The following is a 110887-nucleotide window of genomic DNA, read 5'->3' as shown; positions in this document are numbered from 1 at the left end:
CCGTACCACTGACGGGTCGTGGTCGCTGGACTGGTCCGCGAACTCGGCGTTGATGTGCACGATGTCGTACTCCGGCCGGCCCGCGCCCGGGCTGGTCAGGAGGTGGTCCAGCGACTGCGAGTTGCCGTTGAAGACGTACCCGTAGCGCTCGTTCTCCGGCAGCCGGTTCATCGGGCTGGTCAGCGCGCCGCCCGCGCGGAGCGCGTCGAGGGACGGCGAGAACGAGAAGTCGTTGAAGTCGCCGCCCGCGACGATCACCGCGTCCTTGTCGATCGCGCGGATGTCCTTGGCGAAGGCGTTGAGGATCTTCGCCTGCTCGACGCGCTGCGGTTCCGAGTGGCGGGTCGGCGGCTGGAAGCGGCCCTCCATGGGCTCGTCGCCCTCCAGGTCGCCGCCGCCCTTGGAGCTGAAGTGGTTGGCGACCACGAAGACCGGGGCCTCGGGGCGGCCCTTGAAGCGGAACTCGCCCGCCAACGGCTTGCGGCTCGCCTTCCACGCCGGGTCCTGGGGCGCGATCCGGCCCGGTGAGGCGGACAGGGCCGGGGCACCGTCCTTCTCCTCGACCTTCACGGGCGTGGTGGCGTCGCCGCCCGCGCGGTCGGTGAAGGTGACCCGCTCGGGGTTGTAGAGGAACGCGACCCGGATGTTGCCGCCCGGCTGACCGCCGTCGGCGCCGTCCTCGGGGCTGATCTGCCGCCACTCGTACGCGGGCCCGCCCGCCTTCTTCACGGCGTCGGTGAGCTGCTCGAGCGTCTTGTCCGCGTCGACCGTGCCGTCGTCGTCCGGCCCGGTGTCGTCCTGGACCTCCTCGACGGTGACGATGTCCGGCGCCGCCAGATTGCGCACCAGCCCCTCCGCGAGCCGCTCGAACTTCGCGGGCTCGGTCTTGGGGGAGAGGTTCTCGACGTTGTACGTGGCGACCGACAGCTCGTCCTCGCGCTGCGGGCGCGTCTTCTCGCGCTCCAGCTTCCGGTCCTGGTGGGTGCCCATCTCGGTGGCGCGCAGGGTGTAGCCGCCGAACTGCTCGTAGTCCAGCGGGCCTTCGGTGGTGCCGCGCAGCCGGTCGCCGACATCGGCCACGGGGAACGGGTGTGCGTCGAGGTCGAGCAGCGAGGAGATCTTCAGCCGGGCGCCGTTCTGATCCTCGTACGAGCGGTAGAAGGTGCCGCCGCGCGGGGTGCGGTTCTGGCCGGGGTCGGTGGTCACCCACAGGTCGTGGTACTTCGAGGTGGGGCCGGTCACGCGGACGTCGCGGGCGGAGACGCGCATGCCCTCCAGCGACTCGTACCGGTCCAGCGCGTAGCGTCCGGGGCGCAGTTCGCGGTCCTCGATGCTCTTGCCGCCCGCGTCGGGCGCGTACGCCTCGGGCACGCTGTGCGGGGTGAGCCGGAAGGCGGCGGGGAGCTTCGCGCCGCGCTTCCCGTCCTTCTCCTTCGTCCACTCGGCCTTGGAGAGCTGGGTGACGGACTGGCTGCCCGCCTCCTTGCCGCCCGGGTAGAACTCGGAGACCTCGCCGGAGACGCGCAGCGCGTCCCCGACGGCGACCTTCGGCGTCTCCTTGCCGGTGTAGACGAAGATCCCCTCGCTGGTGGCCGGGTCGCGGTCCGGGCGCGGGTCCTGGAGCCAGAAGCCCCGCGCCGAGCCGAAGCCGCGCACGCCGGTCACGACGCCGGGCACCTCGGTCACGCGCTTGCCCGCGAAGGGGGATATCCGGGTCTTCCCCTGGATGTCGTGGATACGGACGGAGCCGGAACGGGCCGCGGCGTCGTCCTCGGTCCCGGCGTTCGCCGCGGAGGGCAGGACGAGCACGGTCGTGCACAGCGCCGTCGAGCACAGCGCGGCGACGGTGAGCGCGGATCTGCGGGCCAGGCGGGATGACACGGAAACCTCCGGAGGCGTGGGGGACAAGGGGAGGAGCAGTCTCTACGCGCGTAAAGTCTGGCGGGGGAACAGAAGTTGTCAAGGACGTGACGAACACGGGCTCCAGGGCTTGGCGATCCTGTTACGTGGCGGGTGCACGATTCGGGCAGCCGGGGACAGATCCCGTCTACCCTGGGGGCCGTGCTCCGGCCCGTACGGCAGGCGCCGGGGGCCGCCCGGAGACTTCCCGCAACCCGTCAGCACCCCGTAGGAGATGAACGCGCAGATGACCGGTGACGACCGTCCCACCATGCCGCCCGTACGGCTGCCCTCCGACGCCGAGCTGGCGCGGGACGCACTCGCCGCGCCGCTCTTCTCGCGCGCCGTGGAGCTCACCCGCTGGGTCCGCGAGGCGGGCGAGCCCGGGATCCCGGTCGGCGCGGGCGGCGAGCTGCTCGCCGAGCAGCTCAAGGCGGCGGCCGAGCACCTCGGGCTGGCGGGCGAGGAGGATGCGCCCGCGCTCGCGGCGGACGCCTGGAACTTCGCGGTGGACACGGGCCTGTTGGAGGTCGAGGAGGACGACGCGGACGAGGCGGGGGAGGAGGCCGGGGGCGGCGACGACGCGGGGCCCGCCAGCGACGAGCCCGTCGGCGTCGCCCGCCCCGACGAGGAGTTCACCGCGCTCACCGGCGGATCCGGCCCCGCCCCCGCCCCCGACGAGGTGCTGGACCTGTGGCAGAACGGGCTGGAGACGGTCCTGGCCGACGCCGCCACGCCCAGCTTCGAGGACCTGGTCGGTGGCCTGGAGAACGCGATCGGCGAGGACGGCGAGATCGACCCCGACGCCATCGACCTCGACGCCATGGACTGGAACCCGGAGGAGGAGGCCGACTTCCTCGACAGCGCGCTCGGCAATCTGTACCTGCTCACGGTCAGCGACCCCGCCGTCGCCGCCGGGACGCTCGTCCCGCTGCCGGTGCTCGCCGCCTCGATGATCGTCCCGGAGGGGATGGACGAGCCGACCGACGAGGTCCTCGAAGAGGTGTCCACGGCGATGATGCGCCTGGACGACCAGTTCCGGATGCTGGAGCCCACCGGGCTCGTCGAGTACCAGCCCGTGGACGAGGCGCTGACGCGCGAAGCCGCCGAGGGCGAGGCCGACTTCGACGCCGAGATGGACGACGAGGACGTCTCGCGGTACGGGATGGTGCGGCTGACCCCGCTCGGGCTGTACGGCACGCGCGTACGGATGCGCGAGGCCGGGGTCGAGGTCCCGGCCGTCGGCGATCTCGCGGACGCGGAGGCGAGCGCCCTCCTCGCGGCCCTCCCCGCCTACACGGAGGACAACGCGCAGACGGAGATCGAGTCCTGGTTCGCCACCCGGCACGCGGACTCCGGCGCCGTGGAGGCCGCACGGGAGCTGCTCGCCGCGGCCCGCGGCGGCGACGAGGACGGGCCGGTGCGCCGCCTCGCCTGCCAGCAGGCGCTGGCGCTGGTGGGCCCCGAGGCCGAGCCGGCGCTGCGCGAGGTGCTGGACGACCGGCAGTTGGGCGGCCTGGCGCGGGTCTGGCTCGCGGAGCGCGGCGCGGCGGACGTGCCGCAGCCGGACGAGCAGATGGTGTTCTGGCTGACCGTCGACACGATCGCCGCGCAGCTCGCGACCGTCGGCGAGCCGGAGGAGCTGCACGAGCTGGTCAGCGGCCTGGTCGAGCAGCACTCGGGCTTCTTCGACAAGGCCTGGCAGGTCGACCACCCGGCGACGGGGGAGGTCCTGGAGGCCATGGGCCGGGTCCTGCCGGACCGGGCGGCGGCGAAGGCCGCGAGGAAGGCCGCCTTCAAGGCGCGCTCGCGGGTGAGCTGAGGGATACAACTGAGGGATAGAGCTGAGGGATTTCGGCGCGGGGCCCCGGGTGGTGCGCCCGGGGCCCCTGTGGCGCCTGCTCGCGGAGCCGTTCAGCACGCGAACTTCGTCGTGTGCCTGAACGACGAGGCCGCTCCGTCGAAGCCGTATGTGCCCCGGTACGCGGGCGGGTTCTGGTACTCGCCCACGATCGTGAGCGTGTTCGCGCACGAGCCCTGCCCCGTGCGCTTGGCGTCCAGCCGGATCTGCTGCCCGATGAGGCCGCCCGTGATGTCCCAGGGCGCGCCGCAGATGCCGGAGGTGATCTGGCCGCCGGTCACGACGTGCGGGTAGGTGTTGGGGTTGTATTTCACCTCGATGGCGAAGGTGACGGTCCCGTTGTGGAGTTCGAGCTTGCTGGACGTCTCCAGCGCCTCGGGCGTGGCCTCCATTGCGCTCGCGAACGCCTCGTCGCGCGTCTTGACCTCGGCGCCCTGCGGGTTGATGTAGCGGTGCTCGCTGCCCTGGCCCTTCTTCTTCGCGGCCGTTGCCATGGCACGTTCCCCTTCCGGATCAGGCCAGTTGCTCGGCGATCTCGACGCGCAGCAGCGCGCGGACGTTCTCGATGTGGTTGACGACCGTCACCAGCGTGGAGCCCGCGAAGAGCAGGCCGAGCGCGACCGTGTCGAGCGAGGTGACGAGGGAGCCGGAGTCGCCGCCGGCCGAGATGTTCGTGGTGAGGATCTGGTCGCGGAAGCGGGCCGTGCCCGCCGTGCCGTAGTTGACGTCGATGACGGCGTCGGTGGCGATGATCCGGCCGAAACTGATGTCCGTGGTGCGGCCCGTCTTCTTGACCAGGTCGCCGACGGCCACGTTCGCCTTGCGGCGCCAGCGGTCCGGCGTACCGCTGAAGTACTGCTCGCGGGTGGCGTCCTGGAACTCGACCTTGCCGAGCGCCGCGTCCACGATGTTGTTCTGCCGCTCCAGCGGGATCTGGGGCGCGAACTGGATGGTGATGAAGCGGTCGAGCGTGGCGATCCTGTCCGCCGGGTCCTGGCCGCCGTCGAAGGCGCCCGGCTGGACGATGGCGCTGCCGCTCGGCGCGCGGTTGGAGTCGGCCAGCACGTGGTTGTTGGACAGGATGTAGAACTGCCACGGAATCCCGATGCCCGGCGCGGGCGGGTCGAGGGTGGCGCCCGGGAGCAGGTCGTGGACGACGCTGCCGAGGGTCCCGGCGGTGACGCGGACGTTCCCGACCGAGAAGCCCGAGGGGCAGGGGCGCAGCCTGCGCGTCAGCATCTGCGGGGACACGGTGGCCATGGAGAGCCCGCGGCCGAGCTGGCCCAGCTCGTCGAGCAGGGGCTGCGAGAGGCCGCCGAGCTGCTCGGTGAGCGTGCCGTCGGGGCGGGTGGTGGCGGGCTGGTCGTCGGCGCGGCGCCCGCCGGAGCGCGACTGGGTCTGGCGCTGGGCGGTGACATGGCCGACGGCCACGACGTCGGTGGGCGTGCCGTCGTCCATCCGGGCGGGGACGACGTCGCGTTCGGAGAGCATCGACTCCGGCACCTTCTGGGTGACGAAGACGAGCACGGCCTCCTCGCCCGTGGGCTGCCCCTCCCGCCACTTCACGCCGTGGCCGAAGCCGATGACGTTGGCGAGCGGGGCCTGCGGGCGGAGGAAGTCGTTCAGTGCCTGCTGGCGGGAGGTGTCGGTGACCTGGCCGCCGAGGGGTCCTCGCATCATCTCGGGCTGGCTCACGCCAACCACCTCTTCTCTTCCCCGGGACGAGTGGGTGCGGAGCGGGGCCGACGGGCCGGGGTCGGCACTCCGGCCGGAGTCGGCGCTGGATGCACGTGGAGAACGCCTGTCTGTCTATTGCGGGGAGGAGACGCGGTCAAGGCGGTACGCGATGATTCTTGGCATTGATGGTCGGGTGCGGCTGTTGACCTTCTTTGCCATGGTTCACTCCGAAGGGAGGGGAGGGCTCCGGTATGTACCTTCCTCGCGTGCGCAGCAGGCGGCGTACGCGCAGTCCGCGCCGTACGTGTTTCGTCTCATGGCTGGTCTCGGTCTCTGAGACGAGACCGTGCGATTCCGGAAGTTCCCTTACCGTGGCACGCATGTTCGGACCCGCGCGCCTGCTGGCACTCGCGCTCTTCGCGGCCACGGCGTGGAGCGTCGACGACGGCCTCTGTCGTCACTGACCGCTCCAGCCGCACCTCGCCGCTCCAGCGGTCGTGCCCGCATTCTGGGCCGACGCCGTCCGTATCCCGAACCTCTTCTCTCCCGGAGAGCCCCGTGACCACCGCTCCACCCGCGGAGGCGCCCTCGCGCGCCCCGCTGCTGTCCTCGTCGCCCACCAGCGCCCCCGCCCCCGAGGCCGCCCCGCTGCCGCGCGTACGGACCGTCCCGCTCGTCGTCGCCGGGCTGATCGGCGCCGCGCTGACCGCGTACGTCTGGTCGGCGCACGGTGCCAAGCCCGCCGTCCTGCTGCTGCTCGGCATCGGCCTGGGCGTCGCGCTCTTCCACTCGCGCTTCGGGTTCACCTTCGCCTGGCGCCAGTTGGTGGCCGTCGGCAACGGCACCGGGCTGCGCGCCCACGCCCTGCTGCTCGGTACGACCGCGACCCTCTTCGCGCTGGTCATCGGCACCGGCACGGGGCTGTTCGGCTCGGTCCCCGCGCCCAGCGCCGGGCCGCTGGGCGTCGGCCTGCTGGCCGGCGCGTTCCTCTTCGCCGTCGGCATGCAGCTCGGCGGCGCCTGCGCCTCCGGCACGCTCTTCGCGGTCGGCTCGGGGCAGAGCGCGATCGTCCTCACGCTGGGCGGATTCATCGCCGGATCGACGCTCGCCGCCTGGCAGTACGGCCTCTGGCGCGACCTGCCCGCCCTCGACCCGGTGCTCTTCTCCGACGGGCTCGGCTGGTTCGGCTCCTGGGCGGTGACGCTCGTCCTGCTCGCGCTGGTCTTCCTCGTCTCCCGGCTGGTGCAGGCCCGGCGCAACCCGCCGCCCGTCGGCGCGCCGCCCTCGGCGCGCGGCGCGCTCCGCCGCGCGGTCCGCGGCTCCTGGCCGCTGGCGGCGGGCGCGCTCGTCCTCGCGGTGCTGGGCGGCGCCGTCCTGCTCGTCTCGGGCGGTGCGTGGGGCATCACGAGCGCCTTCTCGCTGTGGGGCTCCAAGCTCGTCGGGGCGCTGGGCGGTTCGCCGGAGACCTGGGCGTTCTGGCAGGACCCGAAGAACGCCCCGGTGTACTCCGGGCCCGTCCTCGCCGACAAGAACAGCCTCACCGACATCGGCATCATGGTCGGCGCGGCCGTCGCCTCGGCGGCGGGCGGCGTCTGGACGCTGCACCGCGGCATCCCCTGGCGTACGGCCGTCGCCGCCGTGCTCGGCGGCGTGCTGATGGGGATCGGCGCCCGCCTCGCCGGGGGCTGCAACATCGGCGCGTACCTCGCCGGGATCGCCTCCGGCAGCCTGCACGGCTGGATCTGGGGCGCCGTGGCGCTCGTCGGCACCTGGGCGGGGCTGCGGCTGCGCCCCCTCTTCCGGCTGGGCAACCCGAAGCCGGGGGACGGGGTTTGCTGATCGTCTGACGGGCACCCGCCCCTTCTGCCCCACGGGCTCCGCCGACGCGCCGTTCCACCGGGTGCGCCGGTTCGCCCCTTCCGACCGGGAAAATCGGGCGATCCGGGTATTTCGGTCGCGTGGGGCGAGGGGTGTGGTGCCAGTGAGGACAACAGGAACGCCGGGACGACCGCCCCGGCAGGCCGTCGCGGAGCTGCCCCGGCAGGTCCGCGACGACCTGCTGAGGCGGCTGAAACGCCGGGGACGCCCGTTCACCGCCGACGACGTGAAGGTCGTCCAGCCGCCCATGCTGAAACGTGCCGTCTCCGCCTCGGCGCTCGGCAACTGCATGGAGTGGTTCGACTTCGGCGTCTACAGCTACCTCGCCGCCACCCTCGGCAAGGTTTTCTACCCGGACGCCTCCTCCGCCGCCCAGCTCCTGGCGTCCTTCGCGACGTTCGCCGCCGCCTTCGTCGTACGTCCGCTCGGCGGGCTCTTCTTCGGCCCGCTCGGCGACCGGATCGGGCGCCAGAAGGTGCTGGCCACGACCATGATCATGATGGCCTGCGGCACCTTCATGATCGGGTTCATCCCGAGCTACGCGACGATCGGCGTCGCCGCTCCCGCGCTGCTGCTCTTCGCCCGTATGCTCCAGGGCTTCTCGACGGGCGGCGAGTACGGCGGGGCGACCACGTTCATCGCCGAGTACTCCCCCGACCGGCACCGCGGCTTCCTCGGGAGCTGGCTCGACTTCGGCACCTTCGTCGGCTACGCACTGGGCTCGGCGCTCGTCACCGTGCTGGGCATGCTGCTGACCGACGCCGAGATGCAGTCGTGGGGCTGGCGCGTGCCGTTCCTGCTCGCCGGGCCGCTGGGCCTCATCGGCCTCTACATGCGGCTCAAGCTGGAGGAGTCGCCCGCCTTCCAGCAGCAGTTGGACGAGCACGACAAGGAGGTGGCCCAGCGCGAGACCAGTCGCCACGAGTTCCGGACCATCTTCCGCGTCCACTGGCGCGCCCTGCTCGTCTGCGTGGGCCTCGTGCTGCTCTACAACGTCACGAACTACATGGTCACCGGCTACCTCCCCTCGTACCAGACCGAGGTCCTGGGCCGCTCCTCGACCTCGTCCGACCTCCTGGTGCTCAGCGGCATGGTCTGGATCGTGCTGCTGATCACCTTCCTCGGACGGCTCAGCGACCGCATCGGGCGCAAACCCCTCTACCGGTGGGCCGCCGTGGGGCAGATCGTCCTCGCCGTCCCCGCGTTCCTGCTGCTGCGCCAGGACGGCTGGACGCTGCCGCTGTGCGGCGTACTGATCCTCGCCACCCTGCTCGCCGGGTTCGCGGCGCCCTCGGCCGCCACGCTGCCCGCCCTCTTCCCGACCAGCGTCCGCTACGCCGCGATGGGCATCGGCTTCAACTTCTCCGTCGCGGCCTTCGGCGGCACGACTCCACTGGTGACAGAGGGACTTGTCGACCTGACGGGCAGCAGCCTGGTGCCGGGCTGCTATCTGATCCTCAGCGGCCTCATCGGCCTGGTCGCGGTGCACTTCATGCACGAGAGCGCCCAGGTCCCGCTGCGGGGCTCGCAGCCGATGGTCGGCTCGGAGGAGGAGGCCCGCGAACTGATCACGACCACGCGCGAATTGGAGACCCAGCGGCGCACGGTCAGCTCCGGCCCCGCCCCCGAGACGACGTGACGGAGGCCCGCCCTTTACTCTGAGCGGGCCAAACGCCCGTACGATCAGCAGAGGATGGCCCGTGGCCGACAGGGAAGCAGCACGCAAGACTTTCGACATGTTCGACCGGAACGGCGACGGGTTCGTCACCGCCACCGAGTTCCAGCAGGCCATGGTCGAGCTGGGCGACCGCCACTACACGGTCGGCCTGGCCGAGGCCATCCTCAAGACCCGTGACGGCAACGGGGACGGGGTGCTCTCGTTCGAGGAGTTCTACCAGCGCGCGCAGGACGTCTGAGCCGCGCGCGAGGGCGTCTCGGCCGGGCGGCGGAGGCCGCCTCTCGGCCGGGCGGCGGACGCTCCTCGGCCGGGCCGCGGACGTCCCTCGGCCGGGCGGCGGACGCTCTTCGGCGGGGCGGCATATGAACCGCTTTCGGTGTGGCCCGACATGGCCGGAAACCGCGTATGCCGGGCTGGAACGGGATTCCTAGACTGACGGGGAAGGTTCGCCCCGGTCCCCGGCGGGCCGCGTCGTCCCGGAGTTCACCGAGGGGCAGACGCACCCGGGCCAGACCGGTATGTGCCGGACCTCTCGCCCAAACCCCTGGAACCGCTTACTCCACCGCAGCGGACAAGCGGCTCCAGCGCCTCCCCTCCACGCTTTTCGAGCGGAGGCGTGGAGGAGGGAGAAGGGGACGGTCTGGGGCGGTGATGGGGGGCTTGTCGCGCCCCGGACCACATGTCGGCCGTCGTCGAGCCATCCGGCGACGGCCGACGGCGAATCTTTACGCGTCCCCGCGTCCCCGCGTCCCTCGTTCGGGTGCTCCGCGTGCTGTCTGTGGCCGCGCGGGGCGGCCACAGACAGATCCCCCGTGCCGGCACCACGAGACTCCCGCCCCATCCGCCTCCCGGTCGAGCTGATTCGGCTGGGCCCGAAGAAGGGCGAACCGGGGCAGGCCGGGGCGGCGCGGGAACCGGCCTGGAATGTCAGTGGCGGCTGCGAGACTTCACGTATCCGTATCCATTGCTGGCTGCTGTGGACGGAAGGCCCCGTCGCCCGCCCGGGCGGCGGGGCCGCGCTCGTGCCGGCCCCTGCGGGTGCCTCAGGGCTCAGGGGCTCAGGCGCTCAGGGGCTCAGCGTTTTGCGTTTCAGGAGGAGGGTCGGTCCCGCTCCGAGGGCCAGATCGCGAGGGCGACGAGCACGGCGGCCCAGATCGCGAGGGGCATCCACGGCCAGTAGTAGGCCAGTTCGCCGTCGGACAGGCTCTTCACGCCCCAGATGGTGGTCATCAGGAACGCGCCGCCCAGCCAGTACCGCCACTCGGCCAGCCACGCGGTGAGGTCCTCGCGGTCCCGAGCGGCGCGGCGTGCCGCCTCGGCCCGTTCCCGGGAGGCGGGGAGATCGGCGGTGAGCGGGGCCAGTTCGCCGAGGGTCGCGGCGCGGAGGGCCGCTGCGCTGCGGCCGTCGTGCTCGCCCTGGTCGAGGCGTCCCTCGGCGAGCGCCGCGCCGAGAGTGGTGAGCACGGCATCGCGGTCGGCGTCGGACGCACGCGTGGTGGGTGCCTCGGGCATGGTGGACATGATGGATTCCCCCTTCGGTCCTGCTCTATAGAATACGACCGTATCCTTACGAGGGAAAGCGCGGAACGATGCCGAGAACCGTGGACAAGGAAGCGCAGCGCAGGATCGTCGGCGACGCCCTGCTGGGACTCGTCTCCGAGCACGGGCTCGACGGCGTCAGCGTGCGTACGGTCGCCGCGGCCGCGGGCAAGTCGGCCGGCGCGGTGCAGAAGTACTTCAGCGGCAAGGACGACATGCTCCGGTTCGCCGCGGAGCTGGTGGGGGAGCGGGTCGAACACCGCATGGACGCCGTGGACCCCGAGGGCGGTACGGGCGCGGTGCTGCGGGAACTGGTTCTGGCCACCCTCCCCGTCGACCCGCCCCGGCGCGCGGAGGCCGCGGTGCGCCAGGCGTTCGCCACGCGTGCCGTGCACCACGAGGAGCTTGCGGCCATCCAGCGCGAGACGGACCGGGCGGTGCGGGCCGCGCTCACCGAGTGGTTCGAAGAGCTGTGGGAGCACGGCCGGTTGGAGCCCGGCGCCGACTGCGGGCACCTCGCCGACGCGGTGATCGCCCTCGCCGACGGCTTCACGATGCGCATGCTCTACGCCCCGGACGAGTGCGACTCCCTGGTCGCCGCGCTCGACACGGCGCTGGCGCGATTGGTGCCGGTGGGGTGAACGCCGGGGCCGGGGCCGGGGCCGGGGGCGCGCATGGGTCCGTCGTGTGCGGGGGGCCGGGGTGCGCCGGGGCCAGGGTGCGCGTGGGCCCCTTCCCGGCGGGGCCGTCAGGTGTGCTCGGAGACGAACACTGCCTGCGTGCCGGGCTCCAGGGCCTGGAAGACGTGGGGGACGTCGGCGGGATAGGTGACGTAGTCGCCGGGATGCAGCTCCACTGTCGCCTCCGTCGTGCCGACGAGGGCGCGGCCCGTACTGAGGATGACGTGCTCCACGACGCCCGGCATGTGCGGGTCCGAGTCTCGCTGGTGGCCCGGCTCGGCCGTGATCCGGAAGACGTCGCGCCGGGCGCCGGGCGGGCAGGCGGTCAGCAACGTCGCCTGGTAGTCGGCCTGGGACGAGGCGATGGCGGCGCCCTCCCCGGCGCGGACGACGTGGACGCTGGGGCGGGCCGGGGCGAGCAGCCGTCCGATGGGGATGTCGAGCGCGACGCAGAGGGCCCAGAGGGTCTCCAGGCTCGGATTGCCGGTGCCTGCCTCCAGTTGGGAGAGCGTGGACTTGGCGATGCCGGCCCGGCGGGCCACCTCGGTCAGGGACAGCTCGGCCCGGGTGCGCTCCCTGCGCAGCGCGGCCGCGATCTCCGCGAGCGGAGCCTCTCCCGAGGCGCCCTGCCCGGTGCCCTGCCCGGCACCCTTCTCCGTGCCCCGCCCGGTGTCCCGGCCTGAGTGCTGTCCCGCGCCCGTGCTGTCGCCTCGCGTCATGTGTTCGCTCCACAAGTCCACTGTTCGCCTTGACGAACGCCGTCGGTTGCGTTCATTCTATCGGTTATGCGTTCGTTCTGGAGAACCCTCGGTTGCGGGCCCCTGCGCGACATCGGTCTCGTGTGCCTGGCCGTCGGGCTCACGAGCGTGTCGTACGGGGCGATCGCCGTGGCCTCGGGCTTCCCCGTCTGGTTCCCGGCCCTGCTCGGGCTGCTGGTGCTCGCGGGCTCGGCGGAGTTCATGTTCACCGGCATCCTCGCCGCGGGCGGCGGTGTGCTCGCCGCCCTGCTGGCCAGCCTGCTCGTCAATGCCCGGCACTTGCCCTACGGCCTGGCGATACCCGAGGTCACCCGCGACGGCCTGAGCGGCTGGAGGCGCCTGGTGGCCACCCATGTGATGAATGACGAGAGTGTGCTCTTCGCCCTCGCGCAGCACGACCTCGCCCGCAAACGGGCGGCCTATTGGGCGTGCGGGCTCGGCGTCCTCGTCGTCTGGCCTCTCGGCGCGTTCTGCGGCTCGCTGCTCGGCGCGGTCATACCCGACCCGGACGCGCTGGGGCTCGATGCGATGTTCCCGGCCGCGCTCCTCGCGCTCGTCCTTCCCGCGCTGCGCGTGCGCGGCCCGAGGCGGGCGGCCCTGGCCGGGACGGCTCTGGCACTGTGCCTCACGCCGTTCCTCCCCGTCGGCCTGCCCGTACTGCTGGCCCTGGCCGGTCTGGTCCTCCTGCGCGGCACGCCGGGCCCCGAGCCACGGGAGGCCTCATGAACAACCCGGCCCTGCTCATGGGCGCCGCCCTCCTGCTGGCGGTGGGCACCTTCGCCTTCCGCTTCGCCGGGGCCGCGCTCCGCGCCCGCGTCACCTTCTCGCCGCGCGCCGAGAAGGTCCTGGAGGTCGCCGCGCTGGTCCTGCTCACCGCCCTCGTCGCCACGACCGCCCTCTACGAGGGAGCCGACGCGGCAGGCATAGCCCGCCCCGCCGGCGTCCTCACCGGTGCCGTCCTCGCCTGGCGCCGCGCCCCCTTCGCCGCGGTGGTCCTCACGGCGGCAGCGGTCACGGCGGCCCTGCGCCTGGCGGGCGTTCCCTGAGCCCGCGAGCCATGGGTCTCCGGGTCTCCGGGTCTCCGGGCCCCGGGCCTCCGGACCTCCGGGCCCCGAGGCTCTCTCGGGCCTCAGGGCCAACACCCCCACGCCACCGTGCCGCCGCGCCACCGTGCCGCCGCGCCACCGTGCCGCCGCGCCACCGTGCCGCCGCGCCACCGTGCCGCCGCGCCACCGCGCCGTCCGGTCAGAGCGCCGCGCCGCCCGGCTTCACCATGCCGCGGACCGTGCGGGAGTCGACGTACTCACCGAGGGCCGTCATCTCCCACTCGCCCGAGAACTGACGAATGAGCTTGCACATCAGCACACCCGTGCGGGCCTCGGACTGGGTGAGGTCGAAGCGGACCAGCTCCTGGCCGGAGCCGCCGTCGAGGAGGCGGCAGTACGCCTTCGCGACGTCCGTGAACTTCTGGCCCGAGAACGAGTTGACCGTGAAGACCAGCCCCGTCACCTGCGGCGGAAGGTCGCCCAGGTGGACGGTGATGGTCTCGTCGTCCCCCGCGCCCTCGCCCGTGAGGTTGTCGCCGGAGTGCTGGATAACACCGTTGAGGATCACCAGCTTGCCGAAATAGCAGGCGTCGACCTTCTTGCGGTTGGCGTCATAGGCGATGACGGAGGCGTCGAGGTCGATGTCCTTGGCCCGCCTGCCCGCGCGGAACGCGGGCTCCCAGCCGAGGCCCATCCGGACCGACGTCAGCAGCGGCTTGCCGCCCTTGACGAGGGAGACCGTCTGGTTCTTCTGGAGATTGACCCGCCCCTTGTCGAGGTTGATCTTGCCGGTGGACGACGGCGCGTCCGCCGGCGACGGAGCGGCCTGGGCGGGGGGAGCGGTCGGGGCGACGGGGGGTGCCGTCGGCTGCGGAGGCTGCGGGGCCTGTGCCGCCGGGGCGGGCTGGGGCGGCTGCGGGGCCGACTGGGGTGCCGGGGCCGGTTCTTCGACGTTGACGCCGAAGTCCGTGGCGATACCACCCAGCCCGTTCGCATACCCCTGGCCGACCGCGCGGACCTTCCACGCGTCGCCCCTGCGGTAGATCTCGACGATGACCAGGGCGGTCTCGGCACCGAGCTGGGGAGGGGTGAAGGTCGCCAGCACCGCGTTCGAATTCGCGTCGCGCACTGTCGCGGTGGGCTCGGTGCCCGCGAAGGTCGATCCCGGGGTGTCCAGGCTCGCGGTGACGACGACCTTCGCGATCTCCGCGGGAACCGAGCCGGTTTCCACGGTGATCGTGTCGGCGGCACCGCTGCTGTGCGTCACGCCGGGCGCGCTCGGCTGGTTGTAGAACACGAAGTCTTCGTCCGAGCGGACCTTCCCCTCGGGGCCCAGGAGAAGGGCTGAGACATCGAGCTTGGTGGGAGCGGTGACTTCCACGGCCACGCGAGGAGCGGGCAGCGGAAGGTTGGAGCCGGGAGTCATTGCCGTCATGCCGGGGGTAACGACCGGCCCGCCTTTGCAGTTCCTTTGCCCTCGGAGCCCGCGCATCCGTCCTCCGGACCTCCCCCTCCCTACCCTCCCCCCCTCCCCTCGCCCTCCGGGGCACGCTTCGGCCGGGCCCCCTCACCTCTTCCGGGCCCGCCGTATCTCCCGGGTTCGGCGGGCGACCGCGTGCTCGTCGAGAAGCGACTGGAAACCGGCGGAGCGTATACGGCGCACCAGGTCCTCGTAGCTGGTGCCCAGCGCCTCGGCCGTGCGCTCCAGGTGCCCGTCGCAGTCGGCCAGCCGCCGCAGCAGATGACCGCGCCGGATCTGGTTCTCCGAGAGGCGGAAGGTCTTGAGATAGGCCGTGCGCCCCTTGTGGTCGGTGATCAGCTCGCCGATGTGCTGCTCGCGCTGCCCCCGGTGGAACGGCGGCAGGAACCGGTGCAGCGCGAACGCACCCATCCGGGAGACCCGTTCGAACACGTACGGCGTCTCCAGCAGGTCACGGGCCATCAGCGAGTCGTGCGCCTCCCGCCAGGAACGCTCCTGCTCCCGCGCCGCCGCCCGCAGGTCCGCCAGCGTCCGGACGCGTCCCGCGTCGGATATCCGCGCGGCGAACTCCGGCACCGGAGCCCCGAAGAGCGCGTACTGATGGACCAGCTCTCCGTACAGGTCCTGGAGCAGCGAGGGGTGCAGCGCCCGGTAGTCCTCGGGGTGGGGCACGACGAAGGCGGCGGCCAGCGCGTCCGACGCGTACACCATCACGCCGCACTGGCCCGGGTGGATCTCGAAGATCCGCAGCGCCTCGCCGAGGCCGCGCACCTCCCCGCCCGCGTACGCGTCCTCCGCCCGCGGCGACAGGCCCCGGCGCAGCGCCTCGCGCGACCACTCGTCCCACACCGTCGTCGGGCCGCCGAAGTGCAGCGCCAGATAGCCCTCCAGCGCGAGATGGAGCGGCAGGAAGCGCACCCGCTTCTCGGGGCGGCGGCGCTTGGCCATGCGGTGGTGCCGCAGCGGCAGCCGCCGCGCCGGTACGCCGCCGAGCTGGGTCCCGTACGCCGCGGACTCCCCGCCGGGCCCGGGGCCCGGGCCCGTCCCGGGGGCGGCGTCGTCGCCGGACCAGTCGGCGACGAAGCCGTGCGGGATGTACGAGGTGTACTGAACGCCGCCGCCCAGGTCCACGCTGTCGGGGGCGAGGCCCGGCGCACCGTACGCCTCGCGGTGCAGGCGCAGGCCCTCCAGCGGCTCGTCGCGCACCAGCGGCACCAGCCGGATGCCGCCCCACACCTGTGCGGCGCGCGGGGTCAGGCCCGCCAGATCGATCCGGGTCATCGCGCGGCCTCCTCGCGCTCCAGGAACAGCTCCACTCTCCGGTCCAGATAGGCGCGCAGCTCGGGCAGGCCCGTGCGCCCCTCCGCGAACTGGGCCAGCTCCACCAGCGCGGGCAGGTCCTCCGCGTCCCGTATCCCCGCGGTCGGCACGCTCGGGGCCAGGCGCCGCACATCGAAACCGTCGGCGTCGAAGACCGGGTTGAGGTGGACCACGCTCGTCAGGCGGTCCGGGTCCAGACGGGTGCGCCAGACGCGCAGGACCTCTCCCGCCAGGCCGGGCGGCGCGTTGTCCCAGCCGTCCGAGACGATCACCAGGCGCCGAGGGGAGCACTCCAGGGCGTCGAGGATCCGGGTGCCGAGCGGGGTCGGGCCCCAGGGCCGCAGCAGCAGGGGATCGGTGGAGCCCGAGGTCCAGAACGGGCGGTACGCGCCGGGCCCCTCGCCCGCCAGCGCCTCCAGCAGGAAATGGCAGGCGAGCGCCACGGCCAGGGGGCGACGGCGCTTGACGCCCGAGCCCGAGGACGAATAGCTGTCGTCGAGCACGGTCGAGACCCGGCCCCAGGTGCCCGCGTGCGGTCCCGCGGCGCGGCGCGCGGCGGTCCGCAGCGCCGCGGTCAGCTCCCCGCGCCGGGCACTCCGCTCGTCGAAGGGAAGGGACAGGACATAGAGCGCGAGCCGCGTCAGCGGCATCACCGTCAGGTCCGCGCCGGGGCCCGTCCGCTGGGTGCGCAGCCGCTCCAGGCGCGTCATCCGGGGCGCCATCCGCTCCAGGAACGCGTCCCGCGACATGCCGTGCCGGGCCGCGAACCCTTCGGCGACAGTGAACGGCAGCTCATAGACCGCGGACTGCTCGTGGTGCGCGCGGCGATGGGCGTCCAGATACGCGTGCGCGTACCGGGGGCGGCGGCTCGGGGCGAAGAGGAAGTCGCCCAACTCCGCCGAGGGCAGAGGCAGATGCGCGTGGCGCGCCGTCTCCTTGAGACCCGCGCGGTACTTCACCGCATCGTGCGCCGGGTCGGGCCGGGCCGCGAGCCAGTCGCGCATGAGGGCACGGGTCCGGCGATTGTTGACCCGGGCGGCGCGGAGCGCCCGGAACAGCCGGTACACCCGCTGGGGCGGCAGGGCGGAGAGCCGCGCGGCGATGAGGCGCCCCTCGGCGTGCTTCTCGCCGGGGCCCGCCTCGGCGGACGTCCGCAGCAGGTTCATGGCGATCCGGGACGCGTTGTGATCGTTGATGTCCAGGGCGAGAGCCGCCGCGTACACCGGGCGGTAGTTGACCAGGACGTACTCGTGCAGGAAGTCCAGGGAGAGGCGCTGCTCGGCGGCGCCCGAACGGAACTCGCGCTGTCCGGTGGCCGTCACCGCCGCGTTCACGAACAGGAGCACGTCCTCGGCCGCGATGAGGTCGGCGTGCGTCTCCGTCCGCGTCGCCTCGGCGGTCTCCGCCGCATACGTCTCCGCCATGGTCACTCCCACAGGCACAGGGAAGGGGGGACCGGCCGGGGAATGGAGGCGTGGGCAGCGAAAACATTGCTTTAGAGGCAGGTCCCGAAAGCCACACCGGAGTCCCGCGGCCGGCCAAAGAAACGTAGCACCGGGGCATTTCCCGCCCGGCATGGTTTTCCACAGCCAACGGGCGCCGGTATGACTAATGGCTCGGCGTGACCGGGCTCAGCGGCCGTCCGTCCCGTAGTCGTCGTAGAAGCCGCGCCCCGTCTTGACGCCCAGGTGTCCCGCGTCGACGTACGACCGCAGCAGCTCGCGCGGGCCCGTGGGCAGGTCCGGGCGCTCGGCGGCGTAGTGGTTCTCGATGTCCAGGACGACGTCCAGGCCGACCCGGTCCATCATCCGGAACGGGCCGCCGGGCGTGCCCATGTTGATCTCCCACATGCTGTCGACGTCCTGCGGGGTGGAGACGCCCTCCGCGACCACGGCGAGCGCCTCGCGTTTGATGGCGGCCCAGATGCGGTTGAAGATGAAGCCGGTCGACTCCTTGTGCGCCTCGAAGGGGTGCACGCCGAAGCGGGGCAGCTCGCGCAGCAGCAGGTCGATCACGGCGCGGTCCGTCTGCCCGTCGGACATGATGTCGATCGCGTTCTGCGTCGGCGGCATGTAGAAGTGCGTGTTCAGCACGCGCTCCGGGTGCCTGACCTGATCCACGAACTGGCTCGACGCGTACGACGACGAGTTGCTGGCCAGGATCGCGTCGGAGTCCGCGAGCCGGTCCAGGTCACCGAAGACCTGCTTCTTGAGGTCGAGCCGCTCCGGTACGGCCTCGACCACCAGCCAGGCCCCGGACACCGCCGCCGTGAGGTCGTCCACGTGCCGGGCGTGCCCAGGGGTGCCGCCGTCGATCCTGGACGCGACCTCGCCGACGTGTGCCGCGACGTAGTCGCACGCGTCCTTCCCGGCCCGGGCCGACATGTCGAAGACGCGGACCTCGCCGCCGCGGGTGGCGAACATCAGGGCGATGCGCCGTCCGAGGGTCCCGGCGCCCACGACGGTGACCGGGCGGTTCTCGATGCCGGTGGGGACGGTGAAGGCCATCGTCTCGTCCAATCCGTGGGGCCGAGGGGTTCAGCCGGCCAGGTAGTCGTGCACGGCCTCGCCCTGGCCGAGGGACAGGTCGGTGAGGATGTGGGAGGCGCTGACGACCTCGTGGACGGGCAGGTCGGCGAGGGGCGCCAGGGCGTGCGCGAAGAGCTGGAGCCGGGCCGGGCCGCGGAACGCGCTCTTGACCGTGATGTCCGTGATCCGGGTCCTGGCCAGCTCGCAGATGCGGGGCCGCGCGTCGTATCCGGGCACCAGCTTGACCATGTACGTCGGGAGCGTCAGCTCGGCGCGTGCCTCTTCGGCGGCCAGGGGAACGTGCTTGTAGCCCATGGTCGCCGTGGCCACCCGGACCGTCCCGTAGTCGAGCGTGCCGACCAGGGTGTCGCCGTCGACATGGAGGCGCGGCGAACCGCCCTTCTTGGGGTACGCGCTCAGCTCCCGGCCGCTGGAAATGGCCGGGACGCTGTCGACGTACATGGCGAGACTGAACTCTCCGCGCTCGCCCTCGTGTTCGACCTCGATGAGCTGGCCCGACTCGGAGTAGGAGCCGAGCCCCGAGACGTCCGGCATCCGCATCACCTCGAACCGGACCAGGGGCTCCTTGACCGTGAGCGGCTCGGGGACGAGACGGCGCAGCGCGTCGAGGTCGGTGCGGTAGGTGATGTTCAGGTACTCGCGGTCGGTGAAGCGGTATCCGGCCGGAGGATAGGCCGGGCGGTCCACCGGGGTCGCGAAGGCCCCGGGGATGTCGTGTTCGCGCACGGGGCCAGTCTTCGCGCGCGGCGACGGGCCCGCATCCGGTGCGGGGCCAGAGGGGTGCCCCGCCGGTGTCAGCGCCGTTCGCGCGAGTGGCCGAAGAAGATGCGGTACGCGATCAGCAGCACCAGGGAGCCCGCAACGGCCGCGACCCAGAGCGAGGGGTCGACGAAGTTGTTGTCGATGGGCTTGTCCAGGAACGTCGCGGACAGCCAGCCGCCGGTGAACGCGCCCGCGATGCCGATGAGCGCCGTCCCGACGATGCCGCCGGGGTCGCGCCCGGGGAGCAGCACCTTGGCGACGGTGCCCGCGATCAGCCCCAGGATCAGCCAGCTCACGATGCCGGAGTGCGCGAGGTCCGAGAGGGTCGTGTCGGCCCCGGAGCCGTCACCGGACCCCGATTCGGAGCCGTCACCGGAACCGGACCCGGCGAGCAGACGGAGCTGATGGACCTGGTGGGCGGCGTGCGCGACGAGCATGGAGAGGGGCCTCCCGTGGGTGATCGGTTGCGTCCCCATCATGCATGCCGCGTCGGCATGTCCTCCGGGCGCGTCAGTGCGGCCAGATGGGCGGGTCCGTGCAGAAGGCACCGCCGATGTGGGCCTGGTCCGGCCGTGCGGTGTCCAACTCGCCCTGCTCGGCGATGAGTTTCGCGGCGTACGGCTCCGAGTCGTCCCGGGGCTCGTAGCCGAGGGCGCGCGCCGACGAGAGGTCCCACCACAGGCGGGTGTTGTCCGAGGACCCGTAGACGACGGTGTGTCCCACGTCCTCCGCGGTGAGGGCCGCGTGGAAGAGGCGGGCCCCGTCGGCGGGGCTCATCCAGATGGACAGCATCCGTACGGTCGTGGGTTCGGGAAAGCACGACCCGATGCGGACGGACACGGATTCCACGCCGTGCAGGTCCCAGTAGAGCTGCGCGAGGTCCTCCCCGAACGATTTGGACAGCCCGTAGAAGGTGTCGGGGCGGTGCGGGGCCGACACCGGGATGAGCGGGTCACCGGCGCCCGGTACGGGCGTGAAGCCGACGGCGTGGTTCGAGGAGGCGAACACGACGCGGCGTACACCCTCCTCCCGTACGGCCTCGTACAGGTGGTGCGTCCCCTGGATGTTGGCCCGGAGGATCTTCTCGAAGGGGGCCTCCAGGGAGATCCCCGCGAGGTGGAGGACCGCGTCGACTCCGCGTACGGCCTCGCGCAGCGCGTCCCGCGAGGCGGGGTCACCGATGTCCAGGGTGACCGCATCGGGCTCTCCCTCGACGGGCTGGAGGTCGAGCAGGCGCAGCTCGTACCCGTACCGCGGCAGCAGCTCGCGCATCAGGGTGCCGACGCCGCCTGCGGCACCTGTGAGCAGGACGGTACGGGGTGCGGGCATCGGCGGAATCTCCATCCGTGGACGCGGTTCATATATGGGGAAACGCTAGGGAGCTGCCCCGATGGCGTCAAGGGTGGCGTCGCGTGCCGCGTTCACCTGCGAAATCATCGGCTTGATCGGCTCGTTGGGGCCTGGGTGCGCCCTTGACCGGCCCGGAACGGCTGCTCTAGCGTGGCGGCGTTCAGGAATGTAGACGCAGATCAGAAACGTGCACGGTCGAGCGGCCCTGGAACGCCGGTGCCGCCCCGACCCGTCCGCCAAGGAGCGCCGGATGCCCTCGAACTCGTCCCTGTCGCCCACGCCGTCGCTCTCCGAGCGGCTGAGCGGACTGCTCTTCTTCCCCGTCACCGCGTTCGCGCCGGACGGCTCCCTCGACCTCGCCACCTTCCGCACGCACGTGCGCCGCGGGGTGGAGGCCGGGGCGGGCGCGGTGTTCGCCTGCTGCGGGACGGGCGAGTTCCACGCCCTGGCCCCGGGTGAGTTCCGCGACTGCGTCGCCGCGGCCGTGGAGGAGGCGGACGGACGGGTGCCGGTGGTCGCGGGCGCCGGGTACGGAACGGCGCTCGCCGTCGAGTACGCGGCCCTCGCCGAAGAGGCGGGCGCCGACGGCCTGCTGGCCATGCCGCCCTATCTGGTCGTGCCGAGCCAGGAAGGGCTGCTGCGCCACTACACCGCGCTCGCGGACTCCACCTCCCTGGATGTCGTCGTCTACCAGCGCGACAACGCCGTCTTCACCCCGCGTACGGTCGTCGAACTCGCGCGGCACCCCCGCGTCATCGGCCTCAAGGACGGCTACGGGGACCTGGACCTGATGCAGCGCATCATCACGGCCGTACGGAGCGAGGGAGCGCCGGGGGACCTCCGGGACTTCCTCTACTTCAACGGGCTGCCCACCGCCGAACTGACGGGCCTCACCTACCGCGTCCTCGGCGTCTCCCTCTACTCCTCCGCCGTCTTCTGCTTCGCGCCCGAGATCGCCCTCGCCTTCCACCGGGCGTTCTCGACGGGCGACGACGAGACCGTACGGAAGCTCCTCGACGGCTTCTACGTCCCCCTGGTCGAACTGCGCAACCAGGGCCGCGGCTACGCCGTCTCGCTCGTGAAGGCAGGCGTACGGCTGCGCGGACTGGACGTGGGGGAGGTGCGCCCGCCCCTCGCGGAGCCCGCGCCCGAGCACGTCAAGGAGCTGGGCGACCTCCTGGAGCGCGGTCTCGCGCTGGTGGGGAGCGCGTGATGCGGGCGGCGGCCTTCCTCTACCCCTGGGACGTCATCGGCGACCCGGCGGCGCCGGAGCGCCTCGCCCGCCTCGGCGTCGCACGCGTCACCCTGGCCTCCGCCTACCACTCCACCCGGGCACTCACCCCGCGCCACCCCTCCCACCGGATCGTCACCGCGCGCCACGCCGCCGCCCTCTACCCGCCCGACCCCGCGCGCTGGGAGGACCACGCGCTGCGCCCGTACGAGCAGGACTGGGTGCGCACCAGTGACCCCGGCGGGCCCTACGCGGCGGCCGCGCGGGAGCTGGCCGGCGCGGGCATCGAGGTGCGCTCCTGGGTGGTGCTGGCGCACAACTCGCGCCTGGGAGAGGAGTTCCCGTACATCACCGTCCGCAACGCCTACGGCGACCGCTACCCCTGGGCGCCCTGCATCGCGCGCCGCGACGTGCGCGAGTACCTGGTGAGCCTCGCCGCGGAGGCCGCCGTGCGCCCCGGCACCGGTACGCGCGGCACGGAGCTGGAGTCGTGCGGCTGGTACGGGCTCGCGCATCTGCACGCCCACGACAAGATCGGCGGGGTGGCGCTGGGTGGCGCCGCGCAGTACCTGATGTCCCTCTGCTTCTGCGACACCTGCGAGGAGGGGTACGCCTCGCTCGGCGCCGACCCCGAGCACCTGCGCACGGCCGTGACCGGGGCGCTGGAACCGGTGTGGCGCGGCGAGGACACGACGGCGGGCGTATCGGGCGTGCGGGAGGCCGAGCGTGCCGCCGTCGACGCGCTCCTGGGGCCCGACCGCGCCGCGCTGTTCGCCACGTGGCGGGAGCGCGCGGCGCGCTGGCTCCAGCGCGAGGCCGTCGCCGCCGTGCGCGCCGAGGCGACCCACGCGCGGCACGACGCGGAGTTCGAGGTGCTGCTGCACGCCGATCCCGCGGCCCACCGCACCGGAGCCAACGCGGGCACCGACCCCGACGACGTCCTCGCGCACGCCGACGGTGTCGTCGTGCCCTGCGCCGCCGGGCCCGAGGGGGCGGCCGAACGCGCCGACGCGCTGGGCCCGTTCGCCACCCGACGCCACCCGACGGGCCGCACCGGCGCGACGCTCGCCGCCAACTTCTCCGTCGTCACCGGCATGGGCGGCTCCCCGCGCACCCTCGCCGAGGACGCCGCGCACGCGCGCGAGCTGGGCGCCACCGAACTCCGGCTCTACCACGCGGGCCTGGCCTCCGACCAGGACCTCGACACCGTGGCGAAGGCCCTCATGGCGGTCACGTCCTGACAGGCCCCGTGCCCCGCGGGGGAGCGGCTCAGTCCAGGGCCTTCTCCATCATCCGCTTGGCGATGGGCGCGGCCAGGCCGTTGCCGCTGACCTCGGCGCGTGCCGCGTCCGAGTCCTCGACCATCACGGCGACGGCCACCTGCTTGCCGGAGGAGTTCTCGCCGTAGGAAGTGAACCAGGCGTACGGCGTCCCGCTGTTGTCCACGCCGTGCTGGGCGGTGCCCGTCTTGCCGCCGACGTCGACGCCGGGGATCTTCGCGTTGGTGCCGGTGCCCTCGTCGACGACGGTCTTCATCGCCGACCTGAGCTGCCGCGCGGCGCCCTCGCTCATCACCCGTCGCGACGAGGGGTCCGAGAGGTCCTGAAGGGTGGAGCCGCCCGAGTCCTGCACCTGGGAGACCATGTGCGGGGCGACCAGCTCGCCGCCGTGCGCGATGGCCTGCGTGACCATCGCCATCTGGAGCGGCGTGGCCGTCACCTCGTACTGCCCGATGCCGGAGAGCCCGGTCTGGGCCTCGTCCATCTTCTTCGGGTACGAGCTTTCCGCCGCGCGTACGGGCACATCCTGCTTGCTGTCGTTGAAGCCGAACTTCTCGGCCTGGGCCCGCACCTTCTCCTTGCCCAGGTCGGTCGCCAGCTTGGCGAAGACGTTGTTGCACGAGTAACGCAGCGCGTCCCGCAGGGTGGCGTTCTCGCAGGGCGCCGACGGGTTCTCGTTCTTCATGACCGTCGAGGTGCCCTTGAGCGTGTACGGGTCGGGGCTGTCGGTCTTCTCGTCCACGGACGAGTACAGGCCGTCCTCCAGCGCCGCCGCGGCGACCACCAGCTTGAACGTCGAACCGGGCGGCACGGGCTGGCGCATCGCACGGTTGAGCGTGGGCTGGTCCTCGTCCTCGGACAGCTTCTTCCACACGTCCGCGTCGGACGAGCCGCTGCCGCTGATTTTGGACGGGTCGAAGGAGGGGGTGCTGACCATGCCGAGGATCTCGCCGTTCGAGGGGTCGATCGCGACGGCGGCGCCCTTCTTGTCGCCGAGCGCCTCGTACCCGGCCTTCTGGACGGCGGGGTCGATGGTCGTCAGCACGTTGCCGGGCTTGCCCTGGTGGCCGGTGAGCGCGTCGAGGGGGTCCTTGAGCCGGTCGTCCGTACCGGTCAGCACGTCCTGGTAGATGCCTTCGAGCTGCGTCCATCCGCGCACCTGCGAGGCGAAACCGGTCACCGGGGCGTAGACGGGCCCCTGGGTGTACGTGCGCTTGTACGCGAGGTCCCCCTCGTGTGCTCTGGTCGACCCGGTGACGGGCTTTCCGGCCACGACGATGTTGCCGAACGGCTGGCCGTACTCCTCGATGGCGTTCCGCCGGTTGTCGCTGTCGTCCGCGAGCGCCTCGCCGTGCACGGTCTGCACCCAGGTGACCCGCGCCAGCAGGGCGAGCACCAGGAGCAGCGTGACGGCACCTGCGCGCCTGATTGTCCTGTTCATCCTGTACGAGAACGTGGCGGACGGGGAACGAGGTTCCGCCGTACTGGTTTTCTCAGACCATTTTCATTCGGTGCGATCCGGGTGTTTCGCGCACAGCAGTGCCGCGGCGCACTCCTCGACGGCCGTGAGGGCGTGCTCCGGAACGGTCGCACCCTCGCGCAGATGACGCTGGACGAGCGCGTAGGGGAGATCGACGATGGCGATCCGTACGCGCTCGACGGCCGCCGGGTCCTCGGCGGGGCCGTCCGCCGGGCCGTCCGCCGGGCTCTTCGCCGGTTCGCCCGCGCCCAGGCGGCGGGCGAGGGAGTCGACGGCGCTGAAGGCGCGCGCGTTCGCCTCCCGGAGGAGCCGGGTGGCGTGGGGTGGCCAGGAGGCGCGGCCGAAGTCGTCGGGCCCGTAGCGCAGGACCCGGGCCTCGGCGGGATGCGCGCGGCTCCACTCCACGGTGTGCCGCGCGGCGGCGAGCGCCGCGGCGCGCGGCTCGGGGCCCTCCAGCGCGGCGAGCAGGCCCGTGTGGAAGCCCGCCAGGGTGCGCAGCCAGAGCGCGGACAGGAGCGCCGGGCGGTCGGCGAAGCGGTGGTAGACGGAGCCGCTCGGGGCGCCCGCCGACTTGGCGACCGCCGCCATGGTCACGGCGGCCGGCCCTCCGGAGGCCGCCAGGTCGAGCGCGGAGTCGAGAAGCGTGGCGGCGTCGTAACGGGGTGGGCGGGCCATGGCAGAGGAGGGTAGCCTCTCCCGTATTAGAGAAGGCTCTCTAAAACTGGAGGGGTGACGCGCGCATGGCCGTGCTGAACGTGCACGAGAGGCGGCTGCCGGTGCCGGAATCCGGGCTGGCACCGCTGCTCGACGGGCTTTCGTCGGAGAACGACCGGGTGTGGCCGTCGGAGCGCGGCCAATGGCCGCGGATGGTGCTCGACCGCCCGCTGGGCGTGGGCGCCACGGGCGGCCACGGACCGGTCCGCTACACGGTCGTCGGCTACGCGCCGGGCCGCTGGGTCCGCTTCCGGTTCAGCGGCCCGAAGGGGTTCCACGGCTTCCACGAGTACACGGTGCACGCCACAGACGACCCGTCCAGCGCCGTGCTGCGGCACACGCTCGCCATGCGCGCACGCGGGCCCGCGCGGCTGGCCTGGCCGTTCGTCTTCCGCTGGTTCCACGACGCGGTGATCGAGGACAGCCTCGACCGCGCCGAGCGCGCCTGCGCGGGTACGGTCGCCCGGCCCGCGCGCTGGAGCCCCTACGTGCGGCTGCTGCGGAGGCTCACCCCGGGATGAGCCCGGATCCTCACCCGGGGGTGAGCCCGGATCCCCCCCCACCCGGGGTGAGCCCGGGGCCTCACCCCGGGGTGACGAACCCGTGCTCGTAGGCCGCGATCACCGCCTGGGTGCGGTCGCGCGCGCCGAGCTTGGCGAGCACGGCGGCCACATGCGTCTTCGCCGTCGCGCTGCCGATCGCCATATGGTCGGCGATCTCGCTGTTCGTCAGGCCCTGCGCCATCAGGCGCAGCACGTCCGCCTCGCGCGCGGTGAGCCGTTCGCGCAGGGCGCCCGCGCGGTCGGCGCGCGCGTGGTGGGCGGCGAGGGAGCGCACGGCGGCGGGGAAGAGCAGGGAGTCGCCGCGTGCGATCAGCCGGACGCCCGCGACCAGTTCCTCGGCCGTGGCGCGCTTGAGCAGGAAGCCGTGGGCGCCCGCGCGCAGCGCGTCGTAGACGTAGGAGTCGTTCTCGAAGGTGGTGACGACGAGGATGCGGGGCGTGGGGTGGCCGGGGGTGGCGAGGATCAGCTCGGTCGCGCGGATGCCGTCCACCTCGGGCATCCGCACGTCCATCAGCACGACGTCGGGGCGGAGTTCGCGGACGAGCGAGACCGCCTCGCTGCCGCTCTCCGCCTCGCCGACCACCTCGATGTCCGGCTCGGCGCCGAGGATCGCCCGCAGCGCGTTGCGCACCATGCGCTCGTCGTCGGCGAGGACGACGCGGAGCGGCGCGGCGGCCTGCAGGCCCCCGTCCCCGGTCCTGTTCCTGTTCCCGTTCTCGCTCCCGTTCCCGGCGGGGGGCGTCGTCACCGGGCGTCCTCCTGCCGTTCCTGGCGCGCCTCCGCGACGAGGGGGAGCTGGGCGGTGAGCCGCCAGACGCCGTCCCGGGCGCCAGCGGCCGCGGATCCGCCGAGCAGTTCGGCGCGTTCCGCGATGCCGGGCAGCCCCCGCCCGCCCGTGGCGGCCCTGACGGCGCTCACGGCCGGGACATGGCCCGTCGCCCCGCCGGTCAGCGGGTTCCGTACGTCGATCTCCAACTCCTCGCCCTTCCTTCCGTTCCTTCCGTGCTGCCGTGCCCGTGTCTGCCGACGGGTCAGCCGGATCCGTACGGGGGCGCCCTCCGCGTGCCGGAGTGCGTTGCTCAGGCCCTCCTGCACGATGCGGAACGCGGCGCGCGACGCCTCGTCCGGCAGTCCGTCCAGCGGCTCCATGCCGGGGCCCAGGTCCAGGTCGATGGCGGCCCCCGTCGCGCGGCTGCGGGCCAGCAGCCCGTCGAGCCCGGCGGCCAGGGTGGGCGGCCGTGCCGCCTCGCCCTCCGCCCGTTCCGCGGAGTCCGCGCCACCCCGCAACACCCCGAGGACCGCGTCCAGTTCCGCCACCGCACCCCTGCTCGTCTCCTCGATCGCCGCCAGCGCCTCGCGCACGAAGTCCCGGTCGGAGTCGAGGAGCCTCCGCGCAGCCCCCGCCTGCAGGCTCACCGCGCTCAGCGCGTGACCGACCGAGTCGTGCAACTCGCGGGCGAGCCTGTTGCGCTGCGCCAGTTCCGCGGCGCGGCGTTCGGCGGCGGCCAGCCGGTCCTCGGGGGTGGGTCCGAGAAGCGGCGGGGCGCAGCGCGCGAGCAGCGCCCCCGCGCCGTACGCGCACGCCGTGAGCGCCAGCAGGAGCGCCAGCCCCGCCGGGGGCGCGGTCCACACCATGCCGCCGTCGAGATTCCAGGGCCAGCCCCAGTAGCGCACCCGTACGGCCTCGGAGAACGGATAGGCGCACAGCACCACCGCCATGGGCGGCACGGCCAGTGTCGCGCCGCTCAGCACCGCGCCCAGCCCCGCGTGGAGCGTGAACCACGCGGACGTACGCCAGCGCGCCGCCCACGAACGCGCGGGAGAGGCGTCCAGCGTGGCGCCCGGGACGCAGGCCAGGGTGCGTGCCGTCGTCGCCTCCAGCGGGCGGATGAAGGGGAAGAGCACGGCGGTCGCGGCGACCAGCGGAAGCGCCAGTCCCAGCCCCACGAACTGCCAGGACGGCGTCGAGGCGAAGGGCTGCACCCGCGGGTTCCCGATGCCGATGGCCACCATGACCAGCAGGTAGTACGGCGTCATCAGCGCGCCGCCCTGCAACAGGTGCACCCAGCGCAGGCCGAGCCATCGTGCCCGCTCACGCACCCTCACGCGCTCTTTCACGCGCCTCCCTTCCCCGTCCGCACAGTCTGCCCTGCCGCCGCCCGTGCCCTCGCGTGCCTCCGTGCCCTCCCGCGCCCGGTCATCCGACTTCCGCGCCCGCACGCACGTCCGCACGCGCGCCCGTACGGGCCTCCGCACCCGCACCCGTGTCCGTCCGCACCTCCGCACGCGTCCGTACGCCCGTACCCCCGTGGCGGATCAGCGCCCGTGCCGTCAGGGCCGCGAGCAGCAGGCCGACCGCCATCTGGAGGCCGTAGGCGCACTGCGCGAGCACCGTCGCGCTGTCGCCCAGGACACGGCCACCGCCCGAGAGCACGCCCATCAGCAGCCAGCCGCCCCAGCACGCCATCACGCCCGAGCCGGCCCAGGCCGCGGCGAGCGGCTTCCAGAGGCGGGGGTTGCCGCGGCCGAGGACGAGCCAGGCCGTTCCGGCGACGGCGAGCAGGATGAAGAACAGGTACGTCAGCTCGACGATGTGCGTCGAGGCGTCCCGCTGCTCCACCTGTTCCGGCGCGAGGCCCGTCGTCGAACCGGCCGCCCGCATGGCGTACATCACGGCGAGGGGCAGCGCGCCCAGCACGGCGGCCGACAGGGCGGTGCGCGTACGGGCGGAGGGGCGCGTCGGTCCGGGCAGGGTGCGGACGCGGGCACGCCGCAGTGTGCCCCAGCGCTCGCGGACGTAGAGCACGAACAGCGTGCCCAGGACGATGCCCTGCACGCTGAAGCCCGTGTAGACGGTCGCCCACACCCAGTCGTCGAGCAGGGCGTCGGCTCCCTTGCCGTCCGATCCGCCGTTCGACCCGCCGCCCGAGCTTTCCGTACCGCCCGTCAGCCATCCGTGCACCGTCTGGACGGGGAACGCCACCAGGATCGGTCCCAGCAGTCCGCTCGCGCCCCACAGGGGCACCGCCATGAGCGGCGCGGGCAGGCGTTGGCCCCAGGGGCGTGCCAGGGCCACGGCCAGCAGGATGACCGTGGCGTCCATGGCGACGGTCAGCAGATTGAGCGCCCAGAGGGTGCCACCGCCGTCCCGGAGGGTGCTGCCCTCCGGGATGCCGGCCGTACCGCCGCAGAGCCAGGAGACCTTCAGGAGCAGATACGGCAGGCAGGCGAGAGGCACCAGGGCCAGCAGCGCGTTCCGGGATTTCGTCATGCCACCACGCTCCCGGGCCCGCCCCCGCCGTACGTCCTGCCTGGCGGTGAACCGTCTCCGCCGCGCGGCGGAGACCGCGGGCGCGGCGCTCACTCCAGGGTCAGGTCCGTGACCACCGCCGCGTGGTCGGAGTAGAAGGGGCCCGGAGGGTGCGACCGCAGCCGGGTGCCGACCGTGAACGAACGGTCCGTCCTCAGCCGTTCTCCCCTGGCGAAGATGTAGTCGATACGGTCGAAGGGGCCGCCCTCGCTCCCTTCGGCCCGGCGCAGGGCGTTCCAGGAGGCGCCGGAGTCCGCGCACACGTCCGGATGCTTCTCCCGGAAGGTGTCGCGGAAGCCCGCCCGGGTGAGGAGACGTGTCGCCCTCAGGTCGTAGGACAGTCCGTGGTGTCCCGGGCAGCCCTCCCAGCGCGGTGTCCAGTCGGACGTGGGGACGGTGTTGAGGTCGCCCGCGAGGAGGACGGGGGCGCGGCTGCCGCCGAGCATGTGGGGGAGCTGGACGCGCAGGATGTCGCGCAACTGACGGGACTGTTTGCGGCGTTCCGCCCGGGCCACGCGGGAACGCGGATAGGGCAGTCGTTTTCCGTCCCGCGCGGCGACGGCGTTGGCGTTGACCATGTTGCCGACCCAGGGGCGGGAGAAGTTCAGCCAGGTGTCGACCAGGTTGAGCCGGCGTCCGCCCGGCAGGGCGATGCGCGCGCCGCCCGTGTTGAAGTCGCTGACCGTGTGCCCGCGGGGCACGGGGAACGTACGTTCCACGCGGTGCCGGGTGAAGATCCAGAGGTTGTCCTTGGTCTGGCCCTGCGGCCCCCGGGTGACCTGTACGGCGCGGTAGGTCCCCTTGCCCGCGCGTTCGGTGAGCGCCTCGCGGATCTCGTGCGCCGCGCCATAGGTCTCGATGGAGAAGAAGACGTCGGGGGAGAGGGCCACGAGCTGGTCCAGGAGCAGCGGAAGGTTCTTCTCGCCGCCCAGGCCCGGGTCCCGGCCGCCGTGGAAGATGTTCCAGGACAGCACGCGGATCCGTTCGGGAGGCGGTCCCGAGGCCGCCCTCGGGGCCGCGGGGGAGGGGAGGGCGGCGCCGCACAGGGCTCCGGCCGCGAGGACGGCCGCGCAGAGAGTTGTCCTTTTTCTGGCTTTTCTTCTCACCCTGTGATTGTGCGGTCACAGCCTCCGGGTGGCGTGGATCAGCCGGTCCCGCGCGTCGAAGAGCGCGTCTTTGATCATCTGTTCGTGCGCGGGCGTCAGCCGGGCCACGGGCACCGAGCAACTGATCGCGTCACGCGCGGGCGTGCGGTACGGGATGGCGACGCCGAAGCAGCGCAGGCCGAGGGTGTTCTCCTCGCGGTCGACCGCGTAGCCCTGCTCGCGGACGAGGTGCAGCTCCTCGATGAGCTGCTCGCGGTCGGTGAGGGTGTGCTCGGTGAGCTGCGCGAGGGTCTCGGGCAGCATCTTGCGCACCTGCTCGTCGCCGTACGTCGCGAGCAGGGCCTTGCCCAGCGACGTCGAGTGCGCGGGCAGCCGCCGTCCCACGCGGGTGAACGGGCGCAGATAGTGCTGCGACTGGCGCGTCGCGAGATAGACGACGTTGGTGCCGTCGAGCCGGGCGAGGTGGATGGTCTCCGTGGTGTCGTCGGAGAGCCGGTCGAGGGTCGGCTTGGCGGCGGCCACGACCTCGTCCCCGTCGATGTACGAGGTGCCGACGAGCAGCGCCCGTACGCCGATGCCGTACCGCGTGCCCGTCGCGTCCGTCTCGACCCAGCCGAGGTCGACCAGGGTGCGCAGCAGCATGTAGAGGCTCGACTTGGGGTATCCGACGGCCTCCTGGACGGTGGCCAGCGCGTGCATGCCGGGCCGGCCCGCGAAGAACTCCAGCAACTCCACCGTTCGCACGGCCGACTTGACCTGCGATCCGCCCGTCTCGGTAGCTGACATCGACCTTGACCCCTCTGTTCGCGCAGCCATAGAGTCCCTGCTGCATCGCGGAATTCACTGACAGGGACGCTGTTCAGCATACCGAACAACGTCGCGGTCGGGGCAGGCAACCGGGCAGGAGGACACGGTGGCTGAAGTACCAGTGTGGAGCGTTGACCCCCGGACCGGGAAGCAGCGCGAGCAGGTCACCACCGAGGCCGGGGCGGAGGACGTGGACCGCGCTGTGCGCGGGGCGCACGCGGCTCTCCCCGCGCTCGCGGACCGTACGGCGCGCGCCGTGCTGCTGCGCGCCTGCGCCGCCCAACTGGAGGCCCGCCGCGAGGAGATCGTCGCGACGGCCGACGCGGAGAGCGCGCTCGGCGCCGCACGGCTCGGCGGCGAGCTGACCAGGACGACCGGCCAGCTCCTGGCCTTCGCCGACGAGGTCGAGGACGGCGCGTTCCTCGGCGTGATCATCGACCACGCCGACGCCTCGCTCGCCCCGCCCCGGCCCGATCTGCGGCGCTACCGCATCCCGTTGGGCGTCGTCGCCGTCTACGCCGCGTCCAACTTCCCCCTCGCCTTCTCCGTCCCCGGCGGCGACACCGCCAGCGCGCTGGCCGCCGGGTGCCCCGTCGTCGTCAAGGCCCACCCCGACCACCCCGCCACCTCGGAGCTGTGCGCGAGCGCCCTGCGCGCAGCCGCCGTCGAGACGGGCCTGCCGGAGGACGTGCTCTCCGTCGTCCACGGATTCGACGCGGGCGTCGAACTCGTCCGGCACCCGCTGGTCGCCGCCGCGGGCTTCACCGGCTCCGTACGGGGCGGCCGTGCCCTCTACGACGCGGCGGCGGCCCGGCCACACCCCATCCCGTTCCACGGCGAGCTGGGCTCCCTCAACCCCGTCGTCGTCACCGCCTCCGCCGCGGAGGAGCGCGCCGAGGAGATCGGCGAGGGCCTCGCGGGCTCGATGACACTGGGCACCGGCCAGTTCTGCGTCAAGCCGGGCCTCGTCCTCGCGCCGCAGGGAGAGGCGGGGGACCGGCTGCTCGGCGCCCTCGCGGAGCGCGTGCGCGCGTTCGAGCCCGGGCCGCTGCTCGACGGGCGGATGCGCGAGGCGTTCCTGAGCGGCGTCACCGAGCGCGCGGGGCTCGACGGTGTCGACGCGCCCGTCCAGGCGGGCCCGGGGGCCGAGGGCCCCGACGACCGTACGGTCGGCGCGGGCGTCCTCACCGTGCCCGCGCGCCACCTGACCGGCGACGGGCCGCACGAGCGGCTGCTGGAGGAGTGCTTCGGCCCCGTCACCGTCGTCGCCCGCTACGCCGACGAGGCCGAGGTGAGCGCCGTGCTCGCCCGGCTGCCCGGCAACCTCACCGCGACCGTGCAGCTCGGCGAGGCAGAGGCCGCCGGCAAGGACGGCACGGGGGCGGAGCTGCTCGCGGCGCTGACACCGCTCGCGGGCCGCGTGCTCGTCAACGGCTGGCCCACCGGCGTCGCCGTCGCGCCGGCGCAGCACCACGGCGGGCCGTACCCGGCGACGACCTCGACGTCCACCTCCGTCGGCGCGACCGCCATGGAACGGTGGCTCCGTCCGGTCGCCTACCAGTCCACGCCCGAACCGCTGCTGCCGCCCGAGCTGCGGGACGACAACCCCCTCGGGCTGCCGCGCAGGGTCGACGGGCGGCGCGAGGGGTAGCGGTACGCGCCCCCGGGGAGGGGAGACTGGCGCCATGGAAGCCAGCTTCTTCGACAGCGACGCCGCCGCCCTCCTCGCCGCCGAGTTCGACCCCCGCCCCACCTATCTGAACACCGCCTCGCACGGCCTGTTCCCCTCCCGTACGGCCGACGCCGTACGGGAGGGCGTCACGGACATGGCGACCGGGCGGATAGACATGCCGCGCTACTTCGCCGTCGCCGACGAGGCGCGCGCCTCCTACGCCCGGCTCGCCGGGACGACGCCGGACCGGGTGGCGCTCGGCAGCGCCGTCTCCACGTACGTCGGGCTGATCGCCGCCTCGCTGCCCGGCGGTGCGGAGGTCCTCGTCGCGGACGGCGACTTCAGCTCCGTCGTGAACCCGTTCACCGTGCGCGACGACCTCAAGCTGCGCACCGCGCCGCTCGCAGGACTCGCCGAGGCCGTCGACTCCTCGACGGCGCTGGTCGCGGTCAGCGCCGTGCAGTCCGCCGACGGACGGATCGCCGATCTCGCCGCGATCCGGGAGGCGGCGGGATCGGCCGGGGCGCGGACGCTGATCGACGCCACCCAGGCGGTCGGCTGGTTCCCGCTGCGCGCCGACGAGCACGACTACGTCGTGAGCGCCGCCTACAAATGGCTGCTCTGCCCGCGCGGGGCGTCCTTCCTGACCGTCTCGGAGGAGGTCCAGGAGTCGCGTGCGCTGCTCCCGCAGCACGCGGGATGGGTGGCGGGGGCCCGGCCGTGGGAGAACACGTACGGCCCGGTCCGGCAGTACGCGCCCGACGCGCGGCGCTACGACGAGAGCCCGGCGCTCCTGTCGTACCTGGGGGCGGCGCGTTCGCTCGCGCTGGTCGAGCGCGTGGGGCGCGACGCGATCGGGGCGCACGACCGCGCGCTGGCGCGGCGCTTCCGCGCCGGGGTCGCGGGGATCGGTGCCGGGTACGAGGCGGTGCCGGGCGACTCGGCCATCGCCGCGGTGCCGGGCCTCGGCGGCGCAGCGGAGCGGCTGGCGGAGGCGGGCATCGTGGCCTCGGTGCGCGACGGCAACCTGCGCGTCGCGTTCCACCTCTACAACACGGAGGCGGACGTGGACCGCCTGCTGAACGTCCTCGCGGACGTCTGACGGCACGGCCGGACGGGGCTTCTCAAAGCGGAGCTTCTGGAAGACGGAGCTTCTCGAAGACGGGGCTTCTCAAAGGGGCGGGGCAGCAGCGCGACTGCCCCGCCCCTCACGCGGCGCGGTTCAGCTCAGACGGGCTGGCTCACCGGACCGGCGTGAAGTCCTGCGCGCCGATGTACTCAGGGCGCCGGACGGGGGCCGCGAACGGCTCCACGGCGGTGTTCTCCACGGAGTTGAACACGAAGAAGACGTTGCTCCGCGGGTACGGGGTGATGTTGTCCCCGCTGCCGTGCATGGTGTTGCAGTCGAACCAGACGGCCGAACCGGGCTTGCCGGTCCACTGCGCGATCCCGAACTCCGACGAGAGCCGCACCAGGGCCTCGTCCGAAGGGATCCCCGCATCCTGCATCTGGAGCGAGCGCTTGTAGTTGTCCTTCGGCGTCGCGCCCTCGCAGCCGAGATACGTCTTGTGCGACCCCGGCATCAGCATGAGGCTGCCGTTGTACGCGAAGTTCTCGGTGAGGGCGATCGACAGGGACACGGTCCGCATCCGGGCGAGGCCGTCCTCCGCGTGCCACGTCTCGAAGTCGGAGTGCCAGTAGAAGCCACTGGCGCCGAAGCCGGGCTTCACGTTGATACGGGACTGGTGGATGTAGACGTCCGAACCCAGGATCTGCCGGGCACGGCCCACCACGCGCGGGTCCGAAGCGATCCGCGCGAAAATGTCGCTGATCTTGTGCACCTCGAACACGGAACGGATTTCCTGCGACTTGGGCTCGACGATGGACCGCGCGTCCGCCTTGATCTCCGGGTCGGTCGTGAGCCGCTCCAGCTCGGACTGGAGCGCCGGGATCTCATCGGGCGCGAGGAGCTCGTCGAGGATCAGGAAGCCGTCCCGCTCGAACGCCGACAGATGGGCCCCGCCCATGGGGCCCGGCGTACCCGGCTCGGACCACACGACGGGGTCCTTCCGTTCGATCAGCACCTCGTGGGTGCCCCGGGTCGGGTACAGGTCGGCAGTGCGCTCGGGTGCGGTGGTCATGGAAGTGCCTTCCTCTCCTGTTCTGTTGAAGGTCCCTGTCTGTTCGATGGCCCTTTCTGTGGCCTACGGGTTGCTGGTCAGCCCTCTGCGGGCTCGGGCTCGGTGAGCAACGGGTACACACCGTTCTCGTCGTGGTCCTCGCGGCCGGTGACCGGAGGATTGAAGACGCAGAGGCACCGGAAGTCCTCCTTGATCCTCATGGTGTGCCTCTCGTTTCCGTCCAGCAAGTACATGGTTCCGGGGGTGATGGTGTGCTTCTCCCCGGTCTCGCGGTTCGTGAGCTCGGCCTCGCCCTCGACGCAGACGACGGCCTCGATGTGATTGGCGTACCACATGTCGGTCTCGGTCCCCGCGTAGAGGATCGTCTCGTGCAGCGAGAAGCCGACGCGCTCCTTCGCCAGCACGATGCGCTTGCTCTCCCAGGTGCCGGACGCCGACTTGACGTGGCGGTCGGTGCCCTCGATGTCCTTGAAGGAACGAACGATCACGGTGGGATGGTGCCTTTCTCTCTGCCCGTCACAGGTGATGTACCCGTGACGAGGTCCATTACGGGGGCGGCCCGCCCCGGCGACTGCCGGGGCGGGCCGAGTCGGCGGGGCGTCAGACGGTTTCGCGTACCGCCCTGGCGAGGACGCGCAGTCCCTCGTCCAGCTCCTCCGGGGTGATGGTCAGCGACGGGAGCAGCTTGACGACCTCGCTCTCCGGGCCGGAGGTCTCGATCAGCAGCCCCAGCTCGAAGCAGCGCTTGGCCACGGCGTTCGCGCGGTTCTTGTTGTGGAACTCCAGGCCCCACACCAGGCCGCGGCCGCGGAAGTCGGCGACCTCTCCCGCGTGCTCCTCGGCGATGGCGCGCAGCGCGGTCTCGACCTGCTCCCCGCGCGCCAGGGTCTGCTTCTCCATCTGGCCGTCGGTCCAGTAGGTCTCCAGCGCGGCGGTGGCCGTCACGAAGGCCGGGTTGTTGCCGCGGAAGGTGCCGTTGTGCTCGCCCGGCTCCCAGATGTCCAGCTCCGGCTTGAACAGGGTGAGCGCGAGCGGCATGCCGTAGCCGCCGATCGACTTGGACAGCGTGACGATGTCCGGCTGGATGCCCGCCTCCTCGAAGGAGAAGAACGCGCCCGTACGCCCGCAGCCCATCTGGATGTCGTCGACGATGAGCAGCATGTCGTGGCGGTGGCACAGGTCGGCGAGCGCCCGCAGCCAGGAGGCGCGTGCGACATTGATGCCGCCCTCGCCCTGCACGGTCTCGACGATCACGGCCGCGGGCTTGTTCAGCCCGGAACCCTGGTCCTCCAGCAGCCGCTCGAACCAGATGAAGTCGGGGGTGGCGCCGTCGAGGTAGTCGTCGAACGGCATCGGGGTGCCGTGCACCAGCGGGATGCCGGCGCCGGCGCGCTTGAACGCGTTGCCCGTGACGGCCAGCGAGCCCAGGGACATGCCGTGGAACGCGTTGGTGAACGAGACGATCGACTCGCGGCCCTTGACCTTGCGGGCCAGCTTCAGCGCGGCCTCGACGGCGTTCGTGCCGGTCGGGCCCGGGAACATGACCTTGTGGTCCATGCCGCGCGGTTTGAGGATCGTCTCCTGGAACGCCTCCAGGAAGGCCCGCTTGGCGCTGGTCGACATGTCCAGGCCGTGCACGACGCCGTCCCGCTCCAGGTAGTCCAGGAGGGCGCGCTTGAGGACCGGGTTGTTGTGGCCGTAGTTGAGCGAGCCCGCTCCGGCGAAGAAGTCGAGGTAGGTGTGGCCGTCCTCGTCGTACATGTGCGCGCCCTGGGCGCGGTCGAAGATGGTGGGCCAGCCACGGCAGTAACTGCGCACCTCCGACTCCACGGTCTCGAAGACGCTGAGGTCCGGCTGGGTGATGGTCACGGCTTGCTCCTGGGAGTGAGTCATGTGAGGGAAGAGGAAGTCTGATGGGGGGTGCGAACGGAACCGGTCGGTACCGAATGCCCGGGGGCGAGGGTCGTGTACGTCAGCGCCGCGCTGCGCCGGGAAACACGACCGGACCTATCCGGTACAGCACCTCGGGTTCATGGCCCGTCTCCGGGAAGACCTCGGCACCGAACAGCACCTCCTTCTCGACCGGCGCCTCATGGCGGCGCGCGTAGGAGGTGAACAGGCGGTTCGAGGGGGCGTTGTCGGGGGTGACCGTGGTCTCTACGCTGTCGATCCCGGTCTCCTCGGCGACCCGCAGGGTCAGCCCGTCGAGCATCGCCGCCGCGAGCCCGCGGCCGCGCGCCGCCTCGTCGACGGCCACCTGCCACACCAGGAGGGTGCGGGGGCTGTCGGCGCGTACGTAACCGGTGATGAACCCGACCGGAGCGCCGTCCGCGTCGCGGGCGACGACCGAGGTGGCCGCGAAGTCGCGGCACCACAGCAGGTAGCTGTAGGAGGAGTTCAGGTCGAGCGTCCGGGAGTCGCGGGCGATGCGCCAGATCGCGGCTCCGTCCTCCACCCGGGGAGTGTCGAGCTTCAGTCCCTCCGGCATTTCCAGGAAATCGCTATGGGCACGTGCAAGGTCTGCTTGTGCGGCGGTCATGCGGATTCAATTTACCCAGCAGAATCTGAAAGCGCACGGGGGTGAGGGGTTACGTGAGGGGGGCGCGTTGTGTTATCGCGCGGGGGCGCGCAGGCGCGTAAGACCCCGCCATTCTCCCCGGTCATGTGCGGTTTTATCCGGGCAAAAGGACCGTCTTGTGGAGTCCGTCACAGTGGCGTAACGGAGGCGAGACGCGTCCGAATTACGGCGATTGAAGCTAGCGAAATCTTAGCGTTTGAGCTGGCGGAGAGCGGGCAGAAGAATACGGGAACCTGTACTCGAAAGCCTGCGTGAAATGCATCCTAATTCGGGGTGTCCGCGGGTGTCAGGGGTTTCTCGGAAGTCGCCCTCCCGGAACTCGTGTTCTCGTGTTCCCCCGTTCCCGTGGCCCGAGTCCGTTCACCGGGCGTGTGTACGGGACACCCGACTCGTACAGTGCCCCCATGAGTGAGCGCGCGACGCAGCCGGTGCTGCGTGTCAAGGGGCGGGTGCTGGCGGGGCCCGAGGACGTCCGTGACGAACTGTGGGCGGTGGACGGGAGGATCACCTACGAACGGCCGCCGGCCCCGCTCCCCGTGACCACCCTGGAGGGCTGGACGCTGCCCGGCCTCGTCGACGCGCACTGCCATGTCGGGCTAGACGCCCACGGCCCCGTGGACGACTCCACCAGCGAGAAGCAGGCCCTCACCGACCGCGAGGCCGGCGCGCTGCTGCTGCGCGACGCGGGCTCGCCCTCCGACACCCGCTGGATCGACGACCGCGAGGACCTGCCCCGCATCATCCGCGCGGGCCGCCACATCGCCCGTACCCGCCGGTACATCCGCAACTACGCGCACGAGATCGAGCCCGGCGACCTCGCCGCGTACGTGCGCCAGGAGGCGCGGCGCGGCGACGGCTGGGTCAAGCTCGTCGGCGACTGGATCGACCGCGAGGAGGGCGATCTGACCGCCTGCTGGCCCCGCTGGGCGATCGACGAGGCCATCGCCGCCGCCCACGAGGAGGGCGCGCGCGTGACGGCGCACTGCTTCGCCGAGGACTCCCTGTACGACCTGGTGGACGCCGGGATCGACTGCGTCGAGCACGCGACGGGGCTCACCGAGGAGACCATCCCGCTCTTCGCCGAGCGGGGCGTCGCGATCGTGCCCACCCTGGTCAACATCGCCACGTTCCCGGCGCTCGCCGAGGGGGGCGAGGCGAAATTCCCCCGCTGGGCGGACCATATGCGGCGCCTCCACGAGCGCCGGTACGAGACCGTACGCGCCGCCTGGGACGCGGGCATCCCCGTCTTCACCGGCACCGACGCGGGCGGCTCCCTGCCGCACGGGCTGGTGGGCCAGGAGGTCGCCGAGCTGGTCAAGGCCGGTATCCCCGCGCGGGACGCGCTCTCCTCCGCGACCTGGGGCGCCCGCTCCTGGCTGGGCAGGCACGGCCTGGAGGAGGGGGCACCCGCCGACTTCGTCGTCTACCCGACCGACCCCAGGGCGGACGTGGGTGTCCTGGTCGCACCCCGGCACGTCGTGCTGCGCGGACGCGTCGTGCAGTAGTCCCTAAGGACGTGCGGTCGTCCCTAGGGACGTGCGGTAGTTCCTAGGGACGTGCGGTCGTCCCTAGGGACGTGCGGTAGTTCCTCAGGGACGTGCGGTAGTTCCTAGGGACGTGCGGTAGTTGTTCAGGGACGTGCGGTAGTCCCTTCCGGGCCCCGCGGTCGCTCCTCCCGGAAACCGTGCGCCCGTCGTACCGGGGCGGCAGAATTTTTCTCGCCAGGGATGTCGAGAACTCCTCAACGGCTCCGACGTCCCCCGTGAGAGGCGCCCGCACCGGGCACCGTGCCGAGGAGGCGGACACCATGAAGTACATGCTGATGGTCATGGGCAACCAGGCCGAGTACGACGCCATGGAGGGCAAGGGGGACGGTCCGGCCGTATGGACCGAGGAGTCCATGAAGGCGATGTTCGAGTACATGGGCGCCCTCAACAACGACCTCGCGGAGTCCGGCGAGCTGATCGACGCCCAGGGGCTGACCGCCCCCGCGCAGGGCAAGGCCGTCACCGTGAAGGACGGGAAGACGGTGGTCGTCGACGGTCCCTTCGTCGAGGCCAAGGAGGTCCTCGCGGGCTACTGGATCGTGGACGTGGCCAGCGAGGAGCGGGCCATCGAGATCGCCGCCCGCGCCTTCTCATGTCCCGTGCCCGAGGGCGCGTCCGCGAGCCTGCCCGTCGTGGTCCAGCCGATCGGCGACGCCGGCGCCGAGGAGCTGTGACGGGGACGAGACGGAACCGATCGGTTCCATGACCGCGCGGACACCGGACGAGGACCTGCTGCGCCGACTGGCTCCGCAGGTCCTCGGCGCGCTCGTACGCCGGTACGGCCATTTCGACGCCGCGGAGGACGCCGTCCAGGAGGCGCTGCTCGCCGCCGTACGGCAGTGGCCCGAGTCCGGAAGGCCGGAGAACCCGCGCGGCTGGCTCATCCGCGTCGCCTCCCGGCGGCTGACCGACACCCTCCGCGCGGAAGAAGCACGCAGACGGCGCGAGGAACGGATCGCCGCCAGCTCCCCGAGCGACGCGCTGCACGCGCCGCCCCCCGGCGAGAGCCGCGCCCCGTCCGAGGACGACACCCTCGCGCTGCTCTTCCTGTGCTGCCATCCGGCGCTCACCCCGGAGTCGCAGTCCGCGCTCACCCTGCGCGCGGTCGGCGGCCTCACCACGGCCGAGATCGCCCGCGCCTACCTCGTCCCCGAGGCGACCATGGCGCAGCGGGTCAGCCGCGCCAAACAGCGCATCCGCAAGGAGGGCGGACGGTTCGCGCGCCCGGGGAAGGCCGAACTCGCCGACCGTCTCGGCGCCGTCCTCCAGGTCCTGTACCTCATCTTCAACGAGGGCTACACGGCCACGGCGGGCAGCTCCCTCCAGCGCCGCGAACTGGCCGGAGAGGCCATCCGCCTGACCCGCGCCCTGCGCCGACTCCTCCCGGAGGACGGCGAGGTGGCGGGCCTGCTCGCGCTCATGCTGCTCACCGACGCGCGGCGGGACGCCCGTACGAAGCCCGACGGCTCGCTCGTGCCGCTCGCGGAGCAGGACCGGGACCTGTGGCACAGGGACGCCGTCGCGGAGGGCGTCGCCCTGGTCACCGAGGCGCTCACCCACAGGTCCCTCGGCCCGTACCAGCTCCAGGCCGCCATCGCCGCCGTGCACGACGAGGCGCCCTCCGCGGAGGAGACCGACTGGCCGCAGATCCTCGCGCTCTACGACCTTCTCGAACGGTTCGCCCCCGGGCCCGTCGTCGCGCTCAACCACGCCGTGGCCGCCGCGATGGTCCACGGGCCGCGCGTCGGGCTCGGCAGGCTGGCGGCACTGGACGACGACCCGTCGATGGCCCGGCACCACCGGCTCGCGGCCGTACGGGCGCACCTTCTCGAAATGGCCGGAGAACCGGAGGCGGCCGTGGCCGCGTACCGTACGGCCGCCGAGCGCACCCTCAGCCTGCCCGAACGGCGCTACCTCTTGGAGAGGGCCGCACGCGTCGATCCCGGATGACACCGGAGGGCCCCGTACCGCAGCCTGGGGGAATGACCACGACGGGACCCTCCGCCCTTTCCGCGCGGGACGCGCTCGCCCTGGTGGCGCGGGACTTCAGCGCCTTCACGGGCCCGGAACGCCCCCAGCCCCCCGACGGCCCGCTCGGCTGGGGCGGATACGACGCGGCACGCGCCCGGGCCCGCGACCGTACGGGCGAGAGCGAGTCCGTCCTGTGCGGCACCGGCAAGGCGGGAAGCGTCGAAGCGGTGCTGATCTCCTTCGAGTTCGGCTATCTCGGCGGCTCGCTGGGGGAGCGCACGGGCGACCGTATCGAGGCGGCACACGCGCGGGCGCGCGAGCAGGGGCTGCCCGTGGTCACGCTCGTCGCGACGGGCGGCAGCAGGATGCAGGAGGGCATGCGCGCGCTCACCCAGCTCCAGCGCGTCGCCCGGCAGACCGCGCTCACCCGGCGCGCGGGACTGCCGCAGCTCGCGCTCGTCCGCGACCCGGCGACCGGCGGCGGCTGGGCCACCCTCGCCGCGGGCGCCGACGTGGTGCTCGGGCTGCCGGGCGCGCAGGCGGGCTTCGCGGGATCGCGCGTACGCCCGCGCGACGCCGACCCGGGCGCCTACACGGTCGAGGGACAGCACGCGGCGGGACACCTCGACCAGATCGTCCCGGAGGACGAGGCGGGCCCCGCCGTCGCCCGCTGGCTCGGCCTCCTGACGGACGGAGGGAACGGGACGAGGGGAGAGGCTCCGCCTGAGCCTGAGCCTGAGCCTGAGCCCGGGCCCGCTCCCGAGCCCGCGCCTGTCCCGTACGCGCTCACCTCCGCCCCGCCCCCGGAGAGCGGCACCGAGGCCGTCTCCCGGGCCCGCTCGCGGGACAGGCCCCGCGCCGCGGCCTATCTGGACGCCTACTTCGCCGAGCGCGAGGAGATCAGCGGCGACCGCGCCGGAGGCGTCGACCCGGGCATGCGGTGCGGCTTCGGACGGCACCGGGGCCGCACCGTCGCCTACGCCGCGCAGTGCGGCACCGCGACCCTGCCCTCCGGCTACCGCACCGCCGCGCGGCTGATCCGCCTCGCGGACCGGCTCGGGCTCCCCGTGCTCACCCTGATCGACACCCCCGGCGCCGCGAACGACGCCGAGGCCGAGCGTGCCGGTGCCGGTCCGGCCATCGCCGACGTCTTCGCCGCCGTCGCCGAGGCCGCCGTGCCCGTCACCTCGCTGCTGATCGGCGAGGGCGGCTCGGGCGGCGCCCTCGCGCTCGCGGCGCCCGGGGCGCTGTGGGTCACGCCGGACAGCTACTTCTCGGTGATCGCCCCGGAGATGGCCGCCGCGATCCTCAAGCGCGGCCCCGAACGCGTCCCGGAGACCGCCGAGGAGCTGCGGCTGCGCCCCCAGGACGCCGTCGGGCTCGGCGTCGCCCGGGGAATAGCCCCCCGCGCTCCGGGGTTGCCCCCGGTATGCGAGTAGAGATCTGGTCCGACATCGCCTGCCCCTTCTGCTACATCGGCAAGGCACGCTTCGAAAAGGGGCTCGCGGCGTTCGCGCACCGCGACGACGTGGAGGTCCACCACCGCTCGTTCGAGCTGAATCCGAACGCGGGAGATCCGCCGGGCGCGCCCGTGACCACGATGCTCGTGGAGAAGTACGGGCTGTCGCCGGAGCAGGCCGAGGCCGCCGAGCGGGACGTCGCCGCGTCCGCCGCGGGGGAGGGCCTGGAGTACGGGGAGGGGCGCGAGATCAGCGGCTCGACCTTCGACCTCCACCGCCTGCTGCACGCCGCCAGGACCCACGGCGAGAAGGCGCACGACGCCCTGCTCGACGCGTTCTACCGCGCCCATTTCGCCGACCTGCTCAATCTCAACGACCAGGAGACGCTGCTGCGCGTCGTCACCGGGGCGGGGGTCGACGAGTCGGAGGCCCGCGCCGTCCTGGCCGACAAGGAGGCGTACGCCGAGGCCGTACGGACGGACGAGCGCGAGGCCGCCCAACTCGGCGCCACGGGCGTGCCGTTCTTCGTGATCGACCGCCGCTTCGGCGTCTCCGGGGCCCAGCCGCCCGAGGTCTTCACCCAGGCACTCGACCAGGCGTACGCGGCGGGTGGCGGCCTGGTCACCGTGGCCGCGGCCGCCCAGGGCACCGACGCGCCCGTCTGCGAGGATGGGGCCTGCGAGATACCCGACGCCAAGCCCTGACCCCCACGCGCGGGAGGGGCCCGGCCACCGGAGAAGGGGACGCACCGTGACCGAGCGCAAGCCTCCCGGGATCAGCTTCGAGACCTGGGCCGACCGGCAGATCCGCGAGGCCGAGGAGCGCGGCGAGTTCGCGAACCTGCCGGGCGCGGGCAAGCCCCTCAAGGACGAGCACCGGCCCTACAACGAGCAGTGGTGGGTCGAGCGCAAGATGCGCGACGAGAACCTCAGCTATCTGCCGCCCTCCCTCGCCCTGCGCAAGGAGGCCGACGAGGCCCGCGCCGCGCTGGCGCGGGCCCGTTCGGAGACCGAGGTCCGCGAGATCGTCGAGGGGATCAACGCGAAGATCCGCGAGGCCATCAAGCACCCGCCCGAGGGCCCGCCCCACCGCCTCGTCCCGTTCGACCTGGAGCGTGCCCTCGACGAGTGGCGCGCGGCGCGGGACAACGGCTGAACGAGCGGCTGAACGGCCGGGGCGCCCCCGGCCCCGGTCCGGGCCCGGCCCTGGCGTCTCCGGGCCCGGCCCTGACGCGTCCGGTCCCGGCTCTGGTGTCTCCGGTCCCGGCTCAGAACTCCCCGCGCGCCATCCCGATCAGCCGTTCCAGCACGCGCCCCTGACCGACGCGCAGCCCGTCGTGCTCCCACTCGCTGGTCACCCAGGCCCGCGTGCCGCGCACCGCCTGCGCCGTGGCCATCGAGTCGTCGCGGTCGACGTACATGTCGTCGTAGTAGACCACCGCGTGGACGGGCACCTCGTTGGCCGCCAGCCGCGCGGGGTCGTACAGGTCCGGCCAGTCGCCCCGCTCCGCCAGCAGGTGCGCTGTCTCGTGCAGCGGCACCAGCGCGGGGTCCGTCTCGAACTGCCAGGGGTAGATCATCTCCCCGGTGAAGTACACCTGCCGCCCCTCGTCCAGCGCCCGTCGCGCGTCGAACACGGGGAACTCGTCCCGCACCCGCTGCGCCGCCCATCGGGTGCCCTCCTTGCTGACCGAGCGCTGCCCGTAGGACGCCTCGTGCAGCAGCGCGAACAGCGGGTTGGTGGCCAGGGAGACGTGGGGGCGCACGCCCTCCAGGAAGGTGTCGGACAGCTCGCGTCCCGCGCGGCCCGGCGTCCAGGCGTCCTCCAGCAGGTAGTGCAGCAGGTCCGGGCCGCTGCCCATGCCCAGCATCAGGCCGAGCCACTGGAAGCGCTCCACGGTGAGCGGGCTGCCGTCCGGCAGCGTGGCCTCGTGCTCGGCGAGGTGCTCGGCGATCTCCCGCACCGTGCCGACGTCCCCGGGGTAACGGTCGTAGAATGCGGCGTTCTTGGAGGCGACGCGCGGATACGACTTCCGGTAGATGTCCTCGGCACCGGTGCGGAGCCCCGGCAGGCCGCCGGTGACGAACGCCTCGCGCACCCCCTCCGGCGCGAACGACAGGTACGTGGTCGTGCAGAAGCCGCCGAAGCTCTGCCCGATCACCGACCACGGGACACCCGCGCCCAGCAGCCGCTTCCTGACGACTTCGGCGTCCTTGACGATGGAGTCGGCGCGGAAGAGCGCCAGATAGTCGGCCTGTTCGCGCGGGGTGCCGCGCAGCGGGAGGGACTGGCGGTTCGCGGGCGTCGACCTCCCCGTGCCCCGCTGGTCGAGCAGCAGCACCCGGTAGTGGCGCAGCGCGGGCGCCCACCAGTCCGGGCCCACAGGGCGCGGCGAACGGCCGCCGGGACCGCCCTGGAGATAGACCAGCCACGGCAGGTCCTCGCGCTCTCTTCCCGCCGCGACCAGCTCCCGCGCGTACACCTCGATCTGCTCGCCGTCCGGGGCCGCGTGGTCCAGGGGGACGGGGAACACATGGTCGGTCAGAACGGTGCCGGGGTGCCGGTGAGTGACGGGCACGGGAGACCTCCTCGGGTCACGGTCGTACGGAGGGGCGGGCGGCCGTACGTGCAGCAGTGCCCGGACATGGAAGGGGCGCGTGTGCACGAAACGGGCGCGCGCGGACCCTATCCGCGCCCGAGGGCCACCGCCAGTGCGCCCATCAGCCGGTCGGTCGTTCCGCGGTCCCTGACGGCCATCCGGAACCACTCCGGGCCGAGCCCGGGGAACGTGTCGCCCCGCCGCACCGCGAAGCCCAGATCGCGCAGTCTCTCCCGGAGCGCCGCCGCGTCCGGGTGGCGCACCAGCAGGAACGGGCCCTCCGGGGCGTCCGTCGCCGTCCGCAGACCGTCCTGCCGGAAGGCCGCCAGCCGGTCCATCAGATACGCGCGGTCGGCCCCGAACTCCTTGGCCGCCGTCTCCGCCTCGGCGAGCGCGTCCGGCGTGCCGCACGCCTCGGCCGCGGCCAGCGCGGGCGTCGAGACGGGCCACAGCGGCTGAGGGCGCTCCAGCGCCCGTACGGTCGCCGGGTCCGTCAGTACGTAGCCGACGCGGAGGCCCGCGAGCCCCCAGGTCTTGGTGAGGCTGCGCAGGACGGCCACGCGCCCCGGCAGACCGCCGAGCAGGGGGACGAGGGACTCCCGTTCGCCGGGGACGGCGTCGATGAACGCCTCGTCCACCACGAGCGTGCGCCCCTCGCGCGCGAGCGCCGCGAGGGCGTCCGCGGGGTGCAGCACGGACGTCGGGTTCGTCGGGTTGCCCACGACCACCAGATCGGCGTCGGCGGGCACGCGCGTGGGGTCCAGCCGGAACCCGTCGTCCGGGTCGAGCAGGACGCGCCCGACCTCGTGCCCGGCGTCCCGCAGCGCCGCCTCCGGCTCGGTGAACTGGGGGTGTACGACGACCGGCCGGGCCGCCGGAAGGGCCCGCGCGAGCAGCACGAAGGCCTCGGCGGCGCCCGCCGTCAGCAGCACCCGGTCCGGCGACAGGCCGTGCCGCTCGGCGACCGCCTCGCGCGCCGGGCGGCCGTCGGGGTACGCGGCGAGACCGTCCAGGGAGGCCACGAGCCGGGCACGCAGCCACTCCGGGGGCGTGCCGGTACGGACGTTCACCGCGAGGTCCGTCAGCCCGGTCCCGGCGGTGCCGCGCACTTCGGCGTCGCCATGGTGGCGCAGGTCGGGGGCGTGGGGCGGGGCATGGCCCGTCCGCCGGGCGGCGGCCGCGGCCGTCACCCGTTCCGACTTCCGCTTGGGGACGAGGAGTTCGCCCTCCCGGCCCCCGGCGGCGAGCAGAGCCGCCGCCTCCGCGACCGAGGGCGTCCCGACGGCCGCCCGTACGGTGCCCGAGGGGCTGGGCACGGTCACCGCGGACAGTTCCTCCGGCGCGTACGTCCGCAGGGGCACGCCCAGTCGTGCGGCGGCGTCGGCCAGTCCGGGCTCGCGGCCCTTCGCGTCGGCCGTGGCGAGCGCGGCGACGGAGCGCGCGTCCGTACCGGCCTCGTTGAGCACTCGCTCAACGGCCAGGAGGACCTCGTCCACGGTCACGCCTTCCCGCGCGCCGACGCCGACGAAAAGGGACGTCCCCGTCATCGTGCCGCCCCTTGCCGCCGCGCGGCTCCCGCGACGAACCGTCCGGCCGTCTCAGGAGCGGCTGCCCAGTGGACGTGCAGATACGAGGCGTGCACGTTCCCCTCGGCGTACCCCTCGACCCTGCGCTCGGGACGGACCATGCCCCAGGCGGGCATGGTGCCGGCCCCCGGCTCCAGGGCCGTGCGGTGGAACTCGTGCCCCCGTACGCGCGTGCCGGCGGCGGCGAGCACGTTGTCCGCGACGGCGACGGCCTCGCGGTAGCCCAGGGTAAGGTTCTTCGTCATCCGCGCGGTCGCGTCCAGCAGGCCGCACATCGGCTTGCCGTCCAGCTCCCTGGCCAGGTACAGCAGTCCGGCGCACTCGGCGGCCACGGGCCCCCGGAACGTCGCGATTTCCTTGCGGAGCGCCTCGTTCTCCGACAGCTCCGGCGCGTACACCTCGGGGAACCCTCCGCCGATGACCAGCCCGCCCGTCCCCTCGGGCAGCGTCTCGTCACGCAACGGGTCGAACGGGACGACCTCGGCGCCCGCGGCCGTCAGCAGCTCCGTGTGCTCCGCGTACGAGAAGGTGAACGCGGGCCCGCCCGCGACGGCGACGACGGGACGCCCGGAGGAAGAACGCGCCTCCCGCGCCGCCCCGGCCTCTGCCCCGGCCCTTGCCCCCGCCGCCACCTCGGCCGCCGCGTCCCACGCCGCGCCCTCCAGCGGCGGCGCGGTCCTGGCCAGCGCCAGCAGCGCGTCCAGGTCGCACCCCTCGCGCACCTGCTCCGCCAGCGCCGCCACGGACTCGACGGCGTCGGCGCGCCGTTCGGCCACCGGGACCAGGCCCAGATGGCGCGAGGGCGCCCGTACGACAGGGGCACGCCGGAGCGCCCCCAGGACGGGCACGCCGGAGCCGCCCAGCGCCTCCCGCAGCAGCTCCTCGTGGCGCGCGGAGCCCACCTTGTTGAGCACCACGCCCGCGACGCGTACCTCGGGGTCCCAGGAGGCGAAGCCGTGCACCAGGGCCGCCACCGACCGGGACTGCGACGAGGCGTCCACGACGAGCACCACCGGCGCCTTGAGCAGCTTCGCCACATGGGCGGTGGAGGCCAGTTCGCCCTCGCCGCTCGCGCCGTCGTAGAGGCCCATCACGCCCTCCACGACGGCGAGGCCGGCGCCCGCCGAACCGTGTGCGAACAGGGGCGCGATCCGCCCCGGGCCGCACAGGTACGCGTCCAGGTTCCGCCCCGGGCGGCCCGTCGCCAGCGCGTGGTAGCCGGGATCGATGTAGTCGGGGCCGACCTTGTGGCCCGACACGGCGAGTCCCCGCGCGGCGAACGCGGCCATCAGGCCCGTGGCCACGGTCGTCTTGCCGCATCCCGAGGCGGGGGCGGCGACGACCAGGCGCGGCACGGTGTTCAGCATGGCGCGACCGGCCGGTCCGCCGCTCGGCACGTCACCATTCGATGCCCCGCTGGCCCTTCTGGCCCGCGTCCATCGGGTGCTTGACCTTCGTCATCTCGGTCACCAGGTCGGCGGCCTCCAGCAGCTTCTCCGGCGCGTTCCGCCCCGTGATCACCACGTACTGGCTCCCCGGGCGCTCGTTCAGCACGGAGACCACCTCGTCCGTGTCGATCCAGCCCCAGTGCATCGGGTAGGCGAACTCGTCCAGCACGTAGAGCTTGTACGTCTCGGCCGCCAGGTCGCGCTTGACCTGCTCCCAGCCCTCGCGGGCCGCCTCCTCGCTGCTCAGCTCGTCCTGTGCGCCGCGCTGGATCCAGGACCAGCCCTCGCCCATCTTGTGCCAGGCGACGGTGCCGCCCTCGCCGGTGTCGCCCAGTACGCGCAGGGCACGCTCCTCGCCGACCTTCCACTTGGCCGACTTCACGAACTGGAACACCCCGATCGGCCAGCCCTGGTTCCAGGCGCGCAGCGCCATCCCGAAGGCGGCCGTCGACTTCCCCTTGCCGGTGCCCGTATGGACGGCGACCAGCGGCCGGTTGCGCCGCTGGCGCGTGGTGAGTCCGTCGTCCGGAACGACGTTCGGCTGTCCCTTTGGCATCAGGCGGCCCTCCGTGAGTGCGTGGCGGTGGCATGGCGTACGAGGTCGGTGACGGCGTCGGCGCGCAGCTCGTCCAGCGTGACCGCGGGACCGCCCAGGTCCCGCGCCAGCTCGGCCGCGAGCCCGAGCCGCACGGGCCCCGCCTCGCAGTCCACGACCACCGAGGCGGTGCCGTCGGCGGCGAGCAGGGACGCCGCGCGGCGTGCCCGTACGACGGGTTCGGGGCCGCCGGTGGCCTTGCCGTCCGTGACGGTGACGAGCAGCGGGCGGCGCGCGGGATCGCGCATCCGCTCCACGCGCAGCACCTCACGGGCCTTCAGCAGCCCGGCCGCCAGAGGCGTACGGCCGCCGGTCGGCAGCGACTCCAGGCGAGCCGCGGCGGTGTCGACGGACGAGGTCGGCGGCAGCGCGACCTCCGCCTCGCTCCTGCGGAACGTCACCAGGCCGACCTTGTCGCGCCGCTGGTAGGCGTCGAGCAGCAGCGACAGCACGGCGCCCTTGACCGCGCTCATGCGCCGCCGCGCCGCCATCGAGCCCGAGGCGTCGACGACGAACAGGACGAGATTGCCCTCGCGGCCCTCCCGTACGGCCTCGCGCAGGTCGTCCCTGCGCAGCAGCAGCCCGCTGCCAGCGCGCCCGCGTGCGTGCTGGTGCGGCGCGGCGGCCTGCACGGTCGCCGCCAGATGCAGCTTGCCGAGCGCGCCCTGGGGCCGCCGGGCGCCGGTCGTGCGCCCGTGCGCCGTACGGGCGCGGGAGCGCCGCCCGGCGGCGCCCTCACCGAGCCCGGGGACGGTGAGCGTACGGGCCTTGAAGGGCTCGGCGGCGGGCGCAGCGCCCTTCTCCGGGGCCCGCGCGCCCTCGGCGGGGGCCTGCTCGGCCGACGCCTCGGAAGGCTCCGAGGCGGCCTCCTGCGGCTGCCCCTGCTCCGGGACGGAAGGCTGCTCGTCCCGCTGCCGCCCGTCCGGCGACTCCGGCGACTCCGATGTCTCCGGCGCCTCCGGGGGCAGGCCGCCGCCCCCGTCGGGCCCGTCGCCGCCGCCCGGGTCGTCGGGGCCCTCCGGGCCCCCGGGGTCCGGGTCGTCGTCCTCGTCCGCGCCGCTGTTCTGCTCCAGGGTCTCGTCGAGCTTGTCCTCGTCGAGCCCGGGCGCGTCGAAGGGGTTCCTGCGGCGGCGGTGCGGCAGCGCGAGCAGCGCGGCCTGCCGCACGTCCTCGGCCGTCACGTCCTCGCGTCCCGCCCACGCGGCGAGCGCCGTCGCCGTACGGGCCATCACGAGGTCGGCCCGCATGCCGTCCACCTCGAACGCCGCGCAGGTGGCCGCGATCTGACGCAGCGCCGCGTCGCCCAGCCGTACCCGCGGCAGCAGCGCCCGCGCGGCGGCGATCCGCTCCCGCATGGCGCGCTCGTCCTCGGCCCAGCGCCCCGCGAACCCGTCGGGATCGTCGTCGTACGCGAGCCGCCGCCGTACGACCTCCACGCGCTCGTCCGTCTCGCGCGAGGCCGCGACCTCCACGGTCAGGCCGAACCGGTCGAGCAACTGCGGGCGCAGCTCGCCCTCTTCCGGGTTCATCGTCCCGACGAGCAGGAAACGGGAGGCGTGCCGCACGGACACGCCCTCGCGCTCGACGTACGAGGCGCCCATGGCGGCGGCGTCGAGCAGGAGATCGACCAGATGGTCGTGGAGCAGGTTGACCTCGTCCACGTAGAGCACGCCCCGGTGGGCGTCCGCGAGGAGGCCGGGCTCGAACGCCTTCACGCCGTCCGAGAGCGCCCGCTCGATGTCGAGCGCCCCCACGAGACGGTCCTCGGACGCGCCCACGGGCAGCTCGACCATCCGCGCGGCCCTCGCCTCACCGGTGACGCCGCTGTCGTGCGGCCCGTCCGGGCACGCCGGGTCGGGGGAGGCGGGGGCGCAGGAGAAACGGCAGCCCGGGACGACCTCGACCTCGGGCATGAGCGCGGTGACGGCTCTTACCGCGGTGCTCTTGGCCGACCCCTTCTCCCCGCGCACGAGAACTCCGCCGACAGCAGGGGAGACGGCGTTGAGCAGGAGAGCGAGCCGCAAGTCGTCCTGGCCGACGAGGGCGGTGAAGGGGTAGGGAGGCGTCACGTGATGGTCACTCCTTCGAGTGGCAAATGTCGAACAGGTGGCTTTGGCGTGCACGCGACCAGGAAGGTCGAGGCTCGCTCCCCGCCGTCGCGGGGATGGGCCGGGGACTGCGAAGAGCACGGCCGTCGGAGCACTGTGGTCCCCGCAGCGCGGGCTCTGGTGGGGTCGGGAGCGCTCACAGGGGCGCTCCCGGCCCCACGAACGGCAGTCCTTCCGGCGCGCCCTCCTCGATCAGCCGCAGCAGCTCCGCCGTGTCCGCGTGCTCCTCCACCAGGTCGCCGAGGCGGTCGAGCTGCTCCTCTCGCAGCGCGCCGAAGCTCGTGTCCGGCGCGGGCACGAAGGCGCGCCCCGCGTCGGCCGCCACCCGGCGCAGAAAGGCGCGCCGGAACGCGTCGGACTCCAGCGAACCGTGCCAGTGCGTGCCCCATACGGAGCCCACCCGGCAGCCGTCGCCCAGGAAGGGCTCGCCGCCCCGTACATCCGCGACGCCGTGGTGGATCTCGTAGCCCTCGACGGCCTCGTCGAGGGCGGTGCCCTCCGGGCGCGCGAGGGTCTTCTCCCGCGCGAAGCGCACCCGGAGGGGCAGCAGTCCGAGCGCGTCGACCGTTCCGGCGCGGGACTCGACGTCGTCCTCGATGCGCTCGCCGAGCACCTGGTAGCCGCCGCAGATGCCCAGCACGGGACGTCCCTCGGCGGCTCGCCGGGCGAGCGCGTCGGCCAGTCCGCGCGCCCGCAGCCATTCCAGCGCCCGTACGGTGCCGCGCGTGCCCGGCACCACCACCAGGTCGGCGTCCGCCAGTTCCTCCGGACGGTCGCAGAACCGCACGACCACTCCGGGCTCGGCGGCGAGCGCGTCGACGTCCGTGAAGTTCGACATGAGGGGCACGGGAAGGACGGCCACCCGGAGGACGTCGGCACCGTGCGGCGCGGCGACCTCCGACTCGCGCACCGTGCCCCTGAGGGACACGCGCAGCCCGTCCTCCTCGTCGATGCCCAGCCCGTGCCGGAACGGCAGCACCCCGTACGTCGACCGTCCGGTCAGCTTCCGCAGCATCTCCAGGCCGGGCTCCAGAAGGGACACGTCCCCGCGGAACTTGTTGACCAGATAGCCGGCCAGCAGCGCCTGGTCCTCCTCCGCCAGCAGCGCGGTCGTCCCGAACAGCGAGGCGAAGACGCCGCCCCGGTCGATGTCCCCGACGACCAGTACGGGCAGCCGCGCGGCGCGCGCCAGGCCCATGTTGACGATGTCCGTGCGCCGCAGGTTGATCTCGGCCGGGCTGCCCGCGCCCTCGCAGACGACCGCGTCGTGCGTGCGCCGCAGCTCCTCCAGGCAGGCGACGACGGGCTCCAGCAGCTCCTCGCGCCGCCCGTACGTGCCGTCGTGGTGGTTCCCGAAGTAGCCCCGGGCCGACATCTCGCCCACGGCCCGCCCCATGAGCACGACCTGACTGGTGCGGTCGCTGCCGGGCTTGAGCAGCACGGGGTTCATCAGCGCGCTGGGCTCCACCCGGGCCGCGGCCGCCTGCATGGCCTGGGCCCGGCCGATCTCGGCGCCGTCCCGGGTCACGAACGAGTTCAGCGACATGTTCTGCGCCTTGAACGGCGCCACGCTGATCCCCTCGCGCGCCAGCCAGCGGCAGATCCCGGCCGTCACGACGCTCTTGCCCGCGTCCGAGGTCGTCCCGGCGACGAGCAGACCGCCGCCCTTCCCGCCGCTCCTAGCGCTTCCCTTCGCGCCCACGGCGCACTCCCTCCCGCACCGTCTCCCGTACGGCGCTCGCCGCTACGGTGGTGACGAGCGCCAGCGCGCTCACGCGTCGCGACAGCCGTACGGCACGCGCGATGTCCCGCGTCCCCACGGACCGACCGGACGTGTTGAGGACCGGACGGTGCTCGGTCCGTCCGCCGTAGGAGAGCGTGCCGCCCAGCCGTACGCCGAGCGCGCCCGCGAACGCCGCCTCCACCGGCCCCGCGTTGGGGCTCGGGTGCCGGTGCGCGTCCTCGCGCCACGCCTGTACAGCCCCGCGCGCGTCGCCCCCGGCCACCGCCGCCAGCAGCGCCGTCAGCCGCGCGCCCGGCCAGCCCACGGCGTCGTCCAGCCGCGCCGCCGCCCATCCGAACCGGAGGTGCCGCGGCGACCTGTGGCCCACCATCGCGTCCAGCGTGTTGAGCGCCCGGAACCCGGCCGTGCCCGGCAGCCCCGCGACCGCGCCCCATACGAGGGCGCCCACGACGGCGTCCGAGGTGTTCTCGGCGACGGACTCCACGACCGCGCGCGCCAGTGCCTCCGCGTCCAGCCCCTGCGGGTCACGCCCGCACAGGCGGGGCAGCCGCTCGCGCGCCAGCGCGACGTCCCCGGCCTCCAGCGCCGACCCCACGGCCAGCGCCTCGCGCGCCAGGCTCGTACCGCCGAGGACGCTCCACACGGCGGCGGCCGTCAGCGCGGCCCGCGCGCGGGGGCGGTTCCGCACGGCCCGTTCCGCCAGGGCCGCACCGGCGACGACCGTGCCCGCGGCCAGTGCGGCGTACCCGGCGCCGGCGTCCCTCCGGTCCCGCCACACCCGCCGCTCCAGCGCCCCGGCGGCCCGCCCGAAGGCGGCGACGGGGTGGCCGCGCCGGGGGTCGCCCAGCAGGAGATCGACGGCGTAACCGAGGGCGGCGCCGCAGGCGTACGCGTGAGAAGCCCGCATCCGCATCATTCAGCGCGCCGCGGCGCCTCGGCGGAACGGGACCGGGAACGGGGGCGACAGGGGTCGCGGAAGACCGGAATCGCTCAGGGCGGGGCCGCGCATGGCATATGTCCTCACTCAGGGTCCTCGCCCTGGCTCGACGTGACCGGCGGCGAGAGTCTCCTGGCTTCCGGATCGACGCCCTCCCCGGCCTTCCCGCCGCACGATGCGGCCGTGGCTCTGGGTGGGGGAGCGCTCCCCGGTGACAGTGGCGGGACCGCGCCGGATTCGCACCGGCTTCCTCTCCATGCCGCCGTTTGGCAACGGAAGTCCACCACGTTGGCCGAGAGGCGTCAACTTGCCGTTGACCTGCAGTGGGGGCGGAGTGGTGAGCCCCACACGCTCCCCGCGTCCGCGGCCGTGCGACCAGTAATGCACCATTGCGCCCCGGACTCCTGGGAAGACTGCACATGACAAACGGGAGAGCGCCAAACGACGGCAGGAGGCGATTTCTTGCCTGCGGCGGACGGTATGCGACCGGATGTGTCCGGCTTCGACGGCAGCGCGAGGCAGGCACGGGGGCGCATGCCACAGACGCGCGGCCACGTCGGGGCGCTGGCTTTCGGGCCGGAGGAGGTCGCAGTGTTCGAGGAAGACTCGTCCGCGGGTATATGGATCAAGAGTAGTTACAGCAACGACGGACCCAACTCGTGCGTAGAGGTCAGGAACGCCGACGGCCGGATCCTGGTGCGGGACTCCACATGTCCCGAGGGCGACGTACTCGCCTTTACGGCCGCGCAATGGAGTAGTTTCCTGGCCACGACGGCGACTTGGGTCGCGGAGGACTGACGACGGCGCCTGGACTCCCTCAGGCGGAGGGGATGGCGGTGGGGGCGATGCCCGACCGGACGGAAGACGCGGTGCGGCCTCCGGGGGAGAGCCGTGCCGGGCGGGACCCGCGCTCTCCTCTCTCCCCCACCGCGAGATTCAGCGTCGCCGTGGGACTCCTCGCCACCGGCCTCGGGGCCGCCGCCTCGCTCCTGGCGCCGGAGGGGACGGCACGGGCGGTGGTGTGGGGGCTGGTGGCCGCGCTCGTCGCCGGCGGGGCGGGGCTCTGGTACGGGCTCGCGCCTATGCGCGGCCGTCTCTCCCACGGCCGTCTCTCTCACGGTCGTCCCCGCGGGCCGCGCCGTCGCTGACGGCGCGGCGTATTCGGCGTCCCATGAACACGCAGAAGGCGGCGAGGAGCGAGGCGCCGCAGACGCTCAGCACGAGTGCCCAGCCGCCGCCCGCGTAGGTGGCGCATGCCACGGCGCCGCCCCCGATGAGCAGTCGGAGCGAGGTGGCGAGGGCGCGCGCGTAGGCCAGCCGGATCTGGTTGTCCGTCCGGGCCGCCTCAAGGGTGATGAGGAGGTTCGTGCCGCGCTCGGTGAGCCCGGCCGACGGCTCACCTCCGTCGGCGTCCGGGGGATCGGCGGCCGCGTCGGGCGCGCCTCTGAGGGCGCGCAGCGCTCCGCCTAACCGCCCCCGCCATTCCTGCCAACCGGACACTGCCGCGTCCTTCCTGCCTGCGCCCCGTCAGGGACTAACTGCTGCTCAAGGCGTCCCTGGCCTGCTCGATCCGCCTCCGGGACTCATCGACCGACAGGGCGCGCTCGCTGATGTCCGCAAAGCACTCCTGGTACCAGACGGTCATCTCCAGGTCGCTGCGGGTCAGGACCGTCCCGCCGGCGCCCTCCATGAAGAGCAGGTCGTCGTCGTCCTTGAACCCGAGGAGGATGAACGACCTGGACGTGCTGCGGTGGGCCCCCGCCGAGAACGGGAGGACGCGCAGGGTCACGTCCCGCTGCTCGGAACGTGCGAGCAGGTGATCGAGCTGCTTGCGCAGCACGGTCGGCCCTCCGATCTGCAGATGCAGCAGCGACTCCGCGAGGACGAACTCCGCCTTCGGCACGGCCTCGTCGTCGAAGAGCCGCTCCTGCCGGGTGGCACGCAGCTCGATGGCGCGCGGGGTGTCGGGGGAGTCGAACGGGGCCAGCAGCGCGCTCGTGTACTCGGAGGTCTGCAGCACGGCGGGCATGAGAACGCACTCGTAGCAGCGGTACTCCTCGGCCGCTCCCTCGTAGCTGAGGAGCTGCGCCACCTTCGGGTTGAGCATGTCGGTGTACTGCGTCCACCAGGACTGGCCCTTGGAGGCCCGCGCCGCCTCCTCCAGCTCGTGGACGGCGTCGGGGTCGGTGATCCCGTACAACTGGAGCAGGGCGCGCAGGTCGGTGATGGAGATACCGACGGTCCCGGCCTCGATGCGGATGAGCTTCGAGAGCGACCACTCCAGGGCGTCGGCCACGTCCTTCTGCGTCTTCTCGGAACGCTCCCGTGCCTTGCGCAGCTCGATCCGGAGCCTGCGACGGTTCAGGCTCGGATCAGCTTCTCTGGTCATGCTGCCTTCTCTCTCTTCGCATGGTGGCGTGCCGTCGGCTGGAGCAGTGCCACTGTCGGACGGACAACGTCCTTAATGAGCAGTCGAGTTGGCTCTTACCCAGCCGACGTCTCCAATATGACACATGGCACTTTGCCGCTGGCCGATGTGACGCAGAACATAGCAGTGCGTCAGTTCGCCATATGCTGAGAAGCCACGAAAGCGCCCCCGGGAGTGATCCCGGGGGCGCTCTTCGTGGTGTGAGGCGCGTGATGCCCGCGTGTGTCCGGCTACGCCGCGATCAGATAGATCCCGAACGCCACCGCCGCCGCGCACACCGCGTAGCACGTGTACGCGCCGGCGCGGGCGAGGGCGGGGGTGCCGCCGTCCGTGCGGCGGGCGGAGCCGCCCACGATGCCGAGGGTGAAGACGCCCACCAGTCCCACGGTCGCCACGAGGCTGATCCCGAAGACCTGGCCGAGCGCGGCCCAGTCGATGTCCATACGGTCTTCCTTCTGCCTAGGAGAGGCTCGTCGCGGAGGCGGCCCTGGGGCTCGCGTGCGCGGCGGACTCGGAGGAGGCGGACGGCTGCGCGTCGTCCAGCGGGGTGCCGGGCGGCGGGGGCGGCGCGACCGCCTGCATCGCGGTGGTGACGACCCCGGGCGGCTCGGTCTCGCCGAGCGCGGTACCGGCGGCGGTCTCACCCGCGGGCTGTACGTCGTTGACGTTCGTGTGGTCGACCGGCTCCTGGCGGGAGCGGAGCCAGATCGCGGCGGAGACGACCACAAGCAGTGCCGCCACCGTGGTCACGCCCCAGTCGCCCTGGTCGGCCAGCAGCGCCGAACCGGCGGCGACGAGCCCGGCGGCCGGAAGGGTCAGGGCCCAGCCCACGACCATCCGCCCGGCGGTCGACCACCGCACGACGCCGCCCTTGCGGCCGATGCCGGAGCCCATGACGGCGCCGGAGCAGACGTGCGTGGTGGACAGGGAGAAGCCGATGTGCGAGGAGGCCAGGATGGTGGCCGCCGCGCCGGTCTGTGCGGCGAAGCCCTGCGGGGGCTGGATGTCGGTGAGGCCCTTGCCCATGGTGCGGATGATCCGCCAGCCGCCGAGGTACGTGCCCAGCGCGATGGCGAGGCCCGCGGAGGCGATGACCCAGAACGGCGGGTCCGAGCCGGGCGCCAGGGCGCCGCCGGTGACCAGGGCGAGGGTGATGACGCCCATGGTCTTCTGCGCGTCATTGGTGCCGTGCGCCAGGGAGACGAGGGCCGCGGAGGTGATCTGCCCGGTGCGGTAGCCCTTCGAGGTGTGCTCCGGGTCGGCGTCCCGGGCGACGCGGTACGTCAGCCGGGTCGCGAGGGCCGAGGCGATGCCCGCGACCAGCGGGGCCGCGAGGGCGGGGATGAGGACCTTCATCACGACGACGTCGCCGTTGACGGCGTTCATGCCGACCGAGGCGAGGGTGGCGCCGATGAGGCCGCCCATCAGCGCGTGCGAGGAACTGGAGGGAAGTCCGGCCAGCCACGTCAGCAGGTTCCAGATGATCGCGCCGACCAGCCCGGCGAAGATCACTTCGGGCTTGATGCCGGATCCTTCGTCGATGATTCCCGAGGAGATTGTCTTGGCGACCTCGATGGAGAGGAAGGCGCCAACGAGGTTGAGAGCCGCGGACATCGCCACCGCTACCCGGGGGGTGAGGGCCCCGGTGGAAATGGTGGTGGCCATGGCGTTGGCTGTGTCGTGGAAGCCGTTCGTGAAGTCGAACACCAAGGCCGTGACGATCACGATCCCGATGAGAAGCGTGATGTGTTCCATCCAGTCACCAGGCACAATCAGTTCGAAGGTCAATGACGTCGTGAACGTAAAGACGGTGGGTGAACGGAAGGTGAACTGGGCCGGGCATCGAGGTGTCACTGCCCGACACCTGTTGTGACCCTACCGTCACGCTTTGTTCTACCGTTGGTCAAGCGCTCGGAAACTCCCCGCTGACCTGCGGCGGAGCGTGCCGTTCGGCGCGTGTCGGATCAGCCGCGAGCGTAACTTCTGAGCTGTGCCATGGACCCGTTGAAGAGGTTCTGGTCACCCGGCAGACGCCCTTTGTTCGCGTACTGCCAGATCGTGCGGTAGCGCCAGCCACCCGGAAGAGGGCCCGCCTTCGTGCCCCAGTCGGCCAGCCACAGCGGATGGTTCGCCGCGAACTCCCGGCTGCCGCCCGTGCACCGCTTCCACCACCGGGCGGAGGTGTAGATCGTGGGATGACGGCCCGTACGGCGCAGCACCTCCGTGCCGAACGAACGGATCCAGCCACGCATCCGGGCCCGGCTGAGCCCGTGACAGGGCTTGCCGTAGGCCGACTCCAGGTCGACGGCGGGCGGGAGCGTGACCCCGTCCCGTCGCCACTGGCCGCCGTTGCGGACGAAATAGGCGGCCTGCGCCCGTCCCGAGGACGTGTCGGCCCGCGCGAAATGGTAGGCACCGCGCAGCAGTCCGGCCGCCCGCGACCCGTCGTACTGCTGGGAGAAGTGCGGGTTCCTGTAGCTGGTGCCCTCGGTGGCTTTGACGTAGACGAACGAGGCCCCGTTCGCGCGGGCCCGTCTCCAGTCGACCTTCCCCTGGTGCGAGGAGACATCGTGTCCCCTCGGCTTCCCGGCGGACACGGCCGGCGCGGGGGACTCCAGGAACGCGGTTCCCACGAGGGCGAGGGTGGCGGCGGCCACGGTCAGCGTGTACGAGCGCCGGGCGGCCGGAGCGACATGCATGGCGGACATCCAAGGGATCCAAGAGGGGAGACGGGAGTATCTGGGCAGGTCATATGCAGAACGCCGCCGGTCAGGCGGGGACACGGGAAGGCGACGGTGCGCGGGCGCGCGGCCCCGCGCGCACGCCCCGCGCGTCACCCGGGCGACGCAGCCCACTGGCCGCGCACGCCGTCCCCGCTGACACTGGGCGGGATGCGTCTGCGAACGGCGGCTGTCGCCGCCTCCTCCGTAGTGAGTGCCGGAGCGGCCGCCGTGGCGGCCGGACGGTACGCCGCCGGGCGCGCCCTGCGCCCCATGAAGGCCCGGCGGGACGGTCGCGGACCGCTCCCCGCCGGGTTCGAGGGCCCGCCGCTCACCGTGCACTCCACGGAGCCCGGCGCGGTCGCCCTCACCCGCACGCTGACGGCGGGGCTCCCCGGCGTCTACGGGCTGACGGGGCGCGGGACCCACGCGGTCGTCGGCCCCGTCCTCGACGACCCTACGGACAAAGGGGCGCCCTCCACCGTCGTACGGCGGCTGGACCGCGTCGCACAGGGGCAGTTGAGCACCGGGGCGACCGTACGGCTCACGCCCGTCGTGCACGTGGGGGACCCGGGCACCGCGCTCGGAATGGAGTTCACCGAGGTCGAGATCCCCGGCGAACTCGGCGCGCTCCCCGCCTGGTTCGTCCCCGGCGACCGCGCGCACTGGGTCATCGCCGTGCACGGCCTGGGCGCCACCCGGGAGCACCCCATGACCGTGCTCCCCTTCCTGCGCCAACAGCGCCTGCCCGTCCTGGACATCGCCTACCGCGGCGATCCCGGCGCGCCGCGCCCCCTGGACGGCCTCGGCCACCTCGGCGACTCCGAATGGCGCGACCTGGACGCGGCCATCCGGTACGCCCTCCGGTACGGCGCCGAGCGCGTCATCCTGTACGGCTGGTCCAGCGGGGCCACCATGGCGCTCCACGCCGCCGCCAACTCCGCGCTGCGCGACCGGATCAGCGGGCTCGTGCTCGACTCGCCCGTCCTGGACTGGAAGCGCACCCTGCGCGCGCTCGCCGCGGCACAGGGCACACCGCGCGCCCTGCTGCCCCTCGTGGTCCGTGCCGTCCAGGGCCGTACGGGCCTGTCGGAGGGCCGTCTCGCGGCTGTCGCGCACCCCGCGAGCCTCGCCCTGCCGACGCTGCTGCTGCACGGCCCCGACGACACCATCGCGCCCTGGGCCGCCTCGCAGGCGCTCGCCGAGAGCCGCCCCGACCTGGTCACGCTGCACACCGTGGAGCACGCCCCGCACGCGGCCATGTGGAACGCCGACCCGGAGGGCTACGAGGAGGCGCTGCGGCGCTTTCTGACGCCCCTGATGTGACGGCCGGGTTCCGTTTCACCCGGTTCACGTGGGGAGTTTCCGGAAAGGGCACCCCAGGTTTGGGTTTCCCCGGCGCGCCAGGAAGACTGCTCCCTGTGACGTCGTCCCGTACACCGCGCGACACCCGGCTCCGCCTTGTCCCCCGACAGCCCGTCGCCGCCGCCCGGCGCACGGTGACCACCAGGCGTGCCGCGAGCACGCCCAGGCCACCGGACGGTGTGCCCTCACGTGACCAACTGGCGCGCATGGCACGCGCGTCGCTCAAGGAAGCCGTCAGGCTCGCGCGCTGGGCCGCGCACGACGGCACCTCGCTCCAGACGTTCGCCGAGGCCGAGCGGGCCGCCACCGGGCTCGGGATCCCCGCCCGTCTCGTCCGTACGCACTGGGACCGCGCCCGCCTCGCCGGGCTCATCGAGCTGCACGGCGACACCGCACGGGCGGGCTGGCGGCTGCGCGCCTGGGACCGCGACGACAGCGCCGTGCTGCGCGGCTGGGTCGCCCTCTTCGACGCCTGGTCCCTCGCCTATCCGGCGCCCGCGCCGCACGAGCAGGGGCTCGTCGCCGAGATCGTCGAGGCGGTGCCGCAGTTCCTGTCCGTGATGCACCTGTCCGGCGGCCCCGTCACCTTCCCGCTCCTGCACGACCTGCTCGCCCAGCGCATCGCGGAGATCCGCGCCGAGCGCGACCCCGAGGCCCCAACCTCCGGGAGCGCCCTGGGAGTCGCCCTCCCCGGGCTGCTCGACTGGGCGCTCGACGGCCTCGCCGCCGTGGGCGCGCTCACCCGCTGCCCGGACGAGGAGACGGGCGTGCGCCAGGGCTCCGCGGTCCTCACCCCGCTCGGCAACTGGGCGGTGTGGACCAAGCTCGAACAGATCTGCGTGGCCGCCCAGAGCCCCGCCGGGAACATCGAGCAGCCCGCCGAGGACATGCTGCGCGGCTGCGCCCGTATGACCCCGGGTCCGGCCCGTGCCGAGTACCGCGCGTGGCTCGCGGCGCGCCCCGCAGGGCCCGCCGTCACCGAGCTGCTGGAGGCGGCGCGCGGCGAGGACGCGCTCATCCGCGGGCTCGCCTTCGAGGCGCTGCGCGTCGTCGGCGCCCCGGCCGAGACGGCCGTACGGGAAGCCGCCGAAGAGCCCACCCTGCGGCCGTACGCGCTGCTCTGGCTCGCGGAACTGGCCGGTACCGACCCGGAGGACCTGGCGGGCGGGGCACCCGGCGTGCTCACCCGCGAGGAGGCCACCTGGCTGTGGGTGGACACCGCCGCCGCCGTCACCGACCACGGCGAGGAACGGCTTCTCGTCGACCATCTGGAGACGGCCGTGCAGGGTTCCGTGCCGACCCTTCTGCAAGAGGTCCGCGCCACCGGCCATCCGCGCACCGTGCAGGTGCTGGTCGCGCTCGCGGCGGCCCACCCGGACCCGGCGTTCGCCAAGGCCGTGCGGCGCGCGGCCTTCCAGGTGCACACCGGTGGTGAGTGACCGGCGGTGAGCGGTAGGTCACGCCACGGGGCAGGAAAACAAGTTGCCCCCCGCCGGTAGACTGGCTTCATGCCTCATCTCCTCGTGCATTAGGTGTGCGTACACCTGGCACGTCCGTGCTGACGCCGCCGCCCCTCGCGCGGCGGCCCCGGCGTGCCCCGCCCGTTCGCTGAACCCGCCTGTACGTACGTCCGTCATTCCTGCCTTGGAGCCCTCCAGTGATCACCGCCACCGGTCTTGAGCTGCGCGCCGGAGCCCGCGTCCTGATCGAGTCCGCCACCTTCCGCATCGCCAAGGGCGACCGCATCGGCCTCGTCGGCCGCAACGGGGCGGGCAAGACCACCCTCACCAAGTGCCTCGCCGGCGAGGGCACCCCGGCCGCAGGCACCATCACGCGCAGCGGCGAGGTCGGCTATCTCCCGCAGGACCCGCGCACCGGCGACCTCGACGTGCTCGCCCGCGACCGCATCCTGTCCGCCCGCGAGCTGGACTCCGTGCTCCGCAAGATGAAGGAGAACGAGCAGCGGATCGCGAACGGCCAGGGTGCCACCCGCGAGAAGGCGCTGAAGAAGTACGAGCGCCTGGAGACCGAGTTCCTCACCAAGGGCGGGTACGCGGCGGAGGCCGAGGCCGCCACCATCGCGGCCAGTCTCGGGCTGCCCGACCGGGTGCTCGGCCAGCCGCTCCACACGCTCTCCGGCGGTCAGCGCCGCCGCGTCGAGCTGGCCCGGATCCTCTTCTCCGACGCCGACATCCTGCTGCTCGACGAGCCCACCAACCACCTCGACGCCGACTCGATCGCCTGGCTGCGGGACTTCCTCAAGACCTACCGCGGCGGCCTCATCGTGATCTCCCACGACGTCGACCTGGTCGAGACGGTGGTCAACAAGGTGTTCGCCCTGGACGCCAACCGCTCGACCATCGACATCTACAACATGGGCTGGAAGCAGTACCAGATCCAGCGGCAGGACGACGAGAAGCGGCGTAAGCGCGAGCGCGCCAACGCCGAGAAGAAGGCCACGGCCCTCGCCACCCAGGCCGCGAAGATGGGGGCCAAGGCCACCAAGGCGGTCGCCGCGAAGAACATGGCCCGGCGCGCCGAGAAGCTGATGTCCGGGCTGGAGGCCGAGCGGCAGACCGACAAGGTCGCCAAGCTCCGCTTCCCGGACCCCGCGCCCTGCGGGCGTACGCCCCTGATGGCCGAGGACCTCTCGAAGTCGTACGGCTCGCTGGAGATCTTCACCGGCGTCGACCTCGCCATCGACAAGGGCTCACGCGTCGTCATCCTGGGGCTCAACGGCGCGGGCAAGACGACGCTGCTGCGGCTGCTCGCCGGGGTCGAGGAGCCGGACACCGGCAAGGTCGTCCCCGGCCACGGGCTGAAGCTCGGGTACTACGCCCAGGAGCACGAGACCCTCGACCCGGACCGCACGGTGCTGGAGAACATGCGCTCGGCGGCCCCGGACACGGACCTGGTCGCGCTGCGCAAGACGCTCGGCTCGTTCCTCTTCTCGGGCGACGACGTGGACAAGCCCGCCGGGGTGCTCTCCGGCGGCGAGAAGACGCGGCTGGCGCTGGCCACGCTCGTCGTCTCGTCGGCGAACGTGCTGCTGCTCGACGAGCCCACGAACAACCTGGACCCCGCCAGCCGCGAGGAGATCCTCGGCGCGCTGCACACGTTCACGGGCGCCGTCGTCCTCGTCACGCACGACGAGGGCGCCGTCCAGGCGCTCCAGCCGGAGCGCATCATCCTGCTCCCGGACGGCGTCGAGGACCTGTGGGGCGACGAGTACGCGGACCTCGTCGCACTGGCCTGAGGGCTGCGCCCGGCCCTGTGCCTGAGCCCCGGTGAGGCCTTGCCGGGGCTCAGCCGGGCCTTGCCGGGGCCCGGCCGGGGCCTCCGTTTCCGTCCGGCACGCTCCTTGATCCATCTCTACTGGATCATTCGGCCGACCGGTGATCCTTCATCTGAGTGAGGGCGGCTCGTACCGCGGCGCGGCCCCGCGCCGGGCGTGCGCATCTATGGCACGCGCCTCCCCCGCCACCCCGATGAGCCCCGGGCGCGCCCCTGACCTGCCCCTTCCCGCGAGGGGCCGCCGAAGGCCGCGCGAGGGGCGCCGGAAAATCGCTCTCTCCGCCGCCGTCACGGCCCGTCCACGGGCCGAAGCTCGTCGTATGGACCTTGCCGAATGGGTGGCCAGAAGACGGGGGAGGGGTGATCATGAGAGTCACAGAGCGCACTTCCCATGAGGAGGCACGGGTGGCCGAGACTCTGAAGAAGGGCAGCCGGGTAACCGGCGCCGCGCGCGAAAAGCTCGCGGCAGACCTCAAGAAGAAGTACGACTCCGGTGCGTCCATCCGGGCGCTCGCCGAAGAGACGGGCCGTTCCTACGGATTCGTGCACCGGATGTTGAGTGAGTCCGGCGTGACCCTGCGTGGTCGCGGCGGAGCGACGCGGGGAAAGAAGGCCGCCTCGTCCTGACGAGGCTTCCGAGCATCCTTGCCGGTGGTTACTCTTCAGTTAACTTAACCGTGGAGTAACCACCGGAGGATGCTCGATGACCCTGCTCGACAAGGACGGCGTGCGCCTGACGGCGGACGGCGCCGTGGCCACGGTCACGCTCGCCAACCCCGCCAAGCTGAACGCCCAGACCCCCGCCATGTGGCGCGCCCTCGAAGAAGCGGGACGCGTGCTGCCGGGTGACATACGGGTCGTCGTGCTGCGTGGCGAGGGCACGTCGTTCTCGGCCGGGCTCGACCGCCGGATGTTCGAACCCGAGGGCATCGAGGGCGAGCACTCGTTCACCGACCTGGCACGCGCCTCGGACGAGAAGCTGGACGAGGCCATCGCCGGGTACCAGGAGGCGTTCACCTGGTGGCGCCGCTCCGACCTCGTCACGGTCGCGGCCGTCCAGGGGCACGCCATCGGCGCGGGCTTCCAGCTCGCGCTCGCCTGCGACCTGCGCGTCTGCGCCGACGACGCGCAGTTCGCGATGCGTGAGACCAGCCTGGGCCTCGTCCCCGACCTGACCGGTACCCACCGCCTGGTGGAGCTGGTCGGGTACGCGCGTGCGCTGGAGATCTGTGCGACCGGCCGCTCCGTGCACGCCGAGGAGGCCGAGCGCACGGGTCTGGCCAACCTCGTGGTGCCCGCGGGCGAGCTGGACGCCGCCTGCGCCGACCTGGCCGCGGCCCTGATCGCGGCCCCGCGCGACGCGGTCGTCGAGACCAAGGCCCTGCTCGCGGGCGCGTCCACGCGCGCGTACGAGGAGCAGCGCGCCGCCGAGCGCGCCGCGCAGGCCCGGCGCCTCCGCGACCTGGCGGGCCTCGGCGACTGAGCTTTTCCCTCTTCCCGGCCGGTCAGGCCCGTCCGACGGCTGTGATCAGCACCGCGACGGTCACCTCCCGGTCCGTGGCCTTCGCGGCGGCGGACCGGGCGGCGCGGGCGACGTCCAGCGCGCGGTGCCCCGGGGCGACGGCGAGCTGCAGGAGGACGTGCGGCGGGGCACCGTCCCCCTCTCCGTCCCCGCCCCCTTCCTCCACGCGTACGGCCCGGGCCGCGGCGTCGCCCGTGGCGAGCGTCAGGGGTGAGCCCAGTACGGGGGCCGGCCGGGCGACCCCGGGCACCGCGAGGACCGCCGGGGCGAGGGCGGCGGCGAGGTCCTCACCCGCGCCGCCCTCACCGGCGCCGCCCGCACTCTGAGATCCGCCTTCCTCCTGCTCCCCGGAGTCGGACTCGAACTCGGAGTCGGAGCCGGACTCGGGTTCTGAGCCGGACTCCGGCTCCGGGCGCTCCAGCAACAGGTCCGTCACGCGCAGGTCGGCCGAGGCCACCGCGAGCCCCAACTCCTCGTCCGCCGCGGCCAGCAGGAGTGTGCGCAGGCGGCCGGTCACCACCGGCAGCGGCTCGTCCACCGTCACCGCGAGCGTGGCCTCCAGACGCAGCGGACCCGGCGGCAGCGCGCTCGGCGGCGCCGGAACGGCGGGCTCCGACGCCTCCTCCGGGTCGGGCCCCGCGAGGCGGAGCGTGTCCAGCCGTACGTCCGGCATGGAGCGTGCCGCGGCGCGCCGCAGCACTCCGCGCGCCGTCTCCTCGGTCAGCCACGCCCCGTCCCCGGCGTCGCCCAACGGCAGCAGCCGCCCCAGTCCGAGCTGGTGCCGTACGGTCCGGGTCAACCTGTCCGTGCCCATGGGTCTCACTCCTCTCGCCCTCCGCACAGCCTCCCGTACCGTCCGCCCCCGCGCGGGCGGCGATCTCCCCGCGTCACTCGTTCGGCGGTGCGTGCACGAGCAGCGCCCTCATGGGCACGCTTAGTGTGGGCAGCGGAGCGGCAGGCCGTTCCGAACCTCCGAAAGGGGCGAGGGAAATGTCCGAGACCAGCACCCGCGACCGCTCCGACGCTTCCGGCACGGACAAGTCCGGCGCGGACAAGTCCAGGGTCAAGCACTCCGGTGACCAGGGCGGCGGCGCCGCGGCGACCCGGGGCAGGACCACCATCGCCGACGGCGTCGTGGAGAAGATCGCCGGACTCGCCGCGCGCGACGTGGTCGGGGTCCACGCGATGGGCAGTGGCCTCGCGCGGACGTTCGGCGCCGTGCGCGACCGTGTCCCCGGCGGGGGCAAGAGCGTCACCCGCGGGGTCAAGGCCGAGGTCGGCGAGGTCCAGACGGCGCTCGACCTGGAGATCGTCGTCGAGTACGGCGTGTCCATCGCCGATGTCGCCCGCGCCGTACGGGAGAACGTCATCTCGGCCGTGGAGCGGATGACCGGGCTCGAAGTGGTCGAGGTCAACATCGCGGTGAGCGACGTCAAGCTGCCCGACGAAGAGGACGAGGACGACGAGCAGCAGGACAAGCCGCGCCTCCAGTGACACTGGCACGGTAGTGCGGGATCCAATCGAAGGAGCGCACGATGAGCATGGCCGTGGTCGGCATGATCGCCGGTATGGCGCTGGGCTTCGCCGGGTACTTCGGTGGCTTCGGGGCCTTCCTGCTGGTGGCGGCGCTGGGCGCCGTCGGTTTCGTGGCGGGCAGGTTCCTGGAGGGCGACTGGGAGCCGGGCGACTTCTTCCGCTCCCGCAACGACGAACGGCGCAGGTGACGCGGTGACCGAGGGCGTGGTGCCCGCCGCCGGACGCGGAGAGACCAGGATCGCCGACCGCGTGGTCGCGAAGGTGGCCGCGCAGGCGGCGCGCGAGGCGTTGCGCCAGGACGGCCGGAGCACCGCGCTCCCCGGCGGTGCCGTCGCGCGCCCCCGCGCGACGGTCGCGGTGCGCGAGCAGTCGGCCCGCGTCCGGGTCGCGCTCGAACTGGCCTACCCGTCCGACATCGGCGCCCAGTGCGGCGCTGTGCGTCGACAAGTCACCGAACGGGTAAAGGAATTGGTCGGCATGGAGGTGCCGCACGTGGCCGTCGACGTCGAACGGCTGCACTCGGCGCACCTCAAGGGCGGAGCCCCCGGGAGGGTGACGTGAGCGACGCGCACGAGACCACCGGGAAGATCACGCTGGAGAAGGACGCGGAGGGCACGGGCCCCGCGTCCGGCGACACCCTCGAACAGTCCGAGTCCGCCGCCGCGTACGCCCCCGGCCAGGACGGCGGCACGGGCGGACGGGCCGGGCGCTTCTGGTCGCCGCGCCGCCGCGTCGCCGGGCTCGTCGCGCTGGTGCTGCTCGCCGGTGCCGGGGTGCTGCTGTACGACGTCGCGTCCGTACGGGCCGACCGGCCGGGCATGTCCTGGCGGCGCACCCTCGCCGACGAGCTGGCCACGACCCGGCTCGACAGCACCCCCGTCCTCGCGGGAGCGGCCGTCGCCGCGCTGCTGGGCCTCTGGCTCCTCGTGCTCGCCCTGACCCCGGGGCTGCGCGGGCTGCTGCCCATGCGCCGGGACGTACCGCAGGTGCGGGCCGGGCTGGAGCGCAGGGCCGCGTCGCTGGTGCTGCGGGACAGGGCCATGGAGGTCGCGGGCGTACGGTCCGTGCGGGTCGACGTCAAGCGGCGGAAGGTCAGGGCCCGGGCCCAGGCGCACTTCCGGGACCTCGACGAGGTGCGGGGCGACCTGGACACGGCGCTGGAGGACGGCATCCGGCAGCTCGGGCTCGCCCGGCGGCTGGGGCTGTCCGTGCACGTACGACGACCGGCGAAACGGTGAGGCGAGGGCGATGCTGCGGATCGTGAACCGGGTGCTGACCGGGCTCGCCGGTCTGGTGCTGCTCCTGCTCGGCCTGGCCGTGCTGGCGGGCGGCCTGGACCTGCCGGACCGCTGGAACGTCTCGCTGCCCTCGGGCTGGCCCTGGGCGGGACCCGACGACGTGCTGCTCACGGACGCCGACCGCACCAAGTGGCGCGGCGAGGGCTGGTGGTGGCCGGTCGTCATCGCGGTGCTCGCCGTCCTCGTCGTACTGACGCTGTGGTGGCTGCTCGCGCAGCTCCGCCGCAGGCGCCTGGGCGAGGTGCTGATCGAGAGCGGCGACGGCGAGGGCGCGCTGCTGCGCGGCCGGGCGCTGGAGGACGTGCTCGCCGCGGAGGCCGAGTCGCTGCCCGGCGTCGACCGCGCCCGCGTGATGCTGGTGGGCCGCCGTACCGAGCCCGGGGCCCGGATCGGGCTGACGCTGGCCGCGCACGCGGAGCCGGGACCCGAGCTGGTCCGGCTCCGCGCCGAGGCGATCGAGCACGCGCGGGTCTCCGCCGGGCTGGAGGAGCTTCCGGCGGAGGTCAGGCTGCGCAGCGCGAAGCACCGCGCCGAACGTGTGAGCTGACCCCAAAGCGCGGGCCGGCGCTCCTACGAGGGCGGGCCGGGCCTAGAAGCCGTGCCGGGCCCCGCCGTCGACCGGGAGCATCACGCCCGTCAGATAGGACGCCGCGGGGGAGAGGACGAACGCGGCGGTGCGGCCGAACTCCTCGGGGGTGCCGTAGCGGCGCAGCGGGATGACCGACTCGTTGCGCTCGCGCGCGGCCTCGCCGTCGCCCGACAGCGAGTCGAGGTACTGCATCCGCTCGGTGCCGATCCGCCCCGGCAGCAGCCCGAGGACGCGGATGCCGCGCGGCCCCAGCTCGTTCGCGAGCGTCTTCGCGAAGCCCGCGAGGCCCGGGCGCAGGCCGTTGGAGATGGTGAGCCCCGGGATCGGTTCGTGCACCGAGCCCGAGAGCACGAACCCGATCGTCCCACCGCTCTCCAGTTCGGCCGCGGCCGTACGGGCGAGGCGCACGGCGCCCAGGAAGACGCTCTCGAACGCCGATTCCCACTGCTCGTCCGTGATGTCCTGGGCGGGAACCCCGGCGGGCGGGCCGCCGACGCTGATGAGGACGCCGTCGAAGCGGCCGAAGGCGGTGCGGGCGGCCTCGACGAGGCGGGCCGGGGTGTCGGGCGAGGCGTTGTCGGCGGCGACGCCCACGGCCTGGCCGCCCTCCTTCGCGAGCAGCTCGGCGGCGGCCGTCGCGGACTCCTCTGTGCGGCCGGAGACGACGACCCTGGCGCCCTCGGCGACCAGTTGCCGCGCGGCGGCGAATCCGAGGCCCCGGGTGGCGCCGGTGATGACGTAGACGCGGTCTTTCAGTCCGAGATCCATGGGAGCAGTGTGCCTGCCGCAGGACGTCAGTCCGACACCGGCTCGGGCTCCTTCTCCGGGGAAGCGGAATCGCCGGATTCCGGGCCGGACTCCTTGCCGGATCCCTCCCCGGCCCCTTCCTCGGGCTCCTTCTCGGGTTCCTTCTCGGACTCCGCCGCCTCGGCGGCCTGCTTCTTGAGGTCCTGGCGTTCGCGGCGGACCAGGATGACCCAGCCGACCGGGACGGCGGCGGCGAAGAGCCACCACTGGACCGCGTACGCCATGTGGGGGCCGATGCCGCTGTGGTCGGGCTCGGGGAGCACCTCGGGCTGCCTGCCCGAGGGCTTCGGCGTGGTCTCGGCGAGCTGGACGAAGCCGTGGAGCAGGGAGCGCCCGGCCTTCTCGGCCTGCTCCTCGCTGTTGATCAGCATCACCTGGCGGTCGGGCAGGCCCTTGGTGTCCTTGATGCCGCTGTCCTCGGTCGTCTCGTCGGGCATCATCCTGCCGACGACCTTCACCTCGCCCCGGGGGGCCGGCGGGACCTTCGGGAACGCGGTGAGGTCACGGTCGGCCTTGATCCAGCCCCGGTTGACGAGGACGGCCTTGCCGTCCTTCATGACGAGCGGGGTGACGACGAAGTACCCGATGGTGTCGCCGTCGGCCGCGGTGCGGTGCCGGACGACGACCTCGTGCTTCGCGTCGTACGTCCCGGTGGCCTCGACCGTGCGGAACTTGTCGTCGTCGGACGGCTCGCGGCCCGTCCCCGTCAGCTCCGTGACCGGGACGGTGGGCGCGGAGAGGCTCGCGGCGACCTCGTCGTTGCGCGCGACCCGCGCTTCGTGACGGTGGAGCTGCCAGAAGCCCAGCTTGATCATCACGGGGATGAGCACGAGGGCGAGCAGGGTGAGGATCACCCACTGCCGGGACAACAGGAAGCGGTACACGCCTACTGACGGTACCCGCAGCCCCGTCAGCCCTCGGGCGCGGGGGCCACGTCCTGGAGGAGCTGGCTGAAGGCCGCCTCGTCGATCACCGGGGTGCCGAACGAGCGGGCCTTGACGACCTTGGACGTGGGGGAGTCCGGGTCATTGGTCACCAGGAGGCTCGTGAGGCGGGAGACGCTGCTCGCGATGTGCAGCCCGGCCTCGATGGCGCGGTCCTCCAGCAGCTCGCGGTCGACGGAGGTGTCGCCGGAGATCGCCACGCGCATGCCCTGGACGAGGGGGCCACCCGGCTCGTAACGCCCCGGGTTCGGATACGGGCACTTGGGGCGCTTGCGCGAGGGGCGCCACGTGCCCGCGTACGACCGGCCGGACCAGCCGCCTCCGCCCGCGCCGCCGCCGGGGCCGCTGCCGCCGCTCCCGCCGCCGCGCGGCACGACCGCGTCCGACCACTCGCTGAGCGGCTGGCAGGCCAGCAGCGGGAGGCGGACGTCCTGCCGCGCGGCGAGGTGCAGGCTCGGGCGGAAGGCCTCGGCGAGCACCCGCGCGTCGTCCAGCGCGTGGTGCGCGCGCTGCTGCACCACCCCGTAGTGCGCGGCGAGCGACTCCAGCTTGTGGTTGGGCAGCGGGAGGGCCAGCTCCTTGGAGAGCGCGATGGTGCACAGGCGCTGCCGGACGGGCGCGGTGCGCCGGGCGCGGGCGAACTCGCGGGCGATCATCGACCAGTCGAAGATGGCGTTGTGCGCGACCAGGACGCGGTCCGCGAGGTGCTCCGCGAACTCCTCGGCGATGTCCTCGAAGAGCGGGGCGTCGGCAAGGACGTCGGCCGTCAGCCCGTGGATCCAGGTGGGGCCCGGGTCACGGCGGGGATTGACCGGGGTGTACCAGTGGTCCTCGACGTCGCCGTGGGCATCCAGGCGGTAGACCGCGGCGGACACTATCCGGTCGTCGCGCGCGAGGCCGGTGGTCTCCACGTCCACCACCGCGTACCGCTCCGGATATCCGGACGGCCAGGAGCTGGGGGCGTCGTGGGGGTCGGCGGCGGGCTGCGCGGGGATGGCCGCGGCCACCCCGTCCGGAAGTGCCGTCTGGTCTTCGAGCATGGTCCCAGAGAATACGGGTCGGCACTGACAGTGCCGGAAGCGCGCCCGGCGCGCGGTTGACTCCCGCGCTCCGTACGGCACGTCACCGTCAGGCACTCCGGGCAGCCTTGGGCAGCCGTCACGAATCGAGCAAACCGGCCACCAGTGCCCGTATCGACGCCGTGAACACCCGCTCCGCGTCGGGCGGGCGGGAGAGTACGCGGGCGAGCGCGGGGTCGTCCCCGGCGGTCGCGGCAGTCCACAGCTCGGGCTCGCCGGGGCGCTGCACGGGCGCGCGTTCGCGGTTGCGCTCGACCAGCAGATGGCCGATGACGGCGAACTGCACGGCCCGTACGGCCTCGGCCGCGCGGGCGCCGCGCAGTCCGGCCGCGTGCATCTCGTGGACGAGCGCGCGCTGCGCGGGGAGGAACATCCGCTCGGTCAGGCCGCGTTCGTGCACCATCGCGATCAGGTGCGGGTGCGCGCGCAGTTCGCGCCGGAGCGCGCGGGCGAGCGAGACGACGCGCGCCGCGGGCGTACGGCCGCGCGGTCTGATCTCGCCCAGCTCGCGCACCGTGCGCTCGACCAGCGCGTCCAGGAGGGACTCGCGGTTGCCCACGTGCCAGTAGATCGAGGTGACGGCGGTGCCCAGCTCGGCGGCGAGCTTGCGCATGGTGAGCGCCTGCGGGCCGTGCTGGATGACGAGCGAGGCGGCGGCGCTGAGGACCGCTTCCCTGGTGAGGGGGGCGCGGACAGGCGGCTCGGTGCTCGTCATGGTCTCCGGTCTCCCCATTCTGGTCGGTGCGCATGTCTTTACCCTTCGAGGGCCGCGCTGTAACAGGGTTACAGGCCGCCGGATCCGAGAGGCGGACGGGCGACGAAGGGTGGTACGGCATGGTGCGCGTACGGTACGGCCCGCGCTCCGAGGAGGAGACCACGCGGGCGAGGGAGGCGAGCACGCGGCTCCCCGACATCTGGTCGACGGGCGTGACCGCCGTCTGGGAGACCGACCCCGAAGTGGTGGCCGAGGTGCTGCCGCCGCCCCTCAAGCCGGGCGAACGGCCCCTCGTACGGGTCAGCGTCAGCAAGGTCGATCTGCCCGGCTATCCGCTGGGCGCGGGCTCCGTGGCCGTCGCCGCGCGGCACGGGGACGCCGAGGGCTGGTACCCGCTGGTGATGCCCATGACGCACGAGAGGGCGCTCATCGGCGGGCGGGAGGTCTTCGGCGAGCCCAAGAAGCTCGGCGAGGTCACCGTCGAGCGGGGGTCCGACGGCGCGCTGCGCGCCGCGCTCGCCCGGCACGGTGTGGCCTTCGTCGAGATACGCGGCACCGTGGGCGGCGCCCTGCCGCTGCCGGAGCCGGCGGACAAGCTGGACTTCTACCTGAAGTTCCTGCCCGCCGTGGACGGACAGGGCTTCGACGCGGAACCCGTCCTCGTGCACTGCCTCCGCCACGAGAGGGTGCGCGAATTGATGGCCGTGGACGGCGAGGTGGTGCTGCGCGAGTCCGCGTACGACCCCGTGGCCGACCTTCCCGTGCGCCGGCTGGTGGAGATCACCCTCGGCGAGAAGACCAGCGACCAGAAGGGACGCGTCGCCGAACGGCTCGGCGCCGCCGACGTGCTGCCGTACGTGCACCAGCGCTACGACGACGCCGCACAGGTCCTCGACGGGCCGCCCGAGGGCTCCCTGTCCGAGGGGAGTGACTGATGGAGCTGACGGCGGGACGGACGGCGGTCGTGACGGGCGCCGCGAGCGGCATCGGGCTGGCCCTGGCGCGCCGCTTCGCGCGCGAGGGGCTCCGGGTGGTCCTGGCCGACGTGGAGGAGGGCGCGCTGGAGAAGGCGGCGGCCGGATTGCGCGACGAGGGCGCGACGGTCCTCGCGCGGGTGACGGACGTCAGCGACCGCGGCTCCGTGGAGGCCCTCGCGGACGCGGCGTACGGCACGTTCGGCGCCGTCCATGTGCTGTGCAACAACGCGGGCGTCGGATCCGGCGCCGAGGGCCGCATGTGGGAGCACGACCCCCGCGACTGGGAGTGGGCGTTCGCCGTGAACGTGTGGGGCGTCTTCCATGGCATCCAGGCCTTCGTCCCGCGCATGGTCGCCTCGGGCGAGCCCGGGCACGTGGTGAACACCTCCTCCGGGGACGGCGGGATCGCGCCCCTGCCGACGGCGTCCGTGTACGCCGTGACCAAGGCGGCCGTCGTCACCATGACCGAGTCCCTCTACGCCCATCTGCGGGCGGAGAAGGCGGAGGTGGGCGCCTCCGTGCTGTTCCCCGGGCCGCACATGCTGCGCACCGGGCTGTGGGAGTCGCACCGCAACAGGCCCGAGCGGTACGCCAAGAGCCGCCCCCGCAGGGCCCCGTACCGCTCGCTCGACCAGTGGGAGGCGACCATGCGGGAGGCGGGGCACGAGATCCGCTTCACCGATCCGGCCGAGGTCGCCGACCACGTCGTCGCCTGCCTGCGCGAGGGGCGGTTCTGGATGCTCCCCGCGAGCGAGCACAGCGACGGCCAGATCCGCGCCCGTTCCCGCTCGATGCTGGAGCGCGAGAACCCGGCGTACCTGGAGAGCTTCATTCTGGACGAGGACAAGGGCGAGGAGTGAGCCCCGTGACCGACCCATACCTGATCATCTCCTCCGATTGCCACGCCGGGCTCCCCACCGAGGAGTACCGGCCCTATCTGGAGGCCCGTTTCCACCGGGAGTTCGACGAGTTCCTCTCCCAGAGGGACGCCCGTATCGAGGAGTCCACGGGTCTGGGCATCCGCAACGAGGCCTTCGCGCGCAAATGGTTCGAGGACAACGAGGAGGGCCTGCGCGGCGGCTGGGACGCCGCCCAGCGCGTCAAGGAGCTGGACGGCGACGGCGTCGCGGGCGAGGTGGTCTTCCCCGACGCGGACGCCGTGGACAGCGGTACGGCCGCGCCCTTCGGCGTCGGCCTCGGGCTGAGCGGCGACCAGGACCCCGAGCTGGGCATGGCGGGCGCCCAGGCGCACAACAGGTGGCTCGCCGAGTTCTGTTCCGAGCACCCCGAACGGCACTGCGGAGTGGCCCTCCTGCCCGTCACGGGGGACGTGGACAAGGTCGTCGCCGAGATCCACCGGGCCAAGGAGTCGGGCCTCGGGGCGCTGATGATCCCGTCCATGTGGGTGGACAAGGCGCCCTACCACGACCGCCGTTACGACCCCGTATGGGCAGCGGCGGCGGAGACCCGTATGCCCGTGGTCACCCATTCCGGGGCGGCGCCCCGGCACGAGTACGGGGACCATCTGGGCATCTACGTCAGCGAGGTCACCTGGTGGCCCGCGCGTCCCCTGTGGTTCCTGCTGTGGTCCGGCGCCTTCGAGCGGCACCCGGGGCTGCGCTTCGGGGTCGCCGAGTCGGGCTGCTGGTGGCTGCCCAACCTGCTGTGGTTCATGGACCGGCTCTACCTGGGCGCGCACGGAGGCAAGAAACTCTCCCCCTTCGCGGAGCTGAAGCGCCCTCCGCACGAGTACCTGGACCGCCAGGTGTTCGTCTGCGCGACCAACACGAAACGGCGCGAGCTGGCCCAGAGGTACGAGATCGGCGTCGGCAACATCCTGTGGGGCAGCGACTTCCCGCACCCCGAGGGCACCTGGCCCGCGACCCGGGAGTGGCTCCGCAGGACCTTCCACGACATCCCGGTGACCGAGACCCGCCGCATGCTGGGCGGCTCGGCGGCCGAGGTCTTCGGCTTCGACACGGCGGCCCTGGAGCCCCTCGCGCGCCGCATAGGGCCCACCCCGGAGGAGCTGGGCCAGCCCGCCGACCAGGGCCCCGTGGAGGAGTCCTGGCGCCGCTCCAGGGAGACGGGCCGCCACTGGCTGACGGACCACGACTTCCCGTTCGTGGGAAGGGACACGCCATGAGCGGCACAGGCACAGGCACAGGCACAGACACAGGCACAGACTCGGGCACGGGCACGGGCACGGACCGCTACACGGTCATCTCGGCGGACTGCCACGCCGGGGCCGACCTCCTCGACTACAGGCCGTACCTGGAGAAGGCGTACCACGACGACTTCGACGCCTGGGCCGCCGACTACGTCAATCCGTACGAGGACCTGCTCGCCGACACGGCCGACCGGAACTGGAACTCCGAGCGGCGGCTCGCGGAGATGGAGGCCGACGGGATCGTCGCGGAGGTGGTCTTCCCCAACACCATCCCGCCCTTCTTCCCCTCCGCCTCCCTGATGGCCCCCGCGCCCACGCGCGAGGAGTTCGAGCAGCGCTGGGCGGGCCTGCGGGCGCACAACAGGTGGCTCGCGGACTTCTGCGCCGCAGCGCCCGGACGGCGCGCCGGAGTGGCCCAGATCCTCCTGAACGACGTGGACGAGGCCGTCAGGGAGGTTCGCTGGGCCAAGGAGAACGGCCTCACCGGAGGCATCCTGCTCCCCGGCGCCCCTCCGGGCTCGGGCGTGCCGGAGCTGTACTCGCAGGCGTACGACCCCCTGTGGGCGGTCTGCGCCGAACTGGGCGTCCCCGTCAACCACCACGGCGGCTCGGCCTCGCCCCCGCTGGGCGAGGAACCGGCGGCCCGCGCGGTCTTCATGGTGGAGACCACCTGGTTCTCGCACAGGGCGCTGTGGCACCTCGTCTTCGGCGGCGCCTTCCGCCGTCATCCCGAGTTGACACTGGTCCTGACGGAACAGGGCTCCGGGTGGATCCCCGGCGTGCTGGAGATGCTGGACTACTACCACGGCAGGCTGGTCGCCGCGGCGACGAAGGCGGCCACCGCGGAGGCCAAGTTCGGCGCGGGCCTGGCCGAGGCCATGGGCAAGGGACCCAGTGAGGTCTGGCGCGAGAACTGTTACGTGGGCGCGAGCTTCATGCGCCCCCACGAGGTGCCCCTGCGCCACCGCATCGGCCTGGACAAGATCATGTGGGGCAGCGACTACCCGCACGACGAGGGCACCCAACCGTACTCACGCGAGGGCCTGAGAATCGCCTACGCGGGCCTCCCGCGCGAGGAGGTGGCCGTCATGGTGGGCGGCAACGCCGCGCGCGTCTACGGCTTCGACACGGCGCTCCTCGACCCCGTCGCGGCCCGCGTGGGCCCGACCGTCGAGGAGATCGCCGAACCGCTCACCGCCGTCCCCGAGGACGCGAGCAGCCCGGCCTTCGCGCCGGGGGGCAAGGTGCGCGTCTGGTAGGACCGCGGTACGCGGAGGACGGCGATACGCGCAAGGCCGTGATACGCGCCAGTAACAACCCCTAGCGCGGAGTTCACCAGCGGCCTTACCTTGCTGACATGCCGTCTAGCCTGCCCGATGTCGTGCTGTGGTCGATCCCCGCCTTCGTGCTCCTCACCGTGGTGGAGATGGTGAGCTACCGTCTCCACCCGGACGAGGACGCGGCCGGATACGAGACCAAGGACGCCGCGACCAGCATCACCATGGGACTCGGCAGCCTGGTCTTCGACGCGCTCTGGAAGATACCGATCGTCGCGATCTACGCGGCCGTCTACGAACTCACCCCGCTCCGCGTCCCCATCCTGTGGTGGACGCTTCCGCTGATGCTGCTCGCGCAGGACTTCTTCTACTACTGGTCGCACCGCGGCCATCACGTGATCCGCATTCTGTGGGCCTGCCACGTGGTGCACCACTCCAGCGAGAAGTTCAACTTCACCACCGCGCTGCGGCAGCCCTGGACGACCTGGACGGTGTGGCCGTTCTACGTGCCGGTGATCGCCCTCGGAGTGCATCCGGCGGCGCTCGCGTTCTGCTCCTCCGCGAACCTCGTCTACCAGTTCTGGATCCACACGGAGCGCGTCGGGAAGTGCCCGCGGCCGGTCGAGTTCGTCTTCAACACGCCCTCGCACCACCGGGTGCACCACGCCTCGCAGGGCGGCTATCTGGACCGCAACTTCGGCGGCATCCTCATCGTCTGGGACCGGCTCTTCGGCTCGTTCGTCCCGGAGACGACGGCGCCCGTGTACGGCCTGACGAAGAACATCCGCACCTTCAACCCGCTGCGCGTGGCCACCCACGAGTACGCCGCCATCGCCCGCGACGTGCGCGCCTCGCGCGACTGGCGCGAGCGCGCCGGACGGGTGTTCCGTGGCCCCGGCTGGCAGCCCGCGGAGCGGCGGACGGAGCCTGGAGGGGGACAGACGGAAGGGGCCGGACCGCCGCAGCGGCCCGACCCCTCGCTCACCTCACCGGCCGCCGAGGGCGGACCGGCTCAGGAGAGCCCTGCCGTCACTTCGTGACCGCGGCCAGCGCGTCCACGATGCCGTGGCCGTAGAAGCTGTTGTTGCCCTTCACGCCCGTGCACTTGGCGGCGTACGTGCCCTTGCCGTCCGGGTCGTACTTCTCGGGGCAGGCCACGCTGTTCGCCTGCGCCTTCAGCCGCCAGCCGATCTCCTGCGGGGTCGCCTTGGGGTGCTTGCTCTTGATGAGCGCCGCGACGCCCGCGACCTGCGGACCGGCCATCGAGGTGCCCTGGAGGTACGCGTAGTCGCCGCCCGGCATGGTGGAGACGACGCCACCGTCCTTGGCGGGCTCGGGGACCTCCTGGTAGCGGCGGTCACCGCCGGGGGCCGTGACGTCGATCTTGTCGAGGCCGTAGTTGGAGTAGTACGACTTCCGGTTGTCCTGCGGACCCGACGCCGACACGGAGATGGCGCCGTCCAGCATGGTCGGCACGTCCGGGCACTCGGCCGGGTTGATCGTGCGCTTGACCGGGGTGGAGTCGTTGGGGCTCGTCTCGTCGACGATCTCCTTCGCGGCGTGGTCCTGCGAGGAGTTGCCCGCCGAGCTGACGGTGGTGACGCCCTTGCCCTGCGCGTACTTCACCGCACGGCCGACCGCGTCCGCGATGGCCTTCTGGTCGGCCTGGTCGTCGCAGTTGTAGAGCCACGGGTCCACGTAGTAGCTGTTGTTGGTCACCTCGACGCCGTGGTCGGCGGCGAAGACCATCGCGCAGACGACCGCCTCGCTGTAGAAGAGCGAGGTCTCCGGCTCGCTCACCTTGATGGCCGACAGCTTGACGCCCGGGGCGGCACCGGCGATGCCGACGCCGTTGCGCGGGGCGCCGATGATGCCCGCGACGTGCGTGCCGTGGTAGTCGTCCGAGGCGCTGTACGGACGCCAGGCGCCCGGCGTGGTGTCGGCCTTGCCGCCCACGCAGTTCGCGGACTGCTTCGCGGAGAAGTTGCCCTTGAGGTCGGGGTGCGTGTCGTCCACGCCGGTGTCGATGACGCCGACGGTGACGTTCTTGCTGCCCTCGCTGACCTCACTGGCCTTGTCGGCCTTGATGGCCCGCTTGTCCCACTGCAGGGACTCCAGCGGCTCCTCGCCCTTCGCCTTGGCCTTCGCGGCGAGCGACGCCTTGGGCTGCTTGACGAACTCGGGCTTGCCGACCTCGGTGGTGGTCGCGGCCTTCAGCGGGGCCGTACGGGTGGCACCGGCGGAGTCCACCCCGTCGACCGCGCGCAGCGTCTCGCCGAACTCCGGGTTCTCCGAATGGGCGACGATGACGCCGAGCTTCTTGTAGGAGGCGACGATCTTGCCGTCGGCCGCCCGTATTTCCTTCTTGACCCGATCGATCGTGCCCGGGTCCTTTTCGGTGTTGACGACGTAGCTCAGCTTCTCGCCGGCTTTCGCCTTCGGAGCGGAGGGCTCGTCCTGAGCGTTCGCCGCGGCGGCGCCTGCGAGGCCGAGCGAGGCGGTCAGCACCAGCCCCAGCGGCAGTGCGAGAACACGCCGCCGTCTGGAAGGTCTTGAAACCATGGGGTCTCCATGTCGTCTGAAGTTGTCCACAGACGACGGAAGTTATCCCTGGTGGGCCCGGAACTGCAATGGATTGCGAGAGAAAGTCCGAAGGGAGTGTGGTGCGACGAGGTGCCTTATGTGATTCCGCGGGCGGCCCCCTGTTGTAACGCCGGTGCGCGATCTACGATGCGCGCACTGTACGCCCAGGGAGATATACGTCACACCACTCCTCCCTCCGCCCCCGTATTCCGTCTGGAGTCACAGTGGACACCGCCCCAGAGCACGCGAGTTCCGGCCCGCCGGGCAGCCGGGACTACACGGAGGTACAGCAGAGTCCTGAGTTCGGCGAACTCCGGCGCGGGTACCGTTCGTTCGTCTTTCCCCTCACCGTGGCGTTCATCGTCTGGTACCTGCTCTACGTCCTGCTGTCGAACTACGCGGGCGGGTTCATGGGCACCAAGGTCGTGGGCAGCATCAATATCGCGTTCGTCTTCGGCCTCGCCCAGTTCGTCACCACGTTCCTCATCGCCTGGTGGTACTCGCGGGTCGCCGCCGAGAGGTTCGACCCCAAGGCCGAGGCGATCAAGGCCCGCCTGGAAGCGGAGGAGAGGGACGCATGAGCCTGACGCACCAGCTCGCGGCGTCGCCCGCCGTGAGCCAGTTCGCCGCCGGGGACGCCAGCGAGCACCGGCCACTGATCATCACCCTCTTCTCGGTCTTCGTCGTCGGGACCCTCGCCGTCACCGTGTGGGCGGGCCGCAAGACCAAGGACGCCACCGACTTCTACGCGGGCGGACGGTCCTTCAGCGGCTTCCAGAACGGGCTGGCCATCTCCGGTGACTACATGTCGGCCGCCTCCTTCCTCGGGATCGCCGGTGCCATCGCCCTCTCCGGGTACGACGGCTTCCTCTATTCCATCGGCTTCCTGGTCGCCTGGCTCGTCGCGTTGCTCCTGGTGGCTGAACCGCTGCGGAACTCGGGCCGCTACACGATGGGCGACGTCCTCGCCTACCGGATGCGCCAGCGCCCCGTCCGTACGGCCGCCGGGGTCTCCACGATCATCGTGTCGATCTTCTACCTGCTCGCCCAGATGGTCGGCGCGGGCGCCCTCGTCGCCCTGCTGCTGGGCATCACGGGGGAGACGGGCAAGAACCTGATCGTCGTCTTCGTCGGCGTCGTGATGATCCTCTACGTGACCATCGGCGGCATGAAGGGCACCACCTGGGTGCAGATGATCAAGGCGTGCCTGCTGATCGGCGGCACCCTGATCATCACGGTGCTGGTCTTCCACAAGTACAACTACAACCTCTCCACGCTGCTCAACGAGGCCGCGGAGAACAGCGGCAAGGGCGCGGCCTTCCTGGAGCCCGGCCTGAAGTACGGGATCAGCACCACCTCGAAGATCGACTTCATCTCGCTCGGCGTCGCGCTCGTCCTGGGCACCGCCGGGCTGCCGCACATCCTCATCCGCTTCTACACCGTGCCGACGGCCAAGGCCGCACGGAAGTCGGTGAACTGGGCGATCGGCATCATCGGCGTCTTCTATCTGATGACCATCGCGCTCGGCTTCGGCGCCGCAGCGATGCTCACCCCGAAGGAGATCACCGACAAGAACCCGGCGGGCAACACGGCCGCGCCCCAGCTCGCCGAGGCCATCGGCGGCGGCAGCGACTCGACCGGAGGGGCGATCCTTCTCGCACTGATCTCGGCCGTCGCCTTCGCGACGATCCTCGCCGTGGTCGCGGGGCTGACGCTCGCCTCGTCCTCGTCGTTCGCGCACGACCTGTACGCGAACGTCATCCGCAGGGGGAAGGCCACCGAGAAGGAGGAGGTCGGCGCGGCCCGTATCTCCGCCGTCGTCATCGGCGGCGTCGCCATCGGACTGGGCATCTTCGCGGGCAAGCTCAACGTCGCGGGGCTCGTCGCGCTCGCCTTCGCCGTCGCCGCCTCGGCCAACCTGCCGACGATCCTCTACAGCCTGTTCTGGAAGAGGTTCACCACGCAGGGCGCGCTCTGGTCGATCTACGGCGGCCTGATCTCCTCCGTGGGCCTGGTCTTCTTCTCGCCCGTGGTCTCCGGCAAGCCGACCTCGATGTTCACCGACTGGGACTTCGACTACTTCCCGCTGGAGAACCCGGGCCTGATCTCGATCCCGCTGGGCTTCCTGCTCGGCTGGCTGGGCTCGATCCTCTCCAAGGAAGAGGTCGACACGAAGAAGTACGCCGAGCTGGAGGTGCGGTCCATGACCGGGTACGGCGCGCACTGACGGCCGCCGCACCACCCGCGTCTTACCCGGTGTAGACGGCCCCTCACCAGGCGGAACTGTCACTTGTCAGTGGCGTGGCATACGCTGCGAAGCAGTTCTTACGCCTGTGGGAGGGGCCGTCAGCATGCTGCTCGACACCTATGGCCGGGTCGCCACCGATCTGCGCGTCTCGCTGACCGACCGCTGCAATCTCCGCTGCACGTACTGCATGCCGGAAGAGGGCCTTCAGTGGCTCGCCAAGCCCGAGCTGCTCACGGACGACGAGATCGTCCGCCTCGTCCGCGTCGCCGTCACCGAGCTGGGCGTCACCGAGGTCCGCTTCACCGGCGGCGAGCCGCTGCTGCGCCCCGGCCTCACCGGCATCGTCGCCCGCTGCGCGGAGCTGGAGCCCCGCCCCCGGATGTCCCTGACCACGAACGGGATCGGGCTGGAGCGCACCGCCGGGGCCCTCCGCGAGGCCGGCCTCGACCGGGTGAACGTCTCGCTGGACACCCTCAGCCCCGAGACCTTCCAGAAGATGACCCGCCGCAAGCGCCACGCCGACGTGCTGCGCGGCCTCGCCGCCGCCCGGGAAGCGGGCCTCACGCCCGTGAAGGTCAACGCGGTCCTGATGCCGGGGTTCAACGACCAGGAGGCCCCGGACCTCCTCTCCTGGGCCCTGGAGGAGGAGTACGAGCTGCGGTTCATCGAGCAGATGCCCCTCGACGCCCAGCACGGCTGGCAGCGCGAGGGCATGATCACCGCCGGGGACATCCTGGAGTCCCTGCGCACCCGCTTCACGCTCACCCCCGAGGGCGAGGAGCAGCGCGGCTCGGCCCCCGCCGAGCGCTGGCTGGTCGACGGCGGCCCGCAGCGGGTCGGCGTCATCGCCTCCGTCACCCGCCCGTTCTGCCGCGCCTGCGACCGTACGCGCCTGACGGCCGACGGGCAGGTGCGCACCTGTCTGTTCGCCACCGAGGAGTCCGACCTGCGCGGCGCGCTGCGCGGGGGCGCGGGGGACGAGGAGATAGCGGCGCTCTGGCGCACGGCGATGTGGGGCAAGAAGGCGGGCGCGGGGATCGACGATCCCTCGTTCGTCCAGCCGCAGCGCCCGATGTCCGCGATCGGCGGCTAACCGGCGTCCGGACGGGCCTCCCACTCCTCCAGCTCCACGGTCTCCTTCAGGAAGCCCCGCATGCCGAGGAAGTTCGACAGGTGCTCGCGGTGCTCGTCGCACGCGAGCCAGGTCTTGCGGCGCTCCGGCGTGTGCACCTTCGGGTTGTTCCAGGCCAGCACCCACACGGCGGCGGCGCGGCAGCCCTTGGCGGAGCAGATCGGGGACTCGGGGCCCTGGTCGGAGGGCGAGGCGGAGGGGATCACGGTCCCATCATCCACCAGGGTCCGGACATTAAGCGACGCCGGGCAGCCACGGGGGGAGCCGCCCGGCGTCGGTCCATCGCTCCGACGGGGGATGCGGAGCGCACCTGAAGTATGGCATGCCATGCCTCGCGCCGTGCACCGGAACAGCATGATTGATCTGAGGTTTTCTTGAGCTTCCGGCAAAGGTCCAGATCAACTGCGGTCGTGCGGGGCCCCGTTCGGCCCTCCGGCCTGCGGCTCCGGTGTGCGTTCCGCCGCGTTCAGCATGGGGCGGGGCGGGGCCGTGAGGTAGGTCGAGGGGAGCGAAGGGACGTTCTCCCGCCCGGCGTTGGCGATCACCACCGCGACGTACGGCAGCAGCGCCCCCAGCACCAGGGTCACCACGGCCAACGGGCGTTCCACGTTCCACAGCAGCACGGTGGCCAGCACCGAAGCCGTGCGGATCAGCATCGAGATCACGTAGCGGCGTTGCCGTCCCCGCACGTCCGCCTGGAGCCCCTGGCGGGCGCCGGTGATCCGGAACACCTCCGTGCTGTGCTGCTTCCGCATCACATTCCACCACCTGGTCACTGTGCCGGTCCTGGGGCCGGCACGCGAGGTTCCGGACGCTTTCCACGGTACGCCCAGGCTCCGACGCCTTCGAGACCGGGGCGCCTGGCACCGCGTGCCAGAGCCTCTACGCCGCCGTCGTCATCGGGCCGTCCGCCGCGCGGCGCAGCACCGCTACGCCGCGCGGCGTTCCGTCCCGTTTCGCCCTGCCCCGTGAAGGCGCGGGCGCCGGACCGGCGTCAGACCCCGTCGATCCGGGCGATCTTCCGGCCGGCCTTCAGGTAGACCGCGTCGGCGGCGCCGTCCGACTCGGCGGCGAGCTTCTCGCGCACGACCTCGGCGAGCGGGCGCAGCGCGTCCGCCTCCGCCAGGACCAGGGCCCGCTGCTTCTCACCGGTCTTCTCGACGACGAGCCGCAGCCCGTTCTGCTTGGCGATCCGCCGCGCGGCCGAGGCGCTGGGGGTGAACTCCAGGACCTTGGTGAGCACCGCGGCGATGCCCTCCTCGCCGTGCTCGCCCGCGTCCACCGACGGCAGCGTGTCCACGTCGCCGAAGCTCTTGTTCGAGAACTGCGCGACGAAACCCGTGCGCGCCGCGCTCGCCGCCTCCGCCCCGTACAGCGCCATGACGACCTCGCCCGCCAGGATCTTCTTCAGGTCCATCGGGTGCAGCGACCGCGCCTCGATACGGGCCGTCGCCTGGTCGATCTCGGCGTCCGTCCACTCGGTCCACGCCCGCAGGTACGGCACCATCAGCCGGTCGGGGATCGACATGACCTTGCCGAAGACGTCCTCGGCGGTGGTGGTCAGGCCGATGTAGTTGCCCTTGGACTTGGACATCTTGGCGCCCGAGCCGTCGGTGCCCTCGATCAGCGGGTTGGTGGCGACGAGCTGGGGGCGCTGCCCCTTGACCTCCATCAGACGGCGGCCCATCTGGAGGTTCAGCAACTGGTCGACGCCGCCCAGCTCGACGTCGCACTCCAGCGCCACCGAGTCCAGGCCCTGCGCGACCGGGTACATGACCTCGGCCATCGTCAGGCCCGAGCCCTCCGCCAGCCGGTTGCGGAAGTCCTCCCGCTGGAGCAGCGAGGACGCCGGGACCTGGGTGAGGAGCGAGAGCAGCTCGGGGAAGGTGTACGGCGCCAGCCACTCGCTGTTCTGCCGGAACCTGACCTTCTCGAAGTCGAAGAACGGCCGCACCTGCTCGCGGTACGTGGCGAGGTTGCGCGCGATGTCCTCGTCGGTCAGCGGCGGGCGCTCCGCCGTACGCCCCGAGGGGTCGCCGATCTTCGCGGTGAAGTCGCCGATCAGCAGCGTGACCTCGTGGCCCATCCGCTGGAAGCGGCTGAGGACGATCATCGGGACCGCGTGGCCCAGGTGGACGTCCGTCGCGGTCGGGTCGATGCCCAGCTTGATGCGCAGGCCCCGCCCCTCCGCACGGCGCTCCTCGATGCGCTCGGCGAGCTGCTCCTCGGACGGCAGCAGGTCCACGGCCCGCGAGCCGATCAGCGCGGCCTGCTCCTTCGCCGGGAGGTCGCTCAGGTCCAGATAGCGGCGCGACCCGGTCTCCGCGAGCAGGCGCTCGACGGTCTTGTCGGAGGAGAGGTCCTGCGCCAGCAGATCGCTGGCGCGCTGCACGGAGTCGCCGAGGCGTGTCACGTCACTGTCCTGGTGAAGAGGTACGGATAGGTCACCGGAAAGTCTATGCGCGCCCCCGTACGCCCAGAGCCCTCGGCTCTCAGACGCCGGGGCTGACCGAACTCATGCGGAAGTCCGGCACCCGCAGCGGCGGCATCGCGGTCAGCGCGCTGCGCCCCGCCCACTCGCGCGGCAGCGTGGGCTCGGTGCGGCCCGCCTCGGCGGCCCGGCCGAGGAGGGAGACGGGGGACTCGTTGAACCGGAAGTTGTTCACCGCCGCCGTGACCTCGCCGTCCTCCACCAGGAAGACCCCGTCCCGGGTCAGGCCCGTCAGCAGCAGGGCCGCCGGGTCCACCTCCCGTACGTACCAGAGCGAGGTCAGCAGCAGGCCGCGCCGGGTGCCCGCCACCATCTCCTCCAGCGACGCAGATGCGCCCCCGCACTCCAGCAGCAGATTGCCCGCCGCCGGTGCGAGCGGCAGCCCCGTCAGCTCCGCGCCGTGCCGGGAGGCGAGCAGCCCCGTCAGCACGCCGTCCCGCATCCAGTCGACGGGGGAGAGCGGCAGCCCGTTGTCGAACACGGAGGCGGGGGAGCCGCCCGGGCCGCCCGCGCCCGGCGGCTGCCCGCCCGAGGAGTACGCCAGCAGGAACGGCGCGGTCTCCAGCCCCGGCGCGCCCGGGTCGCTGCGCAGCGTCAGCGGCAGTTCCGAGAGCCGCTCGCCGACCCGGGTGCCGCCGCCCGGCGCGCTGAAGACCGTGCGGCCCTCCGCGGCGTCGCGCGCCGACGACGCCCAGAGCTGGGCGACCAGCAGATCGGCGACGGCCGTCGGCGGCAGCAGCGTCTCGTACCGCCCGGGCGGCAGCTCCACCGTCCGCCGCGACCACTCCAGCCGCCGCGCCAGCTCCGCGTCGAGCGCCGCCGGGTCGGTCCCGGTCCCGGCGGGGTCGGTGAAGTCGCGCGTCGTACGCCCCGTCCAGACGGAGGCGCCGAGCGCGGGCGACTTCGCGTTGAGCGTGAGCGTGCCCGCCGGCTGGTCGTGCCGCAGCCGCAGTCCGGTCGAGGTGCCCAGGAAGCTCGATGTCGTCCGGTGCTCGGCGAAGCCGTACAGCTCGCGCCCCTCCGCGCGCGCCCGCGCGAACGTCTCGCCGAGCGCGGGCGCCAGCCGCGCGAACACCGACGGATGCGTCACAGCGGGAGGCTGTGTGAAGCCGGGAGAGGGCGGTACGCCCTCGACCAGCGGCCGCGCGTCGTCCGCCGGGCCCGCCACACGGGCCGCCGCCTCGGCCGCGCGCACCAGCGACTCCAGCTCGTCGTCCCCGGGCTCGCCGGTCATGCCGGTGACACCGGTGAGGCCGGTCCGCGAGACGACCCCCGCGGACGTGCCCCGCGCGCCCCCGGACGTCGCGATCACCGTGACCGTACGGCCCCGGGAGACCCCGTTCGTCGTCAGCGCGTTGCCCGCCCAGCGCAGATGGACCGCGGACGTCTCGTCGACGATCACCACGCAGCCGTCCGTACGCGAGAGCGCCAGGGCGCGCTCCACCAGCTCCTGCGGCGGCACCGTACGGGCGCTCATCGGCCCGCCTCCTTCGTGGTGTTGAGGACGGAGACGCCGCGGAAGAGCGCCGACGGGCAGCCGTGCGAGACGGCGGCGACCTGCGCGGGCTGGCCCTTGCCGCACATGAACGAGCCGCCCAGCCGGTACGTCCCCGGGCCGCCGACCGCCTCCATCGAGCCCCAGAAATCGGTGGTCGTCGCCTGGTACGCCACGTCCCGCACCTGCCCCGCCAGCCTGCCGTTCCGGATCCGGTAGAAGCGCTGGCCGCTGAACTGGAAGTTGTACCTCTGCATGTCGATCGACCAGGAACGGTCGCCCACCACGTAGATCCCCCGCTCCACCCCGCCGATCAGCTCCTCCGTCGAGGGCCCGCCGGGCGCGGGCCGCAGCGAGACGTTGGCCATCCGCTGGAGCGGTACGTGCGCGGGGGAGTCCGCGTAGGCGCAGCCGTTGGACCGCGCGCTCCCCGCGATCCGGGCCGCGCGCCGGTCGAGCTGGAAGCCGACGAGCACGCCGTCCCTGATCAGGTCCCAGGACCGCGCCGCCACGCCCTCGTCGTCGTACCCGACCGTGGCCAGCCCGTGTGGCTCCGTACGGTCGCCCGTCACCCGCATCACCGGCGAGCCGTACCGCAGCGTGCCGAGCCCGTCGGGGGTGGCGAACGAGGTGCCCGCGTACGCCGCCTCGTAGCCGAGTGCCCTGTCCAGCTCGGTGGCGTGGCCGATCGACTCGTGGATCGTCAGCCACAGGTTCGTCGGGTCGATCACCAGGTCGTACGCGCCGGGTTCGACGCCCGGCGCGCGCCGCTTCTCGGCGAGCAGGGAGGGCAGCTCGGCGAGTTCGGCGTCCCAGTCCCATCCCGTGCCGGTCAGGTACTCCCAGCCGCGCCCGGCGGGCGGGGCCAGCGAGGTGAGCGTCTCGGCGGGGCCGCGGGCGTCCTCGGCCGCCGTGACGGACAGCGTCGGCCGCACCCGGACCCGCTGCTGCGTGGTGACGGTGCCGGCCGTGTCCGCGTAGAACTTGTTCTCCCGCACCGTGCCCAGCTCCGCGCCCACGTGCGCGACCCCGTCGGCCGCGAGCAGCCGCGCGCTGCGCTCGGCGAGCAGCCCGGTCTTCTCGTCCTCGGGGACGTCGAACGGATCGGTCCCGTACGCCGACACCCACACGCGCTCCCCGTACGAGGGCTCACCCGCCAGCTCGACCCGGTCGCCGCCGCCCGCCGCCGCGACGGCGAGCCCCGCCAGCTCGGCCATCGCCACGGCACGCTGCGCCGTCTCCGCCGCCGCGTCCGGCGTCAGCTCCTCGCCCGAGGCGAAGCCCCACACCCCGTCGCGCACCACCCGCACCGCGTACCCCTGCTCTGTGGCGTCCTCGGACCCGGCGGCGCGCGCGTCCCGCAGCCGCCACCGCGCGGTGCGCACCCGCTCCAGCCGGAAGTCCGCGTGCCCCGCCCCGAGCGCCAGCGCCCGGGAGAGCGCGGCGTCCGCGAGGGCGCGCAGCGGCAGCGCGGTGAACGAGGGATCGAGCGGGGCCCGAGAGCCGTTGGAGTCGCGCACGTGTGCCTCCTGCCACCGTGGTCCTGGAGGGAAGCATGCCGCTCCGGCGGCATCCCCGTCCCGGATTTCTGTAGAGACCCGACAGGACCCCGCGCGGCCCCCTGTCCATGGCCGAGTGCCCGGACAAGACGGGCGCCCGATAGGTTCTCCAGGGGAGACACCGTGAACCCAGAAGCAGAGAGGGTGGTCACACCTTGAGCCGCTCAGTGCTCGTCACCGGAGGGAACCGCGGCATCGGCCTCGCCATCGCCCGGGCCTTCGCCGACGGAGGCGACAACGTCGCCGTCACCTACCGTTCCGGGGAGCCCCCGGAGGGTCTGCTCGGCGTCAAGTGCGACATCACCGACCCGGAGCAGGTGGAGCAGGCCTACAAGGAGGTCGAGGAGAAGCAGGGCCCGGTCGAGGTCCTCGTCGCCAACGCGGGCATCACCCGTGACCAGCTCCTGCTGCGGATGTCCGAGGAGGACTTCACCTCGGTCCTCGACACCAACCTCACCGGCAGCTTCCGCATGGTCAAGCGCGCCTCGCGCGGCATGCTGCGCGCCCGTAAGGGCCGGATCGTGCTGATCTCCTCGGTGGTCGGCCTGATGGGCCAGGCCGGGCAGGCCAACTACGCGGCGTCCAAGGCGGGTCTCGTCGGCTTCGCCCGCTCGCTCTCCCGCGAGCTGGGCGCCCGCAACATCACCTGCAACGTCGTCGCGCCGGGCTTCGTCGACACGGACATGACGCGCGCCCTCTCCGAGGAGCAGCGCGCGGACATCGTGAAGCAGATCCCCGCGGGCCGCTACGCGCAGCCCGAGGAGGTCGCCTCCTCGGTCCGCTTCCTGGCCTCCGACGAGGCCGCGTACATCACTGGAGCCGTCATCCCGGTCGACGGCGGATTGGGCATGGGTCACTGAACATGAGCGGAATCCTCGCCGGCAAGCGGATCCTCGTCACCGGGGTCCTCACCGACGGCTCGATCGCCTTCCACGCGGCCAAGGTCGCGCAGGAGGAGGGCGCCGAGGTGCTGCTGACCGGCTTCGGCCGGCTGAGCCTCGTCGAGCGGATCGCCAAGCGGCTGCCCAAGCCCGTCCCGGTCATCGAGCTGGACGTCACCAACCAGGAGCACATGGACGCGCTCCCCGAGCGCATCCGCGAGCACTGGGGCGCCGACGCGCAGCTCGACGGCATCGTGCACTCGATCGCGTTCGGCCCGCAGGGCGCCTTCAACTTCCTGGAGGCGAGCTGGGAGGACGTCGGCACCGCCGTCCACGTCTCGGCGTACTCGCTGAAGTCCCTCACCATGGCGTGCCTTCCGCTGATGCCGCGCGGCGGCTCGGTCGTCGGCCTCACCTTCGACGCGCAGATCGCCTGGCCGAAGTACGACTGGATGGGCGTCGCCAAGGCCGCGCTGGAGTCCACCAGCCGCTACCTCGCCCGCGACCTCGGCGCGAGGAACGTCCGCTGCAACCTCGTCTCGGCCGGTCCCATCAAGTCGATGGCCGCCAAGTCCATCCCGGGCTTCGAGGAGCTGGCCGACGTCTGGAACCACCGCGCCCCGATCGGCTGGGACCTCACCGACCCGGACCCGGCGGGCCGCGGCGTCGTGGGCCTGCTGTCGGACTTCTTCCCGAAGACGACGGGCGAGATCGTCCACGTCGACGGCGGCGTCCACATGATGGGGGCCTGAGGGGGCCTGAGGCTCCCCTTTGGTCGGGCCTGAGGTTGACGGCCCGTATTTCTCGCGCGCCCGGGTCGCTCGAACGGTGGAAGCCGTCGGGCGGCCCGGGCGTTTCGCCGCGCACCATGGACTGCGGAGGCACCGGCGCAACCTGCCGGTGCCGCACGGGGGTTGAGCCCTCCCGAGGAGGTGCTGTGGGTGCGTATGTACCGCATGGCCTGCGCAGTTCTGGGCGCACTGGTGGTGGCCGGACTCCTGAGTCCCTTCACCGCCGCTGAGGCCGAACCGACGGCCGGACCGGGGGTGGGACCGGCGCCCCGACCCGCCTGCCGTACGGACGTCGACGGCAGCGCGGCGCGCGTCGCCTGCCGCAACGGCACCGGGCGTACGGCCCGCGTCCAGCTCCACATCGAGTGCCGCCGCTGGTGGGACATCGACGTCGACGGCGACCCGGTGACCCTCGCCCCCGGCAGGAGCGTGCGGCTCGCCGACCGCTGCTGGGCCGAGGTGCGCGAGGCGTGGGTCAGCTTTCCGTGACGGCCTCCTGTCCCCACTCCGCGGTGTACGAGGCGGCCTCGCGCACCGCCGTCTCCGCGTCGCCCTCGCGGATCGCCTCGATCAGCCGCGCGTGGTCCATGTGGTCGTCGGGGGTCAGCTCCTCGCCGACGTCCCTGCGCAGGAAGGTGCGCAGCACCTCGCCGAGGTCCGCGTAGACGGCGGTCAGCACCTCGTTGTGGGAGGCCGCGACCACGCCCATGTGCAGGCTGTGGTCCGCCTTCACGAAGCGCTCCGGGTCGCCGGTCTCCCACGCCGCCTCGCGCCGCGCCAGCAGCGCGTCGAGCTGGTCCAGGTCCCGCCCGGTGCGCCGCTTGGCGGCGAGCCGCGCCCCGGCGGTCTCCAGCGCGTCGCGCAGCTCGGCGACGTGCCGCGTGTCGGCGTTCTCGAAGCGGCGCTGCATCACCCCCGCCAGCTCGCTCGTCGCGACCACGTACGTCCCCGAGCCCTGCCGGATGTCCAGCAGCCCGTTGTGGGCGAGGGCGCGGACGGCCTCCCGGACCGTGTTACGGGCGACGCCGAGCTGCTCGACCAGCTCGGGCTCGGTCGGGATCCGGCCGCCGACGGGCCACGCGCCCGAGGTGATCTGGGTGCGGAGCGTGGCGATGACCTGGTCGGCGAGCGCCGCGCGCTGGGGCGGGGGAAGTGACATGGCTCTCTGTTCTCCCGGTGGACGAGAAACCGTTGGGCTGAATTCGTCCCATGATTCTATGATGGCGCCATGGCAAGCGCAGACAACGACCTGAAGACGAAGGTTTCCCGGACCCCCGACCCCGCCTCCACCGCCCGTCCCACCGGGTCCGGAGGCTTCTCGCCCTGGCTGCTCCGGGTGGTCGTCGTCGGGCTCGTGGTCGCCGCGCTCAACCTCCGTCCCGCGATATCCGGCCTCGGCCCGCTGCTGGAGGAGGTCCGCAAGGGCCTCGGGATGAACGGCACCGTGGCCGGTCTCCTCACCTCCGTGCCGCCGCTCTGCTTCGCCGTCTTCGGCGGCCTCGCGCCCCGGCTGGCCCGCCGCCGCGGCCCCGGCGCCGTCGTGCTCGCCGGAATGGTGGCCATCACCGTCGGCCTCGCGCTGCGCCCCTTCGCCAACGGGACGGGCACCTTCCTCGCCGCCACCGCGCTCGCCCTCGCGGGCATCGCGGTGAGCAACGTGCTGATGCCGGTGATCGTCAAGCACTGGTTCCCCGACCGCGTCGGCACGATGACGGGCCTCTACTCGATGGCGCTCGCGCTCGGCACGGCCGGTGCCGCCGCGATCACCGTGCCCATGACCGACGCGCTGGGCGGCAGTTGGCGGGTCGGCATCGGCGCCTGGGCCGTGCTCGGGGTCGTCGCGATCGTGCCGTGGGCCCTGGTCTTCCGGGACCCCGCGGCGCGTGCCCCGGAGCCCGACGCCGCCGCGGAGGCGGTGCCGGAGGAGACCGAGGAGGGCGAGGCCCGCGCGGAGGAGACCCACCAGGGGCCCCGTTCCGCGGCCGGGGACGCCCCCGTACGGATGGTGAAGTCGCCCACCGCATGGGCGCTCGGCATCTTCTTCGGTCTCCAGGCCTCCGCCGCGTACATCACCATGGGCTGGCTGCCGCAGATCTTCCGTGACGCGGGCGTCTCCGCCTCGATGGCCGGACTGATGCTCGCCGTGGTCATGGGCATGGGCGTGCCGCTCTCCTTCGTCCTGCCGAAGATGGCGGCCCGGATGCGGCACCAGGGCCCGCTCGTCCTCGCGCTCGGCGCGTGCGGCCTGATCGGCTACGCGGGCCTGTGGTTCGCGCCCCAGGCGGGCGCCTGGGCCTGGGCGCTGGTGCTGGGCATCTCCAACTGCGCGTTCCCGCTGGCGCTCACCATGATCGGGATGCGCTCGCGCTCCAGCGCGGGCGTCGTCAAGCTCTCCGCCTTCGCGCAGAGCACCGGCTATCTGATCTCGATCCCCGGCCCCCTCCTCGTCGGCACCCTGCACGACGTCAGCGGCGGCTGGAAGGTGCCGCTCCTGCTGATGACCGGGCTGATGCTGGGGCAGATGGTGATGGGCGTCCTCGCGGGCAGGGACCGGGTCATCGAGGACGGGCGCTGAGTGCGACACTGGCAGACATGCCAGTGCTCGAACCGAACCCGCCCAAGCCGCAGAAGAAGCTGCTCCTGATCTTCGGCGCGATGATGGCCGTCACCGTCGTCATCGGCGTGATCGCCAGCATCGCCGCGCCGTGATCCCCGCGCCGTGATCCTCCCCGAGGGGTGGTGTTAACCCCACCATCCCCTAGGGGGTTGGGGTCAGGGGGAAGTGGGTGGGTCACCCGATGGGAAGGCCGACGCCGTTTCCGTACCGTCGAAGCAGACGACGAAGATCGACGGAACAGACGGAGGCGAGCCCCATGACGGCCCCCGCGCAGACCACCACAGCCACCGCCGCCACCCCCGACCGCTCCGGCACCGCGGTGCCCGGCGGCGTGCAGACCCGGCTGCCGTGGTGGGCCGTGGCCCTGCCCGCCGTCGCCTTCGTGGCGCTCCTGGCGCTGCTCGTCGGCGGGGGAGAGGCGAACGCGGCGGAACAGCCCGGCGGCTCCCTCTTCGTCGCGGTGCTGGAGCAGCTCAGGGACGCCCTGCCGGGCTGAGGCCGCTGGACCGGGTCGCTGAGCGTCATCGCTCCTCACCCGTGCCGGGGAGCCGTCCCAACACCCCGCGCCCGGCGCCGCGTTTCGTGCGAAGCTGGGGAGCATGAGCGTCGATGTGCCCCGCAATATCGTCCTTCTCCGGCACGCCAAGGCCGACTGGCCCCAGGTGGCGGACCATGAGCGGCCTCTCGCCGAGCGAGGCCGTCAGGACGCCCCGGCGGCGGGCGAATGGCTCGCCGAACACGGCATCAATCCGCAACTGACCCTCTGCTCGACCGCGATCCGGACCCGCGAGACCTGGAAGCTCGCCGTCCACCAGCTCCCGAAGCGCCCCAAGACCGTCTACGAGGACCGGTTGTACGAGGCGGCGCCCGGCCAGATCATCGAGGTGATCAACGAAGCGCCGGACGAGGTGCGGGACTTGCTGGTGATCGGCCACAACCCCGGCATGCAGGGCGTCGCCGACGTCCTCGCGGGCCGCGGCGACGAGGACGCGATGGCGCGGCTCGCCCGCGGCTTCTCCACGGCGGCGATCGCCGTGCTCCGCTTCAGCGGGCCCTGGAAGTCCGTCGAGCCCGGCACGGCCGAGCTGACGGACTTCTGGGCGCCCCGCTAGGCACGCGGCCCTGCCCGGCCCGCTGGCCCGTTCAGTCCCCGGACGGCGATCTCCGGAGCGGCCGTCGTGAGGGTGTCCCCCTCGTCGTCGGCCGCCCCGTCGTCCGCCGCCTCGACCTCCTCGCGCGTGATGCCGAGCAGATAGAGCACGGTGTCCAGGAACGGCACGTTGACGGCGGTGTGCGCGGCCTCGCGGACCACGGGCTTCGCGTTGAAGGCCACACCGAGGCCGGCGGTGTTGAGCATGTCCAGGTCGTTGGCGCCGTCGCCGATCGCGACGGTCTGCGCCAGCGGCACCCCCGCCTCGACGGCGAACCGGCGCAGCAGCCGTGCCTTGCCCGCGCGGTCCACGATCTCGCCCGTGACCCGGCCCGTGAACTTCCCGTCCTCGATCTCCAGGGTGTTGGCGGAGGCGAAGTCCAGGCCCAGCTCGTCCTTGAGTGCGTCGGTGACCTGCGTGAAGCCGCCGGAGACCACGCCGACCTGGAAGCCGAGCCGCTTGAGCGTACGGACGAGCGTGCGCGCCCCCGGAGTGAGCCGCACCTCCTTGCGGACCTTGTCCACCACCGACGCGTCGAGCCCCGCGAGGAGTTCGACGCGCGCGTGCAGCGACTGCTCGAAGTCCAGCTCGCCGCGCATCGCCCGCGCGGTCACCTCGGCGACCTCGGCCTCGCAGCCCGCGTGGGCGGCGAACAGCTCGATCACCTCGTCCTGGATCAGCGTCGAGTCCACGTCCATGACGACCAGCCGCTGTGCCCGGCGCTGGAGTCCGGAGGCGACGACGGCGACGTCCACGCCGTGCTTGACGGCCTCCAGCGCCAGCGACGTCCGCAGCGGCGCCGTCTCGGCCCCGGACACGTCGAACTCGACGGCGAGCACGGGGTACTTCGCGAGCCGGAAGATACGGTCGATGTTGCCGCCGGTCGAGGTGATGCTGGCCGTTATGGCCGCCGTCGACTCCGCGGTCAGGGGGTGGCCCAGCACGGTCACGTGCGAACGGCCCGTGCCGCGCGGCCGGTTGTCGCCCGTGCCCGAGATGATCTCGGCCTCCAGCCGCATGGACTCGGCCCAACTGTGGACGGTAGCGCGCAGCTCACCCTCCGTCGCCGTGCCGGCGGTCGGCGAGGTGACCAGCGCGCAGAGCGTGATCCTGCCTCGGGTGACGAGCTGCTCGATGTCGACGACCTCCACCGCGAAGGCCGCGAGGGTGTCGAAGAGTCCGGCCGTGATGCCGGGCTGGTCCTTGCCGAAGATCTTGACGAGGAGCGTCGGAGTCTCGGCGTACGAAGGTGGCGGGGCGAGAGGTGCGCTCATGGTTCTCTCACAGTAGCGGCTGTGGGGCGTGCGCCTCCTCGGGGGGCGCTGTCCCGCACTCCCCCCGCACCTCGCCTCAACCCCAGCTCCACCCCCGCGCAACCCGCACGTGAGCCAGGGGCGACGCACGGTCACCGGGTCCCGCGATCCCTCAGCGGCGGCCGTCCTCCGGAGGCTCGCGCCGGTCCCGTCCGGCGCCGGGCGGCGGCGGTCCGGGAGGGGGCGGCTCGGGGCGCGCGGGGGGCCGCAGCGTCTCCCCGTCCACGGTCGGCTCGGTGTACGGGCTGCGCCCTTCCGCCTGGCGCCGGTACGGGTTCGGCTGCCCCTCGCCGCTGCCGCGCGGTCCCGCCGGAGGCCAGTACGGACCGCGCTCGTACGCGATCGAGGGATACGTGCGCGACGCGTCGTACGTACCCCCCGCACGCCCCGCCGTACTCTCCGTGACCGCCCCGGGCCCCATCGCGTACACCGAGGCGTGCCGGCCCGCCGCGCCCGTCGCGCAGGCCAGCAGGGCTCCCGCGAAACCGGCGAGCGCGCCCCAGGCACAGCCCAGGAGCAGCGCCTCCGTGACGCTGCCCCGCATCTCGATCCCCGCCCCGTAGGCGTCGACGCCGAGCACCGAGAGCCCCGCGTCCGCCGAGAGGGCGGTCACCCACACCAGGAGCGGCCAGGCCAGGCCGGTGACGATCCCGAGCCGCAGCCCGCAGCGCACCGCGAACGGCAGCGCCCGCGCGCCCCTGCGCGGCGTCCGCGCGGCCGTCAGGACCCCGGCCGTCAGCATCGCCAGCACGGCGGCGACGACCAGCAGCCACACCCGTCCGTCCAACTCGGCGAGGTCGCGGACGGTCACCCCGCCCCCCTCGGCCCGCCGCATCACATCGTCGAGCGGATCGGGCAGCAGCCGGGACATGGCCCCCGAGGAGTGGCCGCTCCAGCCGACGAAGAGGCCGAGCGGCATACCCGTCCACGTCCCGTTCGGCGCGCCCACGAGCGCGGCGCCCAGCACGCGCCTCGGGTGCGGGTCGCCCACGGCCGCGTACGCGGCGGCGGCCAGCCCTGCGACCACCGTGACCAGCGCCACCTGCGTGAACGCCGAGGCCGCGGGCCGCACCGTACGGTGCACGCCGTCCCAGAACCGGCCCGGCGGCAGCGGCGTGAACCGCGAGGCGGCCAGCGCGACGAGCAGCACCCCGGCCGCCCAGCACGCGCCCGTCAGCACCGTCGGCAGCAGCTCGACGCGGAAGCCGACGTCCGCCTTCGCCCTGGCCAGGTCGCCGACGCGGTCGAGGAAGCCGCCGCCGATGTCGCCGAGCACCCCGCCGCCCAGCTCGTCCTCGACCTTGCCCCTCAGCTCGTCGGCCCCCAGCGCGGAGCCGTCGATCGTCACGGTCGAGCGCCCGGCCCAGGCCAGCGCCCCCAGCGAGGCGGTGAAGAGGACCAGCGTCGTGCCCGTACGGGCCACCAGCTCGCCCCGCCGCAGGGGGCCGCGCACGCGGGCGCCGCGCAGGCCCCGCAGGAAGACGAGCGCCAGCAGCAGCGCCCCCGTGAGGGCCACGCCCAGGGGCATCACGTCCAGCGCCGCGTCGGCCTCGGCGCCCTGGAGGCCGAAGACGCGCACGTCGCCGTCGGGGACGACGGAGCCGCCCACCGCCAGCGCGACCGCGGCGGCCGTGAGCGCGCCCAGCGAGCCCGCCGCGTCGGCGTCCAGCAGGTGGAGCCCCAGCGCCGCGACGCCCGTCATGCCGAGCAGCGACCAGCCGACGGCCGCGAGGGAGGTCAGCAGGATCCCGGCGAGCGGGAGGCGGGGGGAGGCGGGTGCGGGGGCCCGGTCCTCGTGTGCGACCGTGTGCATGGCGGCTCCGAAACGTATCCCAGTTGTCCGCATCAGTCATGATCAGAGCGGATCCATGGGTACTTCTACTGTCCGAGCCGGTATCGCCCCGGTCAACGGGGCTTGACAGGGCTCTTCTTCCGGGTCGGCTTCCTGTTGAGCGGCCAAGCCTGAAATAGTTCCCCACGATGTTCGCCATCCCTAGACTCCCTTTCCGCAGGGGGTACCTCGGGGGACAACTTTGTGGGGCATGGAGTGCCGGAACTCGTACTGGAATTGAACGGACAGACCTGGACGCTGGACCCGTCCAGGGCGTACACGCTCGGTCGCGATCCGCAGGGCGACGTGGTGATCGAGGACGCCAGGGTCTCCTGGCGGCACGCCACGGTGCGCTGGGGAGGGCGAAGCTGGGTCATAGAGGACCACGGCAGCACGAACGGCACCTATGTGCAGGGGCGGCGGCTTCAGCAGCTTGAAGTGGGCCCCGGGATGAGCGTTCACCTGGGCAACGCCACCGACGGTCCCCAGCTCAACTTCTCCGGGGAGGGCGCCGCGGGGGCGCCCGTCTCGACCGCCGCCGACAACATGTACAGCGCCCAGACGGTGGCCCCGGAGGCACGTCAGGGCGCGGCCCAGGCCGCACCGCCGCAGGCGGCGCCCCAGGCCCAGCCGGGCCCGGGCGGTCCCGGTGCCCCCGGCTGGTCGCCTCAGCAGACGCAACAGCCTCAGCAGCCCCAGCACCAGCAGCAGCCCGGCTGGCAGCAGCAGGGCTCGCACGTACCGCAGCAGGCGCACCAGCAGGCCGCCCAGGCCCAGGCGCCCCAGGCGCAGTACGCCCAGCAGGGCCCGCCGCAGCAGCGGCCGCCCCAGCAGGGCATGCCGGGCCAGGGGCAGGGCCCGGGCCACGGCGCGGGCCCGCAGGGCGTCCCCGGCGGCGACCGCAGCCCGACGACGTTCCACCAGGTCGCCGTCGGCCGCGTCATGCAGATCGGCCGTGCGCTGGAGAACGACCTGGTCGTCTCCGACCTGCAGGTCTCACGCCACCACGCCGAGTTCCGTGCCTCGCCCGACGGCCGCTGCGAGATCCGCGACCTCGGCAGCCACAACGGCACGTACATCAACGGCCAGCCGCTGCCCAAGGGCGGCTCGGCCGTCATCACGCCGCAGGACACGGTCGGCGTCGGCCACTCCACGTTCCGGCTGGTCGGCGACCGCCTCGAGGAGTTCGTCGACACCGGTGAGGTCTCCTTCTCGGCCCGCCACCTGACCGTGAAGGTCGACGGCGGCAAGGTGATCCTCAACAACGTCACCTTCGGCGTCCCCGAGAAGTCGCTGATCGGCGTCATCGGCCCCTCCGGTTCCGGCAAGTCCACGCTGCTGCGTGCCCTCACCGGCTACCGCCCGGCCGACGTCGGAGAGGTCCTCTACGACAACAGGAACCTCTACCAGCACTTCGCCGAGCTGCGGCAGCGCATCGGCCTCGTCCCGCAGGACGACATCCTGCACAAGGAGCTGAAGGTCAGGACCGCGCTGCGGCTCGCCGCCAAGCTCCGCTTCCCCGGCGACGTCGCGGACGCCGAGCGCAACGCGCGCGTCGAGGAGGTCCTGGCCGAGCTGAAGCTCGACATCCACGCGACCAAGAAGATCACGTCCCTCTCCGGCGGTCAGCGCAAGCGCGTCTCGGTCGCCCTGGAGCTGCTGACCAAGCCGTCGCTGATCTTCCTGGACGAGCCGACCTCGGGCCTCGACCCGGGCATGGACCGCGACGTCATGCAGCTCCTGCGCGGGCTGGCCGACGACGGCCGCACGGTCCTCGTCGTCACCCACTCCGTGGCGGAGCTCCAGCTCTGCGACAAGCTCCTGGTGATGGCGCCCGGCGGCGGCGTGGCCTACTTCGGCCCGCCCGAGGAGGCCCTGAACTTCTTCGGGTACGACTCGTGGGCCGACGTCTTCTCCGCCTTCGAGAACTACCGCGACTACGACTGGATGGGCCGCTGGCAGGGCTCGCAGCACTACCAGATGTACGCGGCGGACCTCGACTCCGTCGCCCCGCAGGCCCAGCAGGTGTCGGCGCCGTCCGCGCACATGCAGAAGCCGCAGAGCTGGGGCTCCCAGCTATGGACGCTCATCCGCCGCTACGTGTCGGTGATCGCGTCCGACAAGGGCTTCATGGCGCTGATGCTGATCCTGCCCGCCGTGCTCGGCGTCGTCAGCACCGTGATCCCCGCGGAGCACGGCCTGGCGCCGAACCCGAACCCGAAGCTCTCCAACTCGGCGGCGGGCACGATCATGCTGATCCTCGCGGTCGGCATGTGCTTCTCCGGAGCGGCCAACTCCGTCCGTGAGCTGATCAAGGAACGCGTGATCTACGAACGGGAACGCGCGACCGGCCTGTCCCGGTCCGCGTACCTGATGTCGAAGGTCATCGTGCTCGGGCTCGTCACCGCCGTCCAGGGCGGCATCATCTGCGCCATCGGCCTCACGCCGCGCAAGCTCCCCGAGGACGGCGTCATCCTGCCGCCCGCGCTGGAGGTCTGCCTGGCGGTCATCGCCCTCGGCTTCACCTCGATGATGTTCGGCCTGATCATCTCCTCGCTGGTGAAGACGGCGGAGAAGACGATGCCGCTGCTGGTGATGTTCGCGATCGTCCAGGTCGTGTTCACCGGCGTGCTCTTCCAGATCTACGGCAAGCTCGGCGTCGAGCAGCTCGCCTGGCTGATGCCCTCGCGCTGGGCCGTCGGCGCCTCCGGCGCCACGCTCGACCTCGCGCACACGATGCCGCCGTGGGACCGCGACAACCCCACGGACCTCGACCCGCTGTGGGAGAACTCCACGGGCATCTGGGCGCTCGACATGTTCGTCCTGCTCGCCATGGGCATCGCCTGCGGCTTCGTCGTGGCCCGCCTGCTGCGGCGCCACGAGCCGGAGGTCATGCGCAAGTAGCGCGCGGCACGGACGAGGAACAGCGCACGTACGAGGAAGGGCGGCACCCCCGGACCGGGGGTGCCGCCCTTCTCCCGTGGGGGGACGGTCAGTACCAGTTGTTGGCCTGCCAGAACGACCACGCGCCGCACGGGCTGCCGTACGTGGACTTCATGTAGCTCAGGCCCCACTTGATCTGCGTGGCCGGATTGGTGCGCCAGTCCGCGCCCGCCGATGCCATCTTCGAGCCGGGCAGGGCCTGGACGAGCCCGTACGCGCCGCTGCTCGCGTTCTGCGCGTTCACGCGCCACCCGCTCTCGCGCTCGACGATCTGCGAGAAGCACTGGAACTGCGCGTCGTCGCCGATGATCTGCCGCGCGATCTGCTGCGGCGAACCCGAGGGCGCGGCCGGGGCGGCGGAGCGCCCGGCGGACGGGGTGGACGGGGCGGACGAGGCAGGGGCGCGCTCCGCGGAGCGGCTCGCGGCGCCCTTCCGGGCGCGCTCGGCGGCGGCCTTCGCCGCCTCCGCCTTCCGCTTCTTCTCCGCGGCCTCGGCCTTACGGGCATCCGCAGCGCGCTTCACGGCCTCCGCCTTCTTCTTCGCGGCGGCCTTCTTCGCCGCCTCCGCCTTCCGCTTCGCCTCCGCCCGCGCGCGCTCGCCCGCCTGGGCCGACTGCTCCTGGACGCTCTTCCGCTGCGTCTCCGGGCCCTGCTGCGCCATCTTCCAGGCCACCGGCTGCACCGCGATGTCGCCCCCGGCCACCTCGACCTCGCCCTCGTCCTGTCCGGAACCGAGCCCCGTCGTGAGCACCGTGGCCCCCACGGCGGCGACGCCCGCGGCCGCGGAGATCTTCTGGAGCCGGGTGAAGCGGCGCGGCCGGCGATGCTGCGGCGCGGAGCCCTGGGAAGCGGACATACGGAGGGGAACCTCTCTCGACGGGGAAACCGCTGGGAAGCCGCTGGGGAACCGCGAGGCGGCCTGCGGCGCGGGCCATTCTTAGCGGCGGGCGAAGAAAGGGGCAAAGGTCCCGATTACTACCCCGCTTCGTGGCGCCCCGCCCGCCCCTTCGCCCCCTCCCGTCGCCCGCCCCGCGGAACCGCATCCTGCTCCCACTAAGCACCCCCGTATGTGACATCCGTCCTGTGCCGGGCCTCACACAGGGGTGCCCGCTAGGTCCCCGGACCTAGGACCAGGGCCCCGCCCCCGGCACGGCCGCTGCCCGATACCGCCGCCGCACCCCGCCGGTACGGTGATCGGCATGGTCCCCCGTTCCGGACTCGCCGCCGTCAGCGCAGCTCTGCTCGCCATGAACAGACAGCTCGACGTGCGCGAGGTCCTCCAGACGATCGTCGCCTCGGCCCGCGATCTCCTCGACGCCGAATACGCGGCGCTCGGTGTGCCCGACGACCACGGCGGCTTCGCCCAGTTCGTCGTCGCGGGCGTCAGCGACCGGCAGTGGAAGGCGATCGGCCCCCTGCCCCGCCAGCACGGCATCCTCGCCGCGATGCTGCAGGACGCCACGCCCCAGCGCCTCGCCGACGTCCGTAAGGACTCCCGCTTCGGCGGCTGGCCCAAGGCACACCCCGACATGTCCGACTTCCTGGGCATGCCCATCGCCGACGGCGAGGAGGTCCTCGGCGCCCTCTTCCTCGCCAACAAGCACTGCGCACCCGGCGAGCGCCCCACCACCCGCAAGGGCACCTGCGCCTTCACCGAGGACGACGAGGAGCTGCTGCGCCTCCTCGCCCAGCACGCCGCCATAGCCCTCACCAACGCGCGGCTCTACGAGCGCAGCCGCGAGCTGACCATCGCCGGCGAGCGCGCCCGCATCGGCCACGAGCTGCACGACGCCGTCGCCCAGAAGCTCTTCTCCCTCCGCCTCACCGCGCAGGCCGCGACCGCGCTCGTCGACCGCGACCCGGACCGCGCCAAGGCAGAGCTGCACGAGATCGCCCGCCTCTCCGCCGAGGCCGCCGACGAACTGCGCGCCGCCGTCGTCGAGATGCGCCCCACGGCGCTGGACGAGGACGGCCTGGTCGCCACCCTGCGCACCCAGGCCGGAGTCCTGGACCGCGCCCACTCCGCCGCCGTCACCTTCACCTGCGAGGGCGTACGGGCGCTGCCCGCGGCCCAGGAGGAGGCCCTGCTCCGCGTCGCCCAGGAGGCCCTGCACAACGCCCTCCGGCACGCACAGGCGGCCCGCGTCGACGTCGCGCTCGTACGCCGCGGCGCCGGTGCCGTCCTCACCGTGACCGACGACGGCACCGGGTTCGACCCCGGCGCCGTCCGCAGCGCGGGCCGCCACCTCGGCCTCGTCTCCATGCGGGACAGGGCCAACGGCGTCGGCGGCACGCTGACCGTCCAGTCGGAGCCCGGCAAGGGCACCGCAGTCGAAATGGAGGTGCCCGGTGGCTGACCCGATCCGTGTGCTGCTCGTCGACGACCACCAGGTCGTACGGCGCGGGCTGCGCACGTTCCTGGAAGTGCAGGACGACATCGAGGTCGTGGGGGAGGCGGCAGACGGCGACGAGGGCGTGGCCCGCGCCGAGGAGCTGCGCCCCGACATCATCCTCATGGACGTCAAGATGCCGGGCACCGACGGCATCGAGGCGCTGCGCAAGCTCCGCGAGGGCGGCAACCCGGTCCGCGTCCTGGTCGTCACCAGCTTCACCGAGCAGCGCACGGTCGTCCCGGCCCTGCGCGCGGGCGCCGCCGGGTACGTCTACAAGGACGTCGACCCCGAGGCGCTCGCCGGAGCCATCCGCTCCGTCCACGCGGGTCACGTCCTGCTCCAGCCCGAGGTCGCGGGCGCCCTGCTCTCCGACGACGACGCGTACGGCAGCGCGGGGCGCGGCTCGGCGCTGACCGAACGCGAGCGCGAGGTCCTCGGCCTCATCGCCGACGGCCGCTCCAACCGCGAGATCGCCCGCGCCCTGGTCCTCTCGGAGAAGACCGTGAAGACCCATGTGTCGAACATCCTGATGAAGCTCGATCTCGCGGACCGCACCCAGGCGGCCCTGTGGGCGGTGCGTCACGGGCTGACAGGCTGAGATTCATACTGTCGTGTGGTCGTCTTCTCGACGGCGCATCCTCACTGACCGTGACCCGTTCTCCATGGCGTGCCGCGGCGGCTGGCCGCGGCCACTCGCAAGGAGGGTCAAGACAGTGAAGAACCTGAAGAGGGCAGCGGCGGTGACCATGGCCGCCAGCGGCGTGCTGGCCGCGAGCGCCGGCGCCGCCGCCGCGCACGGGGGCGCGACCGCCAACGGTGTTGCCACCAAGTCGCCCGGCGTCGGTTCGGGGAACCAGGCTCAGCTCCCCGTCCACGTCCCGGTGAACGCGACGGGCAACACCGCCTCGGTCGTCGGCATCCTCAACCCCGCCTTCGCCAACGGCAGCGTCAACCACTGACGTTGATCCGCCGATTGGGCCGAACGAGCGGATGACGCGCCCGGACCGTGCCGTCCGCCTCGGCCCGTCCGTTTCTCAGCGTGCGGTCCCCTCCGGGGGGCCGCGAACTCCAGGAGGACCACCCCATGAACACCGCCAAGAAGGCCGCACTCGTGATCGCCGCCGCAGGCGTCGCCACCGGTGCGACCGCTGGCTCAGCGTTCGCCACCGGAGGAGCCGCCGCCAACGGCGGGGCGCACCACTCGCCGGGTGTGGGCTCGGGCAACTCAGTCCAGGCCCCCGTCCACGTCCCGGTGAACTTCTCGGGCAACTCCGTCAACGTCGTCGGAGTGCTCAATTCCGCCTTCGGGAACCAGGCGCAGAACGTCTGATCTGCGCCCCCTCCAGGGAAGCGACAGGCCCTGCGGACCACGCGGTCCACAGGGCCTGTCGCATGTCTCCCCGCCCCTCAGGGGCGCTCCGCGTCCCGTCGCCGCTCCGTCTCCTCCGCGTACGCGTTGTAGGCCGCGACCTGCGCCCGCCGCGCCGTCCGCTCGACCGGGCGCAGCGCCTCCGAGCGCGCCGCGATCTCCGACGCGCTGACCGCGCCGCCGTGCGCCCGCCCGTCGCCCCCGTCCCCGTACGCGATGGAGACCAGGGCGCCCACCCGCTGCGCCAGTTCGAGCACCCGTACCGCGCGCGGCGGATAGCCCGGCGCCAGCAGCTTGCGCCCCGCCTCCATCCGCGCCCGGTACGCCTCCAGGGCCGCGTCCGCCACCGGCCCCGAACCGGCCACGTCCAGCCGCGTCAGCAGCTCCGTCGCGTCCCGCATCGCCTCGGCCAGTTCCCGCTCGGCCTCACCCAGCGACGGCACGTCGGCCGGCGGCGCCTCCCGTACGGGCAGGCACTCCCAGGCCACCTCCACATGCGTGTCCTCCGGGTCCACGTCCCCGCCCCCGGGCCCCGCCTCGGTCACCACCGGCACGAGCCCCACCCCGGCACCCCGGACGACCACCGCCTCACCGGCCTCCAGCGCATGGGCGTTGAACTCCGGAGGGCCGCTCAGACCCAGCGGATGCCCCGGCGCGGGGAGCGCCACCAGCAGGCTCGAAGCGCCCCGCGCGCGCAACTGCCCGAGCGCGAGCGTCAGCCCGGCCGGGCCCTCCTGCGAGCCCGGCGTCACCACGCGGTGCCGGGCGTCGTCCCCTGTGATCCGCTCGGCCGCCTCGTCGGGTGAGACGAGACCGGCGATCAGCGCGTTACCCCAGGCGGCCAGCCGCCCGGAACGAGGTTCCATGAGCATGAACCAAGCCTAGGGAACGTACGTCGGACACGGTGGCGTAGGTTTTCCCTGGGGAATGTGCCCACAGGCACAAAAACGCGACTGCAATAGGAGACAACGCGCTCATGAGCGAAGTACTGGAGCTGGTGGACGTATCCGTGGTCCGCGACGGACGTGCTCTGGTGGACGACGTCTCCTGGTCCGTGAAGGAGGGCGAGCGCTGGGTCATCCTCGGCCCGAACGGCGCGGGCAAGACCACCCTGCTCAACATCGCCTCCACGTACCTCTTCCCGAGCAGCGGCACCGCCACGATCCTCGGTGAACGGCTCGGCTCGGTCGACGTCTTCGACCTGCGCCCCCGCGTCGGGATGGCCAGCATCGCGATGGCCGACAAGCTGCCCAAGCGCCAGACCGTGCTGGAGACCGTGCTCACCGCGGCGTACGGCATGACCGCGCACTGGCAGGAGAGCTACGAGAAGGTCGACGAGGAGCGCGCCCTCGCCTTCCTCGACCGCCTCGGCATGAACGACCTGCTCGACCGGAAGTTCGGCACCCTCTCCGAGGGCGAGCGCAAGCGGACCATGATCGCCCGCGCCATGATGACCGACCCCGAACTGCTGCTGCTCGACGAGCCCGCCGCGGGGCTCGACCTCGGCGGGCGCGAGGACCTCGTGCGCCGTCTCGGACGGCTCGCGCGCGACCCGTACGCCCCCTCGATGCTCATGGTCACGCACCATGTCGAGGAGATCGCGCCGGGCTTCACCCATGTCCTGATGCTCCGCCAGGGACAGGTGCTGGCCGCGGGCCCGATCGAGACCGAACTGACCTCCCGGAACCTCTCCCTCTGCTTCGGCCTGCCCCTGGTCGTGGAGATGAACGGGGACCGCTGGACCGCACAGGGCCTGCCGCTGCGCTGATCGCGGGCCTACCATGGCGGTGTGGACGCTTGGGTCTGGTGGCTGGTCGCCGCCGCAGCGCTGGGAATCCCGCTCGTGCTCACCGCCATGCCGGAGTTCGGCATGCTCGCCGTCGGGGGCGTCGCGGGCGCCGTCACGGCCGGACTGGGCGGGGGGCCCGTGGCGCAGGTCGTCGTCTTCGCCGCCGTCTCCACCGCGTTGATCCTCGTGGTGCGCCCCGTCGCCCGCCGGATGCGGGCGGAGCGCCCCGAGCTCACCAGCGGCGTCGAGGCGCTCAAGGGGCGACAGGCCCTCGTGCTGGAAAAGGTCGACGGCCACGGCGGCCGTATCAAGCTCGCGGGAGAGGTCTGGTCGGCCCGCTCGCTCGACTCGGACGAGAGCTACGAACCCGGTAGTCAAGTGGACGTCGTCGAGATCGACGGGGCCACCGCTGTCGTGATGTGATAGCGCACAGCAACCGTACGAGCAGCAACTCTTGACGCACCGTCATATAAAGAATGCAGGGGGCAAACGGCGATGGACGCCATCATCATCGTCCTGATCATCCTGGTGGTGCTTGTCTTCATCGCACTCATCAAGACGATCCAGGTCATCCCGCAGGCGAGCGCCGCCATCGTGGAGCGGTTCGGCCGCTATACGCGCACCCTGAACGCCGGCCTCAACATCGTGGTGCCGTTCATCGACACCGTCCGCAACCGTGTGGACCTCCGCGAGCAGGTCGTCCCGTTCCCCCCGCAGCCGGTGATCACCCAGGACAACCTGGTCGTGAACATCGACACCGTCATCTACTACCAGGTGACCGACGCCCGCGCCGCGACGTACGAGGTCGCGAGCTACATCCAGGCGATCGAGCAGCTTACCGTCACCACGCTGCGCAACATCATCGGCGGCATGGACCTGGAGCGCACCCTGACCTCCCGCGAGGAGATCAACGCGGCGCTGCGCGGCGTCCTCGACGAGGCCACCGGCAAGTGGGGCATCCGCGTCAACCGCGTCGAGCTCAAGGCCATCGAGCCCCCGACCTCCATCCAGGACTCGATGGAGAAGCAGATGCGCGCCGACCGCGACAAGCGCGCCGCGATCCTCCAGGCCGAGGGTGTCCGCCAGTCGCAGATCCTCACCGCCGAGGGTGAGAAGCAGTCCGCGATCCTCCGCGCCGAGGGCGAGTCCCGCTCCGCCGCCCTCCGCGCCGAGGGCGAGGCCCAGGCGATCCGTACGGTGTTCGAGTCCATCCACGCCGGCGACCCGGACCAGAAGCTGCTCTCCTACCAGTACCTCCAGATGCTCCCGAAGATCGCCGAGGGCGACGCCAACAAGCTCTGGATCGTCCCCAGCGAGATCGGCGACGCGCTCAAGGGCCTCGGCGGCGCGCTCGACGGCTTCCGCCCCGGCGGCGGCGACAGCGGCGGCAGCGGCGGCAAGCCCCAGGCGCCGGGTACGCCCGCCACCCCCGGCATCACCAAGTCGCCCCGCGAGCAGCCCCCGCTCGACTCCTGACCCGTACCCCTCGGGCATGATCGGTGGCACAGACACCGATCAACCCGAGGGGTTACGCGTGACCATCTGGGAGGCCCTGGCCGTCTTCGCCGCAGGCATCGGCGCGGGCACCATCAACACCGTCGTCGGCTCCGGCACGCTGATCACCTTCCCGGTGCTCCTCGCCACGGGCCTCTCCCCGGTCACCGCCAACGTGTCCAACTCCCTGGGCCTCGTGCCCGGTTCGATCAGCGGGGCCATCGGCTACCGCGCCGAACTCCGCGGCCAGCGCCAGCGCGTCCTGCGCCTCAGCGCCGCCGCCCTCCTCGGCGGACTCGGCGGCGCGATCCTGCTCGTCACCCTGCCGTCCAGCGCCTTCGACATGATCGTCCCGGTGCTCGTGGCGATCGCCCTGGTCCTGGTCGTCCTCCAGCCCCGCCTCGCCCGCGCCGTCCAGGCCCGCCGCGAACGGAACGGCAGCGAGGCCCACCCCCACGGAGGCCTGCCCCTCCAGGCGGGCATCCTCTGCTCCAGCGCCTATGGCGGCTACTTCGGCGCGGCCCAGGGCATCATCTACCTCGGCTTCATGGGCGCCCTGCTCAACGACGACCTCCAGCGCCTCAACGCCGTCAAGAACGTGCTGAGCGCCGTTGTGAACGGCGTCGCCGCGATCTTCTTCCTCTTCGTCGCCGAGTTCGACTGGCTGGTCGTCGTCCTCATCGCCGTCGGCTCAGCACTCGGGGGCCAGCTCGGCGCCCGTATAGGTCGCAAGCTGGCCCCCGGAGTCCTGCGGGGCGTCATCGTAGCCGTCGGCATCGTCGCCATCGTGCAGCTCGTCCTCCGCTGACGCCCGGACCGCCTAGGCTCCCCGCGCTCAGGCCGACGCGGGCACCGCCGACGGCCGGCCGCGGCCGCTCACGGTCAGCCACTCCGGCAGCGACTCGCCCTCCTTGAGCCCGAGGGCCAGCAGCAGGGCGTCCGCCGGTGTCGGCTCGAACGGCTTCCGCAGCAGCGTCATCCCCGCCTGCCCCGGCGTCCGGTCGGCCTTGCGGTGATTGTCCGCCGCACACGCCGCGACCGTGTTCAGCCAGGTGTCCCCGCCGCCGCGCGACCGGGGAACGACATGATCCACCGTGGTCGCCCGGCGCCCGCAGTACGCGCACCGGTGCTGGTCCCGTACGAGGACCCCGCGCCGCGACCACGGTGCCCGTTGTCGGAAGGGCACCCTCACGTACCGGCACAGCCTGATCACCTGTGGCACCGGAAGCTCCAGATTCGCGGCGCGCACACGGAGGCCGGGGTGCGACTGCTCGACGACGGCCTTGTCCTGCATGACCAGCACGACAGCGCGCCGCAGCGTCACCGTCGACAGCGGCTCGAAGCTCGCGTTGAGAACCAGCGTCTCCCGCATCCCGCCCACCTCCCACTCACCGGCCCGCCCCGGCGGCGGGTGGCTCCACTGTGCCGGTGTCCTCGCAGGCCGACAACGCAATTTCCCCGCGTTGTACGGGAGATGGCGGAAGCGGAAACAGCGCGGGGAAAGCGGAAGAACGCGGGAGAACCGGGGAGAACGAGGAAGAACGCGGGCGGAAGGAAGAACACAGGCAGCCGGCGCGGTCATCCGGCCCCCGGCCGGACTCCGGCAGGCGAAAGGACGCAGACACGAGCGCCCAGCCGCCCCCGTCGCGGCGGTGCGCGCGGTACCGACTGCCCGAAAGAAACAGTGCGCCGCGCGGGACGCGCGGCGCAACGGATTTATGCGTACGGAAAAGAGACCGGTCAGTCCCCGGCGGGAATGCCGTACTCGCCGACGAGCTGACCGCGGCCGATCGCCTTGAACCGCAGATTGAAGCCCACCACCGCGGGCGACGCGTCCGCGTCAGGGCCCAGCTTCTCGCTCTCGACCGCGTAGACCGTGAAGACGTAACGGTGGTCGCCGTCCCCGGGCGGCGGGGCCGCGCCCCCGAAATCACGGGTCCCGTAGTCGTTCCGTACGTGGACGGCGCCCTCGGGGAGCCCCTTCATGTCGCCCGTACCCGCCCCCGCGGGCAGCTCGGTCACGTCCGCCGGGATGTCGATCACCGACCAGTGCCAGAAGCCGCTCCCGGTCGGCGCGTCGGGGTCGAAGCAGGTGACCGCGAAGCTCTTCGTCTCCGGCGGGAAGCCCTCCCACCGCAGATGGGGCGAGGTGTTCCCCTCGGCGTACACCTGCGCGGAACCCAGGGTGCCACCCTCCTGGACGTCGTCACTCGTCACTCGGAACGACGGCACCGGGGGATGGAAGTCATGGGGGAGTGGGCGCCGCTGCTGGTCCGTCACGTCGGATCCTCCTCATCGCGCGAATCGCTGTACCGGCCAGCCTAACGAGCCTGAACGCCGGTCTTTGCCACCATGTCCAAGTGCGTCGGCACGCGCTCATCCACCCCTGCCCCATGCCCCGAGACTGACCACGACGAGACTCCGAAGCGGTGGTGCGACCCATGACCAGCCCCGTGGAACTGCCCGAACTGCCCCAGGACGACCTGCCCGGCCTCTTCGACGGCACCGTGCCGCCCGGCGTCTACCGGCTGCCCTCCGTGGGGCCCGACGCCCTGATGCAGGCCGACGCCGCCGGATGGGTCGACGCCGTGGTGGACCTGGCGGGCGTCACGACCAAGGCCGAGTTCATGGACCGCTGCGTCGGCGGCCTCGAACTCCCCGAGTACTTCGGCCGCAACTGGGACGCCCTCGCCGATGTCCTCACCGACCTCTCCTGGTGGGGCGAGACCCGCGGCTACCTCGTCCTCGTGACGAGCTGGTCGGCCTTCGAGGAGGCGGCGCCCCGGGAAGCCGACGCCGCGGCCGAGATCTTCACCGCGGCCGTCGGCTTCTGGGCCGTACGGGAGACGCCGCTCACCGTCCTGCTCGGCTAGAACCAGTTGCGCTTGCCGCCCACCTCGGACAGCCACTGGTTCAGGTACGCGTTCCAGTCCGTCTGCTGGTAGCTCGCGAAGTCCACCTGGAAGGCGCGGTACGAGTCGCTGCCCTCGGAGAACAGGCCCGGCTTCTTGTCCATCTCCAGCACGACGTCCATCCCGCGCGAGTCCGCGACGAAGGACAGCTCGACCTGGTTCAGCCCCCGGTACTGCTGCGGCGCGAAGAACTCGATCTCCTGGTAGAAGGGGAGCTGCTGCCGGGTGCCCCGGATGCGGCCCTTCTCCATGTCGGCGGACTTGAAGCGGAAGCCGAGCTGGATGAACGCGTCGAGGATTGCCTGCTGCGCGGGCAGCGGGTGGACGCTCACCGGGTCCAGGTCCGTCGAGTCGACCGCCCGCGCGATGGCCAGCTCGGTCGTCAGCCCCAGGTTCATCCCGGCCAGGTGCTGCCCGTCCACGTCCGTGATCGGCGTCTCCCACGGGACCTCGAAGCTGAACGGCACCGCGTGCTGCGCCCCCTCCTGCAGGGTGATCGCCCCGCCGAGCTGCTGCCGCGCGAACTCGATGTTCTGCTTCATCTCCCCGTCGTTGGTCTCCACCTCGACCTTCGCCTGAAGACCCACGGACAGCCCCTGGATCTCCTGCGCGACGGACCCGCCCTCGATGCGGACCTCACCCTGGATGACGCCACCGGGCACCGCGTTCGGCTCGTGCAGCACCGTGTCCACCGACGCGCCACCCATGCCCACGCTCGCGAACAGCTTCTTGAAGCCCATCTCATTCCTCCCCACGCCGGGACGCGTTCCGCCCCGGCCGACTCGTTACGACTAGGTACGCCCCGGGCGGCTCCCCGGTTCCTCCGGGGCCGGACCCGATCGGTCCGCTCGCGCGCTCCAGTACGCTCGGAGGGCATGATCGCAGGCCGAGACACCGCACTGGACACCCCCGGCGCCCTCGTACCGCTTCCCCGCTCCTTCTTCGACCGCCCTGTCCTGGATGTCGCACCCGACCTGCTCGGCCAGGTCCTGGTCCGTACGACAGAGGAGGGCCCGGTGGAGCTGCGCATCACCGAGGTCGAGGCGTACGCGGGCGAGGCAGACCCCGGCTCCCACGCGTACCGGGGACGTACGCAGCGGAACGCGTCCATGTTCGGCCCGCCCGGCCACGCCTACGTCTACTTCATCTACGGGATGTGGTGGAGCCTCAACCTCGTCTGCGGCCCGGAGGGCCACGCGAGCGGTGTCCTGCTGCGCGGGGGCGAGATCCGCAGGGGCCAGGACCAGGCCCGCCGGCGCCGACCGAAGGCCCGCAAGGACACAGAACTGGCCAAGGGCCCGGCCCGCCTGGCGACGGCCCTCGATGTCGACCGTGCCCTCAACGGCACCGACCTGTGCACCGTCGACGACACGGCCCCGCTCCGCGTCTTCGCAGGTGACCGGGCACATGAGAGCAGTGTCCGAAGCGGGCCCCGCACGGGAGTGGGCGGGGAGGGAGCCCACCACCCCTGGCGCTTCTGGATCGCCGACGACCCGACAGTGAGCCCATACCGGCCACACCAGCCGAGGCGCCGCCGGAGCTGACTTGACGCAGGTGGGACCGAGGCCTAATGTTGGTCGAGCCGCTTGAAACGGGACGGCCAGTCACCGAGACCTCAGAGTCCAGTGAGAACACCTCCCACAAGCGGCAAACTCACTACCTACGACACACCCCAAGCTGGGGTCGCTTTCGGCACGCCGAAAACAGACTCCAGAAGCCCGATTAGGAGCTTCCGGGGAAATCCGTTAACGTAGTGGACACACCGAAGGGAAGCGCCCGGAGAAACCGGTGAAATGGTTTCGAAGGAAGCGTCCGTTCCT

The 110887-nt window shown here is 72.5% G+C and carries 110 protein-coding genes and 1 riboswitch (2 of these 111 running past the window's edge); of the genes, 56 read left to right on the top strand and 54 right to left on the bottom strand.

What is annotated here, in order from left to right; genetic code table 11:
- Nucleotides 1-12, top strand: the 3' portion of a protein-coding gene (locus ABD343_RS20325; RefSeq protein ID WP_344530201.1) for an EI24 domain-containing protein. Its footprint begins 951 nt before the window's first position; the window shows 12 of its 963 coding nt (coding positions 952-963); the start codon falls outside the window, past its left edge; its stop codon occupies nucleotides 10-12.
- Here ABD343_RS20325 and ABD343_RS20320 read toward each other — a convergent pair.
- Nucleotides 1-1881 carry the 5' portion of an endonuclease/exonuclease/phosphatase family protein gene (locus ABD343_RS20320; protein ID WP_344530199.1) on the bottom strand. It extends 15 nt beyond the left edge of the window, so 1881 of the gene's 1896 nt are visible here — the first part of the coding sequence; it begins with the start codon at nucleotides 1879-1881; the stop codon falls past the left edge of the window. The genes ABD343_RS20325 and ABD343_RS20320 overlap by 27 nt on opposite strands.
- A gap of 265 nt (nucleotides 1882-2146) precedes the next feature.
- On the opposite strand from ABD343_RS20320, the gene ABD343_RS20315 reads away from it, so the two are divergent.
- Nucleotides 2147-3721 (top strand): hypothetical protein, encoded by a 1575-nt coding sequence (locus ABD343_RS20315; RefSeq protein ID WP_344530316.1) that lies wholly within the window; start codon nucleotides 2147-2149, stop codon nucleotides 3719-3721.
- A gap of 92 nt (nucleotides 3722-3813) precedes the next feature.
- On the opposite strand, the gene ABD343_RS20310 is transcribed toward ABD343_RS20315, so the two are convergent.
- Nucleotides 3814-4254, bottom strand: coding sequence for a hypothetical protein (locus tag ABD343_RS20310; RefSeq protein ID WP_344530197.1), 441 nt, complete (start codon nucleotides 4252-4254; stop codon nucleotides 3814-3816).
- Nucleotides 4255-4273: 19 nt separating this feature from the next.
- Complete coding sequence (locus ABD343_RS20305) at nucleotides 4274-5455, bottom strand: chymotrypsin family serine protease (protein ID WP_344530195.1); 1182 nt, start codon at nucleotides 5453-5455, stop codon at nucleotides 4274-4276.
- Nucleotides 5456-5995: 540 nt separating this feature from the next.
- Between ABD343_RS20305 and ABD343_RS20300 the strand changes: the two genes are divergently transcribed.
- The 3 genes from ABD343_RS20300 to ABD343_RS20290 all read left to right on the top strand — a co-directional run bounded on the left by ABD343_RS20300 (nucleotide 5996) and on the right by ABD343_RS20290 (nucleotide 9231).
- Nucleotides 5996-7276, top strand: coding sequence for a YeeE/YedE family protein (locus ABD343_RS20300; RefSeq protein WP_344530194.1), 1281 nt, complete (start codon nucleotides 5996-5998; stop codon nucleotides 7274-7276).
- Between the two features lie 142 nt (nucleotides 7277-7418).
- Nucleotides 7419-8954, top strand: a complete 1536-nt coding sequence (locus tag ABD343_RS20295) for an MFS transporter (protein ID WP_344530192.1) — start codon at nucleotides 7419-7421, stop codon at nucleotides 8952-8954.
- Nucleotides 8955-9015: 61 nt separating this feature from the next.
- On the top strand, nucleotides 9016-9231 hold the full coding sequence (locus ABD343_RS20290) for an EF-hand domain-containing protein (protein WP_344530190.1): 216 nt from the start codon (nucleotides 9016-9018) through the stop codon (nucleotides 9229-9231).
- An 851-nt stretch (nucleotides 9232-10082) separates the two neighbouring features.
- Here the strand turns inward: ABD343_RS20290 and ABD343_RS20285 are convergent.
- The gene (locus ABD343_RS20285; RefSeq protein ID WP_344530188.1) at nucleotides 10083-10514 is read right to left on the bottom strand and encodes a DUF1707 SHOCT-like domain-containing protein; all 432 of its coding nucleotides are present in this window, start codon (nucleotides 10512-10514) and stop codon (nucleotides 10083-10085) included.
- Between the two features lie 68 nt (nucleotides 10515-10582).
- Between ABD343_RS20285 and ABD343_RS20280 the strand changes: the two genes are divergently transcribed.
- Entirely contained in the window at nucleotides 10583-11173 is a 591-nt protein-coding gene (locus ABD343_RS20280; RefSeq protein ID WP_344530186.1) for a TetR/AcrR family transcriptional regulator, read from the top strand.
- Nucleotides 11174-11280: 107 nt separating this feature from the next.
- Here the strand turns inward: ABD343_RS20280 and ABD343_RS20275 are convergent, their stop codons facing one another.
- Nucleotides 11281-11931: a helix-turn-helix domain-containing protein gene (locus tag ABD343_RS20275; RefSeq protein WP_344530184.1), complete on the bottom strand. Its 651-nt coding sequence runs from the start codon at nucleotides 11929-11931 to the stop codon at nucleotides 11281-11283.
- 66 nt (nucleotides 11932-11997) lie between these two features.
- Between ABD343_RS20275 and ABD343_RS20270 the strand changes: the two genes are divergently transcribed.
- Together ABD343_RS20270 and ABD343_RS20265 are read left to right on the top strand one after the other, a co-directional pair.
- Complete coding sequence (locus tag ABD343_RS20270; RefSeq protein WP_344530182.1) at nucleotides 11998-12696, top strand: AzlC family ABC transporter permease; 699 nt, start codon at nucleotides 11998-12000, stop codon at nucleotides 12694-12696.
- Entirely contained in the window at nucleotides 12693-13016 is a 324-nt protein-coding gene (locus ABD343_RS20265) for an AzlD domain-containing protein (protein ID WP_344530180.1), read from the top strand. The genes ABD343_RS20270 and ABD343_RS20265 overlap by 4 nt, the downstream gene beginning before the upstream one ends.
- Nucleotides 13017-13215: 199 nt before the next feature.
- Here the strand turns inward: ABD343_RS20265 and ABD343_RS20260 are convergent, their stop codons facing one another.
- From ABD343_RS20260 to ABD343_RS20230, 7 genes are all read right to left on the bottom strand, one after another.
- On the bottom strand, nucleotides 13216-14442 hold the full coding sequence (locus ABD343_RS20260) for a TerD family protein (RefSeq protein WP_344530314.1): 1227 nt from the start codon (nucleotides 14440-14442) through the stop codon (nucleotides 13216-13218).
- 141 nt (nucleotides 14443-14583) lie between these two features.
- Nucleotides 14584-15777 (bottom strand): ARPP-2 domain-containing protein, encoded by a 1194-nt coding sequence (locus tag ABD343_RS20255; RefSeq protein WP_344530178.1) that lies wholly within the window; start codon nucleotides 15775-15777, stop codon nucleotides 14584-14586.
- Nucleotides 15774-17240 (bottom strand): hypothetical protein, encoded by a 1467-nt coding sequence (locus ABD343_RS20250; RefSeq protein WP_344530176.1) that lies wholly within the window; start codon nucleotides 17238-17240, stop codon nucleotides 15774-15776. The genes ABD343_RS20255 and ABD343_RS20250 overlap by 4 nt, the downstream gene beginning before the upstream one ends.
- Before the next feature lie 207 nt (nucleotides 17241-17447).
- Nucleotides 17448-18323, bottom strand: coding sequence for a 3-hydroxyacyl-CoA dehydrogenase family protein (locus ABD343_RS20245; protein WP_344530174.1), 876 nt, complete (start codon nucleotides 18321-18323; stop codon nucleotides 17448-17450).
- A 30-nt stretch (nucleotides 18324-18353) separates the two neighbouring features.
- A complete protein-coding gene (locus ABD343_RS20240; protein ID WP_344530172.1) occupies nucleotides 18354-19091 on the bottom strand; it encodes an acetoacetate decarboxylase in 738 nt (245 codons plus the stop codon).
- 68 nt (nucleotides 19092-19159) lie between these two features.
- Nucleotides 19160-19426, bottom strand: a complete 267-nt coding sequence (locus tag ABD343_RS20235) for a GlsB/YeaQ/YmgE family stress response membrane protein (protein WP_344530312.1) — start codon at nucleotides 19424-19426, stop codon at nucleotides 19160-19162.
- Between the two features lie 211 nt (nucleotides 19427-19637).
- Nucleotides 19638-20456, bottom strand: a complete 819-nt coding sequence (locus ABD343_RS20230; RefSeq protein ID WP_344530170.1) for an NAD-dependent epimerase/dehydratase family protein — start codon at nucleotides 20454-20456, stop codon at nucleotides 19638-19640.
- A 271-nt stretch (nucleotides 20457-20727) separates the two neighbouring features.
- Between ABD343_RS20230 and ABD343_RS20225 the strand changes: the two genes are divergently transcribed.
- Entirely contained in the window at nucleotides 20728-21690 is a 963-nt protein-coding gene (locus tag ABD343_RS20225) for a 5-dehydro-4-deoxyglucarate dehydratase (RefSeq protein ID WP_344530168.1), read from the top strand.
- Nucleotides 21690-22949, top strand: a complete 1260-nt coding sequence (locus tag ABD343_RS20220) for a hypothetical protein (RefSeq protein WP_344530166.1) — start codon at nucleotides 21690-21692, stop codon at nucleotides 22947-22949. The genes ABD343_RS20225 and ABD343_RS20220 overlap by 1 nt, the downstream gene beginning before the upstream one ends.
- Before the next feature lie 28 nt (nucleotides 22950-22977).
- Here the strand turns inward: ABD343_RS20220 and ABD343_RS20215 are convergent, their stop codons facing one another.
- On the bottom strand, nucleotides 22978-24429 hold the full coding sequence (locus tag ABD343_RS20215) for a peptidoglycan D,D-transpeptidase FtsI family protein (protein WP_344530164.1): 1452 nt from the start codon (nucleotides 24427-24429) through the stop codon (nucleotides 22978-22980).
- 63 nt (nucleotides 24430-24492) lie between these two features.
- Complete coding sequence (locus ABD343_RS20210) at nucleotides 24493-25143, bottom strand: TetR/AcrR family transcriptional regulator (protein ID WP_344530162.1); 651 nt, start codon at nucleotides 25141-25143, stop codon at nucleotides 24493-24495.
- Nucleotides 25144-25208: 65 nt separating this feature from the next.
- Here ABD343_RS20210 and ABD343_RS20205 point away from each other — a divergent pair, with 65 nt between their 5' ends.
- Complete coding sequence (locus ABD343_RS20205; RefSeq protein WP_344530160.1) at nucleotides 25209-25703, top strand: SRPBCC family protein; 495 nt, start codon at nucleotides 25209-25211, stop codon at nucleotides 25701-25703.
- A 61-nt stretch (nucleotides 25704-25764) separates the two neighbouring features.
- Here the strand turns inward: ABD343_RS20205 and ABD343_RS20200 are convergent, their stop codons facing one another.
- The 5 genes from ABD343_RS20200 to ABD343_RS20180 form a co-directional block, all read right to left on the bottom strand.
- A complete protein-coding gene (locus ABD343_RS20200) occupies nucleotides 25765-26427 on the bottom strand; it encodes a response regulator transcription factor (RefSeq protein WP_344530310.1) in 663 nt (220 codons plus the stop codon).
- Nucleotides 26428-26489: 62 nt separating this feature from the next.
- Nucleotides 26490-27845, bottom strand: a complete 1356-nt coding sequence (locus ABD343_RS20195; protein ID WP_425578231.1) for a sensor histidine kinase — start codon at nucleotides 27843-27845, stop codon at nucleotides 26490-26492.
- Between the two features lie 97 nt (nucleotides 27846-27942).
- Nucleotides 27943-29016, bottom strand: a complete 1074-nt coding sequence (locus ABD343_RS20190; protein ID WP_344530158.1) for a hypothetical protein — start codon at nucleotides 29014-29016, stop codon at nucleotides 27943-27945.
- 89 nt (nucleotides 29017-29105) lie between these two features.
- A complete protein-coding gene (locus tag ABD343_RS20185; protein ID WP_344530156.1) occupies nucleotides 29106-30029 on the bottom strand; it encodes an endonuclease/exonuclease/phosphatase family protein in 924 nt (307 codons plus the stop codon).
- 147 nt (nucleotides 30030-30176) lie between these two features.
- Entirely contained in the window at nucleotides 30177-30947 is a 771-nt protein-coding gene (locus ABD343_RS20180) for an IclR family transcriptional regulator (RefSeq protein WP_344530154.1), read from the bottom strand.
- 127 nt (nucleotides 30948-31074) lie between these two features.
- Here ABD343_RS20180 and ABD343_RS20175 point away from each other — a divergent pair, with 127 nt between their 5' ends.
- A complete protein-coding gene (locus ABD343_RS20175; protein ID WP_344530153.1) occupies nucleotides 31075-32619 on the top strand; it encodes an aldehyde dehydrogenase (NADP(+)) in 1545 nt (514 codons plus the stop codon).
- Between the two features lie 34 nt (nucleotides 32620-32653).
- The gene (locus tag ABD343_RS20170; protein ID WP_344530151.1) at nucleotides 32654-33742 is read left to right on the top strand and encodes an aminotransferase class V-fold PLP-dependent enzyme; all 1089 of its coding nucleotides are present in this window, start codon (nucleotides 32654-32656) and stop codon (nucleotides 33740-33742) included.
- 139 nt (nucleotides 33743-33881) lie between these two features.
- Here ABD343_RS20170 and thpD read toward each other — a convergent pair whose 3' ends face one another.
- From thpD to ectA, 4 genes are all read right to left on the bottom strand, one after another.
- Nucleotides 33882-34781 (bottom strand): ectoine hydroxylase, encoded by a 900-nt coding sequence (gene thpD, locus ABD343_RS20165; RefSeq protein ID WP_344530149.1) that lies wholly within the window; start codon nucleotides 34779-34781, stop codon nucleotides 33882-33884.
- 77 nt (nucleotides 34782-34858) lie between these two features.
- The gene (locus tag ABD343_RS20160; RefSeq protein ID WP_344530147.1) at nucleotides 34859-35269 is read right to left on the bottom strand and encodes an ectoine synthase; all 411 of its coding nucleotides are present in this window, start codon (nucleotides 35267-35269) and stop codon (nucleotides 34859-34861) included.
- Nucleotides 35270-35381: 112 nt separating this feature from the next.
- Complete coding sequence (gene ectB / locus ABD343_RS20155; protein ID WP_344530145.1) at nucleotides 35382-36650, bottom strand: diaminobutyrate--2-oxoglutarate transaminase; 1269 nt, start codon at nucleotides 36648-36650, stop codon at nucleotides 35382-35384.
- A 103-nt stretch (nucleotides 36651-36753) separates the two neighbouring features.
- On the bottom strand, nucleotides 36754-37269 hold the full coding sequence (gene ectA / locus ABD343_RS20150; protein WP_344530143.1) for a diaminobutyrate acetyltransferase: 516 nt from the start codon (nucleotides 37267-37269) through the stop codon (nucleotides 36754-36756).
- 494 nt (nucleotides 37270-37763) lie between these two features.
- Between ectA and ABD343_RS20145 the strand changes: the two genes are divergently transcribed.
- The 6 genes from ABD343_RS20145 to ABD343_RS20120 all read left to right on the top strand — a co-directional run bounded on the left by ABD343_RS20145 (nucleotide 37764) and on the right by ABD343_RS20120 (nucleotide 43492).
- The gene (locus tag ABD343_RS20145; RefSeq protein ID WP_344530141.1) at nucleotides 37764-38864 is read left to right on the top strand and encodes an amidohydrolase family protein; all 1101 of its coding nucleotides are present in this window, start codon (nucleotides 37764-37766) and stop codon (nucleotides 38862-38864) included.
- 302 nt (nucleotides 38865-39166) lie between these two features.
- On the top strand, nucleotides 39167-39580 hold the full coding sequence (locus ABD343_RS20140) for a YciI family protein (RefSeq protein WP_344530140.1): 414 nt from the start codon (nucleotides 39167-39169) through the stop codon (nucleotides 39578-39580).
- Between the two features lie 28 nt (nucleotides 39581-39608).
- Nucleotides 39609-40856 (top strand): RNA polymerase sigma factor, encoded by a 1248-nt coding sequence (locus ABD343_RS20135; RefSeq protein ID WP_344530138.1) that lies wholly within the window; start codon nucleotides 39609-39611, stop codon nucleotides 40854-40856.
- A gap of 32 nt (nucleotides 40857-40888) precedes the next feature.
- Complete coding sequence (locus tag ABD343_RS20130) at nucleotides 40889-42316, top strand: carboxyl transferase domain-containing protein (RefSeq protein WP_344530136.1); 1428 nt, start codon at nucleotides 40889-40891, stop codon at nucleotides 42314-42316.
- Complete coding sequence (locus tag ABD343_RS20125) at nucleotides 42307-43041, top strand: DsbA family oxidoreductase (protein ID WP_344530134.1); 735 nt, start codon at nucleotides 42307-42309, stop codon at nucleotides 43039-43041. The genes ABD343_RS20130 and ABD343_RS20125 overlap by 10 nt, the downstream gene beginning before the upstream one ends.
- Before the next feature lie 46 nt (nucleotides 43042-43087).
- Nucleotides 43088-43492: a DnaJ family domain-containing protein gene (locus ABD343_RS20120; protein ID WP_344530132.1), complete on the top strand. Its 405-nt coding sequence runs from the start codon at nucleotides 43088-43090 to the stop codon at nucleotides 43490-43492.
- A gap of 112 nt (nucleotides 43493-43604) precedes the next feature.
- Here ABD343_RS20120 and ABD343_RS20115 read toward each other — a convergent pair whose 3' ends face one another.
- From ABD343_RS20115 to ABD343_RS20085, 7 genes are all read right to left on the bottom strand, one after another.
- Nucleotides 43605-44915, bottom strand: coding sequence for an alpha/beta fold hydrolase (locus tag ABD343_RS20115; protein ID WP_344530130.1), 1311 nt, complete (start codon nucleotides 44913-44915; stop codon nucleotides 43605-43607).
- A gap of 107 nt (nucleotides 44916-45022) precedes the next feature.
- Nucleotides 45023-46483 carry an Rv2231c family histidinol phosphate aminotransferase CobC gene (gene cobC / locus ABD343_RS20110; protein ID WP_344530129.1) on the bottom strand — a complete coding sequence of 487 codons (1461 nt, stop codon included), beginning with the start codon at nucleotides 46481-46483 and terminating at the stop codon, nucleotides 45023-45025.
- Entirely contained in the window at nucleotides 46480-47889 is a 1410-nt protein-coding gene (locus ABD343_RS20105) for a cobyrinic acid a,c-diamide synthase CobB (protein ID WP_344530127.1), read from the bottom strand. Before ABD343_RS20105 ends, cobC begins: the two co-directional genes overlap by 4 nt.
- A gap of 31 nt (nucleotides 47890-47920) precedes the next feature.
- Nucleotides 47921-48526, bottom strand: coding sequence for a cob(I)yrinic acid a,c-diamide adenosyltransferase (cobO, locus tag ABD343_RS20100; RefSeq protein WP_344530125.1), 606 nt, complete (start codon nucleotides 48524-48526; stop codon nucleotides 47921-47923).
- Complete coding sequence (locus ABD343_RS20095) at nucleotides 48526-50634, bottom strand: putative cobaltochelatase (protein ID WP_344530123.1); 2109 nt, start codon at nucleotides 50632-50634, stop codon at nucleotides 48526-48528. The genes cobO and ABD343_RS20095 overlap by 1 nt, the downstream gene beginning before the upstream one ends.
- 175 nt (nucleotides 50635-50809) lie before the next feature.
- Nucleotides 50810-52375 carry a cobyric acid synthase gene (locus ABD343_RS20090; protein WP_344530121.1) on the bottom strand — a complete coding sequence of 522 codons (1566 nt, stop codon included), beginning with the start codon at nucleotides 52373-52375 and terminating at the stop codon, nucleotides 50810-50812.
- Nucleotides 52353-53324: a cobalamin biosynthesis protein gene (locus ABD343_RS20085; RefSeq protein WP_344530119.1), complete on the bottom strand. Its 972-nt coding sequence runs from the start codon at nucleotides 53322-53324 to the stop codon at nucleotides 52353-52355. Before ABD343_RS20085 ends, ABD343_RS20090 begins: the two co-directional genes overlap by 23 nt.
- Before the next feature lie 156 nt (nucleotides 53325-53480).
- A riboswitch (cobalamin riboswitch) is annotated at nucleotides 53481-53606 on the bottom strand.
- Between the two features lie 228 nt (nucleotides 53607-53834).
- Here ABD343_RS20085 and ABD343_RS20080 point away from each other — a divergent pair.
- Nucleotides 53835-54152, top strand: coding sequence for a DUF397 domain-containing protein (locus ABD343_RS20080; RefSeq protein WP_344530306.1), 318 nt, complete (start codon nucleotides 53835-53837; stop codon nucleotides 54150-54152).
- Between the two features lie 282 nt (nucleotides 54153-54434).
- Here the strand turns inward: ABD343_RS20080 and ABD343_RS20075 are convergent, their stop codons facing one another.
- The 5 genes from ABD343_RS20075 to ABD343_RS20055 all read right to left on the bottom strand — a co-directional run bounded on the left by ABD343_RS20075 (nucleotide 54435) and on the right by ABD343_RS20055 (nucleotide 58490).
- Complete coding sequence (locus tag ABD343_RS20075) at nucleotides 54435-54854, bottom strand: hypothetical protein (protein WP_344530117.1); 420 nt, start codon at nucleotides 54852-54854, stop codon at nucleotides 54435-54437.
- Nucleotides 54855-54888: 34 nt separating this feature from the next.
- Nucleotides 54889-55743: a helix-turn-helix domain-containing protein gene (locus ABD343_RS20070; protein WP_344530115.1), complete on the bottom strand. Its 855-nt coding sequence runs from the start codon at nucleotides 55741-55743 to the stop codon at nucleotides 54889-54891.
- Between the two features lie 269 nt (nucleotides 55744-56012).
- Nucleotides 56013-56225: a hypothetical protein gene (locus ABD343_RS20065; protein ID WP_344530113.1), complete on the bottom strand. Its 213-nt coding sequence runs from the start codon at nucleotides 56223-56225 to the stop codon at nucleotides 56013-56015.
- A 16-nt stretch (nucleotides 56226-56241) separates the two neighbouring features.
- Nucleotides 56242-57537 carry an inorganic phosphate transporter gene (locus tag ABD343_RS20060; protein ID WP_344530111.1) on the bottom strand — a complete coding sequence of 432 codons (1296 nt, stop codon included), beginning with the start codon at nucleotides 57535-57537 and terminating at the stop codon, nucleotides 56242-56244.
- Nucleotides 57538-57746: 209 nt separating this feature from the next.
- Entirely contained in the window at nucleotides 57747-58490 is a 744-nt protein-coding gene (locus ABD343_RS20055) for a lysozyme (RefSeq protein WP_344530109.1), read from the bottom strand.
- A 183-nt stretch (nucleotides 58491-58673) separates the two neighbouring features.
- Here ABD343_RS20055 and ABD343_RS20050 point away from each other — a divergent pair, with 183 nt between their 5' ends.
- The 5 genes from ABD343_RS20050 to ABD343_RS20030 all read left to right on the top strand — a co-directional run bounded on the left by ABD343_RS20050 (nucleotide 58674) and on the right by ABD343_RS20030 (nucleotide 64644).
- Entirely contained in the window at nucleotides 58674-59828 is a 1155-nt protein-coding gene (locus ABD343_RS20050; protein WP_344530107.1) for an alpha/beta hydrolase, read from the top strand.
- A 245-nt stretch (nucleotides 59829-60073) separates the two neighbouring features.
- Entirely contained in the window at nucleotides 60074-61306 is a 1233-nt protein-coding gene (locus ABD343_RS20045; RefSeq protein ID WP_425578230.1) for a hypothetical protein, read from the top strand.
- A gap of 218 nt (nucleotides 61307-61524) precedes the next feature.
- Nucleotides 61525-63123: an ABC-F family ATP-binding cassette domain-containing protein gene (locus ABD343_RS20040; protein WP_344530105.1), complete on the top strand. Its 1599-nt coding sequence runs from the start codon at nucleotides 61525-61527 to the stop codon at nucleotides 63121-63123.
- Between the two features lie 443 nt (nucleotides 63124-63566).
- Entirely contained in the window at nucleotides 63567-63788 is a 222-nt protein-coding gene (locus tag ABD343_RS20035) for a helix-turn-helix domain-containing protein (protein ID WP_323377788.1), read from the top strand.
- Between the two features lie 76 nt (nucleotides 63789-63864).
- On the top strand, nucleotides 63865-64644 hold the full coding sequence (locus ABD343_RS20030; RefSeq protein ID WP_344530100.1) for an enoyl-CoA hydratase/isomerase family protein: 780 nt from the start codon (nucleotides 63865-63867) through the stop codon (nucleotides 64642-64644).
- A gap of 22 nt (nucleotides 64645-64666) precedes the next feature.
- Here ABD343_RS20030 and ABD343_RS20025 read toward each other — a convergent pair whose 3' ends face one another.
- Complete coding sequence (locus ABD343_RS20025) at nucleotides 64667-65497, bottom strand: hypothetical protein (protein WP_344530098.1); 831 nt, start codon at nucleotides 65495-65497, stop codon at nucleotides 64667-64669.
- A gap of 176 nt (nucleotides 65498-65673) precedes the next feature.
- Here ABD343_RS20025 and ABD343_RS20020 point away from each other — a divergent pair, with 176 nt between their 5' ends.
- The 5 genes from ABD343_RS20020 to amaP are packed head-to-tail and all read left to right on the top strand — an operon-like array spanning nucleotide 65674 to nucleotide 68064.
- On the top strand, nucleotides 65674-66177 hold the full coding sequence (locus tag ABD343_RS20020; RefSeq protein ID WP_344530096.1) for an Asp23/Gls24 family envelope stress response protein: 504 nt from the start codon (nucleotides 65674-65676) through the stop codon (nucleotides 66175-66177).
- 41 nt (nucleotides 66178-66218) lie between these two features.
- Nucleotides 66219-66407, top strand: coding sequence for a hypothetical protein (locus ABD343_RS20015; protein WP_344530095.1), 189 nt, complete (start codon nucleotides 66219-66221; stop codon nucleotides 66405-66407).
- A 4-nt stretch (nucleotides 66408-66411) separates the two neighbouring features.
- A complete protein-coding gene (locus ABD343_RS20010) occupies nucleotides 66412-66780 on the top strand; it encodes an Asp23/Gls24 family envelope stress response protein (RefSeq protein ID WP_344530093.1) in 369 nt (122 codons plus the stop codon).
- The gene (locus tag ABD343_RS20005) at nucleotides 66777-67457 is read left to right on the top strand and encodes a DUF6286 domain-containing protein (protein ID WP_425578229.1); all 681 of its coding nucleotides are present in this window, start codon (nucleotides 66777-66779) and stop codon (nucleotides 67455-67457) included. Before ABD343_RS20010 ends, ABD343_RS20005 begins: the two co-directional genes overlap by 4 nt.
- Nucleotides 67458-67467: 10 nt before the next feature.
- Nucleotides 67468-68064, top strand: coding sequence for an alkaline shock response membrane anchor protein AmaP (amaP, locus tag ABD343_RS20000; RefSeq protein ID WP_344530091.1), 597 nt, complete (start codon nucleotides 67468-67470; stop codon nucleotides 68062-68064).
- A gap of 42 nt (nucleotides 68065-68106) precedes the next feature.
- Here the strand turns inward: amaP and ABD343_RS19995 are convergent, their stop codons facing one another.
- The 4 genes from ABD343_RS19995 to ABD343_RS19980 all read right to left on the bottom strand — a co-directional run bounded on the left by ABD343_RS19995 (nucleotide 68107) and on the right by ABD343_RS19980 (nucleotide 71651).
- Nucleotides 68107-68874, bottom strand: coding sequence for an SDR family oxidoreductase (locus ABD343_RS19995; protein ID WP_344530089.1), 768 nt, complete (start codon nucleotides 68872-68874; stop codon nucleotides 68107-68109).
- A gap of 26 nt (nucleotides 68875-68900) precedes the next feature.
- Nucleotides 68901-69797: an SURF1 family cytochrome oxidase biogenesis protein gene (locus ABD343_RS19990; RefSeq protein ID WP_344530087.1), complete on the bottom strand. Its 897-nt coding sequence runs from the start codon at nucleotides 69795-69797 to the stop codon at nucleotides 68901-68903.
- Nucleotides 69798-69823: 26 nt separating this feature from the next.
- A complete protein-coding gene (locus tag ABD343_RS19985; RefSeq protein ID WP_344530085.1) occupies nucleotides 69824-70897 on the bottom strand; it encodes a DEDDh family exonuclease in 1074 nt (357 codons plus the stop codon).
- A 118-nt stretch (nucleotides 70898-71015) separates the two neighbouring features.
- Nucleotides 71016-71651, bottom strand: a complete 636-nt coding sequence (locus ABD343_RS19980) for a TetR/AcrR family transcriptional regulator (protein ID WP_344530083.1) — start codon at nucleotides 71649-71651, stop codon at nucleotides 71016-71018.
- A gap of 119 nt (nucleotides 71652-71770) precedes the next feature.
- On the opposite strand from ABD343_RS19980, the gene ABD343_RS19975 reads away from it, so the two are divergent.
- The 5 genes from ABD343_RS19975 to ABD343_RS19955 all read left to right on the top strand — a co-directional run bounded on the left by ABD343_RS19975 (nucleotide 71771) and on the right by ABD343_RS19955 (nucleotide 77115).
- Nucleotides 71771-72586 (top strand): acetoacetate decarboxylase family protein, encoded by an 816-nt coding sequence (locus ABD343_RS19975; RefSeq protein ID WP_344530081.1) that lies wholly within the window; start codon nucleotides 71771-71773, stop codon nucleotides 72584-72586.
- Entirely contained in the window at nucleotides 72586-73488 is a 903-nt protein-coding gene (locus ABD343_RS19970) for an SDR family NAD(P)-dependent oxidoreductase (protein WP_344530079.1), read from the top strand. Before ABD343_RS19975 ends, ABD343_RS19970 begins: the two co-directional genes overlap by 1 nt.
- Nucleotides 73485-74774, top strand: a complete 1290-nt coding sequence (locus tag ABD343_RS19965) for an amidohydrolase family protein (protein ID WP_344530077.1) — start codon at nucleotides 73485-73487, stop codon at nucleotides 74772-74774. The genes ABD343_RS19970 and ABD343_RS19965 overlap by 4 nt, the downstream gene beginning before the upstream one ends.
- Nucleotides 74771-76057, top strand: a complete 1287-nt coding sequence (locus ABD343_RS19960) for an amidohydrolase family protein (RefSeq protein ID WP_344530075.1) — start codon at nucleotides 74771-74773, stop codon at nucleotides 76055-76057. Before ABD343_RS19965 ends, ABD343_RS19960 begins: the two co-directional genes overlap by 4 nt.
- A gap of 98 nt (nucleotides 76058-76155) precedes the next feature.
- Nucleotides 76156-77115 carry a sterol desaturase family protein gene (locus ABD343_RS19955; RefSeq protein WP_344530073.1) on the top strand — a complete coding sequence of 320 codons (960 nt, stop codon included), beginning with the start codon at nucleotides 76156-76158 and terminating at the stop codon, nucleotides 77113-77115.
- Here the strand turns inward: ABD343_RS19955 and ABD343_RS19950 are convergent.
- A complete protein-coding gene (locus tag ABD343_RS19950) occupies nucleotides 77105-78637 on the bottom strand; it encodes a S8 family peptidase (protein WP_344530071.1) in 1533 nt (510 codons plus the stop codon). The two genes, ABD343_RS19955 and ABD343_RS19950, sit on opposite strands and share 11 nt — an antisense overlap.
- 245 nt (nucleotides 78638-78882) lie before the next feature.
- Between ABD343_RS19950 and ABD343_RS19945 the strand changes: the two genes are divergently transcribed.
- The 3 genes from ABD343_RS19945 (at nucleotide 78883) to moaA (ending at nucleotide 81999) form a co-directional block, all read left to right on the top strand.
- Nucleotides 78883-79239 (top strand): DUF485 domain-containing protein, encoded by a 357-nt coding sequence (locus ABD343_RS19945; RefSeq protein WP_344530069.1) that lies wholly within the window; start codon nucleotides 78883-78885, stop codon nucleotides 79237-79239.
- Complete coding sequence (locus ABD343_RS19940) at nucleotides 79236-80885, top strand: solute symporter family protein (protein WP_344530067.1); 1650 nt, start codon at nucleotides 79236-79238, stop codon at nucleotides 80883-80885. The genes ABD343_RS19945 and ABD343_RS19940 overlap by 4 nt, the downstream gene beginning before the upstream one ends.
- A 124-nt stretch (nucleotides 80886-81009) precedes the next feature.
- A complete protein-coding gene (moaA, locus tag ABD343_RS19935; protein WP_344530065.1) occupies nucleotides 81010-81999 on the top strand; it encodes a GTP 3',8-cyclase MoaA in 990 nt (329 codons plus the stop codon).
- Here moaA and ABD343_RS19930 read toward each other — a convergent pair.
- The 5 genes from ABD343_RS19930 to ABD343_RS19910 form a co-directional block, all read right to left on the bottom strand.
- Nucleotides 81996-82244: a hypothetical protein gene (locus ABD343_RS19930; RefSeq protein WP_344530063.1), complete on the bottom strand. Its 249-nt coding sequence runs from the start codon at nucleotides 82242-82244 to the stop codon at nucleotides 81996-81998. The two genes, moaA and ABD343_RS19930, sit on opposite strands and share 4 nt — an antisense overlap.
- 192 nt (nucleotides 82245-82436) lie before the next feature.
- Nucleotides 82437-82796 carry a DUF3099 domain-containing protein gene (locus tag ABD343_RS19925; RefSeq protein WP_425578228.1) on the bottom strand — a complete coding sequence of 120 codons (360 nt, stop codon included), beginning with the start codon at nucleotides 82794-82796 and terminating at the stop codon, nucleotides 82437-82439.
- 236 nt (nucleotides 82797-83032) lie between these two features.
- Nucleotides 83033-84451 (bottom strand): tyrosine--tRNA ligase, encoded by a 1419-nt coding sequence (gene tyrS / locus ABD343_RS19920; RefSeq protein WP_344530059.1) that lies wholly within the window; start codon nucleotides 84449-84451, stop codon nucleotides 83033-83035.
- Between the two features lie 79 nt (nucleotides 84452-84530).
- Complete coding sequence (locus tag ABD343_RS19915; protein ID WP_344530057.1) at nucleotides 84531-86006, bottom strand: metallopeptidase TldD-related protein; 1476 nt, start codon at nucleotides 86004-86006, stop codon at nucleotides 84531-84533.
- On the bottom strand, nucleotides 86003-87544 hold the full coding sequence (locus ABD343_RS19910; protein WP_344530055.1) for a TldD/PmbA family protein: 1542 nt from the start codon (nucleotides 87542-87544) through the stop codon (nucleotides 86003-86005). The genes ABD343_RS19915 and ABD343_RS19910 overlap by 4 nt, the downstream gene beginning before the upstream one ends.
- A 194-nt stretch (nucleotides 87545-87738) precedes the next feature.
- Here ABD343_RS19910 and fabG point away from each other — a divergent pair, with 194 nt between their 5' ends.
- The 3 genes from fabG to ABD343_RS19895 all read left to right on the top strand — a co-directional run bounded on the left by fabG (nucleotide 87739) and on the right by ABD343_RS19895 (nucleotide 89744).
- On the top strand, nucleotides 87739-88443 hold the full coding sequence (fabG, locus tag ABD343_RS19905) for a 3-oxoacyl-[acyl-carrier-protein] reductase (RefSeq protein WP_344530053.1): 705 nt from the start codon (nucleotides 87739-87741) through the stop codon (nucleotides 88441-88443).
- A 2-nt stretch (nucleotides 88444-88445) separates the two neighbouring features.
- Nucleotides 88446-89216: an enoyl-ACP reductase FabI gene (gene fabI / locus ABD343_RS19900; RefSeq protein WP_344530051.1), complete on the top strand. Its 771-nt coding sequence runs from the start codon at nucleotides 88446-88448 to the stop codon at nucleotides 89214-89216.
- A 195-nt stretch (nucleotides 89217-89411) separates the two neighbouring features.
- Entirely contained in the window at nucleotides 89412-89744 is a 333-nt protein-coding gene (locus ABD343_RS19895; RefSeq protein WP_344530300.1) for a hypothetical protein, read from the top strand.
- On the opposite strand, the gene ABD343_RS19890 is transcribed toward ABD343_RS19895, so the two are convergent.
- A complete protein-coding gene (locus ABD343_RS19890; RefSeq protein ID WP_344530049.1) occupies nucleotides 89731-90414 on the bottom strand; it encodes a FadR/GntR family transcriptional regulator in 684 nt (227 codons plus the stop codon). The genes ABD343_RS19895 and ABD343_RS19890 overlap by 14 nt on opposite strands.
- A gap of 69 nt (nucleotides 90415-90483) precedes the next feature.
- On the opposite strand from ABD343_RS19890, the gene ABD343_RS19885 reads away from it, so the two are divergent.
- From ABD343_RS19885 to ABD343_RS19870, 4 genes are all read left to right on the top strand, one after another.
- A complete protein-coding gene (locus ABD343_RS19885; RefSeq protein ID WP_344530047.1) occupies nucleotides 90484-91830 on the top strand; it encodes a CynX/NimT family MFS transporter in 1347 nt (448 codons plus the stop codon).
- 17 nt (nucleotides 91831-91847) lie between these two features.
- Nucleotides 91848-91964 (top strand): SGM_5486 family transporter-associated protein, encoded by a 117-nt coding sequence (locus ABD343_RS19880; RefSeq protein WP_344530045.1) that lies wholly within the window; start codon nucleotides 91848-91850, stop codon nucleotides 91962-91964.
- 164 nt (nucleotides 91965-92128) lie between these two features.
- Nucleotides 92129-92368 (top strand): hypothetical protein, encoded by a 240-nt coding sequence (locus ABD343_RS19875; RefSeq protein ID WP_344530044.1) that lies wholly within the window; start codon nucleotides 92129-92131, stop codon nucleotides 92366-92368.
- A 103-nt stretch (nucleotides 92369-92471) separates the two neighbouring features.
- Nucleotides 92472-92984 (top strand): SixA phosphatase family protein, encoded by a 513-nt coding sequence (locus ABD343_RS19870; RefSeq protein ID WP_344530042.1) that lies wholly within the window; start codon nucleotides 92472-92474, stop codon nucleotides 92982-92984.
- On the opposite strand, the gene serB is transcribed toward ABD343_RS19870, so the two are convergent.
- Both serB and ABD343_RS19860 read right to left on the bottom strand, forming a co-directional pair.
- Nucleotides 92981-94297, bottom strand: coding sequence for a phosphoserine phosphatase SerB (gene serB / locus ABD343_RS19865; RefSeq protein WP_344530040.1), 1317 nt, complete (start codon nucleotides 94295-94297; stop codon nucleotides 92981-92983). The genes ABD343_RS19870 and serB overlap by 4 nt on opposite strands.
- Before the next feature lie 151 nt (nucleotides 94298-94448).
- Entirely contained in the window at nucleotides 94449-96149 is a 1701-nt protein-coding gene (locus ABD343_RS19860) for a streptophobe family protein (protein WP_344530038.1), read from the bottom strand.
- Between the two features lie 234 nt (nucleotides 96150-96383).
- Here ABD343_RS19860 and ABD343_RS19855 point away from each other — a divergent pair, with 234 nt between their 5' ends.
- Nucleotides 96384-99071, top strand: a complete 2688-nt coding sequence (locus ABD343_RS19855) for an ABC transporter ATP-binding protein/permease (RefSeq protein WP_344530036.1) — start codon at nucleotides 96384-96386, stop codon at nucleotides 99069-99071.
- A gap of 88 nt (nucleotides 99072-99159) precedes the next feature.
- Here ABD343_RS19855 and ABD343_RS19850 read toward each other — a convergent pair whose 3' ends face one another.
- Nucleotides 99160-99966: an aggregation-promoting factor C-terminal-like domain-containing protein gene (locus ABD343_RS19850; RefSeq protein ID WP_344530034.1), complete on the bottom strand. Its 807-nt coding sequence runs from the start codon at nucleotides 99964-99966 to the stop codon at nucleotides 99160-99162.
- A gap of 343 nt (nucleotides 99967-100309) precedes the next feature.
- Between ABD343_RS19850 and ABD343_RS19845 the strand changes: the two genes are divergently transcribed.
- From ABD343_RS19845 to ABD343_RS19830, 4 genes are all read left to right on the top strand, one after another.
- Nucleotides 100310-101467 (top strand): GAF domain-containing sensor histidine kinase, encoded by a 1158-nt coding sequence (locus tag ABD343_RS19845; protein ID WP_425578227.1) that lies wholly within the window; start codon nucleotides 100310-100312, stop codon nucleotides 101465-101467.
- Complete coding sequence (locus ABD343_RS19840; RefSeq protein ID WP_344530032.1) at nucleotides 101460-102101, top strand: response regulator; 642 nt, start codon at nucleotides 101460-101462, stop codon at nucleotides 102099-102101. Before ABD343_RS19845 ends, ABD343_RS19840 begins: the two co-directional genes overlap by 8 nt.
- 115 nt (nucleotides 102102-102216) lie before the next feature.
- A complete protein-coding gene (locus ABD343_RS19835; RefSeq protein WP_344530031.1) occupies nucleotides 102217-102462 on the top strand; it encodes a chaplin in 246 nt (81 codons plus the stop codon).
- Between the two features lie 125 nt (nucleotides 102463-102587).
- Nucleotides 102588-102833 carry a chaplin gene (locus ABD343_RS19830; protein WP_344530029.1) on the top strand — a complete coding sequence of 82 codons (246 nt, stop codon included), beginning with the start codon at nucleotides 102588-102590 and terminating at the stop codon, nucleotides 102831-102833.
- Nucleotides 102834-102910: 77 nt separating this feature from the next.
- Here the strand turns inward: ABD343_RS19830 and ABD343_RS19825 are convergent, their stop codons facing one another.
- A complete protein-coding gene (locus ABD343_RS19825; RefSeq protein WP_344530027.1) occupies nucleotides 102911-103744 on the bottom strand; it encodes a hypothetical protein in 834 nt (277 codons plus the stop codon).
- Between the two features lie 104 nt (nucleotides 103745-103848).
- Between ABD343_RS19825 and ABD343_RS19820 the strand changes: the two genes are divergently transcribed.
- The 4 genes from ABD343_RS19820 to ABD343_RS19805 all read left to right on the top strand — a co-directional run bounded on the left by ABD343_RS19820 (nucleotide 103849) and on the right by ABD343_RS19805 (nucleotide 106963).
- Nucleotides 103849-104640 (top strand): ABC transporter ATP-binding protein, encoded by a 792-nt coding sequence (locus ABD343_RS19820; protein WP_344530025.1) that lies wholly within the window; start codon nucleotides 103849-103851, stop codon nucleotides 104638-104640.
- A 21-nt stretch (nucleotides 104641-104661) separates the two neighbouring features.
- Nucleotides 104662-105084, top strand: coding sequence for an NfeD family protein (locus tag ABD343_RS19815; RefSeq protein WP_344530023.1), 423 nt, complete (start codon nucleotides 104662-104664; stop codon nucleotides 105082-105084).
- A 72-nt stretch (nucleotides 105085-105156) separates the two neighbouring features.
- A complete protein-coding gene (locus ABD343_RS19810) occupies nucleotides 105157-106137 on the top strand; it encodes an SPFH domain-containing protein (protein ID WP_344530022.1) in 981 nt (326 codons plus the stop codon).
- 58 nt (nucleotides 106138-106195) lie between these two features.
- Entirely contained in the window at nucleotides 106196-106963 is a 768-nt protein-coding gene (locus ABD343_RS19805; RefSeq protein WP_344530020.1) for a sulfite exporter TauE/SafE family protein, read from the top strand.
- 27 nt (nucleotides 106964-106990) lie between these two features.
- Here ABD343_RS19805 and ABD343_RS19800 read toward each other — a convergent pair whose 3' ends face one another.
- Both ABD343_RS19800 and ABD343_RS19795 read right to left on the bottom strand, forming a co-directional pair.
- Nucleotides 106991-107527 carry an HNH endonuclease gene (locus tag ABD343_RS19800; RefSeq protein WP_344530018.1) on the bottom strand — a complete coding sequence of 179 codons (537 nt, stop codon included), beginning with the start codon at nucleotides 107525-107527 and terminating at the stop codon, nucleotides 106991-106993.
- A 368-nt stretch (nucleotides 107528-107895) separates the two neighbouring features.
- Entirely contained in the window at nucleotides 107896-108435 is a 540-nt protein-coding gene (locus ABD343_RS19795; protein WP_344530016.1) for a YbhB/YbcL family Raf kinase inhibitor-like protein, read from the bottom strand.
- Between the two features lie 161 nt (nucleotides 108436-108596).
- Between ABD343_RS19795 and ABD343_RS19790 the strand changes: the two genes are divergently transcribed.
- Nucleotides 108597-109028 carry a barstar family protein gene (locus ABD343_RS19790; protein WP_344530014.1) on the top strand — a complete coding sequence of 144 codons (432 nt, stop codon included), beginning with the start codon at nucleotides 108597-108599 and terminating at the stop codon, nucleotides 109026-109028.
- On the opposite strand, the gene ABD343_RS19785 is transcribed toward ABD343_RS19790, so the two are convergent.
- Nucleotides 109025-109807 carry a sporulation protein gene (locus tag ABD343_RS19785; RefSeq protein ID WP_344530012.1) on the bottom strand — a complete coding sequence of 261 codons (783 nt, stop codon included), beginning with the start codon at nucleotides 109805-109807 and terminating at the stop codon, nucleotides 109025-109027. The genes ABD343_RS19790 and ABD343_RS19785 overlap by 4 nt on opposite strands.
- Nucleotides 109808-109942: 135 nt before the next feature.
- Between ABD343_RS19785 and ABD343_RS19780 the strand changes: the two genes are divergently transcribed.
- Nucleotides 109943-110611, top strand: coding sequence for a DNA-3-methyladenine glycosylase (locus ABD343_RS19780; RefSeq protein WP_344530010.1), 669 nt, complete (start codon nucleotides 109943-109945; stop codon nucleotides 110609-110611).
- Nucleotides 110612-110887 lie beyond the last annotated feature (276 nt).

The organism is Streptomyces albiaxialis (assembly GCF_039530985.1).
GTDB classification, from domain to species: Bacteria; Actinomycetota; Actinomycetes; order Streptomycetales; family Streptomycetaceae; genus Streptomyces; species Streptomyces albiaxialis.
This window is presented reverse-complemented; position numbering and strand designations above follow the sequence as displayed.

Excerpts from the sequence above, each read along its gene's own strand:
- ABD343_RS20315 (WP_344530316.1), top strand. The coding sequence starts at position 2,147 with ATGACCGGTGACGACCGTCCCACCATGCCGCCCGTACGGCTGCCCTCC.
- ABD343_RS20310 (WP_344530197.1), bottom strand. The coding sequence starts at position 4,254 with ATGGCAACGGCCGCGAAGAAGAAGGGCCAGGGCAGCGAGCACCGCTAC.
- ABD343_RS20285 (WP_344530188.1), bottom strand. The coding sequence starts at position 10,514 with ATGTCCACCATGCCCGAGGCACCCACCACGCGTGCGTCCGACGCCGAC.
- ABD343_RS20280 (WP_344530186.1), top strand. The coding sequence starts at position 10,583 with ATGCCGAGAACCGTGGACAAGGAAGCGCAGCGCAGGATCGTCGGCGAC.
- ABD343_RS20275 (WP_344530184.1), bottom strand. The coding sequence starts at position 11,931 with ATGACGCGAGGCGACAGCACGGGCGCGGGACAGCACTCAGGCCGGGAC.
- ABD343_RS20270 (WP_344530182.1), top strand. The coding sequence starts at position 11,998 with ATGCGTTCGTTCTGGAGAACCCTCGGTTGCGGGCCCCTGCGCGACATC.
- ABD343_RS20265 (WP_344530180.1), top strand. The coding sequence starts at position 12,693 with ATGAACAACCCGGCCCTGCTCATGGGCGCCGCCCTCCTGCTGGCGGTG.
- ABD343_RS20260 (WP_344530314.1), bottom strand. The coding sequence starts at position 14,442 with ATGACTCCCGGCTCCAACCTTCCGCTGCCCGCTCCTCGCGTGGCCGTG.
- ABD343_RS20255 (WP_344530178.1), bottom strand. The coding sequence starts at position 15,777 with ATGACCCGGATCGATCTGGCGGGCCTGACCCCGCGCGCCGCACAGGTG.
- ABD343_RS20250 (WP_344530176.1), bottom strand. The coding sequence starts at position 17,240 with ATGGCGGAGACGTATGCGGCGGAGACCGCCGAGGCGACGCGGACGGAG.
- ABD343_RS20245 (WP_344530174.1), bottom strand. The coding sequence starts at position 18,323 with ATGGCCTTCACCGTCCCCACCGGCATCGAGAACCGCCCGGTCACCGTC.
- ABD343_RS20230 (WP_344530170.1), bottom strand. The coding sequence starts at position 20,456 with ATGCCCGCACCCCGTACCGTCCTGCTCACAGGTGCCGCAGGCGGCGTC.
- ABD343_RS20225 (WP_344530168.1), top strand. The coding sequence starts at position 20,728 with ATGCCCTCGAACTCGTCCCTGTCGCCCACGCCGTCGCTCTCCGAGCGG.
- ABD343_RS20220 (WP_344530166.1), top strand. The coding sequence starts at position 21,690 with ATGCGGGCGGCGGCCTTCCTCTACCCCTGGGACGTCATCGGCGACCCG.
- ABD343_RS20215 (WP_344530164.1), bottom strand. The coding sequence starts at position 24,429 with ATGAACAGGACAATCAGGCGCGCAGGTGCCGTCACGCTGCTCCTGGTG.
- ABD343_RS20210 (WP_344530162.1), bottom strand. The coding sequence starts at position 25,143 with ATGGCCCGCCCACCCCGTTACGACGCCGCCACGCTTCTCGACTCCGCG.
- ABD343_RS20205 (WP_344530160.1), top strand. The coding sequence starts at position 25,209 with ATGGCCGTGCTGAACGTGCACGAGAGGCGGCTGCCGGTGCCGGAATCC.
- ABD343_RS20190 (WP_344530158.1), bottom strand. The coding sequence starts at position 29,016 with ATGACGAAATCCCGGAACGCGCTGCTGGCCCTGGTGCCTCTCGCCTGC.
- ABD343_RS20180 (WP_344530154.1), bottom strand. The coding sequence starts at position 30,947 with ATGTCAGCTACCGAGACGGGCGGATCGCAGGTCAAGTCGGCCGTGCGA.
- ABD343_RS20170 (WP_344530151.1), top strand. The coding sequence starts at position 32,654 with ATGGAAGCCAGCTTCTTCGACAGCGACGCCGCCGCCCTCCTCGCCGCC.
- thpD (WP_344530149.1), bottom strand. The coding sequence starts at position 34,781 with ATGACCACCGCACCCGAGCGCACTGCCGACCTGTACCCGACCCGGGGC.
- ectA (WP_344530143.1), bottom strand. The coding sequence starts at position 37,269 with ATGCCGGAGGGACTGAAGCTCGACACTCCCCGGGTGGAGGACGGAGCC.
- ABD343_RS20145 (WP_344530141.1), top strand. The coding sequence starts at position 37,764 with ATGAGTGAGCGCGCGACGCAGCCGGTGCTGCGTGTCAAGGGGCGGGTG.
- ABD343_RS20140 (WP_344530140.1), top strand. The coding sequence starts at position 39,167 with ATGAAGTACATGCTGATGGTCATGGGCAACCAGGCCGAGTACGACGCC.
- ABD343_RS20135 (WP_344530138.1), top strand. The coding sequence starts at position 39,609 with ATGACCGCGCGGACACCGGACGAGGACCTGCTGCGCCGACTGGCTCCG.
- ABD343_RS20130 (WP_344530136.1), top strand. The coding sequence starts at position 40,889 with ATGACCACGACGGGACCCTCCGCCCTTTCCGCGCGGGACGCGCTCGCC.
- ABD343_RS20125 (WP_344530134.1), top strand. The coding sequence starts at position 42,307 with ATGCGAGTAGAGATCTGGTCCGACATCGCCTGCCCCTTCTGCTACATC.
- cobC (WP_344530129.1), bottom strand. The coding sequence starts at position 46,483 with ATGACGGGGACGTCCCTTTTCGTCGGCGTCGGCGCGCGGGAAGGCGTG.
- ABD343_RS20105 (WP_344530127.1), bottom strand. The coding sequence starts at position 47,889 with ATGCTGAACACCGTGCCGCGCCTGGTCGTCGCCGCCCCCGCCTCGGGA.
- cobO (WP_344530125.1), bottom strand. The coding sequence starts at position 48,526 with ATGCCAAAGGGACAGCCGAACGTCGTTCCGGACGACGGACTCACCACG.
- ABD343_RS20085 (WP_344530119.1), bottom strand. The coding sequence starts at position 53,324 with ATGCGGGCTTCTCACGCGTACGCCTGCGGCGCCGCCCTCGGTTACGCC.
- ABD343_RS20080 (WP_344530306.1), top strand. The coding sequence starts at position 53,835 with ATGCGACCGGATGTGTCCGGCTTCGACGGCAGCGCGAGGCAGGCACGG.
- ABD343_RS20070 (WP_344530115.1), bottom strand. The coding sequence starts at position 55,743 with ATGACCAGAGAAGCTGATCCGAGCCTGAACCGTCGCAGGCTCCGGATC.
- ABD343_RS20065 (WP_344530113.1), bottom strand. The coding sequence starts at position 56,225 with ATGGACATCGACTGGGCCGCGCTCGGCCAGGTCTTCGGGATCAGCCTC.
- ABD343_RS20060 (WP_344530111.1), bottom strand. The coding sequence starts at position 57,537 with ATGGAACACATCACGCTTCTCATCGGGATCGTGATCGTCACGGCCTTG.
- ABD343_RS20055 (WP_344530109.1), bottom strand. The coding sequence starts at position 58,490 with ATGTCCGCCATGCATGTCGCTCCGGCCGCCCGGCGCTCGTACACGCTG.
- ABD343_RS20050 (WP_344530107.1), top strand. The coding sequence starts at position 58,674 with ATGCGTCTGCGAACGGCGGCTGTCGCCGCCTCCTCCGTAGTGAGTGCC.
- ABD343_RS20045 (WP_425578230.1), top strand. The coding sequence starts at position 60,074 with ATGGCACGCGCGTCGCTCAAGGAAGCCGTCAGGCTCGCGCGCTGGGCC.
- ABD343_RS20030 (WP_344530100.1), top strand. The coding sequence starts at position 63,865 with ATGACCCTGCTCGACAAGGACGGCGTGCGCCTGACGGCGGACGGCGCC.
- ABD343_RS20025 (WP_344530098.1), bottom strand. The coding sequence starts at position 65,497 with ATGGGCACGGACAGGTTGACCCGGACCGTACGGCACCAGCTCGGACTG.
- ABD343_RS20020 (WP_344530096.1), top strand. The coding sequence starts at position 65,674 with ATGTCCGAGACCAGCACCCGCGACCGCTCCGACGCTTCCGGCACGGAC.
- ABD343_RS20015 (WP_344530095.1), top strand. The coding sequence starts at position 66,219 with ATGAGCATGGCCGTGGTCGGCATGATCGCCGGTATGGCGCTGGGCTTC.
- amaP (WP_344530091.1), top strand. The coding sequence starts at position 67,468 with ATGCTGCGGATCGTGAACCGGGTGCTGACCGGGCTCGCCGGTCTGGTG.
- ABD343_RS19995 (WP_344530089.1), bottom strand. The coding sequence starts at position 68,874 with ATGGATCTCGGACTGAAAGACCGCGTCTACGTCATCACCGGCGCCACC.
- ABD343_RS19985 (WP_344530085.1), bottom strand. The coding sequence starts at position 70,897 with ATGCTCGAAGACCAGACGGCACTTCCGGACGGGGTGGCCGCGGCCATC.
- ABD343_RS19980 (WP_344530083.1), bottom strand. The coding sequence starts at position 71,651 with ATGACGAGCACCGAGCCGCCTGTCCGCGCCCCCCTCACCAGGGAAGCG.
- ABD343_RS19975 (WP_344530081.1), top strand. The coding sequence starts at position 71,771 with ATGGTGCGCGTACGGTACGGCCCGCGCTCCGAGGAGGAGACCACGCGG.
- ABD343_RS19970 (WP_344530079.1), top strand. The coding sequence starts at position 72,586 with ATGGAGCTGACGGCGGGACGGACGGCGGTCGTGACGGGCGCCGCGAGC.
- ABD343_RS19960 (WP_344530075.1), top strand. The coding sequence starts at position 74,771 with ATGAGCGGCACAGGCACAGGCACAGGCACAGACACAGGCACAGACTCG.
- ABD343_RS19955 (WP_344530073.1), top strand. The coding sequence starts at position 76,156 with ATGCCGTCTAGCCTGCCCGATGTCGTGCTGTGGTCGATCCCCGCCTTC.
- ABD343_RS19950 (WP_344530071.1), bottom strand. The coding sequence starts at position 78,637 with ATGGTTTCAAGACCTTCCAGACGGCGGCGTGTTCTCGCACTGCCGCTG.
- ABD343_RS19940 (WP_344530067.1), top strand. The coding sequence starts at position 79,236 with ATGAGCCTGACGCACCAGCTCGCGGCGTCGCCCGCCGTGAGCCAGTTC.
- moaA (WP_344530065.1), top strand. The coding sequence starts at position 81,010 with ATGCTGCTCGACACCTATGGCCGGGTCGCCACCGATCTGCGCGTCTCG.
- ABD343_RS19915 (WP_344530057.1), bottom strand. The coding sequence starts at position 86,006 with ATGAGCGCCCGTACGGTGCCGCCGCAGGAGCTGGTGGAGCGCGCCCTG.
- fabI (WP_344530051.1), top strand. The coding sequence starts at position 88,446 with ATGAGCGGAATCCTCGCCGGCAAGCGGATCCTCGTCACCGGGGTCCTC.
- ABD343_RS19895 (WP_344530300.1), top strand. The coding sequence starts at position 89,412 with ATGTACCGCATGGCCTGCGCAGTTCTGGGCGCACTGGTGGTGGCCGGA.
- ABD343_RS19890 (WP_344530049.1), bottom strand. The coding sequence starts at position 90,414 with ATGTCACTTCCCCCGCCCCAGCGCGCGGCGCTCGCCGACCAGGTCATC.
- ABD343_RS19885 (WP_344530047.1), top strand. The coding sequence starts at position 90,484 with ATGGCAAGCGCAGACAACGACCTGAAGACGAAGGTTTCCCGGACCCCC.
- ABD343_RS19880 (WP_344530045.1), top strand. The coding sequence starts at position 91,848 with ATGCCAGTGCTCGAACCGAACCCGCCCAAGCCGCAGAAGAAGCTGCTC.
- ABD343_RS19875 (WP_344530044.1), top strand. The coding sequence starts at position 92,129 with ATGACGGCCCCCGCGCAGACCACCACAGCCACCGCCGCCACCCCCGAC.
- ABD343_RS19870 (WP_344530042.1), top strand. The coding sequence starts at position 92,472 with ATGAGCGTCGATGTGCCCCGCAATATCGTCCTTCTCCGGCACGCCAAG.
- serB (WP_344530040.1), bottom strand. The coding sequence starts at position 94,297 with ATGAGCGCACCTCTCGCCCCGCCACCTTCGTACGCCGAGACTCCGACG.
- ABD343_RS19860 (WP_344530038.1), bottom strand. The coding sequence starts at position 96,149 with ATGCACACGGTCGCACACGAGGACCGGGCCCCCGCACCCGCCTCCCCC.
- ABD343_RS19850 (WP_344530034.1), bottom strand. The coding sequence starts at position 99,966 with ATGTCCGCTTCCCAGGGCTCCGCGCCGCAGCATCGCCGGCCGCGCCGC.
- ABD343_RS19845 (WP_425578227.1), top strand. The coding sequence starts at position 100,310 with ATGGTCCCCCGTTCCGGACTCGCCGCCGTCAGCGCAGCTCTGCTCGCC.
- ABD343_RS19830 (WP_344530029.1), top strand. The coding sequence starts at position 102,588 with ATGAACACCGCCAAGAAGGCCGCACTCGTGATCGCCGCCGCAGGCGTC.
- ABD343_RS19825 (WP_344530027.1), bottom strand. The coding sequence starts at position 103,744 with ATGCTCATGGAACCTCGTTCCGGGCGGCTGGCCGCCTGGGGTAACGCG.
- ABD343_RS19820 (WP_344530025.1), top strand. The coding sequence starts at position 103,849 with ATGAGCGAAGTACTGGAGCTGGTGGACGTATCCGTGGTCCGCGACGGA.
- ABD343_RS19810 (WP_344530022.1), top strand. The coding sequence starts at position 105,157 with ATGGACGCCATCATCATCGTCCTGATCATCCTGGTGGTGCTTGTCTTC.
- ABD343_RS19800 (WP_344530018.1), bottom strand. The coding sequence starts at position 107,527 with ATGCGGGAGACGCTGGTTCTCAACGCGAGCTTCGAGCCGCTGTCGACG.
- ABD343_RS19790 (WP_344530014.1), top strand. The coding sequence starts at position 108,597 with ATGACCAGCCCCGTGGAACTGCCCGAACTGCCCCAGGACGACCTGCCC.
- ABD343_RS19785 (WP_344530012.1), bottom strand. The coding sequence starts at position 109,807 with ATGGGCTTCAAGAAGCTGTTCGCGAGCGTGGGCATGGGTGGCGCGTCG.
- ABD343_RS19780 (WP_344530010.1), top strand. The coding sequence starts at position 109,943 with ATGATCGCAGGCCGAGACACCGCACTGGACACCCCCGGCGCCCTCGTA.